The 112206-nt window shown below is 55.1% G+C and carries 92 protein-coding genes, 2 tRNA genes and 1 other RNA gene (1 of these 95 cut by a window edge); 32 read left to right on the forward strand and 63 right to left on the reverse strand.

Features of this window, described 5'->3' with window-relative positions; translation table 11 throughout:
• The 4 genes in view from WD071_RS01835 to cysG are tightly spaced (at most 54 nt apart) and all read left to right on the forward strand, a layout consistent with a single transcriptional unit that may run on beyond the window.
• On the forward strand, positions 1-478 hold the end of the coding sequence (locus WD071_RS01835; protein WP_368046585.1) for a replication-associated recombination protein A. It extends 884 nt beyond the left edge of the window; the window shows 478 of its 1362 coding nt (coding positions 885-1362); its start codon lies beyond the left edge, outside the window; the stop codon is at positions 476-478.
• Positions 475-852, forward strand: coding sequence for a fluoride efflux transporter CrcB (gene crcB, locus WD071_RS01840; protein ID WP_368046586.1), 378 nt, complete (start codon positions 475-477; stop codon positions 850-852). The genes WD071_RS01835 and crcB overlap by 4 nt, the downstream gene beginning before the upstream one ends.
• A gap of 54 nt (positions 853-906) precedes the next feature.
• Complete coding sequence (gene serS, locus WD071_RS01845) at positions 907-2190, forward strand: serine--tRNA ligase (protein ID WP_368046587.1); 1284 nt, start codon at positions 907-909, stop codon at positions 2188-2190.
• Between the two features lie 50 nt (positions 2191-2240).
• Complete coding sequence (cysG, locus tag WD071_RS01850) at positions 2241-3623, forward strand: siroheme synthase CysG (RefSeq protein WP_368046588.1); 1383 nt, start codon at positions 2241-2243, stop codon at positions 3621-3623.
• On the opposite strand, the gene WD071_RS01855 is transcribed toward cysG, so the two are convergent.
• From WD071_RS01855 to WD071_RS01895, 9 genes are all read right to left on the reverse strand, one after another.
• Positions 3586-4959, reverse strand: coding sequence for an MATE family efflux transporter (locus WD071_RS01855; protein WP_368046589.1), 1374 nt, complete (start codon positions 4957-4959; stop codon positions 3586-3588). The genes cysG and WD071_RS01855 overlap by 38 nt on opposite strands.
• Complete coding sequence (locus WD071_RS01860; protein ID WP_368046590.1) at positions 4952-5812, reverse strand: PA4780 family RIO1-like protein kinase; 861 nt, start codon at positions 5810-5812, stop codon at positions 4952-4954. The genes WD071_RS01855 and WD071_RS01860 overlap by 8 nt, the downstream gene beginning before the upstream one ends.
• An 18-nt stretch (positions 5813-5830) precedes the next feature.
• Positions 5831-6337, reverse strand: coding sequence for a putative 4-hydroxy-4-methyl-2-oxoglutarate aldolase (locus WD071_RS01865; protein ID WP_368046591.1), 507 nt, complete (start codon positions 6335-6337; stop codon positions 5831-5833).
• A gap of 35 nt (positions 6338-6372) precedes the next feature.
• On the reverse strand, positions 6373-7476 hold the full coding sequence (locus WD071_RS01870; protein ID WP_368046592.1) for a phosphoribosylaminoimidazolesuccinocarboxamide synthase: 1104 nt from the start codon (positions 7474-7476) through the stop codon (positions 6373-6375).
• 112 nt (positions 7477-7588) lie between these two features.
• A complete protein-coding gene (locus WD071_RS01875) occupies positions 7589-7933 on the reverse strand; it encodes a TusE/DsrC/DsvC family sulfur relay protein (RefSeq protein ID WP_368046593.1) in 345 nt (114 codons plus the stop codon).
• On the reverse strand, positions 7926-8219 hold the full coding sequence (tusB, locus tag WD071_RS01880; protein ID WP_368046594.1) for a sulfurtransferase complex subunit TusB: 294 nt from the start codon (positions 8217-8219) through the stop codon (positions 7926-7928). Before tusB ends, WD071_RS01875 begins: the two co-directional genes overlap by 8 nt.
• Positions 8216-8572 (reverse strand): sulfurtransferase complex subunit TusC, encoded by a 357-nt coding sequence (gene tusC / locus WD071_RS01885; protein WP_368046595.1) that lies wholly within the window; start codon positions 8570-8572, stop codon positions 8216-8218. The genes tusB and tusC overlap by 4 nt, the downstream gene beginning before the upstream one ends.
• A 3-nt stretch (positions 8573-8575) precedes the next feature.
• Positions 8576-8965 (reverse strand): sulfurtransferase complex subunit TusD, encoded by a 390-nt coding sequence (tusD, locus tag WD071_RS01890; protein WP_368046691.1) that lies wholly within the window; start codon positions 8963-8965, stop codon positions 8576-8578.
• A gap of 144 nt (positions 8966-9109) precedes the next feature.
• Positions 9110-9778, reverse strand: coding sequence for a Bax inhibitor-1/YccA family protein (locus tag WD071_RS01895; protein ID WP_368046596.1), 669 nt, complete (start codon positions 9776-9778; stop codon positions 9110-9112).
• Between the two features lie 292 nt (positions 9779-10070).
• On the opposite strand from WD071_RS01895, the gene WD071_RS01900 reads away from it, so the two are divergent.
• The 6 genes from WD071_RS01900 (at position 10071) to WD071_RS01925 (ending at position 16860) form a co-directional block, all read left to right on the forward strand.
• Positions 10071-10160 (forward strand) — tRNA-Ser (locus WD071_RS01900).
• Between the two features lie 412 nt (positions 10161-10572).
• Positions 10573-12012 carry a dynamin family protein gene (locus WD071_RS01905; protein ID WP_368046597.1) on the forward strand — a complete coding sequence of 480 codons (1440 nt, stop codon included), beginning with the start codon at positions 10573-10575 and terminating at the stop codon, positions 12010-12012.
• A gap of 17 nt (positions 12013-12029) precedes the next feature.
• Positions 12030-13463, forward strand: a complete 1434-nt coding sequence (locus WD071_RS01910; protein WP_368046598.1) for an L-serine ammonia-lyase — start codon at positions 12030-12032, stop codon at positions 13461-13463.
• A gap of 84 nt (positions 13464-13547) precedes the next feature.
• The gene (locus WD071_RS01915; RefSeq protein WP_368046599.1) at positions 13548-14927 is read left to right on the forward strand and encodes a M20/M25/M40 family metallo-hydrolase; all 1380 of its coding nucleotides are present in this window, start codon (positions 13548-13550) and stop codon (positions 14925-14927) included.
• A 142-nt stretch (positions 14928-15069) separates the two neighbouring features.
• Positions 15070-15462: a BlaI/MecI/CopY family transcriptional regulator gene (locus tag WD071_RS01920; RefSeq protein WP_368046601.1), complete on the forward strand. Its 393-nt coding sequence runs from the start codon at positions 15070-15072 to the stop codon at positions 15460-15462.
• 12 nt (positions 15463-15474) lie between these two features.
• Positions 15475-16860 carry a TonB family protein gene (locus WD071_RS01925; RefSeq protein ID WP_368046602.1) on the forward strand — a complete coding sequence of 462 codons (1386 nt, stop codon included), beginning with the start codon at positions 15475-15477 and terminating at the stop codon, positions 16858-16860.
• A gap of 44 nt (positions 16861-16904) precedes the next feature.
• Here the strand turns inward: WD071_RS01925 and WD071_RS01930 are convergent, their stop codons facing one another.
• Positions 16905-17720, reverse strand: coding sequence for a penicillin-binding transpeptidase domain-containing protein (locus WD071_RS01930; protein WP_368046603.1), 816 nt, complete (start codon positions 17718-17720; stop codon positions 16905-16907).
• 192 nt (positions 17721-17912) lie between these two features.
• Between WD071_RS01930 and WD071_RS01935 the strand changes: the two genes are divergently transcribed.
• The 6 genes from WD071_RS01935 to eda all read left to right on the forward strand — a co-directional run bounded on the left by WD071_RS01935 (position 17913) and on the right by eda (position 25758).
• Positions 17913-18458, forward strand: coding sequence for a DUF2058 domain-containing protein (locus WD071_RS01935; RefSeq protein WP_368046604.1), 546 nt, complete (start codon positions 17913-17915; stop codon positions 18456-18458).
• A 127-nt stretch (positions 18459-18585) separates the two neighbouring features.
• The gene (locus WD071_RS01940; RefSeq protein ID WP_368046605.1) at positions 18586-20910 is read left to right on the forward strand and encodes a TonB-dependent receptor; all 2325 of its coding nucleotides are present in this window, start codon (positions 18586-18588) and stop codon (positions 20908-20910) included.
• A 135-nt stretch (positions 20911-21045) separates the two neighbouring features.
• Positions 21046-22500 (forward strand): glucose-6-phosphate dehydrogenase, encoded by a 1455-nt coding sequence (zwf, locus tag WD071_RS01945; RefSeq protein ID WP_368046606.1) that lies wholly within the window; start codon positions 21046-21048, stop codon positions 22498-22500.
• Positions 22501-22531: 31 nt separating this feature from the next.
• The gene (gene pgl / locus WD071_RS01950; protein WP_368046692.1) at positions 22532-23260 is read left to right on the forward strand and encodes a 6-phosphogluconolactonase; all 729 of its coding nucleotides are present in this window, start codon (positions 22532-22534) and stop codon (positions 23258-23260) included.
• Positions 23244-25073: a phosphogluconate dehydratase gene (edd, locus tag WD071_RS01955; protein WP_368046607.1), complete on the forward strand. Its 1830-nt coding sequence runs from the start codon at positions 23244-23246 to the stop codon at positions 25071-25073. The genes pgl and edd overlap by 17 nt, the downstream gene beginning before the upstream one ends.
• Positions 25074-25128: 55 nt before the next feature.
• On the forward strand, positions 25129-25758 hold the full coding sequence (eda, locus tag WD071_RS01960) for a bifunctional 4-hydroxy-2-oxoglutarate aldolase/2-dehydro-3-deoxy-phosphogluconate aldolase (RefSeq protein WP_368046608.1): 630 nt from the start codon (positions 25129-25131) through the stop codon (positions 25756-25758).
• Between the two features lie 8 nt (positions 25759-25766).
• Here eda and WD071_RS01965 read toward each other — a convergent pair whose 3' ends face one another.
• Together WD071_RS01965 and nhaC are read right to left on the reverse strand one after the other, a co-directional pair.
• A complete protein-coding gene (locus tag WD071_RS01965; protein ID WP_368046609.1) occupies positions 25767-26891 on the reverse strand; it encodes a phosphatidylinositol-specific phospholipase C1-like protein in 1125 nt (374 codons plus the stop codon).
• 42 nt (positions 26892-26933) lie between these two features.
• Positions 26934-28400, reverse strand: a complete 1467-nt coding sequence (nhaC, locus tag WD071_RS01970) for a Na+/H+ antiporter NhaC (protein WP_368046610.1) — start codon at positions 28398-28400, stop codon at positions 26934-26936.
• 224 nt (positions 28401-28624) lie between these two features.
• On the opposite strand from nhaC, the gene WD071_RS01975 reads away from it, so the two are divergent.
• The gene (locus WD071_RS01975) at positions 28625-29806 is read left to right on the forward strand and encodes a DUF3089 domain-containing protein (RefSeq protein WP_368046611.1); all 1182 of its coding nucleotides are present in this window, start codon (positions 28625-28627) and stop codon (positions 29804-29806) included.
• 71 nt (positions 29807-29877) lie between these two features.
• Here WD071_RS01975 and WD071_RS01980 read toward each other — a convergent pair whose 3' ends face one another.
• Complete coding sequence (locus WD071_RS01980; protein ID WP_368046612.1) at positions 29878-32229, reverse strand: carboxy terminal-processing peptidase; 2352 nt, start codon at positions 32227-32229, stop codon at positions 29878-29880.
• A 112-nt stretch (positions 32230-32341) separates the two neighbouring features.
• Entirely contained in the window at positions 32342-33553 is a 1212-nt protein-coding gene (locus WD071_RS01985) for a tyrosine-type recombinase/integrase (protein ID WP_368046613.1), read from the reverse strand.
• 88 nt (positions 33554-33641) lie between these two features.
• Between WD071_RS01985 and WD071_RS01990 the strand changes: the two genes are divergently transcribed.
• From WD071_RS01990 to WD071_RS02010, 5 genes are all read left to right on the forward strand, one after another.
• Positions 33642-34991, forward strand: a complete 1350-nt coding sequence (locus WD071_RS01990) for a mechanosensitive ion channel family protein (RefSeq protein WP_368046614.1) — start codon at positions 33642-33644, stop codon at positions 34989-34991.
• 68 nt (positions 34992-35059) lie between these two features.
• On the forward strand, positions 35060-35608 hold the full coding sequence (locus WD071_RS01995) for a TetR/AcrR family transcriptional regulator (RefSeq protein WP_368046615.1): 549 nt from the start codon (positions 35060-35062) through the stop codon (positions 35606-35608).
• The gene (locus WD071_RS02000; protein WP_368046617.1) at positions 35605-36684 is read left to right on the forward strand and encodes an efflux RND transporter periplasmic adaptor subunit; all 1080 of its coding nucleotides are present in this window, start codon (positions 35605-35607) and stop codon (positions 36682-36684) included. Before WD071_RS01995 ends, WD071_RS02000 begins: the two co-directional genes overlap by 4 nt.
• Before the next feature lie 12 nt (positions 36685-36696).
• The gene (locus WD071_RS02005) at positions 36697-39777 is read left to right on the forward strand and encodes an efflux RND transporter permease subunit (RefSeq protein WP_368046618.1); all 3081 of its coding nucleotides are present in this window, start codon (positions 36697-36699) and stop codon (positions 39775-39777) included.
• Between the two features lie 33 nt (positions 39778-39810).
• On the forward strand, positions 39811-40392 hold the full coding sequence (locus WD071_RS02010) for a protein tyrosine phosphatase family protein (RefSeq protein WP_368046619.1): 582 nt from the start codon (positions 39811-39813) through the stop codon (positions 40390-40392).
• A 65-nt stretch (positions 40393-40457) separates the two neighbouring features.
• Here WD071_RS02010 and WD071_RS02015 read toward each other — a convergent pair whose 3' ends face one another.
• Positions 40458-41510 carry an AraC family transcriptional regulator gene (locus tag WD071_RS02015; RefSeq protein WP_368046620.1) on the reverse strand — a complete coding sequence of 351 codons (1053 nt, stop codon included), beginning with the start codon at positions 41508-41510 and terminating at the stop codon, positions 40458-40460.
• Between the two features lie 150 nt (positions 41511-41660).
• On the opposite strand from WD071_RS02015, the gene WD071_RS02020 reads away from it, so the two are divergent.
• The 4 genes from WD071_RS02020 to WD071_RS02035 all read left to right on the forward strand — a co-directional run bounded on the left by WD071_RS02020 (position 41661) and on the right by WD071_RS02035 (position 50906).
• Complete coding sequence (locus tag WD071_RS02020; RefSeq protein WP_368046621.1) at positions 41661-47516, forward strand: hypothetical protein; 5856 nt, start codon at positions 41661-41663, stop codon at positions 47514-47516.
• 181 nt (positions 47517-47697) lie between these two features.
• Complete coding sequence (locus tag WD071_RS02025) at positions 47698-48117, forward strand: hypothetical protein (RefSeq protein WP_368046622.1); 420 nt, start codon at positions 47698-47700, stop codon at positions 48115-48117.
• Positions 48118-48178: 61 nt separating this feature from the next.
• Positions 48179-49603 (forward strand): TolC family protein, encoded by a 1425-nt coding sequence (locus WD071_RS02030; RefSeq protein ID WP_368046623.1) that lies wholly within the window; start codon positions 48179-48181, stop codon positions 49601-49603.
• Positions 49596-50906, forward strand: a complete 1311-nt coding sequence (locus WD071_RS02035; protein WP_368046624.1) for a multicopper oxidase family protein — start codon at positions 49596-49598, stop codon at positions 50904-50906. Before WD071_RS02030 ends, WD071_RS02035 begins: the two co-directional genes overlap by 8 nt.
• 50 nt (positions 50907-50956) lie before the next feature.
• On the opposite strand, the gene WD071_RS02040 is transcribed toward WD071_RS02035, so the two are convergent.
• On the reverse strand, positions 50957-52057 hold the full coding sequence (locus WD071_RS02040; protein ID WP_368046625.1) for a GGDEF domain-containing protein: 1101 nt from the start codon (positions 52055-52057) through the stop codon (positions 50957-50959).
• Between the two features lie 65 nt (positions 52058-52122).
• Positions 52123-53478, reverse strand: a complete 1356-nt coding sequence (gene gorA / locus WD071_RS02045; RefSeq protein WP_368046626.1) for a glutathione-disulfide reductase — start codon at positions 53476-53478, stop codon at positions 52123-52125.
• Between the two features lie 142 nt (positions 53479-53620).
• On the opposite strand from gorA, the gene ggt reads away from it, so the two are divergent.
• Positions 53621-55321, forward strand: a complete 1701-nt coding sequence (ggt, locus tag WD071_RS02050) for a gamma-glutamyltransferase (RefSeq protein WP_368046627.1) — start codon at positions 53621-53623, stop codon at positions 55319-55321.
• A complete protein-coding gene (locus tag WD071_RS02055; protein ID WP_368046628.1) occupies positions 55296-56474 on the forward strand; it encodes an NAD(P)/FAD-dependent oxidoreductase in 1179 nt (392 codons plus the stop codon). Before ggt ends, WD071_RS02055 begins: the two co-directional genes overlap by 26 nt.
• 46 nt (positions 56475-56520) lie before the next feature.
• Here WD071_RS02055 and WD071_RS02060 read toward each other — a convergent pair whose 3' ends face one another.
• The 14 genes from WD071_RS02060 to WD071_RS02125 form a co-directional block, all read right to left on the reverse strand.
• Entirely contained in the window at positions 56521-57099 is a 579-nt protein-coding gene (locus WD071_RS02060) for a DUF411 domain-containing protein (RefSeq protein WP_368046629.1), read from the reverse strand.
• A 29-nt stretch (positions 57100-57128) separates the two neighbouring features.
• Entirely contained in the window at positions 57129-57512 is a 384-nt protein-coding gene (locus WD071_RS02065; RefSeq protein ID WP_368046630.1) for a hypothetical protein, read from the reverse strand.
• Positions 57469-58473: a DNA polymerase III subunit delta' gene (gene holB, locus WD071_RS02070; RefSeq protein WP_368046631.1), complete on the reverse strand. Its 1005-nt coding sequence runs from the start codon at positions 58471-58473 to the stop codon at positions 57469-57471. Before holB ends, WD071_RS02065 begins: the two co-directional genes overlap by 44 nt.
• Complete coding sequence (gene tmk, locus WD071_RS02075) at positions 58463-59143, reverse strand: dTMP kinase (RefSeq protein ID WP_368046632.1); 681 nt, start codon at positions 59141-59143, stop codon at positions 58463-58465. Before tmk ends, holB begins: the two co-directional genes overlap by 11 nt.
• Before the next feature lie 35 nt (positions 59144-59178).
• On the reverse strand, positions 59179-60216 hold the full coding sequence (gene mltG / locus WD071_RS02080) for an endolytic transglycosylase MltG (RefSeq protein ID WP_368046633.1): 1038 nt from the start codon (positions 60214-60216) through the stop codon (positions 59179-59181).
• Positions 60217-60257: 41 nt separating this feature from the next.
• Positions 60258-61163: an aminodeoxychorismate lyase gene (pabC, locus tag WD071_RS02085; RefSeq protein ID WP_368046634.1), complete on the reverse strand. Its 906-nt coding sequence runs from the start codon at positions 61161-61163 to the stop codon at positions 60258-60260.
• The gene (gene fabF / locus WD071_RS02090; RefSeq protein ID WP_368046635.1) at positions 61163-62407 is read right to left on the reverse strand and encodes a beta-ketoacyl-ACP synthase II; all 1245 of its coding nucleotides are present in this window, start codon (positions 62405-62407) and stop codon (positions 61163-61165) included. Before fabF ends, pabC begins: the two co-directional genes overlap by 1 nt.
• 151 nt (positions 62408-62558) lie before the next feature.
• Positions 62559-62792, reverse strand: a complete 234-nt coding sequence (gene acpP / locus WD071_RS02095) for an acyl carrier protein (protein WP_058021632.1) — start codon at positions 62790-62792, stop codon at positions 62559-62561.
• Between the two features lie 253 nt (positions 62793-63045).
• On the reverse strand, positions 63046-63792 hold the full coding sequence (fabG, locus tag WD071_RS02100) for a 3-oxoacyl-ACP reductase FabG (RefSeq protein WP_368046636.1): 747 nt from the start codon (positions 63790-63792) through the stop codon (positions 63046-63048).
• 35 nt (positions 63793-63827) lie between these two features.
• A complete protein-coding gene (gene fabD / locus WD071_RS02105; protein WP_368046637.1) occupies positions 63828-64766 on the reverse strand; it encodes an ACP S-malonyltransferase in 939 nt (312 codons plus the stop codon).
• A 29-nt stretch (positions 64767-64795) separates the two neighbouring features.
• Positions 64796-65836 carry a phosphate acyltransferase PlsX gene (gene plsX / locus WD071_RS02110; RefSeq protein WP_368046638.1) on the reverse strand — a complete coding sequence of 347 codons (1041 nt, stop codon included), beginning with the start codon at positions 65834-65836 and terminating at the stop codon, positions 64796-64798.
• Between the two features lie 2 nt (positions 65837-65838).
• Positions 65839-66018, reverse strand: a complete 180-nt coding sequence (gene rpmF / locus WD071_RS02115; RefSeq protein ID WP_368046639.1) for a 50S ribosomal protein L32 — start codon at positions 66016-66018, stop codon at positions 65839-65841.
• A 64-nt stretch (positions 66019-66082) separates the two neighbouring features.
• Complete coding sequence (locus WD071_RS02120) at positions 66083-66646, reverse strand: DUF177 domain-containing protein (protein ID WP_368046640.1); 564 nt, start codon at positions 66644-66646, stop codon at positions 66083-66085.
• Between the two features lie 73 nt (positions 66647-66719).
• Complete coding sequence (locus tag WD071_RS02125) at positions 66720-67682, reverse strand: RluA family pseudouridine synthase (RefSeq protein WP_368046641.1); 963 nt, start codon at positions 67680-67682, stop codon at positions 66720-66722.
• A gap of 208 nt (positions 67683-67890) precedes the next feature.
• Here WD071_RS02125 and argS point away from each other — a divergent pair, with 208 nt between their 5' ends.
• Positions 67891-69627: an arginine--tRNA ligase gene (argS, locus tag WD071_RS02130; protein WP_368046642.1), complete on the forward strand. Its 1737-nt coding sequence runs from the start codon at positions 67891-67893 to the stop codon at positions 69625-69627.
• Between the two features lie 309 nt (positions 69628-69936).
• On the opposite strand, the gene htpG is transcribed toward argS, so the two are convergent.
• The 16 genes from htpG to sdhC form a co-directional block, all read right to left on the reverse strand.
• A complete protein-coding gene (htpG, locus tag WD071_RS02135; RefSeq protein WP_368046643.1) occupies positions 69937-71850 on the reverse strand; it encodes a molecular chaperone HtpG in 1914 nt (637 codons plus the stop codon).
• Positions 71851-71970: 120 nt separating this feature from the next.
• Positions 71971-73332: a tetratricopeptide repeat protein gene (locus WD071_RS02140; RefSeq protein ID WP_368046644.1), complete on the reverse strand. Its 1362-nt coding sequence runs from the start codon at positions 73330-73332 to the stop codon at positions 71971-71973.
• Positions 73333-73335: 3 nt separating this feature from the next.
• Complete coding sequence (locus WD071_RS02145) at positions 73336-73944, reverse strand: energy transducer TonB (protein ID WP_368046645.1); 609 nt, start codon at positions 73942-73944, stop codon at positions 73336-73338.
• Between the two features lie 3 nt (positions 73945-73947).
• Positions 73948-74358, reverse strand: coding sequence for an ExbD/TolR family protein (locus tag WD071_RS02150; protein ID WP_368046646.1), 411 nt, complete (start codon positions 74356-74358; stop codon positions 73948-73950).
• Between the two features lie 31 nt (positions 74359-74389).
• The gene (locus WD071_RS02155) at positions 74390-74911 is read right to left on the reverse strand and encodes a MotA/TolQ/ExbB proton channel family protein (protein WP_368046647.1); all 522 of its coding nucleotides are present in this window, start codon (positions 74909-74911) and stop codon (positions 74390-74392) included.
• A 9-nt stretch (positions 74912-74920) separates the two neighbouring features.
• A complete protein-coding gene (locus WD071_RS02160; RefSeq protein WP_368046648.1) occupies positions 74921-76321 on the reverse strand; it encodes a MotA/TolQ/ExbB proton channel family protein in 1401 nt (466 codons plus the stop codon).
• Complete coding sequence (locus WD071_RS02165) at positions 76318-77109, reverse strand: DUF3450 domain-containing protein (protein WP_368046649.1); 792 nt, start codon at positions 77107-77109, stop codon at positions 76318-76320. The genes WD071_RS02160 and WD071_RS02165 overlap by 4 nt, the downstream gene beginning before the upstream one ends.
• Positions 77110-77599: 490 nt before the next feature.
• Positions 77600-78472: a succinate--CoA ligase subunit alpha gene (gene sucD / locus WD071_RS02170; RefSeq protein ID WP_368046650.1), complete on the reverse strand. Its 873-nt coding sequence runs from the start codon at positions 78470-78472 to the stop codon at positions 77600-77602.
• Positions 78472-79638, reverse strand: coding sequence for an ADP-forming succinate--CoA ligase subunit beta (sucC, locus tag WD071_RS02175; RefSeq protein ID WP_368046651.1), 1167 nt, complete (start codon positions 79636-79638; stop codon positions 78472-78474). The genes sucD and sucC overlap by 1 nt, the downstream gene beginning before the upstream one ends.
• Positions 79639-79670: 32 nt before the next feature.
• Positions 79671-81122: a dihydrolipoyl dehydrogenase gene (gene lpdA / locus WD071_RS02180; RefSeq protein WP_368046652.1), complete on the reverse strand. Its 1452-nt coding sequence runs from the start codon at positions 81120-81122 to the stop codon at positions 79671-79673.
• A gap of 129 nt (positions 81123-81251) precedes the next feature.
• Positions 81252-82508: a 2-oxoglutarate dehydrogenase complex dihydrolipoyllysine-residue succinyltransferase gene (gene odhB / locus WD071_RS02185; protein ID WP_368046653.1), complete on the reverse strand. Its 1257-nt coding sequence runs from the start codon at positions 82506-82508 to the stop codon at positions 81252-81254.
• An 87-nt stretch (positions 82509-82595) separates the two neighbouring features.
• Positions 82596-85439, reverse strand: coding sequence for a 2-oxoglutarate dehydrogenase E1 component (locus WD071_RS02190; protein WP_368046654.1), 2844 nt, complete (start codon positions 85437-85439; stop codon positions 82596-82598).
• An 88-nt stretch (positions 85440-85527) separates the two neighbouring features.
• Positions 85528-86235, reverse strand: coding sequence for a succinate dehydrogenase iron-sulfur subunit (locus tag WD071_RS02195; protein ID WP_368046655.1), 708 nt, complete (start codon positions 86233-86235; stop codon positions 85528-85530).
• A gap of 19 nt (positions 86236-86254) precedes the next feature.
• Complete coding sequence (sdhA, locus tag WD071_RS02200) at positions 86255-88027, reverse strand: succinate dehydrogenase flavoprotein subunit (protein WP_368046656.1); 1773 nt, start codon at positions 88025-88027, stop codon at positions 86255-86257.
• The gene (gene sdhD / locus WD071_RS02205; RefSeq protein ID WP_368046657.1) at positions 88028-88396 is read right to left on the reverse strand and encodes a succinate dehydrogenase, hydrophobic membrane anchor protein; all 369 of its coding nucleotides are present in this window, start codon (positions 88394-88396) and stop codon (positions 88028-88030) included. It abuts the gene before it with no gap.
• Positions 88390-88764 carry a succinate dehydrogenase, cytochrome b556 subunit gene (sdhC, locus tag WD071_RS02210; protein WP_368046658.1) on the reverse strand — a complete coding sequence of 125 codons (375 nt, stop codon included), beginning with the start codon at positions 88762-88764 and terminating at the stop codon, positions 88390-88392. Before sdhC ends, sdhD begins: the two co-directional genes overlap by 7 nt.
• 471 nt (positions 88765-89235) lie before the next feature.
• Between sdhC and WD071_RS02215 the strand changes: the two genes are divergently transcribed.
• Positions 89236-90516: a citrate synthase gene (locus tag WD071_RS02215; RefSeq protein WP_368046659.1), complete on the forward strand. Its 1281-nt coding sequence runs from the start codon at positions 89236-89238 to the stop codon at positions 90514-90516.
• Between the two features lie 131 nt (positions 90517-90647).
• Here WD071_RS02215 and WD071_RS02220 read toward each other — a convergent pair.
• Together WD071_RS02220 and gltX are read right to left on the reverse strand one after the other, a co-directional pair.
• Positions 90648-90723: transfer RNA gene (locus WD071_RS02220), tRNA-Ala, on the reverse strand.
• A gap of 160 nt (positions 90724-90883) precedes the next feature.
• The gene (gltX, locus tag WD071_RS02225; protein ID WP_368046693.1) at positions 90884-92386 is read right to left on the reverse strand and encodes a glutamate--tRNA ligase; all 1503 of its coding nucleotides are present in this window, start codon (positions 92384-92386) and stop codon (positions 90884-90886) included.
• Positions 92387-92643: 257 nt separating this feature from the next.
• Between gltX and dusA the strand changes: the two genes are divergently transcribed.
• Both dusA and WD071_RS02235 read left to right on the forward strand, forming a co-directional pair.
• Positions 92644-93747 (forward strand): tRNA dihydrouridine(20/20a) synthase DusA, encoded by a 1104-nt coding sequence (gene dusA / locus WD071_RS02230; RefSeq protein WP_368046660.1) that lies wholly within the window; start codon positions 92644-92646, stop codon positions 93745-93747.
• Positions 93744-94202 carry a TerB family tellurite resistance protein gene (locus WD071_RS02235; RefSeq protein WP_368046661.1) on the forward strand — a complete coding sequence of 153 codons (459 nt, stop codon included), beginning with the start codon at positions 93744-93746 and terminating at the stop codon, positions 94200-94202. The genes dusA and WD071_RS02235 overlap by 4 nt, the downstream gene beginning before the upstream one ends.
• A 34-nt stretch (positions 94203-94236) precedes the next feature.
• On the opposite strand, the gene WD071_RS02240 is transcribed toward WD071_RS02235, so the two are convergent.
• The 14 genes from WD071_RS02240 to WD071_RS02305 form a co-directional block, all read right to left on the reverse strand.
• Positions 94237-94962, reverse strand: a complete 726-nt coding sequence (locus tag WD071_RS02240) for a VacJ family lipoprotein (RefSeq protein ID WP_368046662.1) — start codon at positions 94960-94962, stop codon at positions 94237-94239.
• A gap of 92 nt (positions 94963-95054) precedes the next feature.
• The gene (hrpA, locus tag WD071_RS02245; RefSeq protein ID WP_368046663.1) at positions 95055-99017 is read right to left on the reverse strand and encodes an ATP-dependent RNA helicase HrpA; all 3963 of its coding nucleotides are present in this window, start codon (positions 99015-99017) and stop codon (positions 95055-95057) included.
• An 8-nt stretch (positions 99018-99025) separates the two neighbouring features.
• Entirely contained in the window at positions 99026-100687 is a 1662-nt protein-coding gene (locus WD071_RS02250) for an AMP-binding protein (protein WP_368046664.1), read from the reverse strand.
• A gap of 93 nt (positions 100688-100780) precedes the next feature.
• Complete coding sequence (locus WD071_RS02255) at positions 100781-101959, reverse strand: VWA domain-containing protein (RefSeq protein ID WP_368046665.1); 1179 nt, start codon at positions 101957-101959, stop codon at positions 100781-100783.
• Positions 101960-101970: 11 nt separating this feature from the next.
• Positions 101971-102813 (reverse strand): AAA family ATPase, encoded by an 843-nt coding sequence (locus tag WD071_RS02260; protein WP_368046666.1) that lies wholly within the window; start codon positions 102811-102813, stop codon positions 101971-101973.
• Between the two features lie 54 nt (positions 102814-102867).
• Entirely contained in the window at positions 102868-103215 is a 348-nt protein-coding gene (locus tag WD071_RS02265) for a hypothetical protein (RefSeq protein WP_368046667.1), read from the reverse strand.
• 43 nt (positions 103216-103258) lie between these two features.
• Positions 103259-103729 carry a YcgN family cysteine cluster protein gene (locus WD071_RS02270; protein WP_368046668.1) on the reverse strand — a complete coding sequence of 157 codons (471 nt, stop codon included), beginning with the start codon at positions 103727-103729 and terminating at the stop codon, positions 103259-103261.
• Positions 103726-104904 (reverse strand): ribonuclease D, encoded by a 1179-nt coding sequence (gene rnd, locus WD071_RS02275; protein ID WP_368046669.1) that lies wholly within the window; start codon positions 104902-104904, stop codon positions 103726-103728. Before rnd ends, WD071_RS02270 begins: the two co-directional genes overlap by 4 nt.
• Before the next feature lie 70 nt (positions 104905-104974).
• Positions 104975-105574 (reverse strand): recombination mediator RecR, encoded by a 600-nt coding sequence (gene recR, locus WD071_RS02280; protein ID WP_368046694.1) that lies wholly within the window; start codon positions 105572-105574, stop codon positions 104975-104977.
• Between the two features lie 27 nt (positions 105575-105601).
• Positions 105602-105922 carry a YbaB/EbfC family nucleoid-associated protein gene (locus tag WD071_RS02285; protein ID WP_368046670.1) on the reverse strand — a complete coding sequence of 107 codons (321 nt, stop codon included), beginning with the start codon at positions 105920-105922 and terminating at the stop codon, positions 105602-105604.
• 48 nt (positions 105923-105970) lie between these two features.
• Complete coding sequence (dnaX, locus tag WD071_RS02290) at positions 105971-107824, reverse strand: DNA polymerase III subunit gamma/tau (RefSeq protein WP_368046671.1); 1854 nt, start codon at positions 107822-107824, stop codon at positions 105971-105973.
• A gap of 119 nt (positions 107825-107943) precedes the next feature.
• Positions 107944-108040, reverse strand: an RNA gene (gene ffs, locus WD071_RS02295) — signal recognition particle sRNA small type.
• Positions 108041-108175: 135 nt separating this feature from the next.
• Positions 108176-110086 carry a pyrroloquinoline quinone-dependent dehydrogenase gene (locus WD071_RS02300; RefSeq protein WP_368046672.1) on the reverse strand — a complete coding sequence of 637 codons (1911 nt, stop codon included), beginning with the start codon at positions 110084-110086 and terminating at the stop codon, positions 108176-108178.
• Entirely contained in the window at positions 110073-111968 is a 1896-nt protein-coding gene (locus WD071_RS02305) for a pyrroloquinoline quinone-dependent dehydrogenase (protein WP_368046673.1), read from the reverse strand. Before WD071_RS02305 ends, WD071_RS02300 begins: the two co-directional genes overlap by 14 nt.
• Positions 111969-112206 lie beyond the last annotated feature (238 nt).

The raw sequence follows: 112206 nt of genomic DNA on the forward strand, positions 1-112206 counted from the left end.
ACGCCGGGTGGTGCGGATGGCCAGTGAAGACGTCGGCAATGCCGACCCGCGCTGCCTGCAGATGGCACTGTCGGCCTGGGATGCATTGACCCGTCTGGGCAGCCCGGAGGGAGAACTGGTGCTGGCGCATGCGGTCATATACATGGCGTGTGCCCCCAAAAGCAACGCCGTTTATGCCGCGTTTAATGCCGCCAAAGCTGATGTCGCCAGTCAACCTTCTCATGACGTACCGCCGCATTTGCGCAATGCGCCAACGACATTGATGAAAAACCTGAACCACGGCGCCGGCTATCGATATGCCCATGACGAGGAGGGTGCCTACGCTGCCGGCGAAAACTATTTTCCCGCCGCGATAAAAGACACGCGGTATTACTATCCGGGCGATAACGGCCTGGAACAAAAAATCAATGAAAAACTGAACTGGCTGCGTCAGCGGGATGCGGCCAGTCCAATCAAACGCTATCCGGATGAATCATGATGACCTATCTTGCCATCGCACTGGGCGGCGGTGTCGGCGCCCTGGCCCGTTACGGGCTGATGACATGGGTATCGACCCAGACAGACAGTCGCTTGCCCTGGGGCACGCTGCTGGTTAACGTCAGCGGTGCCTTGTTGATTGGCGTACTGTATGTGCTTGTCAGCGAAAAAATGCTGCTCTCCAATGAGGCCAGGGCACTGCTTGTTGTCGGGTTTCTGGGCGCCTTCACCACATTCTCAACGTTTTCGCTCGACACCATGCTGCTTATTCAACAGGGCTGGCTGATCCAGGCCGTGGGTTACATGCTGGCCAGCGTGATGATTTGTGTACTGGCCACGTGGCTCGGCATGGCACTTGCGCGCGTGCTGGCGTAAAATTGTCGTGTTATCAACTTCCTCAACCTTTAACCGAATAAGGACATCGACCCCATGTTAGATCCACGTCTGTTGAAAACTGATCCTGATCACCTGCTCGCCGCACTGGCCAAACGCGGTTTGTCGGTAGATCTGAGTCAGTTTTTGGCGTTGGACGAACAGCGTAAAAGCCTGCAACAGGAAACCGAAAAACTGCAGAATGAGCGCAACATCCGAGCCAAAACCATTGGTAAAGCCAAGGCGGCCGGCGAAGATGTCGCGCCGCTGCTGGCGGAAGTCAGCGGTCTGGGCGACAGACTGGATGCTGCAAAAGCAGCGCTGGCTGATGTGCAACAGGCTTTCAATGATGCCTGGATCCAGTTGCCCAATCTGCCGCAGGACTGTGTGCCGGCAGGCAAGAACGAAGCTGACAACGTGGAATTACATCGTTGGGGCACACCTGCAACCTATGCCTTCAAACCTCAAGACCATGTGGCATTGGGTGAGCATGATGCGGCCACAGGCCTGGCCATGGATTTCGCTGCCGCCACCAAGCTGACGGGCAGCCGTTTTGTTGTGTTACGTGGCAGCATGGCCCGTCTGCATCGCGCCCTGATTCAATTCATGCTGGATCAGCATACGCAGCAGCACGGCTACGAAGAAGTGTACGTACCGTATATCGTCAATCGCGACTCCCTTATGGGCACCGGTCAATTGCCTAAATTTGCCGAAGATCTGTTTCATCTTGAAGGGGAGCAGGATTATTACCTGATTCCTACTGCAGAAGTGCCCGTGACCAATCTGGTTCGTGACGAAATTGTCCCGGCAGAAAAAATGCCACTTAAATTTGTCTGCCACACACCCTGTTTCCGCAGTGAAGCCGGTAGCTATGGCCGGGACACCCGCGGCATGATTCGTCAGCACCAGTTCGAGAAAGTGGAGCTGGTGCAAATGGTACGCCCGCAGGATTCCAATGACGCACTGGAAGCCCTCAGTGGACATGCTGAACGCATTCTGCAATTGCTGGAATTGCCATATCGTGCCATGCAACTGTGCGGCGGCGACATGGGGGCCAGTGCTGCACGCACCATTGACCTGGAAGTATGGCTGCCATCGCAGGACTGCTATCGCGAAATTTCATCCTGCAGTAATTTTGAGGATTACCAGGCTCGCCGTATGCAGGCGCGCTGGCGCAACCCGGAAACCGGCAAGCCGGAACTGCTGCACACGCTGAACGGTTCGGGACTGGCCATCGGCCGTACCCTGGTGGCCATTCTGGAGAACTTCCAGCAGGAAGACGGATCAGTCCGTCTTCCGTCAGTGCTGGTGCCCTATATGGGCGGTGTCACTCACCTGTAAGTCGTTTGCCGTCAGAACATTGCGGACGTCAACACAAGGTAAAAAACACAATGGATTACCTACCGGTTTTTATGGATGTGCGAAACCAGCGCTGTCTGCTTGTCGGTGCTGGCGAGGTTGCCAGTCGCAAGGCGGCGCTGCTTGCGCGTACCGGCGCCCGTCTTATTGTTGTCGCGCCATTGATACGTGACGAAGTGCGCGAACTGGTGGCGCAACATCAGGGTGAAATTCATCAGCGGCCATTCCGGGATACTGATCTTGATGAGGTCAACCTGGTGGTTGCAGCGACTGACAATGACGTGGTCAATCGACATGTCTCCGAGCTGGCACGTGCGCGCAGGCTGCCGGTGAATGTGGTGGATCAGACTGATCTGTGCAGTTTTATTGTCCCCGCCATCGTTGATCGTTCCCCGGTTGTGATTGCCATTTCCACCGGTGGCAGTTCCCCGGTGCTGACACGCCAGATCAAGGAAAACATCGAAATCATGCTGCCGGCTGCCTATGGCCGTCTGGCATCGTTGCTTGGCAGCCTGCGTGATCGTGTCAAGGCAGGGGTCACTGATTTCAGCAAACGCACGCGGTTCTGGGAAAAACTTCTGTCTGGCCCGATGCCGCAACTGGTGCTGTCCGGACGCGATGACGAAGCGATGACGCTGTTTGAACAAAGCCTGGCTGATGCCGACCAGGACAGCCTGCAGGGTGAAGTTTATCTGGTTGGCGCCGGTCCAGGAGATCCCGACCTCCTGACCCTGAAAGCGCTGCGCCTGATGTACGCAGCTGATGTCGTGTTATATGATCGCCTGGTATCTCCGGAGATCATGAAACGAGTGCGACCTGACGCTGATCGCATCTTTGTGGGCAAGGAAGCCAAGCATCATCCGGTGCCGCAGGAGGAGATCAATGACCTGCTGGTGCGACTGGCACGCGAGGGCAAAAAAGTGCTGCGCCTGAAAGGAGGTGACCCCTTTATTTTTGGTCGCGGCGGTGAGGAGATAGACCGGCTTGCTGCTGCAGGTCTGCCGTTCCAGGTGGTGCCCGGTATTACGGCTGCATCAGGCTGCGCGGCATATGCCGGTATCCCGCTGACCCATCGTGATTATTCTCAGTCAGTACGGTTTGTCACCGGGCACATGAAAAATGATCTGCCCGATCTGGACTGGCCGGTACTGGCCAAAGAGGAGCAAACCCTGGTTATCTACATGGGGCTGATCACATTGGCTGTGATCTGTGAACAACTACAGGCGTATGGCATGGACGCAGCCATGCCGGTCGGCATCGTGGAGCAGGGCACCATGCCGCAACAGCGTGTGGTGACAGGTACTTTGCAGGATATTGCAGGCAAGGCTGAAGCCGCCAGCATCAAGGCACCCGCCATCATCATTATTGGCCAGGTGGTTAAACTGCACCGTGAACTGGCGTGGTTTGGTCAATGATGCTGCGCCGCAGTGCGGGCAGATAGTACCCGAGACATATCGCGCGCAGACAAACGTAAACAACAAAAGACAACCACAGACCGTGATTGTCCATCGCCCTGACCAGCAACACACTCAGCGGCAAAAATATCACTGTGGCGAGCAACGACGCGTTGCGCATTTCGCGGGTGCGGGTAGTACCGATAAATACCCCGTCCAGCTGAAACGCGACCACAGCCAGCAGAACATACAGCGCTGCCCAGGGGACGGCCAGCGTTACCTGCTGCCAGACCGCCTCGTGACTGCTGAGCAACTGCGCCACCGCGTCACCGCCCAACAAAATGCCGCCCGCCAGGACCACCGCCGTCGCCATGGCCAGTTCAGAACTCTTTCGCAGTGCCGCGTCAAAGGCGGGCAGGTTGTTGCCACCGGCGGCTTCGCCAACCAGTGCCTCGGTAACGTAGGCATACGCATCAAGAAAAAACGCAGAAAATGAAATCAGCTGCAACAGAATGTGGTTGGCTGCCAGGACATCATCACCAAACTGCGCACTGTAACGGACAAACCAGGCGAAGCTGAAAACCAGCAACAAGGTACGAATCATGATATGACTGTTGACGCTCAAGGTGTGCCGCATACGCGCCAGGTCACGAAGACGGCTGAGCGGCACAAAGGCTTCCTGATCACGCCCCTGACGGGCACGCAGTATGCGCAGAACCAGGAACAGGGCCAGGCCGACACTGCACCATTCGGCAATGGCGGTACCCAGTGCGATACCTGCCGCGCCCATGCCAAGGACGCCGGCAAACCAGATATCAAGTACAATGTTCAGACTGTTGAGTACCACCTGAACCAACAGCAGCGTTTTACTGTGACCCAGACCTATCAGACAGCCCATCAGCGCGAACAGAGCCAACGCTGCCGGCGCCCCCCATATCCGCATGGCAATATAGTCGCGGGTCAGGCTTTCGACACCGGCGCTGCCATTCATCAGACTCAGGGATAGCTCGGCTATGGGCCATTGCAGCACAATCAGCGTTGTGCCAAGGCCCACAGCCAGCAGCAATGCCCGCCACAAGATCACACGCACTTCGGCCTCATCGGCAGCGCCGACAGCCTGCGCCGTGAAGCCGGTGGTGCCCATGCGCAGAAAACCGAAACCCCAGTACACAAAGCTGAAAATGATAGCGCCAAAGGCGATAGCGCCCAGCGCTTCCAGCGACCCGGTGTTGCCAATGACAGCAGTGTCGGACAAACCCAGCAAGGGAACGGAGGCGTTGGCCAGCATGACCGGCCAGGCACGTTGCAAAATGCTGCGTCGGTCTACTGACACCGGTTTGATATCGCCGTTACTCATCGCCCGAGTCGGCGGCCAGACGTCGTTCTTCCGCTTCCTGCGCCTCGGCACGGGCGTGTTCGATGACCAGCAGGATTTCATCAATGTTGGCGTTTTCGGCACGGCGCTCAAACTGACCGGTCAGCGCAACACCGGGCCGCAGTCGTCCGCGCTCGTACAGGTCCCAGATTTCAGGCCCGTAGTAGGTATTAAGCAGTTCGGGGGCAAAGCGACCAAAATATCGCGTCATGTTTTCCACATCGCGGATCAGCATGCTCGCCGCATTGTTATTGCCGGATGCGTTGACGGCCTGCGGCAAATCTATAATCACCGGTCCGTCATCAGCCAGCAGTACATTGAACTCGGACAGGTCACCATGAATAAGACCGACGCTGAGCATTTTGACCACATCATCCATGATACGCGCATGGTAAAGCAGGGCCTCTTCGTGCGTCAGTTCAACGTCATTGAGTCGGGGGGCGACATCGCCAGCGCCGTCAACAATCATGTCCATCAGCAGCACGCCGTCAACAAACCCGTGGGTTTTGGGCACACGGACATCAGCCAGATGCAATCGGCGAAGCGCGTCCACTTCGGCGTTCAGCCAGGCTTCTTCATGGCCCCGTTGACCATATTTGCTGCGACGCCCCATGGCCCGTGCATCACGACTGTTGCGGACTTTACGTCCTTCCTGGTAGGTGGCTGCCTGCTTGAAGCTGCGATTGCTGGCTTCCTTGTAGATTTTCGCGCAGCGCAGTTTGGTGCCACAACGCACAACATAAACCTGTGCTTCCTTGCCACTCATCAACTGGCTGACCACCTCGTCAATCAGGCCGTCGTCCATCAGGGGTTGTAATCGCGCTGGTGTTTTCATAACGTAATTTGGTTCACTCTAGTGTAATCCGGGCAGAACAAGTTGTTGCGCGCACACCAGCAGACCATTGTTGTCACCATAAACAAATTGTCCTGGCACGAAAGTGACACCGGCAAAACTGACGTCGACATTCAGTTCGCCCACTCCTTTGCGCACAGTTTTAAGTGGATGGGCACCGAGAGCCTGTACCCCCAGGTCCAGCTGTGAGATTGCATTGACGTCACGAATACAACCGTAAACAATGACGCCTTCCCAGCCGTTGTCCACCGCTGACTCGGCGATCATGTCGCCCAGCATGGCGCGACGCATGGAACCGGCGCCGTCCACCACCAATACCTTGCCCACGCCCGGTTTGCCGAGTTGCTCTTTAACCAGGGAGTTGTCCTCACAGGCTTTCACCGTGACAATTTCGCCACCAAATGCTTCGCGCCCGCCAAAATTGATAAACATGGCTTCAGCAACCCTGACCTGGTCAGGAAAATGATCACAGAGTTCCGGCAGCAAATCGTGTATTGAATCCTTCATTGATAACTCCTGTTAACTGGCAACTTGACAGTCTGTTACGCAACAAGCCCATACCTGCTGCTCAGCACGTCGATAATCTCGGCCCTGGGGTTGTCGGGCAAGCGGATGTTGCCACCGGTAATCTTTTCTGCCATACCCACATAGGTGTCGGACACCTGCATCATGGCGTCCAGGGGCAGGGCGTTGTCGCGGGCCAGGGCAATACGTTCCGGCATGCGCGTCTTGTTCAGCAGGATATCCGGATCCGGAAAATGCTGTAGCAGAAACTGACGGAACGCTTCCTTGGACTGCTCGACTATTCTGCCTTCTCGGTAGGCAGGGCCGTCCCAGATGCGCGACGAGTCAGGCGTACCTACCTCATCCATGTAAATCAGCTTTTCAGCCCCGTTCTGGTCAGTGACATAACCAAATTCGAATTTGGTATCGACAAAAATCTGATCCAGGCTTGCCAGTGCGTTGCTGATGACATCGAAGCCTTCGCGCAACAGTTTTTCATAATGGCTAACATCGTCTGTCGACCGGAAATTGAATGCAGCATAATTATTTACAATATCCTGGCGACTGATATTGACGTCGTCGGCTTCCGGTACGCCCGCAATGCCTGTCAGAATGCCTTTGGTGGAGGGCGTCATCAGCAATTCGGGCAGACGCTGATCCTTGCGCAAACCATCGGGCAGGGTGATGCCACAGAACTCACGCTCTCCGGCGCTGTATGCGCGCCACATGGAACCGGTGATGTACTGACGACAAATGGCTTCTATCATCACCGGCCGTGCTTTTTGCACGATCCATACAAACGGGTGCGGTATATCCAGAATGTGGCTGTCGGCCAGGCCTTGCTCACGAAACAGGTTGAACCAGTGGCTGGCAATGGCGTTGAGCGCCGCACCTTTGCCCGGCACACCCGCCATACCCCCTTCAGCATGCCAGACACAATCAAATGCCGACAAACGATCACTGATGACCATGATGGCCAGAGGGGCGTCCGGCAGTACCGGGTAATTGTGTTCCTGAATCAGGCGTGCGCTGTCCTCATCTGTCAGCCAGTAGACTGAGCGTACTTTGCCGCTATGAACCGCTTGCCGGGTCCGGATGGGGAGGTCATTGTTGACCGCTAAAACGGTGTCGGCAGCACGCATACAAGAGAAGACCATATTGATAATTGACGTTGAGGCTTGAGAACAAATGTTAAGCCTGTTAATCGCAAATCATAACAGATTCGGCGACACTAAACATAAACCCGGCCGTGATTCAGAAGCAATTCGCGGGCCGGGGCAGGCCAGCCAGGCGACTGATGGTCAGCGCTGGTTTGCCACCAAACAGCTTCATCAGGTACATGCTTTTGCCCTTGTCTGCACCCAGGTGCAGAGACGTATATTTGACCAGGGGCCGGGTTGCGGGGGAAAGGCCAAATTCGAGGTAGAATTGTCGCACCAGATCGATGACCTCCCAATGCGCCGGGGTCAGTGTGATGTCTTCCCGGCCAGCCAGCGCGTCGGCAACATCAGCGTCCCAGTCGTTCATATTGCGCAGATAACCGTCCTTGTCCAGCGCCACGCATCGATTGTCCGGCAACACTAGTGCAGACTTATCCATGACTAAGGCTGTTCCTGTGCTCACATACCAGGACCACGAAACCGGCATAATCCGTGGGCCGAATGCCTGCGGCCGCCACGCTCAGGCCGCGCGCAGCCAGGTCTTCGGACAGGGCGTAGCAGCGGATACCTTCCTCCAGGGCTTTCAGGTCCGGGGTCAGCAAATTGACACCGAACACACCGTCCTCGATCAGGATGATGCTGTCTCCCGGCGCTACCAGGGCCAGACAACGCTGCAAGGCATCGGTCCGATAAGGACTTTTGCTGACGATATGCAAGGTGCTCACAGGCCGAACACCATGTCAGCATCAGCTAACAGGGACCTGACCTCATCGGCGTTACAGGCCTTTGCCGAGATCAAAAGCGGGCGACCAGACAGGCCGCGTTTTTGCAAAGACTCAGTGTCGACATAGACTTTGTCGACGCCATAGAGTTCAAGTGCGGGCAGGGCAGAGCTGACGTTTTTTGCCGCCAGGCGGGCGGGGTCCTGATCCGGTAGCAACTGATACACGCCGTCATCCAGGAAAATGAAGTTGATCTTTTGCTCAAAAACCGCCGCGGACAACACCATGTCCAGCAAGGCTTTTGGTCTGCTGCTGCCAACAGGGCCACTGCGTGCCAGAAACGTCAGGGTTTTCATACACTAAACTCCAAAGCTGACAACACGATCCGAGTGCAGGCAGGCATCAACCCACTGTCCCAGGCCGGAAATATCAAACCCTGCATCAAGGCTGGCTGCCGGTTTTTCGTAGCGACTGGCCTCTTCGTCATTCAGCACACCGCGCTTGAGCGCTGATGCGACACACACCACCGCGTCAAGCTTGTTGGCCCGGATCAGGGCCGCCCAGTCGGCGTGCAAGTCACGTTCATCCTGCGGCCACACTGCCAGCGCATGGGCGTTGTGCACGCCATCTTCGTAAAAGAAGAGTCGATAAATCTGATGCCCGGCCGCAAGCGCGGCCTGACAGAAGGACAGGGCTGTTTGCGCACCCTGAGTCGTGCCGGGAGCGCCATGAATCACGAGACTGATAATCACTTGTGCCTGCCTCCGGGTAGGTCTGCTGTGTCTTGCCGGGTTTGCGGCGCAACAGCGCCATTATGCCGCAAATTACCCTTCAGAAACAAAAAAGCCCCGGACAGTGCCGGGGCTTTGGATGAGCGGACTGTGCTATCAGGCTTATTCTTCGCCGCCAAACGCCGTCAGCAGATGCAGCAGGCTGATGAAGATGTTGTACAAAGACACATACAGCGTCACCGTGGCCAGGATGTAGTTACGCTCGCCACCATTGATGATCGCACCGGTCTGCATCAGGATTGCAGCACTGGAGAACAGCATGAAGGCAGCTGACAATGCCAGTTGCAGGGCAGGAATCTGCAGGAACAGGTTAGCGATAAACGCTGCCACAATGACCAGAAAACCCGCCATCATGAAGCCGCTGAGGAAGGAAAAGTCCTTGCGCGACACCAGCGCGTAGCCCGACAGGCCAAAGAAGATGAACGCAGTACCGCCCAGGGCCGTCATCACCAGCTGGCTGCCGTTGGACGAAGCCATGTAGTAACCCAGCACGGGTCCGAGGGTATACCCCATAAAACCGGTCAGGGCAAAAACAGCTGCCAGGCCCCAGGCACTGTTGGACAGTTTGTGGGTGACGAACAACAGACCATAAAAACCTATCAGCATCACAAATATATTAACGGGTGCTGCATTGGAAGCCATGGCAAAGCTTGCAGTCAAGGCGCTGAATGCCAGCGTTAATGCCAGTAACAGATACGTGTTCTTGAGAACCTTGTTAACAACTACCGCAGACTCGCGCGTCTGCGTGGCATTGACTTGATACTGACTCATACAGGTAAACCTCCGGCTAAACATCCAGTAGCACCCGGACGGGGGCTACATTAATCCCTTACAGGGACTCTTTATAACTTATAACTTATAGCAACTCTTTACAGAATCCATGTATACGCTTTATAAGATCGGCGTATCCACTTTTCTCTTTCATGTTTCCTACAACCCACAATGATACCGGTCAGCCCGGCGAAATCAATCAATATCGGTGTAGCACACATCGGTTTCCCCCAAGCGGCCAAACAACAGTTGACTGATCACAAAATTATAGTAACATGCCGCTTCGCGCTGCGGAGGGGTGGCAGAGCGGTTGAATGCACCGGTCTTGAAAACCGGCGTAGGTGAGAGCCTACCCAGGGTTCGAATCCCTGCCCCTCCGCCACTTATCGAAGTCTCCGGCAGTCATGCCATCCCCAAATCCAGTCGAATCCCCAGCCGTCCAAGGCGGGCAGGGATGAGAACCCGATACAGGGTTCGACAACTTGCGCAGCAAGTTGAGACGAGCGCGTCAGCGCGAAGCCCGCAGGGGCAAACAGCCCCAAAGGCTGTTTGATCAATCCTGCCCCTCCGCCACTTATCGAAGTCTCCGGCAGTCATGCCATCCCCTAATCCAGTAGAATCCCCAACCGTCCAAGGCGGGCAGGGATGAGAACCCGATACAGGGTTCGATATCTATAATCATCCCGTTACACGATGCCCAGCCAAGTACTGATGAAGATGTGCGCCATATATGTGATACTCGTTGTCTGGTAAACCGCAAACTTAGCAGGCTCAACCTGTCATGAGGAAGTAACGTGGCCAAGACAGCAACAGAGGAACGCATCAAACGTCTCAAGTCCCATCTTGAGCAGGAGAACCCGTCACTGGCCGAGGTGGTGGAGCACTTCCAGGAGCTTGACAAGGTCGCTCGCAAGCTCGGCTTCATGAGTGCGGATGATTCATACGCAACACAGATTTCATGGTGGCCGGTGGTGGCAGTGCTGGGAACATTTTCTGCCGGCAAGTCCACCTTCCTGAACGAGTATCTCGGACAGACACTGCAACGGACCGGCAATCAGGCAGTCGATGACAAATTTACCGTCATAAGCTACGGCGCTGATGATGAGCCCAAGCAACTGCCCGGACTGGCTCTGGACAGCGACCCGCGCTTTCCGTTTTACCGGATCAGCCAGGCAATCGACCTGGATAGCGAAGGCGAGGGCAAGCGGATTGATTCCTACCTGCAGCTCAAAACCTGTAATGCCGATGTGCTGCGCGGGAGAATCCTGATCGACTCACCGGGCTTTGATGCTGACAGGCAGCGCAATGCAACACTGCTGATTACCGATCACATCATTGATTTGTCAGATCTGGTGCTGGTGTTCTTTGATGCCCGGCATCCCGAGCCCGGGGCCATGACTGATACATTGAAACACCTGGTGGCCAATACCATCAATCGTCAGGATTCTGACAAGTTTCTGTATATCCTGAATCAGATCGACAATACCGTGCGCGAGGATAACCCGGAAGAAGTTGTGGCTGCATGGCAACGGGCCATGGCCCAGTCCGGTCTGACCGCCGGACGCTTTTTCCGCATTTACTCAGAGCAGGCCGCGGCGCCAATCGCCGATCAACAGATACAGGAGCGAATGAGGGCAAAGCGTGACGAAGACCTGGGTGACATCAAGGGCAGGATCAAGCAATTGGACGTCGACCGGGCCTATCGCATCACCGGCATGCTGGAACAAAGCGGCAAACACCTGCGTGACGTGCTGTTACCGCAATTGATAGAAGCACGACATCTGTGGTTCAAGCGGTCACGCTGGCTCAATGGTAGCGTGTTCGGTGTCACCCTTATTGCCTTTGCCTACTGGAGCCTGACTGCAGGTGCCTGGGACGGATACATGTTCCGGCCGTTGACGCCTTTGTCACCGACCCTGCAGCTGCTTGTTGGCGGGGCCCTGATTGTTTTACTGGGCATCATGTATATTCGTCTGCGCCTGATGGCAGGGCGGTCGGTGCTACGGAAACTGCAGCGTGATACCCAGGCGGGCGTCGATGGTAAACGCCTGGCCATGGCTTTCGAGAAAAATCTTGGGGTCTGGTCGCAGTTTATGGCGGCAGGTCATCCACAAGGCTGGTCCGGTCGCACACAGCGCAAGCTCGACAATTTGATTGCCAGCGCGGACATCCTGGTGCAGAAGCTCAATGACCGGTTTACCCGCCCGTCCGGTGACAGCGAAAAAGAATCCTGACAAAGGCAGAGCGCGATATGGAATCCCTGTCCGTTCTCGACATCTTCAAAATTGGCGTTGGCCCCAGCAGTTCGCATACGCTGGGGCCCTGGCATGCCGCAGCGCGCTTTATCGCGAACGTTGCCGATAATCTGCCCCGAATCAGATCCCTGCAAGTCAGACTCTACGGCTCGCTTGCCAAGACCGGCAAAGGTCATGGCACTGATATCGCGCTGATGATGGGGCTCTCTGGTGAAGACCCCGTCACCTGTGACATCGAACAAATCGGACCCACCATCAGATGTATCCGCCAACAAAAAATCCTGTGCGTGAACGCTCAACACAAGCTGCCGTTTAACCCTGAGCAGGACATTATTTTTCTGAAGGAGGAAATGTTGCCGTTTCACCCGAATGGCATAGAGTTCTGTGCATCATTCGATGACGGCAGCAATCTCAGCGAAACCTGGTTTTCGGTTGGCGGCGGTTTTGTTGTGCAGGAGAACGAAAACAGCAAAGGCATTGGCGCCCGGGAACCGCTGCCGTACCCCATCGAGTCTGCTACCGAACTGTCCCGTTGGTGCCGCGAAACCGGATTGCCAATTTCCGGCGTGGTCGCCGAAAACGAAAGAGCCTGGCGCAGTGATACCGAGACCAGAGACGCTGTCATGAAAATCTGGCAGGTCATGAGTGAATGCATGTTCAAAGGCTGTCACACCGATGGCATATTGCCGGGCGGCCTGCAGGTCATGAGGCGTGCGTCCCTGTTCAATCAACGCTTGCTGAAAGCGGCTGATTACAATGACTACGAAGGCTGGCGCCAGGCGATTCGTGACAATGGTGACGGTTTTGCCTATACGCTGGACTGGGTCAGTTGTTTTGCCCTGGCAGTCAATGAACAGAACGCCGCCTTCGCTCGTGTCGTCACTGCGCCCACCAATGGCGCTGCCGGTGTGATCCCAGCCGTTTTGCAATACCTGATCACTTTCAACAAACAATTCAATAATACCGCCCCGGACAGTGAATTGATCACCCGTTTCCTGTTCACAGCATCGGAGGTGGGCTGCATTTTCAAAAAACGTGCGACAATTTCAGCGGCCATGGGCGGTTGCCAGGCCGAGATAGGCGTCTCTTCAGCCATGGCCGCAGCCGGGTTGACCGAATGTCTGGGCGGTAATCCTGAACAGTGTCTGATGGCAGCGGAAATCGCCATGGAACATCACCTGGGTATGACCTGTGACCCCATCGGTGGCCTGGTTCAGGTACCGTGTATCGAACGCAATACCATGGGCGCCATCAAAGCCATTACAGCGTCCCAACTCGCGCTGCACAGCGATCCGTCGCACGCCAAAGTGTCACTGGATGTGGTGGTTAAAACCATGTGGGAAACCGCGCAGGATATGAGCAGTCGTTACAAGGAAACGTCAGACGGCGGCCTGGCCGTCAATATTCCGATCAGCCTCAGTGAATGCTAGAGCATCAGGTTATCGACAATCTGAGCACCAATTGCTCTATACTCAGGCTCAATAAGGCATACAACCGTCAACCAGGAGCTCAACGTGATTTTCAGAAAATGCTTACTCGCTGCTGCATTACTAACGTCGGCCGCCTCTGCCAGCGCCCAGACTGTCCCCGATCTGGGTGACCAGGCCGTCGAGTGGCTACAGGAATTCGTGCAAATCGACACCATCAATCCGCCCGGTAATGAATACCGCGCTGTTGAGTTCTACGCACGTATATTCGAGGCAGCGGGTATCGAATATGAAACCGCCGAAAGTGCGCCGGGGCGCGGCAATATCTGGGCCCGTCTGCCGGGTGGCAATGAGCCGGGGCTGATTCTGTTACAGCACACAGATGTGGTGCCGGCAGATCGCGAATACTGGTCGTTTGATCCGCTGTCCGGCAATCTCAGTGACGGCTATATCTATGGACGCGGCACCCGGGACATGAAAGGGTTGGGCATCGCGCAACTGGTTGCTTTCCTCAATCTGCATGCCTCCGGTGAACCATTGAACCGTGACGTCATCTTTCTCGCCACCGCTGATGAAGAGGCAGGCGGTGCCTTTGGTGTCGGCTGGCTGATTGACAACCATCCGGACATTTTTGACGGTGCCGGTATTCTGCTTAACGAAGGTGGTGGTGGCAGCCGCAGTGACGGCGAAATTGTTTTTGGCGTTGAGGTGACACAAAAAGTACCCGTCTGGCTGCGACTGACCGCCATAGACGAACCCGGGCACGGCTCGTCACCACGGACAACCAGTTCAATGACACGTATAGTCCGGGCGTTACACACGCTGATCGAGAATCCCTTCCCGCCGCGTATCATTCCGCCGGTCGAAGAATACTTTGCAGGCATGTCGCTGGCTCAGGGCCCGGACTGGGCCGAGGACTATGCCGATATTCGTCGGGCCGTTGAGAACCCCGAATTCATGCAACGACTGCATGAACGCCGCCCCGGCCATCATTCGCTGACCCGCGATACCTGCTCGATGACGCGCATGGAGAGCTCCAACAAGATTAACGTGGTAGCACCTGAAGCCTGGGCGGAACTCGACTGCAGAATTCTGCCGGACAAACCTGCAGAGCAGTTCGTTGAAGAACTGACGGCGCTGGTGGAGCATACCGGAGTGACTGTTGATGTGATCATGGCATTTACACCGGCTATCTCCAGCACCAACTCCCGATTGTATGAGGCAATCCAGAACGTGACCGGCGAGCTACACCCCGGATCGCGTGTGTTGCCCTCAGTCAGCACCGGTTTTACCGACAGCCATTTTACCCGTGACCTGGGTATTATCAGTTACGGTTTCAACCCGTTGATTACCGATGACGGCGAGCACACAGGGGTACACGGTAATGATGAGCGCGTGCCCGAAGCAGCGTTCCGCCGGGGTGTCAATGACTATGACGCGGTTATCCGCAATGTGGTTTACGACTGATGGCCTGAATATGTTGCCCTGGCAGCTGTTAAAATATTAGCACAAAGTGCTTGACCTTTAGTGTTCGTATGTTATTTTAATCGCATAGTGTTATATTTTTAACACAGTGCAATAATTAACATACGAACCTGAAGGTGCCCCAATGACCCGCCCAGACCAGCTCAGCCGACGCGAACGCCAGATAATGGATATCCTTTATCGACTCGGCAACGCCAGCGCAAAAGATGTCATGGACAACATGGAGGATGCACCCAGCTATTCTTCCGTACGCACACTGTTAGGCAAGCTGGTGGAAAAAGGTCACGCCGATCACCGTGAAAGCGGACTCAAGTATGTGTACTTCCCACTGGTGGCACGCGCCAAGGCATCCCGGTCCGCGCTGGGTAACGTTGTCAAAACTTTTTTTGAAGACTCCCCTTATCTGGCCGTGAACTCATTATTGGACATGTCCATTGATGACCTGACAGACACAGAGCTGGATCAGCTCAAGACCATGATTCAAACGCGTAAAAATCAAAAAAAACAGAACCAATAACAGGTGCGCCCCATGAACAGTCTGAGCTGGATGACAGATACAGTTCAATTGCTGGCAACAGCGCTGTATCAGTTTCCCTTGTTGCAATTAGCCATCGACCTGGCACTGAAATCAGTCGTCGTGCTGCTGGCATTTTTACTGCTTGACCTTGCTCTGGGCCGAAAACTGAGCAGCAGCAGTCGTCACCTGCTGTGGTTGAGCAGTCTTTTTTGTCTGGCAATTCTGCCGTGGTTACCGGCGCTGATTTCGCTGTTACCTGAAATCGCTGCGCGCGGGCAGGGGGGCGCAAACACCCTGATAGAGCTGACCGTGGTTAACCGGGCGCCGGAACCGACTACGGGGGTCAGTGCGGGCGCTTTGCTGCTCATGCTTTACCTGCTGCCTGCTGCGCTGATGCTGACCCGGCTGATTTACGCACTGATCGGTTCACAACGCATTTTCAAGCACGCCCGACCGGTCGATGAAGCGTCGACAATGATGTTGCTCGGCACTCTGAAACAAACCCTGTCAATATCACGAGATGTGAAATTGCGCCTGAGCAACGTGATTGAGTCACCGGTGTCATTCGGACTGATCAGGCCAACGATCCTCCTGCCGACACAGTCTGCTGACTGGAATACCTCCATCATGACCGATGTGCTGTTGCACGAACTTGGTCATATCAAACGGCTGGATTGGCTGACAACATTGTTTGCCTACGGGCTGGCCTGCCTATACTGGATGAACCCCCTGGTATGGCGTGCGGTACGACATTTACGTGAAGAATCCGAAAACAGTTGTGACGCTGCCGTGTTGAATGCCGGGCGCAGCGACACCGACTATGCCGAAAGTCTGCTGGGCGTGGCGACTCATTGTCTCCATGCCCGGCGTACCCAGCGCAGCAGCTATCCGCTGATGCAAACCATGCTCGATCAAAACACGTTAACAAACAGAATAAGCCGTGTGCTTGAGGAGAACAAAATGCAAGCGTCAGACGTCAAAAAGGAAATCAGAAAAACCGCCGTGCTGTTAACCCTGGTGTCGGCAGGCATGCTCAGTGTGCTGGGTGCAACTCAGGTGTTATCGGCCCAGGAACAACGACCGGCGCCGGCAACCAGAGCCGTCAACGAAGAAATGTTGCCACTGCATAACGAGCAGCCGGTTTACCCGAGAGTGGCGGCCGAGGGAGGCGTTGAAGGCTGGGTACATGTCAGGTTTACCGTCAATGCGGCTGGCACAATTGACGAGGACTCCATCGCCGTGGTGGATGCCGAACCGGCCGACATATTTAATAACAGCGCCATGGCAGCCACCCGGAAATTCAGGTTCAGCCCACGAATGAGAGATGGCGAGCCAGTAGCCGTACCCAATGTTCAGTACGTTTTCCGCTACAAGCTGGCATGGGATCCGGAAAACTAACGTGTCCGGCAGGGTTCTACTAAAACATTAAGTTACTTTCTGGCTCAAGGCAGTGCCCCCAGTTCGCGCAACACATCCCTGGTTACTGATAACCGCGCCGGAATAAAACCTGAATCCGGTGCGGTTGCAGTCAACACGGTAGCGAAGAAGGTCACATTATCACCATGCTCTACCCAGCCCACCCACCAGCCGGTGTATTCCTCTTCGTCACCAACGGCCAGACCGGTTTTCGCCCGCAACACATAGTCAGGGGTGTTTTCCACCACCATGATATCCCGCACTGTTTGCATTGTCTGAGTGGAGAAGGGCAGTTCATCCTGGTACAGCCGCTGCAGTAAATTAATCTGTTGTGCCGGCGAAATACGCAGATCCCCGGTCAACCAGAATTGGTCAATGCCGCCCCCGATATCTTCATTGCCGTAACCAACACCTGAAATAGCCGCCTGCATGGCCTGCTCACCAACCTGGCGCACCATTGCCTGGTAGTGCGGTACCGACGACAACCGAAATGCCGAGCGCAGGCTCATATCGGCATTGGTTTCCGCACGTGACCGGGTCACACCGTCCCATGCCAATACCGTATCCGCATCCGCAACAGCGCCTGCCTCCAGCACAACCAGTGAACTCATGATCTTGAAGGTGGAGGCGGGGATATGCTGTTGCTCGACATCGTCAGTAAAAGCCGCAAAATAACGACCTTCGTTCATATCGTAAACAAGCAGATTACCCTGGTAGCCCGTGGTTTCGATAACGCTGCGGGCATAAGGCAAGCCGACAATCTCAGTCTCGGCGCAAGCAAGCGACGTTTGCAACAAACCGACGGAGAACAGACCAACAGCAACCCAATTTCGCCAAATCATATTGATTTCCTGAAAGCATATTGTCAGCGCAATATACTCACAATCCGCCCGTATTGAAATGCCCGGCAGCAGGCGTCGTTGTCTATTGCTGACGGTTTGAGGTAGTCTAGAGGCGGTCAAGAGGCGGTCAGGAACTGCATGCTTTCTCCGTCCTGACCCGACACAGACCACGTTTTTAGCCTGGACACGAAGATGACAAAATCACTGGCAGAACAGTTGCTGGGCGCAGGCCTGGTAGATCAGAAAAAAGCAAAGCAGGCGCAACAGGAAAAGCGCAAGCAGACCCGCGCCCAGCAGAAACTCAAGCAACCCCCGGTGGATGAGACTCAGGCACGGCTGGCGAAAGAGCGAGCAGAAAAAGCGGAGCGTGACCGGATTCTCAATCAGCAGCGCCTGGCTACCGAGAACACAAAAGCCATGCGTGCGCAGGTTCGGCAAATGCTCGAGCACAGCGGCATCAAAGCTGACGGGGAAATACGCTTTAATTTTAATGATCCCCGCAGCAACAAGATCAAGTCGCTGCATGTCAGTGCCAGGCAACAGAATCAGCTTGCTCAAGGTCAGTTGGCGGTTTGCTCGGATAACGACAAATACGTTCTGGTGCCCAGAAACATCGCCGATAAAATTGGCCAGCGTTTCCAGGAAGCAGTTATTTTTATTGCCGACTATAAACAGAATGCGCTATCAGACGATGATCCATACAAGGACTATCCGGTACCTGACGATTTGATGTGGTAAGCCCTTATCTGACGTCTTTGGGCTGCGTTATTTACCCCAGTTCCTGAAAATCTTCCCCATAGAGACTTGCCCATCCATCCGAATATGATATGCTATATCATATTAGCTAATCTATGGAGCCGTAACAATGATCGTCAGCCGTAAACAATTATCCATCATCATTCCCGCGTTGATGAGTTCAGCTCTGCTGACACTCGCCGCAGGCGGCGCCAGCGCCCAGACAGAACAGAATAACGATAGTGGCTCTTTGCATTACTCCGATGTTGAAGAAATTGTTGTGCGCGCTCTGCCTTTGGGCAGAACCCGGCTGCAATCAGCCCAGCCCGTTGACGTAATGACAGGCGAAAACCTGGCCGATCGTCGCGGCATGACACTGGGCGAAACCCTGCAACAGCAACCGGGTGTACAGTCCAGCTTTTATGGTGCCGGCTCTGGCCGTCCCATCATTCGTGGCCTGGGTGGCCCCCGCGTTCGCATTCTCGAAGACGGTCTGGCGACAGCCGACACTTCAACGCAAAGTGATGATCACGCCGTCACGGTGGATCCCATGCTCATTGACCAGATTGAAATTTTGCGCGGGCCGGCGACCTTGCTGTACGGCTCATCGGCCTCGGCCGGCGTCGTCAACATCATCGATGGTCGCATCCCGGAGGAGCGCGCCGAAGAACCTCTGAGCGGGCGTTTTGAGGTCAGGGGGGATAATGTCGCCGATGAGCGCAGCGGTGTGCTGCGGCTTGATGGTGGCGCCGGCAATATTGCGTGGCATCTGGATGGCTCCTGGCGGGAAGCCGATGACTATCGCATTCCCGGTGAAGCACGTTTTGACGACGGCCACGATGATCATGCTCATGAGGACGAAGACCACGATGAAGCGGGTCATGAAGAGGGCCATGACGACGAACACAGCGACAGCAACCGGCTGTTCAACAGCTTTGTTGAATCGCAATCCGGCACCGCAGGTCTGAGCTGGATTGGTGACCGCGGTTTCATCGGCGGGTCGTTCCGCGCTTACAACTCCGAGTATGGGATACCCGCGCCGCATTTCCACGCAGAAGAAGAGCATGGCCACGAAGAGGAAGAGCACGCTGACGAAGAACATGGCGAGGAGGAGCACGGCGAGGAAGAAGAGTTCGCCTATATCGACATGGAGCAACGCAGCTGGGATATAAAAGGCGGGTTGATGTCTCCCATGCGTGGCATTAACAAAGCCACGATTCGAGTCGGTTATAACGATTACACACACAGCGAAATCGAGCTCGAAGGTCTGCATGGCGACGAGGGCCACGAAGACGAGGGTCACGAAGACGAGCACGATGAACATGGACATGGCGAAGGCACGGTATTTGATGTGCAGACCCTGCAAAGCCGACTGTCTTTTGAAACCGCACCGGCCTGGGGCTGGGAGGGCGCGTTCGGCCTGCAACTTGAACGGGAAGACTTTGAAGCAGAAGGTGCCGAAGCTTTCGTGCCAGACAATACCACCCGATCTGTCGGCGTATTTGTGCTTCAGGAACGTCAATTCGACGCCTTTACGCTCAGTCTTGGTGCACGTTTTGAAAACACCCGGATGAAAAAAACGGCCCATGACGACCATGAAGATGAGCATGGGCATGAAGAAGAGCACGAAGATGAACATCATGACGATCATGATGATGACCACGGCGCTTTCGCTGACGGAGACAGCCGCACCTTCCGCAATGTGTCCGGCAGTATCGGCGGCATCTACGAATTCAACGACACCTGGCAGGCATCCGTTAACTTTTCCCGGGTACAACGCGCACCATCACAAACCGAACTGTTTGCCGACGGCCCGCACCTGGCCACCTTTACTTATGAAGAGGGCAATGCCGGTCTGCGCACAGAAACCGCCAAGGCATGGGATCTGACATTACATCGTCATTCGGATTTCTTTGATTTTGAAGTCAGCGTGTTCCGCAAGGATGTCGCCGATTTTATCTATCTGGCGACCACAGACGAAGAAGCGCTTGGTTTCCCGGTGCGTGAAACGGAGCAACAGGACGCCGAGTTCACCGGTATGGAAGTGCAGGGCGTGTGGCAACTGTTCACCAGCGACTGGGGCCATTTTGATCTGCATGCCGGCTACGACCGGGTCAACGCAAAACTGGCCGACAACAGTTACCTGCCGCGCATATCACCGGAACGTGTGAGCACCGGTGTGGACTGGCATCTGGGCGGCTGGCGTGGCGGTCTGGATGTTAATCGCATGATGGAACAGGACAAAGTGCCCGCACTGGAGACAGCAACGCCCGGCTACACCATGGTCAATCTCCGCGTTGCCTATGAGTTCGATGTCGGCAGCAGCACGATGGAAGCCTTTGTCCAGGGCCGTAACCTGGGCAATGAAGACGCCCGCGTGGCAACATCCTATCTGCGTGACTACGCGCCGTTGCCCGGCCGCAACGTCATCGTGGGTATTCGCGGCCGGTTCTGATTGCGGCCGACTCAGATTAGCAGGCGCGATGTCTGTTAACGCCTGATCAGTGCCGTCAGTCCACTATGTGGCAAGAAGCTTGCTTGTTCCAGAGAAAAGCAGGACGATTGTACAAGTGGACTGACGGAGCTGTGAATGATTTGTGATTTTCTGATAATCGGCGGCGATGGAGATCTCGCGTTCCGCAAACTGTATCCGGCACTTTACCATCTGGATCTGGACCAATGCCTGCCTGACTGCCTGCGCATCGTCAGCGTGTCCCGCACCAGACACACAGCAAAGATATTCACCCAGAAAACCCGGCAGATGCTGATTGAGCAACTGGGTGGCAAAAAGCTCGATGCTGCAACCTGGGCGCGCTTTAACAAACGACTCTCACACCACACCCTGGATGCCAGTAACGAAGCAGAACTGGCAGCACTGGCACGGACTGCATTTGCAGATCCCGGCCGGGACCTGGTGACCTATCTGGCCACACCCCCCGGTATTTTTGCGCCCATATGCCAGTCGCTGTGGGCCGTCGGCCTGGTGCGGGACAATATGCGCCTGGTCATAGAAAAACCCCTGGGCAGCAGCCGCGAAACCTTCCTCGACATCAACAACAGTCTGACCGATATTTTTGATGAGCATCAAATCTATCGGATTGATCACTATCTGGGCAAGGAAACAGTGCAGAATCTGCTGACATTGCGCTTTGCCAATTCGCTGTTCGAACCGCTGTGGAGTAACAACTACATTGATCATGTACAAATCACGGCCGCGGAAACCATAGGCACCGGTGGCCGCTGGCCGTTTTATGACGAGGCCGGTGCATTACGCGACATGGTGCAGAATCACCTGATGCAGCTGTTATGTCTGTTGGCGATGGAACCACCGGCTTCACTGGATGCCCGCGCGGTGCACGACGAAAAGCTCAAGGTATTGCGCAGTCTGGCGCCATTGACCGGCAGGGATGTCACTGATCATACTGTGCGCGGACAGTATTCAGCAGGCACGGTTGACAATCGTTCGGTACCGTCATACCAGAAGGAAGCTGACGCCACCGGTGCATCAGATACCGAAACGTTTGTCGCCATCAAAGCCTCCATTAACAATTGGCGCTGGGCTGGCGTACCTTTTTACCTGCGCACGGGCAAGCGCATGCAGCGCCGCTTCTGCGAAATCGTGGTGCAGTTCAAGAAATTGCCACATGCCATTTTCCCGGATCAGGCACATCAGAACAGCGCCAATCGCCTGGTCATTCAGCTACAGCCGGAAGAGGGAATCCGCCTGTATCTGCTGAACAAGGTGCCCGGGCTCGACGAAAGCTTCCCGATGGAAAATGTCTCTCTGGATCTGTCCTTGTCCGAAGCATTTACCGAACGCAGGGTACCCGAAGCCTATGAGCGGTTACTGTTTGATGTCATGCGCTCGAATTCCACTTTATTCATGCGTGCTGATCAGGTCGAGGCCGCATGGCAATGGGTTGATGACATCGCCGACGGCTGGAAACAGCATAAACAAAAATCACTGCCCTACGTGGCCGGGTCCAACGGTCCCGCCGACAGCATAGCGCTGATTGCACGAGATGGCAGACGCTGGCAGGATTGATCTGCAGCCAAGGAGTTACGACGTGTGGGAAATGCACGAATACGATGACCAGGACGCTCTGGTACATGATCTGACGTCACGACTGAGCCTGTCCTTGAATCGACTGATTGCGGAGCGCGGCAAGGCCTCCGTCGCACTGTCAGGCGGCAGCACACCACAGTCCTTGTATGAGGCGCTGTCACGACAGGTGCTACCCTGGCAATCGGTCAACATCAGCCTTGTTGATGAGCGCTGGGTCGACGAGATGCACCCTGAGTCAAATGCCAGGTTTATCAAGAACACCCTGATTCAGAACCACGCCAGCGGGGCGAATTTTATCGGTATGAAAACGTCGAACACAGATGCTTTTGCAGCAGAACAAAACCTTGGCAGTATCCTCGCGCGACATATTCTGCCGCTTGACCTGGTCCTGTTGGGTATGGGGCTTGATGGTCATACCGCATCCCTGTTTCCCGGCGCAGCGGGGCTGGATCGCGCACTTTCGGCTGATTGCCGGAATGTTTGTTGTGCCATTCAACCGCAGACCGGAGATACATCACCCATGCCGCAGGCGGGTGACGCCAAACTCTGTGCTCGTATGACATTGAGCCTGAATACACTACTGTCCGCGCAGCAGCGCATTCTCTATATCACCGGAGAGGCAAAACGACACGTTCTGGAAAATGCGTTCACGCCGGGCCCGGTCGAAGATATGCCGGTGAGGGCAGTGCTGCACGACAGTCAAACGTTAACCGAGATCTATTATGCCCCAGACTCTTAATACAACCGTAGAACAGGTCACCGAACGAATCAGAACGCGAAGTCATCAATTGCGTCAGACCTACCTGCAGAACGCGCAACGGACCATGGAAATGTTCCCGCCGCGCAAGACCTTGTCGTGTGGCAATATCGCCCACGCATTCGCTGCCTGTCAGCCCGCCGACAAAACCACTATCGCGGGCATGAAAACATCAAACCTGGGCATCGTCACTGCGTACAACGACATGCTGTCGGCGCATCAGCCTCTGCAATCCTATCCGGATATTATCAAAGCTGCCGCGCGCGGACTTAACTGCACCGCCCAGGTGGCAGGTGGTGTGCCGGCGATGTGTGATGGTGTTACGCAGGGGCAGCCGGGCATGGAGCTCAGCCTGTTCAGTCGTGAAGTGATTGCGATGGCAACGGCTGTCAGCCTGAGCCACAATGTTTTTGACGGCATTTTATGCCTGGGTGTCTGCGACAAGATTGTGCCGGGACTGTTGATCGGTGCTTTGCAGTTTGGCCATTTGCCAGCTGGTTTCATTCCTGCCGGCCCTATGGGACCGGGTGTCCCTAATAAAACCAAAGCCGAAGTCCGTCAGCGCTATGCCCAGGGCAATGCAGATCGCGATGAGCTGCTGGCGGTAGAGTCTGCTTCTTACCACAGCCCTGGTACCTGTAACTTTTATGGCACGGCAAACAGCAATCAGGTGATGGTCGAGATGCTGGGCGTGCAGTTACCCGGCGCGTCCTTCGTCAACCCGGATGACCCGCTGCGTGAGGCACTGACCCGGGAAACAGTGTATCGGGTACTGGCGGCAACCGTGCAAGGCCAGAAGCCGCGCCCGTTAACCGAACTGATATGCGAGGGTTCTCTGGTCAATGCCGCGGTTGGCCTGCTCGCCAGTGGCGGGTCAACGAACCATACCCTGCATCTGGTGGCCATCGCACGTGCCGCAGGTATTATTTTGACCTGGCAGGACCTTGATGAGCTGTCACATGTAACGCCACTGCTGGCCCGTGTGTACCCGAACGGCGAAGCGGATGTCAACGCCTTTCAGGAAGCCGGGGGCATGGCTTATCTGGTCAGGGAACTGCGCTCAGCCGGGCTGCTAAACGAGCAGGTAAGCAGTCTGATGGGCGAGGGCATGGCGATGTATGCAAAAAAACCCATTCTGACCGCCAGTGGCACAGTGCAGTGGGTCGAGCACAACAAGCCATCACATCTGCCCGACGTACTGCGACCAGCTGACAAACCGTTTTCAGCACAGGGTGGACTTAAACTGATTCATGGAAATCTTGGCGAGGGGGTGGTAAAAACCTCGGCGGTTAAAGCGGCACACCAGCACATCAAGGCACCATGCCGGGTGTTCAACAGTCAGGATGACATGGTGGCAGCGTTCAAGGCCGGTGAGTTACAACAGGATGTTATCGCTGTAGTGCGTTTCCAGGGCCCCAAAGCGAATGGCATGCCGGAACTGCACCAGCTTACGCCCTGCCTGGGCGCGCTGCAGGATCAGGGCTTTCAGGTCGCGCTGGTCACCGATGGACGCATGTCCGGAGCCTCTGGCAAGGTCGCTGCGGCTATCCACATGAGTCCGGAAGCGCTTGATGGTGGCCCATTGTCCAGGCTGCGTGACGGCGACCCCCTGTTGCTGAACGCCGGCACGGGCCAGCTTGATGTGTTGCTGGATGACGATGTCCTGAATGCCCGCGAAAATGCGATATTTGCCCCCGCGGAAGCGATGCTCCCCAACAGTCTTGGTCGCGGTCTTTTCGAAACCTTTCGGCAGGCAGCCAGTGTTGCGCACGATGGCGCATCGGTTTTCAAATAGTGGGCAAATGCCAGGCAAATAGCAGGCAAAAACACAGTCCAGGAGTCATTTACAGATGTGGCAAATGCGCGAACAACTCAGTCAGTTAACCATTTTGCCCGTGCTGGTGGTGAACTCGGAAGAAGAGGCCGTGGGTATAAGCCAGGCTCTGTTTGATGCCGGCATTACTGCCGTCGAAATAACCCTGCGCACGTCAGCCGCGCTTGCATCCATAGCGGCAGTGAAAAAAGCACTGCCAGGGCTCAGCGTTGCCGCCGGTACTGTCAATACAGTGTCGGACATGGAGGCAGTTGCCGATGCTGAAGTTGATTTCGCTGTGAGCCCGGGCCTGACTCGCGCCCTGGCTGAATGCGCACGTTCTCTGGATATTCCTTTTTTACCCGGCGTAAGCACCGCCTCCGAGGTGCTCGGCGGTATGGAACTGGGCTTTGACTGCTTCAAGTTGTTCCCGGCGTCGGCCTGCGGTGGTCCGGCACTGCTTAAAGCCTTATCCGGACCGATGGCGGAAATCCGTTTTTGCCCCACCGGCGGCATCAATGCAGGTAATGCCAGTGAGTACCTGGCCTTGCCCAATGTTCTGTGTGTCGGTGGGTCCTGGATGCTGCAGCCTGACAGCATCGCGGCAGGCGACTGGGTATCCATTCGAAACAGCGCCCGGGATAGTCTGAAGCACCTGGTTCGCTAGCTTTTCAATTATTCCGACAGATAGGCATTGCGACAGGCCGGTGGCGCACTAACCGGATTACAACGCGCAACGCCATCGGTGTCGGGCAGCACCACCTGATACCCGGAACCAAACGGGGAGGGTTCTGCGTAGTCTGTGCTGACGTATTGTGCGCCACTGTCCAGCGCCAGGTCACGCCGGGTGGTGTCGCCGGTACGCGCTTCCTGAGTAGGCACATCAGAGCGGGTACGGATCAGATAACCTTGCGCAGCGTACTCCTTGATAGCTTCACCGTCGGCAATCACATTGTTCATTTTAAGAAAGGCAGAAGCCGGATGGCCGGGTTCAGCGCTGACAAACAGGGCGCGCTCAGCCAGTATTTCCGAGCGTGACAGGTAATGCCCAAGGTGTCGGCCGGTATTGTCCAGGGCAAAAAGTATTTTGCCACGGCTGTCAGCCAGAGTTGGCCAACCGTCCGTCATGATCGCCTGGTTCAATGTTGCATGACTACCTCGAACGTCGTCCGGGGTGATGACATGATCGCGCGCAAACACCTGCCAGATCTCATCATCGACGGTAAAGATATTGCTGGCATCGAATACCTGTGGGGTTGTGTAGTTCAACGGCCCCCAGTCCTGCCGGGGCGCGTCTTTCAGCTCCAGCATGACCATGATCGGCAGATGTCTCGGATGTTGCACAGACCAGTCGCGTATTGCCGTCAGGCATGCCGCCAGAGTCAGACAGGTGGTACGGTAATCGACGTCCTGGGAATGCAGTACTTTCAGACCAGGCATCTGCAGCACTGTGCGATTTGTGACCAGTTCGGGATCATCTATCAGCATGCCGCCAGCCGGTTCTGCAAACAAACCGCCTTCAGGGTCGGCAAACACATCGAGCTCAAACTGCCGGATACCAAGCAGTTGCAGTTGTTCCTGTAGCGGTCGATGCTCATAATGGATGCTGTCGGCCCAGCCCTCGCGATACGAATCGAGCAGACTCACAAGTCTGTCGGCAGGTAGGCGTTTATAGCTGTTGTGACTGCCAAGTACCTGAACATGATTCAGGCGCAGATCAGGTTCGGCGGCGGAACTGACGGCAGGTGTCAGCGGTAACATCAGCACGCCGACAAGCAGGGCAGGCATAACAGGTTTCATACAACGTCCTCGATCAGGTGTTTGACTGTCGAGTCTGCGACGTCAAGACGACACTTTCATGACAGCATCTGAATCCAGGTCTTCATCCACGCGCGCAATCCGGATTTGCGCCCAGGCAAAGAACAGAGTCATGGCCGGGCTGAGCAGGCAGAAAAATGCCCACGGCGCGTAAGCCAGTGTCGCCACGCCCAGCACACTGGCGTGATAGGCACCACAGGTATTCCAGGGCACCAGTACCGATGTTACCGTGCCGGTATCTTCCAGCGTCCGGCTCAGGTTCTGGGGTGCCAGGCCCCGTTTGCGATAAGCCTCAGTAAACATTCGACCCGGCACCACAATGGAAAGATATTGATCTGAGGCCGACACATTGGTCACTGCGCAGGTCGCGCCTGTGGCTGTCACCAGTCCGGCATCCGAACGTACACGGCTGATCAGGGCACTGGTGATCCTGGCCAGAAATCCCCCAGCTTCCATGGTTCCGCCGAACACCATCGCCGACAGAATGAGCCAGATCGTGTTCAGCATACCAGCCATACCCCCGGTGCTGAGCAAATCATCCAGCACGGCGTCACCCGATACGATCGCGGTACTGCCATAGAGTGCCTGCATGACACTTTGATACAGACCACCGGTAGATTCCGCCAGCTCAGCCAGTACCGGCTGTTGAAACAACACGGCGCATATCACCCCGGCCAGCGCCCCCATGAACAGGGCCGGCAGCGCCGCAACTTTTTTCACAATCAGAAAGATGACGCCCACCGGCACCAGTAACAGCAATGGGGACACCCAGAACCTGTCGTCAATCAGGATGCGATACTGCTCAGTGTTGTTAACATCAGCAACGTCGCTGCCCATGAATAACCCAAGAATGAAATAGACCAGCAGGGTAAGAATGATGGAGGGCAAGGCCGTCAGACTGAGATAACGGATATGCGTGAACAGATCAACACCACTGACACCCGACGCCAGGTTGGTGGTATCCGACAGGGGTGACATTTTGTCGCCAAAATAAGCACCTGATACAATCGCGCCCGCCACCAGCCCGGGGTTGAGCCCCATGGCGTAGCCGATGCTCATCAGGGCAACCCCCAGCGTAGCCGAGGTCGACCAGGAACTGCCGATAACCACCGCGGCAATTGCCGTAATCAAACACGCACTGGCAACAAAAAACGTTGGACTGAAAACCTGCAGACCGTAGTAAATCATCGCTGGCACGATACCACTGATCAGCCAGCTACCGGTTAACGCGCCGACCATCAGCAGAATCAGAACCGCCGGGGTTGCGGCCTTGATGTTGTCGATGATCTTGTCCTGAATATCTGACCAGGCCTCGCCCCGATACAGCCCCAGTGCCGCCGCCAGGGCGGCCGCGATGATCAGGGCACTCTGGTTGGCGCCGCTCAGTGAGTCATCGCCATAGACAGCGACGTTGTATCCCAGCAGGGCAAACAATACCAGCAGGGGTACGATGGAGAGGAGCAAAGAGGGGCTTGGGCGAGACGCTGTCATCTGTCGGGCTATCCTGTAGGGAAGTTGTCATTGCTCATCTGAGTGCTCGACCAACTTTAACCGCTTATGCAACAAAATCCCAGTCATGACAGGCGCTTGAGCTTAAAAAATCAGGCGCTGACCGAAAACCGGGCACTCGCTTGTTGCCATAACTTGTTTGCGCTCAAGCACTGACTTATGCTGGACAGGTGGAATTCTTATACATCAAGGGGGATGAAATTCAAATGACAAATCAAAAACGCGTGTGGCAGGGTACAAGCCTGGGTGCTCTGGTGCTCGGCCTGGGCAGCATCATGATGCCGGCTCAGTCTGTGCATGCGGCCGACGCCGTCGACTACTCCGACACCAGCAACTGGCTGTGTATTCCTGGCAATTCACGTGCCTGTGAAGTCGACATGAGTACAACGATCGTCAATGCGGACGGTAGCGTCCGGCTGGAGCCCTGGTCTGACAATCCGTTTGCCCCGATCGACTGCTTTTATGTTTACCCCACAGTTTCGCAGGATACAAGCGCCAACAGTGACATGATTGCTGGCCCGGAAGAATACAATGTTGTGCGCAGTCAGTTTGCCCGTATGGGCTCACAGTGCAAAACCTTCGCGCCGTTGTACCGGCAGGTGACGCTGACCGCTCTGCGCGCAAACATGACCGGGAACTCAGACCTGACGCCCGATCGTGAACTGGGTTATCAGGACGTCGTGGATGCCTGGAACTATTATCTTGAAAATCACAACGAAGGCCGGGGTGTTGTACTGGTAGGGCACTCACAAGGCGCGGGCGTCCTGACCCGACTGATCGTGAATGAAATCGAAGGCAAAGACGTACAGGACAAGATCGTTTCAGCCATGTTGCTGGGCACCACCATTCAGGTCCCTGAAGGTGAGGTCGTTGGCGGCACTTTCCAGCACATGCCGTTATGTGAAAATGGAGATCAGACCGGCTGTATCGTCACTTATGCCTCCTACCGCGACACCAATCCGCCGCCTGCCACCGCCCTGTTCGGACGCAACGGCAACGGCACGGTCAGCGCGTGTACCAATCCGGCGCAGCTGGCCAAAGGCAGCAATGAACTGGACGCCTATCTCAGCAATGTGTCACCGGAAGGGTTTTCGTCTTCAGATGTCTCTCCCTGGACAACTGTAGGCGCAAATATCACCACACCCTTTGTCAGTGTGCCCGGACTACTCAGCGCCGAATGTGTGAGCAATGAGGCATTTTCATATCTGCAGATCACGGTTAATGCGGACCCGGATGATGGGCGTACAGACACTGTCAGCGGTGATGTAATGAATCCGGATGGCAGCATCAATGAAGGCTGGGGCTTGCATTTGATTGATGCCAATGCGGCCATGGGCGATCTGGTTGAGCTGGTATCCAGTCAGGCACAGGCTTATCAGTGGCGTTAAGCGCCATTCGCTGAGGTAAAAAAAAACGGGAGCCAGAGCTCCCGTTTTTTTTGCGCTTGTGTTCCCACGAATTACTGTTCAGACAGCTCCAGCGTATTCAACGCTGCGCGCACACTTGTCGCGTCATGGGCGGCCGTCATGGGGTTACCCAGCAGCTCTGCCATATCGACCAGGATGCGACCGCTTTCCAACAGCAGGGGATCGTCTTCTTCTTTCTCCTCATCGGCGTCCGATTCCTCATCCAGGGCAGCCAATTCTTCGTTCTCGCTGTCGTCACCGGACTCTTCATCGCCAGACTCTTCTTCACGCCAGATTTCCAGGGGCAAGCCCTTGGCCTGCAATCGAGCATTGTTGGCATCAAATGCTTCGCGCCGGTCAGCATCACGCTGCGCCTTCAGCACCTCTCTGTTCAGCGGAATGGTTTTACGCTCACGCGCTTCGATCATGCGTTCAACGGTACCTTTCAGATAGATGAAGTCCGGATTTGTCTCCGCCCGCAGTTCGTGCCGGGCCTGCAGTTCGGGAATGACCTGACGCAGGGGATGGTAGGACTTGTACTCAACAGGACGGACGGTATCCCAGGGCAGGGCGCCATCAAGATTGCTTTCGCCCATGCTTTCGATGGCCTGGTAGCGGTCCGGGAACTCGATGTCCGGCAACACACCACGATGCTGGGTGCTGGCACCGGAGATGCGATAAAACTTGGAACGGGTCAGCTTCACCTGCCCATAGTCCATCGGAATGATTTCCTGCACCGTGCCTTTACCAAAGGTCTGGCCACCGAGCACAACACCACGCTGGTAATCCTGGATGGCACCGGCAAAAATTTCCGAGGCCGATGCACTGGCGCGATTGACCAGCACCGCAAGAGGGCCATCATAAACAACGTCAGGGTCGGCATCGCCATAAGAGCGCACGAAACCATTGCGTTGTCCTGAGTAGCGAATCTGCACGGTCGGACCCGATTCAATAAACAAACCGACCAGTTCGTTGGCTTCGTTCAACGAACCACCGCCGTTGTAACGCAGGTCCACAACAACTGCTTCAACGTCATCCTGCTTGAGCTCCTCCAGCAGCGCGCGTACATCCCGAGCGGAGCTTCTGTAGTCAGTCAGGCCCGCTGAAGCGGCTTCAAAATCGAAATAGAATGAGGGCAGGGTGATCACACCGATACGGTAGAGATCATCATCAATATCAACTTCCAGCACCTCACTGCGGGCAAACTGCTCAGACAGTTCTACTGTATCGCGGGTAATGACAATCTCACGCGCACCTATTTCGCTGGTGGCTTCAGCAGGCAACACGTTAAGGCGCACGATTGTGCCTTTCTCGCCACGGATCTGGTCAACAACATCATCCAGGCGCAGACCGATCACATCCTGCATTTCACCGTCGTCGCCCTGGGCAATGCCGATAATGCGATCACCGGCCTTGAGTTCCCCGGCTTGCTCCGCCGGTCCGCCTTTGATCAATTCAGCAACCTTGGTGTACTCGTCTTCAGAGGTCAGCTGCGCGCCAATACCCTGCAATGATCCGCGCAGACCCATGTTGAAATTTTCCGAATCGCGGGGCGAGAAATAACTGGTATGCGGATCTACGGTACGGGCAACAGTCGCCATGTACGCCTGATAGACGTCACGTTCATTGGTCTTGGCGACCTGAGTCAGCTGATTACGGTAACGCTTGCTTAACCGCTCTTCGACCTTCTCCATGTCCATGCCAGTCAATGACAGGCTCAGGGTGCTGTTCTTGATGCGCCGTCGCCACAATTCATCCAGTTCCTCAACAGACGTGGCCCAGGGCGCGTCCTCGCGATCAATGATCAGCTCTTCGTCTACTGTAAAGTCAAACGAATCAAGCTCGTTTTCAACAAATTCAACAGTCCACACCAGACGCTCGAGAACGCGCCGGTGGTAAAGATTGTAGATTTCATAGGCAGGCTGGAGGTCACCATTTTTCAGGCTGTCATCCATCGACTGCCGCATGTCGTTGATTTCATCGACGTCGGACTGGGTCAGGTAAAGGCGCGAACCATCAAGCACATCTATATAGTTATCAAATACCTCTGTGGAAAAGTTATTGTCAAAGACGACAGGCGAATAATGTTTGGTTTCCAATTCCCGGAGCAGCTCTATCGCCGTTCGCCCGTAAATGGGTTCCGGCGCCATTGCCCTGTACAGGCTGTCAACATCAAGGGACTCGCGCAATTCTTCCTCAGCGGCCACAGAATCGGCAGCTTCCTGCTCGACAGCGCTGAGCTGCGCCCCGGCATCTTCCTGTGCGGACAACGGGCTGCTCATCATCCATGCCAACAGCAGGGACAGACCAAAGGCTGCTAGCAGCCTGAGCTGAACCCCGGGCAAAACTTTCGCCGACAATTGATGGCCAGTCGCCGGTTTGAACTCATGAGTCGCAGTATTCAACGTCATACCTCGCACGATTTAATGCCTGAATTTCAGAACCTTGATATTACGGTTTAGCGTATCAAGTCAAGGTCACTATCGAATTTATCAGTTAAATGCATGTGTAATTGTGTTATTTAGTGACAGGCTTGTTGCGGGCGCTGGCATGCCGTTCTGCGCGCTCCACATCAATGTAGCGATCAGTGATGGCACTGGATCCGTGACCGGCGTCATCACGCACATGCTCTCGCGGCCGGTGCTTCACATCTTCGGAAATCCCTGTGTGCCGCAACCAATGCACGGTGGCCGTTGCCAGCCGATCAGCCTCCTCAACAGACCCCTCAGAGCGCAGCTTTAATTCAGCCTGGTTAAAACATTTCTGTACAATGCTGCGAATCTGCCGGGTGCTGGTGATACCACCTTTGCCGCGTGTCTTGTGCACAAGCGGTGTGGCCTCCCCGGGTGACGGCATGGCGGATAGCCCACGTGATTCGCGATAACGGCGCAAGGCCTGCAGCATGGCGTCGCTGACCGACACTTCGCGCTCCTTGTTGCCTTTGCCGACGGTCAGAAACCACCAATTGCCTTCCAGGTCGCGCTGAAAGTGACCCATCTGGGGGATCCAGCGCTCAGTCTCCACCAGTTCAGATATCCGCAGGTACATGGCAAACAGGGCCGTCATGATAAACAGCGTGCGTTCATGCGTATCGGGATCCCTGTCGGCCATTTCCTGCGCTGTTTCTATCACCACATCCCACTGGATCTGAGACAGGCGACGAATCTTGTCCTGCCCTTGTCGCTTACGCAGGAATTTGCCTTTCTGCCGGATACGCGCCACCGGATTGGCAGGCAACTGATTCTCCTGAACCAGGTAGTTAAAGAAGCTGCTCATTACCGCAAACATGGCCTGCAGCGCCGACTGGGACAGCGAATAGGGTTGCCCTGCGGACACCTGATAAGGTCGCCAGTCGGGATTGGCGACACGATCACCCTGACGCTCGATGAAGCGCGGCGCCTGACTCTGTCCGATCCAGGTGTCCGGAGGCTGGCGGGAGAATTCCACGTAGGACTCCAGGTGTTCACGCTGAATTTCATGCAATGACAACCCGGCAATCAGCCAGGCCCATTGCAGAAAGTGCTCCAGCTCACGGCGGTAGGCGCTGAAGGTGTCCGGGCTGCCGCGGTAACTGTAAAGAAATTCACAGGCGTGGCGATAATCCTCGACGGCGCTGTCCGGCAACGGCTTTTTGCAACTTGCCAACAGGGCGGGGTTGATAACCGGCGGCTCACGCCAGGGATTGGGCATGTTGTCCAGTGTATCAAATAAAGGATGCGGTGCTTTCATGACCCGGTATTTTCGCTGTTATTGGACAACGATGATAGTTATGCTTGCGTCTCAGGCAAACTAATTTGCGCTTATCAAGAAACCGACTATGCAAGAGATGCTGCGGGAAAGATTTCAGCAATTATTGACAACCCTGCAAAACCCGGATTACTGGTGGCAGTGCCTGGTGCTGGCATCAGCGCTCGCCCTGGCAGCGTTGATCAATGCCCGCTTGCAGGCAGTACTGGAACAGAACGACACGCAGAGCAGCGGCTTCAGGCACATGGCCGTGCGCGGAGCACAACGGATCATCTGGCCGTTGACTGCGCTTGTGTTTATCTTGCTGGCCACCGGTATTCTCAGAAATTATGCCATCCCGACTGCCATCCTTGAGCTTGTTGCGCCAATCCTGGCGGCGCTGGCATTGATCCGCCTGTGTGTTTATATCCTGCGTAAATCTTTTACTCTGAACCCCGTTTTGCGCTCATCAGAAAACCTGTTGGTGCTGCTGGTCTGGTCCGTCGTCATCATGCATCTGCTTGGCTGGCTGCCGGGCGTGCTGGTCTTGCTCGACAATATGGCGCTGACCATAGGGGAGACCCGCGTTACGGTATTGTCGACATTCCAGCTCCTGTTCATTGTTGTGTTCGCGTTTATTCTGGCGGTGTGGATTGCCGACCTCATCAATCGACAGGTCGCGCGCGTACCGGGAATTTCCCCCAGCATGCAGGTCGGTGTCAGCAAACTAAGTCGCTTCCTGCTGCTAACGCTGGCGTTCCTGCTGGCCCTGAACGCCGTTGGTATCAATCTGAGTTCGCTTGCTATTTTTGGTGGTGCACTGGGTGTGGGGCTCGGTTTCGGCCTGCAAAGTATCGCATCCAACTTCATCAGTGGCTTCATCCTGGTGCTCGATCGTTCCATCAAGCCCGGCGACATTATTACCATCGGTACCAAATTCGGCTGGGTACAGGAATTGAATGCCCGTTATATCGTGGTTCGTAACAGGGAAGGTGTAGACACCCTGATACCCAACGAGAACCTGATCACATCGGAAGTGATCAATTGGAGTTATGCTGATCCCAATGTGCGGGTCACCGTGCCAGTGCAGATCAGCTACGACAACGACCCGGAAGAGGCCATGCAATTGATGATGGACTGCGCATTCGCATCTCCCAGGGTGCTCAAGGATCCGCCGCCGTCGGTACGCCTGACCGAGTTTGCTGATAGTGGCATTGCCCTGGAGGTCAGAGTCTGGATCGCTGACCCGGCCAATGGTTTCATGCCGGTGCGCTCGGATATCAATGTCGCGATCTGGCGTGCCTTCAAGAAAGCCGGTATTACCATTCCCTATCCGCAGCAGGATGTGTATATCAAGTCCATGCCAGAGCGCACGGTCTCTCCGGTCTCAACACCGGACAATGAGGAAACCGGAGAGACGCCTCCTGTCGAAAACCCCTAAATGTTGCATTAGGTAACACTTATTTGCTACACTGGCGCCATTAACTATACCATCCAGACGGTAAAGCCATGGCACAACTCAAATCCAACTCGCGTGACAATATTCTCGATGCTGCGCAGCGCGTAGCTGAACGCGAGGGCGCAGGCAACCTGACGCTCGACAAGGTTGCCTGTGAATGCGGCCTCAGCAAAGGCGGCCTGCTCTACAACTATCCCAACAAAGAGTCCTTGCTTAAAGGCATGATCGATCGACTGATCGATCAGCATAAACGCATTGCCGATACTGAAGAAAAGGCGATGGCAGGCGAACCAAATGCCAATCTGCGCGCGACATTGCGGGCAGTGGCGGGACACCAGATGGTGGATCCGGGTATTTACATGTGTATTTTGACAGCGTCGGCGCAAAACCCTGAACTGCTGGAACCCATACGCGAGGCCTTCCGCGATAGTTATGAACGTATCACCGCAGAATGCACGGACCCTGACATGGGCCTGCTTTTGTGGGCGGCTGCCGACGGCATCCTGTTCCATCACATACTGGGCATCGCACCGTATCCGAAAACCGAAAAAATCAAGCTTTTTCAAAAACTTCTCCAATTATCCGAGGAATTGACATGAACCGCTCCCTACGGTCGCCGTGGTATCGCGTCACGTTGCTGTTGAGTCTGTTTTTTATCCTGAATGCCTGCCAGCAAAGCACTGCCGAGCAGGACAACGGACAGGAATTGCGTACGGTGCGACTGGAAACCGTTACCCAGGACAGGGCAGAGGGCGTGCGCCGCTTTGTCGGTATTGTTGACGCCTTGAGTACCGTCGATCTGGCATTCCAGGTAGGTGGCCGAATAACACGCATGCCGGTGCAACAGGGGACAATTGTGCCGCGCGGCGGATTGATCGCAGAGCTTGACGACGCTGACTATGCTCTCGCCGTCAGTGAAGCCAGGGTCGCCCTGGACCTGAGCAGGCTGGACTATGAGCGTAACCGTAAAATGCTGGACAGCGGTGCGATCCCGCGCGCGACCTACGATCGGGCGGCAGCAGATCTGGAAATGCGTGAACTCGCACTCAGTGTGACCCAGCGAAACCTTGCCTACACCAGTATCGAAGCACCCTTTGATGCGCTGGTAACGCGCCGTATCGTTGACTCCTTCACACAGGTACAGGCAGGCACTGCGGTGGTCAGGGTGCAGGACGTCACTGAGTTGCGCGTCCACATTTCAGTGCCTGAAAGTCTGATGGCGATGCTGGAGACACCCGAACGTTTCACCGTCACGGCAGAGCTTTCGGCCTATCCCGGACGCCAGTTCGAACTGGGCTATCGTGAACATAGTACTGAAGCCGATCCCGTCACCCAGACCTATCAGGTCAGTTTCGGGCTGGCGCGTCAGCCCGGCATCAATATATTGCCGGGCATGACGGCAACTGTGTCTGTGCAATCCGGAGACAACTTTCTGCCACCGCGCATCGATATTCCAGCTAGCGCACTGGATACGGCCGACGATGGCAGTTTCCGGGTCTGGGTATTCAATGCGGATGCGGGGACGGTCAGCCCGCGCGCAGTCGGCGTGGGCGCACTGGGTACGAGCCGGGTTGTCATCAATGAGGGCCTGCAGTCCGGTGAACAGGTCGTCACCGCGGGCGCTCACATGCTGCATGACGGCATGGCAGTAACACCGTTCAGAAACGCTCGCTGAGGACTCAACAAGATGGATTTTGCGCGCTATGCCATTGATCGCCCGGTCAACACCTGGCTGTTTGTTCTTATTCTGTTACTCGGTGGCATCTGGGGCATTCTGACCCTGGGACGTCTTGAGGATCCGGCCTTCACACTCAAACAAGCCGTGGTGGTGACACCCTATCCGGGCGCCACGGCGCAGGAAGTGGAACTGGAGGTCACCGAGCATCTGGAATCGGCCATCCAGCAACTGCCCCAGCTCAAGCGCATTACATCAAAGTCGGTACCCGGGCGCTCGGAAATTACCGTTGAAATTCAGGACACCTACAATGGCGACGAGATCCCTCAGGTTTGGGACGAACTGCGCCGCAAGGTAGGTGACTTCCAGCGTAACCTGCCCGACGGGGCCGGACCGTCGACAGTGAATGACGATTTTGCCGACGTGTTTGGCATCTTTTACGCCGTCACCGCCGAGGCGTTTGATGACAGTGAAATCCGAGACATTGCTTCGTTTCTCAGGCGGGAACTGCTGACCGTCGAGGGTGTCGCCAAAGTAGAAACACGCGGGCTGCCGGAGGAGACGATATACGTTGAACTGCCCAACGACAGGCTGATCGCCACCGGCCTGCCGCTGTCGCAAATAATCAACAGTATTCAGGCGGAGAACACAGTGCAAAGCGCGGGTGCAGCGCGCGTGGCTGACCTGAGTGTGCGCATCAGTTCCCAGCCCGGGCTGGACAGTGTCAGTAACATTGAATCGCTTCGCATAGGCAGGCCGGGCAGCACCGATCAGATTGCCCTGATTGACGTGGCCACGGTGTCACGGCAAAGCCAGGAAATCCCCGATCACCTGATCCGTCACAATGGCCAACGTGCCTTTACGCTGGCCATTGCCGGTGTCGCCACGGAAAATATTGTCGAGGTCGGGCAGGGGGTTGATGCCGCGCTGGAGGCATTGTCTGCGCGCATCCCGCTGGGTGTTGAACTCGAACCTATTTATGCGCAACACGTGGTTGTCGACGAGGCCATCGGCGACTTTATTGTCAATCTGATGATGTCCGTTGCAATTGTTGTGGGCGTATTGTGCATTTTCATGGGTTGGCGTGTGGGTCTGGTCGTGGGTTTAACCCTGCTGCTGACCGTCATGGGCACGGTGTTCATGATGCGCGTGTTTACCATTGAAATGGAGCGCATCTCGCTGGGCGCACTCATCATTGCCATGGGCATGCTGGTCGACAATGCCATTGTCATTGCCGAGGGCATGCTGATCAATATGCAGCGGGGCATGCAGGCGCACAAGGCCGCCAGTGAGGCCGCTGGCAGAACCCAGTGGCCTCTGCTGGGCGCTACGCTGATCGGTATCATGGCGTTCTCCGGCATCGGACTGTCCCCCGACACCTCGGGTGAGTTCCTGTTCTCCCTGTTTGCCGTTATCGGTATATCGCTGTTGCTCAGCTGGATACTGGCAATCACGGTGACACCGCTGTTCGGTGAATATCTGTTAAAAGTGAAACAGGCTTCCGCCAACAACGACCCTTACCGTGGCATGTTCTACGTACTTTATCGCAAGGCACTGCAGGCCAGTCTAGCCTGGCGGCGGCTGACCATCGCGCTATTGATTCTGATAACAGCCAGCAGTTTCTGGGCGTTTGGTTTTGTCAAACAGGCGTTTTTCCCGGACTCCAACACGCCCATCTTTTTTGTTGACTATCGTTTGCCTCAGGGCAGCGATATCCGCGCCACCGCCCGCGATCTTGCCGAAATCGATGAACTGGTCTTGAGCAAACCGGGTGTCGAAGCGGTCTCCACCTTCATAGGGCAGGGGGCAAGCCGCTTTATGCTCACCTATGAGCCGCAGCAACCCAATCCGGCCTATGGTCAGCTGATCATTCGCACCACGGATCGTTTCCTGATCGATGAGCTGGCAGATGAGTTGCGGGAAGATCTCGGCGCGGCGTATCCAGCCGCAGAGATTCAGACCCGGCGACTGGTGTTCGGCCCCGGTGCCGGCGCCAAGATAGAAGCCCGTTTCAGTGGCGCGGACCCGGAAGTACTGCGTGCGCTGGCCAGCGAAGCCATGGTTATCTTCAACGCTGAGTCCGGGTTGCAGGATATCCGTCAAAACTGGCGACAGCGGGAACTGGTCATTGCGCCACAGTTTAACGAGGAACGCGCCCGTGTCGCCGGTATCGGTCGTTCGGATCTGGCACAAACACTGGAGTTTGCCACCACCGGCGTGCGCGCCGGTACCTACCGCGAAGCTGACGAGCGCATTCCAATCATTATCCGTCCACCGGCGGCCGAACGTCTTCATGTGGAGCGTTTCCAGGAGCGACTGGTCTGGAGCGCCGGCGAACAGCGCTATGTGCCCATCACCCAGGTCATTGACGGTTTTGACACACGCGCCGAAGAAACCCTGATCATGCGCCGTGACCGCACGCGCACCCTGTCTGTGCAGGCCGAACCGGCTACCGGACTGACGGCAGACGAAGCCTTGCGCAGAGTTCGTGCTGACATTGAAAGCATGGACTTGCCGCCCGGCTACAACCTGGAATGGGGAGGGGAGCTGGAGGCCTCAGGCGAAGCACAGGCGTCACTGGGCGCACAATTACCGCTGAGTTTTATGGTCATGCTGGTGATATCTGTGCTGATCTTCGGCAAGGTACGACAGCCGCTGATCATCTGGCTGGTCGTGCCGATGTCCCTGTGCGGGGTGGTTATCGGACTGCTGGGCAGTGGTTTGCCCTTCAGTTTCACGGCCTTGCTCGGTTTCCTCAGCCTATCCGGCATGTTGATGAAAAATGCCATCGTGCTGGTAGACGAGATTGACCTGCAGATAGATGAAGGCAACCCACCGTACACGGCTATTCTGGATGCCAGTGTCAGTCGTTTGCGACCGGTATTCCTGGCAGCTGCCACCACCATTCTCGGCATGATTCCTTTGCTGGCAGACGCGTTCTTTGCCAGCATGTCTGTCACCATCATGGCTGGCCTTGCGTTTGCGTCGGTATTGACGCTGATTGCGGTACCCGTGCTTTATGCGGTATTTTTCAGCATCCAGAGTGAGACCTCAGACGTACATCAAACTACGGTTAGTGCTCACTCACCATGACAATAATATACTTTAACAAGAGGTCTCATTAACATGATTAAAAAAGGATTTATACTTCTAATTAGTTTGTTTTTCAGTGCCTCGCTGCTGGCTGCTGAAACCTTGTCAGACAACACAACGCTGGCCGATGTGTTTAATTTCCGCCAGTACAGTGACACCTTTGCCAGCGCCGGACAGCCCACCGCAGAGCAGTTTTCAAAAATACGGGACGCAGGTTATGAGCGCGTCGTTTATATCGCGTTCACCAATAATCAGAACGCACTGGCCAACGCTGACCAGATCGTCAAAGGCCTGGGCATGGACTATATCCATATACCGGTGGACTGGAACAACCCGACCAAACGCGACTTTTACGCATTTGCCGACACCATGCAGCGCGAACCCGACATGAAAACCCTGTTGCATTGCCAGGTCAACGCCCGTGCCACGGCGTTCAGCTTTTTATATCGCGTGATCTATGAAGATGTACCCGTTGCCCAGGCCAAGGCTGACATGAACACGGTCTGGCAACCCAACGAAACCTGGCGCGATTTGATTTTTGCGGTGCTGGCAGAGAACAACATCTCTCCCGAATGTGAGGGTTGTGACTGGACGCCATCGACTGCCGACGATTAAACCGATAATCTGGCGTTGTTAACAACAGGTTCAGGGGCGGTATTGACGCCCCTGCCTGCGTCTCTTCAGGTCAGACTTTCCATCACCCAGCGCTCATATTCGCGCGGCTCGCTCGTTGTCCCTTGGCCAAACCCCGGGCGTTTGGTTGGCGGCACTGCGCCGAGGTTGCGAGCATCGGAAGGGGACAGTCCAAAGCGCTGGCGAAAGGCGCGACTGAAATGAGCGTCACTGCTGAAGCCACACTCGCAGGCAATGTCGGATATCCTCAGGTGTGCGTCACGCTGGCTGACCAGTCGGCGTGCCGCCATGCGCAGGCGTTGCTCCTGGATGTAGGCGCGCACGCCATTGTGGCGCTTGAATACCCGGGACAGTGTCGCTGGCGAGCAATTCAGGTGACCGCATAACTTGTCAACACTGATCGATTCATGAAGCCGGCTGGTGATATACAGACGCGCCTGCAGCAACAGGCTGCCATAGACCGCCCGGTCTCCCGCCGGGACGCTGTCAGGAGAGCCATTCAGGGAACCAGCCATCAGCTGCAACGTGGGTAACACCAACGTCTGCGCGTCTGCCTCGTCAAGGGCGTCGGCCACGCGGACCAGAGTCGTGAGATGATTGACCGCCAGCGCAACCAGCGGGTTGTCAGCCGGCAACACGCGCCCCTGTTGACCGTCTGGCTGATCCAGCAGTGGTGCCAGCAATGGCCGCGGAATGATCAGGCTGATGTTGTTAAAGTCTGTGCTCAATGCCTCGTGTTTTTCAGCCAGATCGATGACCAGCAGCCCGCCCGGTTTAATCGTGGCGTGTTGTTTGCCACGTTTTACCTGTTGTTCACCGCTGATATGAATTTGCAACAGGTAGTGATCAAGACCATCGGCGGCCGCGCGAAAGGCAGAGCGTGTGAAACGTTGCGCCCGCGTGGTGCAATGCGTGAGCATCAACTGGCCATTGATCAACAGATTATCCAGGGTGGCTTCGAATGCGCTGCTGGACTGGCCGGCGTGAGGTTGCACATCGTACAACGTGCCAATGGTGTCGCGCCACGCGGAAAACCGCTGCTCGGGTGGAAGATCTGCGGTGCTGAATTGTGATCGACGAATACTATCTATACTGCTCATGGCATCAGTTTGCCGCCATTGAGGTGCACAGTCAATTTCCCTGCGGTGTAGGGTCAAATCCGCTCGGTAGAATCCCTGTATAGTCGCCTCCGGATCAAGTATTTCGCTGCTGCGCCAGCGAATGCTTCGCGAATTACCGGAGGGATTTTTGTGTTGTCTGTTTTTAGTTGTATGTCTTGTTACCCGACTTTCCTGAGCCGATTTACCGGTGTGCTGCTGTGTTTGCTGCTCACAACACCTGCCGCACTGGCCAACGGTTTTGCCGGTGGTGCCGGGACAGAGGCCGATCCGTATCAGGTAGCGACTGCGCAGCAACTGGATGATATTCGCAATGAGCTGGATGCTCACTATGTGCTGACGAGTGATATTGATCTTGGTGACCTTGGCAGCGGCGAAGATTGGGTACCGATTGGCAATGGCAATCCTGGCGACGAATTTTCCGGCGTGCTTGACGGCAATGGCCATGAAATAACGGGGCTATACCTGGACAACTTTCTAATTAATTTTGCCGGTTTGTTCGGATCAATTTATGGCGGCAGCGTTTACCGTCTTTTCCTGAAGGATGTCGACCTGAGCGCTGGTGGCGCTGTAGGAGCCCTGAGCGGCGAAATGAGGAACGGTGTGGTCCAGGATGTTGGGGCGGCGGGCCTGGTCGAAGGACGTTACGATAACGTCGGAGGCTTGATCGGTGTCAGCACCGAAGGCAGCACAATCGAGCGCGCCGCCACAGATGTATATGTCACATCAGCCGTGGGCCAGCGGGCCGGCGGCCTGGTAGGACTGAACCATGGCCCGGGCACAGTGATTCGGCAGAGTTTTGCAGTGGGCGACGTCCGGGGTTATGAAACCGTGGGCGGCCTGGCCGGTGAAAACAGTAACGGCGCGGTTATTCTGGATTCGTTTGCTCGTGGAATGGTTAATGCCACGGATACAGACGGCATGTTTGGGGCAGGTGGCCTGCTAGGGCAGCACCTGGGCAGCAATGATGAAACCTCAGTGCTAAGAAGGAGTTACGCCAGCGGTTTCGCAGGAAGTTTTGTCGCGCCTGGGGGGTTGATAGCCACTCTCCGCACCATGGCTGACGTTCACGACAGTTACTGGAACTCTAGCGTGAATTCAACAAGCGACGCCGGAACAGGTCTCACCACTGCAGAGATGAAGGATACCAGTCATTACGATGTGAGCTGGGATTTCAACACGGTTTGGGCGCTCAGCGATGGCATCAATGAAGGTTACCCCTATCTGCGCGGTGTGGGCCAGCAGTTGATGTTCGACTTTGATGGCAACCTGGTCGTGGCAGGCGATATTCAATCGCCAATCAGCCTGGATACGAGCGACAGCAGCGCAGCGCAGCCAACCGATGTATTTGATTTTACGCTGTCCGACAATGGCGGTGGCGACGCTCTACCGCTGGGAGTACAGCAGATCTCTGCACAAATTTCAGGCTCATCCACGGATACCGAACGCAATCAGGTGATCTGGCGCCTTAATGGACCGGATGCGGAGAATGTTGAGGCCAGCTACGATGCAGACGCTCAAACCATCACCTTCAGTGACCTGAACATTTCCATCGCTGACGGCGCATCGGAAACCTATACCATCAATGCCTACTTCTCAGATACCAACGGTGTGTCAGACGGCAATACATTCGTCGTTAGCATTGATGCTGGCGCCGATTTGCTGTTCACGGACACCGGCACACAAATGCGGTCGAACGTTGAGCAAATCACCTCTGAAGATATCCGTATTTCGCACAGTGGATCGGGTACAGAGAATGATCCGTACCATGTAGGCACTGCTCAGCAACTGGATGATATTCGCAATGATCTGGATGCTCACTATGTGCTCATGAACGACATTGATCTTGGTGAAGATTATGGTGACGGGGAGGGCTGGGAACCTATTGGCAGTGTCGCGCCGTTTACCGGCGTGCTGGACGGTGATGGCCATGAAATCAGCGGACTTTATATCGATCGCCCCACGGAGTCGGTCGGGCTATTTGGTTCGGCGGAGTCTGCGCAGATGCACAATCTGTTCCTGCGTGACGTCGACATCTCGGGACAAAACCGGGTGGGCGCGCTTGCCGCTCACTGGCAAGGTGGCAGCATTTCTCGGGTCGCGGCCACCGGACGCGTGAGCGGCGAGCTGTTTGTCGGGGGGCTGGTAGGGCTGCTCGATGAAGGCGGCAGTCTGGAAGACAGTGCGGCCGACGTTGTCATTGATGACGATGGACTCTGGTTCGGTGGCGGATTGGTGGGCGGCGCTAACGATGATGAGACGGCCATACGTCGCAGCTTTGCCTTGGGCAACGTGTCCGGAGAGGCGTACATCGGTGGTTTGGTTGGTCATATTCAGTCCGGAGATGTGCAGATTGCAGAGAGCTTTGCGCGGGGAAAATCGTTTGCGTCTGACTTTCGCGTGGGTGGCATGATCGGACAACTCGAAGACGGACTGATCGAGAGAAGCTATGCCACCGGCCTGGCTGAAACACCTTCCGATGACTACGCACTGGTGGGGTGTTGCAGCGTGTACGATAGCGAAGTCGCATTGAGTTACTGGGACATTAACAGCAGCAGAGTGGAAAACAGTTTCGCTGGCATCGGCCTTAGCACCCGGCAGATGCAGGACACCAGCAGCTATGACCCGAGCTGGGATTTCGATGCGGCCTGGGCCCGCGATAACAAAATCAATGCCGGCTACCCCTACCTGCGTAGCGTTTTTGAGGATCTGCTGACTGAAGTCAGCCTGGACAGCAATGCTGAGTTAGCCACAACAGGTGGCAGTGCCGAACCACTCAACCTGAACACCACAACTGACAGCGCTGCATCCGCGATGGATGTATTCACCTTTTCCTTGTCCGATGCGGGGGGTGATGGGGTGTCGTTGCAAGTATGGGAAATCACGGTTGCTGTTGCAGGTACCGCCACCGATGCTGAACGGAACAAAGTGACCTGGCGTCTTGATGGGGCAGGGGTAAACAATGTTGCCGGGGAATACGATTCGGCCACGCAAACCATCACCTTTAAAGACCTGGTAGTTACTGTCGCCGACGGTGCTTCGGAAACTTATACTGTCAATGCCTATTTTTCCGATAACAGCGGATTGGCGGTGGGCCATACATTTGTTCTCAGTCTTGATGGCAATACGGGTCTGGTATCCGCCAGCGCTGGCACCCAAATAAATCCGAGCGTTGCTGAAATCAGCTCTGCACAGATCAACATTGCCGCCAATGGTTTTGCCGGCGGCCTGGGCACAGAAGCCGAGCCATATCTGGTGAGCACTGCAGATCAACTGAACACTATCAGAGACCACCTCGGGGCGCGCTTTGTGCTGACTGATGATATCGATCTTGGTGCCAGCTACGGTGACGGGGAGGGCTGGGAACCTGTGGGTACCGGGGCAGCTCCGTTCACCGGTGAGTTTGACGGTGATGAGCATACGATCACCGGACTCGTTATCGCGCGGTCCTCACAGACAAATGTCGGTTTGTTCGGATATATCCGTGGCGGCAGCGTTCGCCGGCTGTCTTTGACGGACGTCGACGTGACGGGCGATGAGCGCAGCGGGGCGCTGGCAGGGACGCTGGAGAATGGCCTGGTAGACCAGGTTCGTATAACCGGGCAAGTGACAGGTGGCGTTGTTCACGTCGGGGGACTGGTTAGTCATGCCTCGCAACAAAGCACGATTGAGCGAAGCGCCACGGATGTGCGGGTTAACGGCTCGGGCTCGCGGATAGGCGGCCTGGTTGGCTACATTTATGACGCCGGCACGGTCATCAGGAAAAGCTTTGCGTTGGGGGATGTGTCCGGTCGCCGTGACGTGGGCGGCCTGGTTGGCGAGAACTACAACGCCGCCCTGATTGAGGATTCTTTCGCGCGGGGAGCAGTCGAGGCAACAATTTCCAACGGTGGTGGCCTGGTGGGACTGCAGTACAGCAATGGAGCATCGGTCGAAAGAAGCTTTGCTTCCGGTCGAGTGAACAACGATGGTGACAGCGATGGTGGCTTGTTTGGTAGCCTTTATTCGAGCGGGACGGTTGTTCATGCTTACTGGGACATGGACAGCAGCGAGAATGCGACCAGTGGCCGTGGCACGGGCTTCACGACCGAGCAGATGAAGGATACCAGCAATTACGATTCGAGCTGGAACTTTGCGTCTGTCTGGGCTCGCGATGATCTGATCAACGATGGCTATCCTTATATTCAGGATGTGTTTGAGGCGATGTTGAGCGTCACGGTACCCGATACCGATGGCGATCTGACCGCCGCCGGAAGCACGAGCGCCCCGGTTACGCTGAGCATAAACAGTGATACCCCGGCGTCTGCGGTTGATGTGTTCGACTTCATATTATCCGATGGCGGCAGTGATGATGACCTGGCACTGAAAGTATCGCAGATCACGGTGCATGTCGCCGGCACCTCATCCGATGCGGAGCGAGGGCAGGTGACCTGGCGCCTGGCTGGCCAGAACGTGGACAACGTCGTCGGCAGCTACGATGCAGGTGCACAAACCATCAGCTTCACAAACCTGGAGATCTCCATTGCAGACGGTGCATCGGAAACCTACACCATCAATGCGTATTTTTCCGACACCGATGCGGTGACGAACGGCAGCAGCTTCCTGCTCAGTGTCAACGGCGAGAATGATCTGACACTCGTCGACGGTAGCAGCCAGATGGGAACAACCACAGCCGTTGACAGCGCACAGATTGTCATCTCGATTCCGGCGCCGCCAGCCTCACCGGACAATGTTAATGTGATTTCCGGTGAGATATTGAATGGCACACTTTCTGGCAATGCCACCATCACGGAAAATGGCATCTTTAATGGCGGGACCATTACCGGCGCCGTCGACAATCGTGGCGAGATCAGCGGCGAGGTAGTCCTGGGCAGCAATGCCTCGATCACCGGTGGCACGATATCCGCGCAACTGATCGGCGACCCGGATTCTCCCGCCCGTGTTGATGATGCTGTTATTGTCAGCGGCGCGCGCCTGGAGAATGTTGTTATCGGCCCGGGCACCACGCTGGGGCCGGACGTTGTCCTGGGCCCCAACGTCACTTTTGAATCTGACGGCTCCATTCACCCCGGTCTGGATCTTACCCAGGCCCTGAATAGTGTCGTCTGGCAGTCCGGTGATGCGCGTTCGGTCCCCATGCTCTCTGACCGTGTGATAGCAGGGCAGAGCGAGACCATCCTGGACGCGATCGGGGAGCTGGAATATTTTCAGAACGCAGGCTCAGCTCTGGTGCAGGATGAAACCAGCGGGGAGCTGCGCTTAAAAGACGAGGATTATTCCGTTGCAGTACTGCCTTTGTCAGTGAGCAAGGCTTCTCCCGACGATGAGCCGGGGGCCTACGTCGATGCCAACGGCAATGTACGCATTGTGACAGATACCGGGCGGGTCATACTCGCCGCGCCGGTGCTCGAAGACGGGGAAGGGTTTGCCGGTTTCCTGGATCGGGCCGGCCTGGCGCTGAGTGCATTTGATGAGCGTGGCAACATGGTGATTGAGGAAGAAATGCAGGTCAGTGTTTCGAGAAGCAGCGGGCAGATGGCTATGCAATCCCAGCATCGCGGCTTCAATATCGGACGCCCGGATTTATTGTCTGTTCCGGCGAGCCGAGGCGATGCACCCGGTGTTGTCGAATTCAAGGTGCCCGGTATGGGGGATCTGATTGCGTATTCCGTCCTGTTTGAAAATGCTGATGGCCAATTGATGCAACAGGATATCGTGCCTGTGCCGGCCGACTGGCCGGCATTGCGGCAACTACTCAGCGAGCTGCCGGATGTCAGTCAGGTAAATATCAACGAGCGTGGCGTTGTGTCGGTGGCAATCGGCGAAATCAGCATTACCGGGCGCATGGACTATTTTGTTGGAACCGGTTCCGCCGAGCCCGGCGAAACCAGGCTAATTGAAGCCGGTGACCTGACTGGTAATGGCGTCATGGACTTTGTGGTTGAATATCCCGATGGACGCCGCCAACGCCTTTACGTTTATCCGTGAGGGGCTTAATGGGGACGGAGGGAATACTTTTGAGGGAGTAAAAAGTATTTCCTCCGTCCCATTAACAAGCACATACACTAATTCCGGTAATCTTTATTACCGGAAATAGTGTAATATCCCATTTCTATTGATCGAAACCAACTTTACCCGCTATCGGCTTTCATGTGACAATCGCGCCATCATGCATAAACGACAAATTGGCAAAACGTATTTCCTGACAGCTTTGCTGCTGGCACTGTGGCTACCATCACAGGCCCTGGCGACAGCGCTTTTGCATTGTGTCACGACAGATCCTGTTGTCTCTGAACAGATATCCACACCGGCCGTACATGACAGCACCGAAGACTGTCACGGACAAGCGCCAACCCGGCAGATGGCACACTCAGACCCTGCAACCAGCAGCCCTGAGCATCAGGCGCCCGCAGAAGATTGTTATCACTGCACCGGCGGCTGCCACAAACTCCAGCACATGCTCGCGCTGAACGGCGAACCTCTGAGTTACCTGATCAAAGCCGACACGGCTGCCGCTCGACCCGATGAACTGGCCGCCGGTTTCCCCGATTTCCCTGTCCGCCCCCCTAAACGCATCCTTTCTGTTTAATAAAAACCACGAAACAGCCCTTTGTGCGGGCTGGTGATTTTATTGATGAAAGGAAGATCGTATGCCAAACCACACGTTAGCTGTGTCATTTCTGCTGCCAGTGCTTGTCGCCTGCAGCGCCACATCGCATGACCCGCATAACGAACAAAACCATGAACAGGTCTTGTTCAGTGCGCTATACAGCTGGTCACCGGCTCTGCAAGAGACGCATGCACAAACTGTAGACACACAAAGCACCAGCGACCACAGCATGGGCCCGTCGTCAGCAGACATTACCTCGTCTGTTCTGAGCCCGACACAGGCGCAATCACTGGCCCTGCAGCAAAGTCCCGCCATACGCGCAATGCTGGCATCACAAGGCATTGCCGACGCCGCGTACCGACAGGCCACACTGATCAATAACCCTGGTTTATCGGCTTCCGCGCTGCGACCCGAAGACGGTGGTCGCTGGCAAACCGAATTTGCCATTAATCTCGGTGTTCTGGACTGGCTCACTCAAGGCCTGCGTAAACAACAGGCCAGTGCTGAATTCAGAGCGGCACAATCGCGCGTGCTGGATGCGCTAAGCGCTGAATTGAGCAGTGTCAGCAGCACGTATTTCGCTGCGGTTGCTGCCAGGCAATTGGACACTCAATACCAACAGGCTGCTGAAACCGCTCGCCTGAATGCGGAATTGGCTCGTCAACTCAACGAAGCCGGCAACCTGAGCGAGCTGGACTGGTTACGTTACGACAGTGAATTCGCACGGCGGCAACAGGCTGCCCAACAATCCCGGTTTCACGCTGATGAGGCCTTGGCTGCGCTGAAACTCAAACTGGGCATGGGCTTTAACAGCGAACTTGTGATCCCTCAAGTATTGCCTGACACAGAAAACGAAATGTTAGATATCAATAGATTAAAAACGTTATCGCAGAATGAGGATGAATTCAGGCAGCTGCTGGCGAGTGCCTGGGAGAAGCGGCCAGATGCCAGGTTGCTGCGTGACTCGGCCACGATGCTGCAGAAAAGGCTGGGACTGCAGGCACAACGCTTTGGCATGACAGAAGCCGGAGTCGGGCTTGTCACCGAGCGCGACTCGGACGGGAGCAATGCCAGCGGCTTCGAGTTCGACCTCAGCATACCTGTGTTTGATCAGGGGCAAACGACAGATGCCTACGTGCAGGCACAGCTGGAGCAGCTGGCCGCAGACAAACAAACACTTGAACTTGTCATTGAAAACCAGCTTGGCACCAGCATCACCAGGCTGCTCAGCCTGACCAGTCAGATTATGCAACTGCGTGACGAAGACATCCCCCGGCATCAACAAATGCTTGATCTGGCCCTGCAGGAGTACAACTTCATGTTGACCGGAGCATTCGATCTGCTCAGCGTGAAACAAGACCAAAATGAAAACATGATTCGTTATATAGGCCTGCTGCAGCAGTATTGGGTTGAATACGCCAGGCTGATGCAATTTTCCGCAAACCAGGAGCACCATCATGATTAATCGTCGACAATTATTGCTGGGCAGCGCCGCCGGGCTTGTCAGTGCCGGTCTGAGTAATCGCACGGTCTATGCAAAGACAAACCAAGCGGCAACCAGCGATCCTGACAACACGCCTCAAAACCAGCTTGCCAGTGATAGCAATCTGCCTTATACACCCGTGGTGACGCCCAATGGCCGCACCCTGCCCTACAAAATGCGCGACGGAGTAAAGGAATTCCATTTAATCGCCGAGGAAGTGGACCATGAATTCGCCGAAGGCACGCGCATCAAGGCCTGGGGCTACAATGGCAGCACACCGGGACCCACCATTGAAGCCGTTGAAGGCGATCAGGTCAGAATATATGTGACCAATCGTTTAAAAGAACCGACGACCGTGCACTGGCACGGCTTGCTGCTGCCATTTGGCATGGACGGCGTCGCCGGCCTCACACAACGGGCAATCCCGCCAGGCGAGTCATGGGCTTATGAATTTACCCTGAAGCAACACGGTACACATATGTACCACCCTCATTCCGACGAAATGCTGCAAATGGCCATGGGCATGATGGGCATGTTCATCATTCATCCAAAACAACAGGATCCGGGTACCCAAGTCGACCGCGATTTTGCCTTATTGCTGCATAACTGGGCCATCCATCCGGCCACCTACCGGCCGGACCCCAGCATCATGACAGACTTTGACCTGTGGACAATTAACAGCAAGGTGTTTCCGCATATTGCGCCGCTGCTGGCTGAAACCGGGGACAGGGTGCGCGTCAGAATCGGCAATCTGTCGATGTACAATCATCCCATGCACATGCACGGTGTACAGTTTGACGTGACCGGTTCGGACGGTGGCCGCTGGCCGCAAAATCAATGGCGCAAAGAGGTAACCGAGATCGTCGGTGTTGGCCAGACCCGGGATCTGGAATTTACTGCCGTTGCCGGCGACTGGCCCCTGCACTGCCATATGTCACATCACACGATGAATGCCATGGGGCATGAACTGCCGGTGACCACCGGTGTTGATCAGTCAGAACTGGCACGACAGATCCGGCAGCAGATTCCGGGATACATGGCCATGGGCGAACACGGCATGTCGGCACACCAGCAACATATTGATGCCGGGCATATGCGTGGCCCGGAAAACACCTTACCCATGATGGGCGGGCGCGGCGCATTCGGTCCGATGGAAATGGGGGGCATGTTTACACTGATAAAGGTTCGAGATGAGCTTGATCACAGTGATCCGGGCTGGTTTGAGCCACCTGAGGGAACGCAGGCGTATCGCGTGGACGCGGTACCCGACGACTTACCGGTTTGAGAATGTCGCCAGTGGCGGTGGATCGCGCGGATATCAGCTTACCCCTGCTTTCAGCCCGCCGCCTGGCTCATCTCTGCACCGGAGCGAGAGCTGTTCGGCGGGGTCTCTTGCTCGCCATCGAAACAGACCCAGTTGCGACCCATGGATTTGGCCTTGTACAAAGCCTTGTCAGCACGGTCAACCATGCTATTCGTACCCTCGTCTTTACGCAGCTGCGCCACGCCAATTGATACGGTCAGCTTGCTCTCGGTTTCGACATGAGTACCGCGATGGTCGGCTATCAGCTGGCGTATACTTTCAGCCAGAAATGATGCCTGACTCAACGACGTATTTTCTGCCACGACGATGAACTCCTCGCCGCCATAACGATACAGGGAATCGGTGGGCCTGAGCCTGCCCTGCACCAGATCAGCCACACGACACAGGACCTTATCGCCTTCGGAATGCCCCAGCGTGTCATTAATCACCTTAAAATTATCCAGGTCGATCATGAGAACAGTGGCGGGTGTGTTATACCGATCGAACAGATTTTTTATCCGCGACAGCGTTTCGTCCATGGCGGTCCGGTTGCCAACCCGCGTCAACGGATCGATGGTGAGCATCCTGTCCAGCTCATCATTTTTCTTTTCCAGCTGCACGGCAAACGCAAACAGAAATATATTGATCATGGCAAACGCTGCGCAATAGCGAACCACATAGCTGGGCTCATCAAATGCCACAGTGACCGCCAGCAGGCAGGCAACCACGTTGATCAGCAACGCCGGGCGCCGGTCAAGAATGTAATAGTTGGCAACGCCGCTGGCATATAACCAGTAACTGGCCATCATGCCTACTTCAATGACAAAAAAGATGTTGGCGCCGGTTTGCACAGTAGCAATGGTCCAGGCCGCAAAGGCGTTAAAACCACGCCTGATCAGTGATATCAAAGCAACAAGCTGCAGGACAACAACCGGCAGCAATATGGCCGTTACCACAACACTGCCCCAGAACAGATGGTATAAAGCGAATGGCAAGCCAAAGCTGATACCGCACAGGGAAACTGCAATCATGACCCGGGTATAGAATTGCAGATCCCGTGCCTGGGAATTAAACAGATTTGTGTTACTGCCTGGTGTATTGGCGGGTTCGTTAGCTGTTGTATTTGTTGGCATAGACCTTCGACTTTAATTTAATTATTGGTTTGTAAAATCTTTGCTGGTAAACCGGTACCGACAGGTCAGTCACTCACCGGGGTGCGCATGGTGACGAACTCTTCTGCTGCCGTCGGGTGTATCCCGATAGTCAAATCAAATTGCGCCTTGGTTGCGCCGGCCTGCAATGCAACGGCCATACCCTGCATGATTTCGGCCGCATCGTCACCCGCCATATGTATACCTACTACACGATCACTTGCCCTGTCTACCAGCATTTTCATCAAACTGTATGACTCCCGGCCCGTCATTGTGTGTTTCAACGGGCGGAACCGACTACGGTAAACATCGATCTGCTTATGGCAGCTTCTGGCTTCATCCTCCGTCATACCGACGGTCGCAATCTGCGGGTCGCTGAATACGGCAGCCGGAATCAGATCATAAGAAACCACTTGCTTTGGGCCGCCGAACAAACGACGGGCCAAGGCCTGACCCTCCGCCAGTGCAACCGGTGTCAGTGTCACCCGGTCGATCACATCGCCCACTGCATACACCCCCGGCGTTGATGTTTCGAAATCCTTGTCAACGATGATGGCACCCACATCGGACAATTCCACGCCATTGTCTGCCAGTCCCAGATTTGCTGTCGCCGGCACACGGCCCGTTGCGTATAGCACCGCATCAAAGGTTTGTCGGGTGCCATCACTGAACAGCACCTGCTTTTTTTGTTTCGATTCAGTTATACGTTCTATATCCGAATTCAGTTTAAGGTTGGTGTAGGACTTTATGGCATCAGTAAAAAACGAACGAATATCCTGATCAAACCCATTCAGCAGCAAGTCTCCGCGGTAGGCCAGCGTCACCTGCGTACCCAGGCCAGCAAACACACCGGCCAGTTCGGTTGCAATGTAGCCGCCACCCACGATCAGCACCGTTTCCGGTTGCTCCGACAGTTCAAAGAAATCATCTGAATCCAGGGCATGCTCTATACCAGGCACCGGTGGCATAAAAGACTGACCACCGACAGCAACAAGAATATGCCGGGCGGATATCTCCCTGTCGCCAATGGCGACCCGGTTGGGACCGGCCAGGCGGGCATGTCCCTCGAAGATATCCACGGCAGCATTGCTCAGCAGATTCTTATAAATTCCGTTCAAACGACTGATTTCCCTGTCTTTGTTCTCCTTCAGCAACGACCAGTTGAACTCGGGTCGGCTGGCAGCATGCCAGCCATAGGCGGCACTGTCAGCGAAATCGTGGCTGGCGTGTGCGGCATAGGTGTACAGTTTCTTGGGAATACAGCCCACATTCACGCAGGTACCGCCAAAGAACCGGGCTTCAGCGATGCCGGTTCGGGCCCCCAGTGCCGCCGCCGTGCGGGCCGCCCGTACACCGCCGGAGCCGGCACCGATAACAAAAAAATCATACTCATAAGTCGACATAAGCTACTTTTAAACCCTGCTTGTTTTACTGTAAAAATTGTCATCGATCATATAGTTGGCAATGACCGCTGACAAACACTTTATGGTAGGATACCCAGTGAAACCATAGACAATCTGAAACCTGATCCCAGAGGCATCACACATGCTGAGTCGTACCTGTTTAACCTGCTTGCTCGTCATCACCTTTGTTTTTTCACCGCTGAGCTATTCCCCGCTCGCATCTGCCAATACTGTGACCGGCACCAATGGCGTGGTGACTTCGCGCTCCCAGATTGCCTCCGATGTTGGCGTGGAAATTTTGCAGCAAGGCGGTAACGCCATTGATGCCGCTGTCGCCGTCGGCTTTGCTCTGGCCGTCACTCACCCGTCTGCAGGCAATATCGGTGGTGGTGGCTTCATGGTCATCAAACTGGACGATGGCACGGTGGTAACGCAGGATCACCGTGAAAAAGCCCCCGGCAGCGCATTTCCTGACATGTTTCTGGATGAGGCGGGTAATGTTGATCGCCGCAGGTCGCTGTACAGCGCCCAGGCATCAGGCGTACCCGGCAGTGTTGCCGGCATGCTGGATGCACTGGAACGTTATGGTTCCATGAGTCGGGAAGCGGTCATGGCGCCAGCCATTGCACTTGCGGAAGAGGGTTTTGCGCTGACCCAGGATATGGCGGACAGTTTTGCCCGCGTCTCCGACAGCATGAGCGACTACCCTGCTTCAACGGCCATCTTCACCAACAATGGTCAGCCCTGGCAGGCCGGTGATATCTGGATCCAGTCCGATCTGGCAGCGTCACTGAAGAGGATTTCCGAACAGGGTCGGGACGGTTTTTACAAGGGCGAAACGGCCGATTTGCTGATTGCTGAAATGCAACGCATCGGCGGCCTGATTTCTCATGAGGACCTGGCGGCGTACAACGTTCAATGGCGCGAGCCGATCAGCGGCAGTTATCGTGGTTACGACATCTGGTCCATGCCCCCACCCTCCTCCGGCGGTGCTTTGATCGTGCAAATGCTCAATATGCTGGAGCCTTATGATTTGGGCAGCCTGGGCTGGGGCACTGCAGAAACCATTCACCTGATGGTGGAAGCACAGCGCCGTGCCTATGCTGATCGCGCCGAACACATGGGTGACCCTGATTTTTACCCGGTGCCTCTGGACATGCTCACAGACAAGGCATACGCCCGTGAGCGCTTCAGCGACTTTGATCCGGAGCAGGCCTCGCGCAGCGAAGACATCGGTGCGGGTACCTGGCCGAATGAAAGCACTGAAACCACGCATTATTCAGTCATGGACAAAGACGGCGTCGCCGTCTCGGTGACAACAACGCTGAATCTGGGCTACGGCAACCGCATCGTGGTGCCCGGCGCAGGCTTTCTGCTGAACAACGAAATGGATGACTTTTCCGCCAAGCCGGGCACGCCCAATGCCTATGGCTTGCTGGGTGACGAAGCCAACAAGATCGAACCGGGCAAACGCATGCTTAGCTCCATGACCCCGACTATTGTCACCCGGGACGGCGAAACCGTGCTGGTTACAGGTTCTCCCGGTGGTTCAACCATCATCAATACCGTATTTCAGGTCATTCTGAACACACTTGATCATGACATGAGTATCGAAGATGCCGTCGCCAGTCCGCGTATTCACCACCAATGGCAGCCCGATATTGTGCGTTATGAGCCCGATGCGTTTGTTGATGGCGCGCTGGAAGAACTGGAAAGCATGGGGCACACAGAGATGCGCCCGGGTGGCTACGGCATCGGGGATGCCAACTCCATCCTGCTAAAGGATGGTGTCATGCACGGCTCTTCCGACCCCCGTAATGACGGAGGCGCAAGCGCCTATTAACGCCCCGGCCAGACATACGTTTGATATCAGTATTGTCGGCGCCGGCATCATTGGCCTGGCGCTGGCGCGCGAGTTATCCGCGCGCTGGCCCAAAGCCAGCATTCTGTTGCTTGAGCAGAACGACGGTGTCGGCCAGGAAACCAGCAGTCGCAATAGCGAAGTCATTCACGCCGGGCTGTATTACCCGCCCGGCAGCCTGAAGGCGAGGCTTTGTGTGCGCGGCAACGCCTTGCTTTACAGCTACTGTGCCCGGCACGACATACCCCACCGGCGCATCGGCAAACTGATTGTCGCTCAGCAGGGCGAAGAGCTCTCCCTGGACCAACTGCAGGCATCAGCGCTGGCATGTGGAGTCGACTCCCTCACCCGCCTCTCGGCGCAGGATCTGACGCGACTGGAACCGCAGGTGCGGGCAAGCGCAGCGTTGTGGTCACCTGACACCGGCATCGTTGACAGTCATGCCCTGATGCAAAATCTGCAGTATGAGGCGGAGAAAAATGGAGTGCTGTGTGCAACACGCAGCCGTTTCATGCGAGCTGAATGCCGGGGCCCGGGTATCTTTGATATCGACATAGACGCAGACAGCGATCACAACAACGATGTTAAAGACATCTTTTGCATCCGCAGCCGCATGCTGATCAATTGTGCCGGTCTGTCCGCCGGACGGGTCGCAGCATCGATATCCGGTATCGATCAACAATTGATTCCCGAGATGCATCTGGTCAAAGGAAATTACTTTAGCCTGTCAGGTCGCTCACCCTTCCGGCATCTGATTTATCCGGTACCTGATGCCCGTCAGCGTGGCCTGGGCATCCACACAACGCTGGATTTGGCTGGTCAGTGCCGCTTCGGACCCGATATCGAACCCGTCAGTAGCATCAGCTACCGCGTGCACGAGACCCGCCGAAGCGCCTTTGCCGACGCCATCAAGACATACTATCCTGCGCTGGACGAGACGCGCCTGCAGCCGGCCTACGCCGGAATCAGACCAAGGCTGAGCCCCGCGTTTGCGGATTTCATGATCCAGGATGAATATGTGCACGGCTGCCCGGGTCTGATTCAACTGTTCGGGATCGAATCACCCGGTCTGACTGCCAGCCTGGCATTGGCCGAACTGGTCACCCTCAAGTTGCAGGATCAGGCGCCGCTGTAGCCGCCACGGCATACCGGACGCTGTTGTCCTCCTGCGTCATGAACCATTACTGATACTGTGACTGCTGATCGCTGATATGTGCGTAAACGTCGGCGCTACCATCGGTTTTGAGCAGATAAACATCGTAAGGGTCCAGCCGGTCTCCGACTTCCATGCCCGGGCTGCCAATAGGCATACCGGGCACAGCCAGACCAAGGCTGTCCGCCGGCTTGTCAGCCAGATACTGATGAATCAGATAAGCCGGTATATGGCCCTCAAAAACACTGCCATCCGCAGCCACTGCCGTGTGGCAGGACTGATATCGCAGTGTGATACCCCGACCCAGTTTTTCCCGGGTCAACGCATCGTTGTCAAGATCGTGAACGACGGCCTCAAACCCGCGCTCTTCCGCGTGCTCTATCCACGCGCCACAGCATCCGCAGGTCGGGCTTTTGTAAACATCCAGCACCGTAACGCCGGGCGCGGCATCGGCGGATGCTGACTGGTTGGATTGGGGACCGCAGGCCGCCAGGGACAGGCAGAGAACCATCAGTGCCGATAGCCGCCACAGGAAGGTGCGGGCAATATGGCGCTTGCCGTCAGACCTGCTGCCAGAAAAACGATATGAGGTGTAAATACGCTGCATGAGCTGTCTCCGAATGTGTCTGCGACAGATCATAACAGAGCATTCAGCAACGATTCTATAGAGTGCTTCAGATCCGCCTCCCCTGCATCAAAATGCACACCAATGCCCATACGCTTGTTTCCCTGAGCCTGCGCGGGTGTCAGCCAGGCCACTGTCACACTGCCACCATGGGTGGTCACGGTGTCAGGTGCGTCGGGCAATGCGGGTAGTTTGACTATCAGAAACAAACGTTGCTGCAAGCGGTAAGGCCTGTCGCAGGGTATGAACAACCCGCCACGCAGAAAAAAAGGCAGGTAGCAGCGCTGTAAAACCAGTGGGTCTCTTATACTGATCGATACCAGCGACGGCGTGAATGCCGTGCTGTCATGGTCAGTGACTGCTTGTGTGTTGTCCCGCTCGTGTGCCAGCGACATCCGTGTCTCCAGTGGCGTTTTTCCAGGCGCTGAAGATATGTTCCAGCGCCATCAATGGATTCGGGTTGGCACCGCTTTCCAGTTGTCTGTTTATCTGCACGAGTTCACGCCCGAATCGCAATACCGCTTTTGCGTCTTCTGTATTCTGCGCAGCCAATGCATCACGTGCTTTTTGCAATGACAACGCCTGCATCAGTTGTATAGCATAATTCAGCGGCTGGGCATTGCAGTATTTGGCTAATTCTGTCGGCAGCAAGCGACCGGCAGCCATCTCCGCAAGCTGTTCAAGCACAATGCTTCGCCACGCTGGCACCCCTGCTTCCAGCAGAGCCAGCGCAGACAGGGGCGCACCCGGTGCCAGCGCAAGTGCCGAAGCCAGCTCTTCAGTGGCCGCTGATGAATGCTCCGCCAGCCAGGCCATACCCTGTTCCTCAGTGGCCGGTGCCAACGGCAGGGGCTGGCAGCGACTGCGGATGGTTGGCAACATTTGTGCGCCAGGTCCGCTGAGCAACAGAAACAGGGTCCTGCCCGGCGGTTCCTCCAGATTTTTCAACAGCGAGTTCGCCGCCGCCGTGCCCAGCGCTTCTGCCGGCTGAATGATAATGACTTTGATGGCGCCGGTTTGATTGCTGGTCTGATTGACCAGGCGTGAAATCGTGCGTATTTGATCAATTTTGATGCTGCTGCGGCCTTCCTCGGGCGAAATATCAAGCACGTCAGGATGATTGCCCCCCGCGAACAAACGACACTGTCGACAGGCTCCGCAGGCTGTCACTTCCGGATCACCGGATGCCGGATTTTCGCATAACAATTTCGCTGCCAGGGCACGGGCGAATTGATAGCGACCACTGCCCTGCGGGCCACTGACCAGGTAAGCATGTGCCAGGCGTGCATGGCGCTGCTGCGAAATCACTTGTGACCAGGCGTCAACGTGCCAGGGCAAGAGCAGGTCAAGTGCCATGATGGGCGTCACTCGTGGTTTGCTGAGCGTTTGCCATACGCTGACAGAAATACACCAGGCCCTGCTTGATCTGGGCCTGGACATCGTGCAGCGGTTTGCCCGCATCAACGATCAGATAGCGTTCAGGTGCTGCCCGGGCGCGCTCCAGGTAGGTGTTCCGGACCCGGGTAAAAAAACTGATGGCTTCCTGCTCAAAGCGGTCTGGCGCGCCACGCTGATGGGCCCGCGCGAGGCCCTGCGCTGGATCTATATCCAGAATGAGCGTCAGATCCGGCCGCAGGTCTTTTTGCACCAACGTTTCCAGCGCCGCAATCCGGGATACATCGAGACCCCGTCCGCCCCCCTGGTAAGCATAGGTGGCATCGGTAAAGCGGTCACAGACTACCCACTCGCCACGCGTCAGTGCCGGTTGTATCAACCCGTGCAGATGCTGCGCCCGCGCCGCAAAAACCAGCAACAATTCAGTCAGATCGGCCATGTCCTCTTCCCGGGGCATCAACAGCAATTCCCGGATTTCTTCAGCAAGCGCGGTGCCGCCAGGCTCCCGACTCTGAATATAGGGAATACCCAGTTCGGCAAGACATTCACATATCCAGTTGATATTGGTGGTTTTACCCACGCCTTCAATCCCTTCAACCGTTATCAGGCAAGCTGGCACGTTAGTCCTCATTGATCGATGTCCGGTCTGGCACCCGGGGGCCAGCCTCAATTGTTGTCATTGTCAGACCCGCCACGTAAATACTGTTGCACCGCCGCGTTATGTTCTTCCAGTGTGTCGGAAAATTGATGACTGCCATCGCCACGAGAGACAAAATACAGGGCAGTGCCGGCACCGGGCTGCAGGCTGGCATGAATGGAATCACGTCCGGCAAGCGCTATTGGCGTCGGTGGCAATCCGTTGATCCGATAGGTATTGTACGCGGTGGTGGTATCGAGATCACTACGGTAGATCGTTCCATCGTAACGGCTTCCCATACCGTATATCACCGTCGGATCCGACTGCAGGCGCATGCCGGTCTGCAGACGCCTGACAAATACCCCTGCGATGTCCTGTTTTTCGGCCTGATAGCCGGATTCGCGCTCAATGATTGAAGCCATTATCAGTGCCTGCCAGGGTGATTCGTACGGCAAGCCTACCGCACGCCGTTGCCATTCTTCATCCAGGACTTGGTGCAAACGGGCGTTGGCACGCTGCAGTATCTCAAGATCCGTGGTGTCTCTGATATAAAAATAGGTATCCGGGAACAGGCTGCCCTCCAGTGCCGGGAACGAGGTTTCCAGTGCGGCATGGATGTCCTCATCACTCAGATCGCGCAGTACTGCATTGATGCTGTCTCGTTGCCAGAGATTGTCGAGTACCTGACGCACTGTCCAGCCCTCGACCAGGGTCACCGGATACTGCACAACGCGTCCGGACATCAGCAGGTCCATTAACGCTCTCGGTGTTGTGTCAGCCCTCAGAGCATACTCGCCACTGCGAATACGACGATCAAATCCGTGCCAGCGCGCCCATAAAACCAGAGCCCGGGGCCACGCAAGATAACCCTGTGCAGACAAACGATTGGCGATCTGCTGCAATGAGCGACCCGGTTCAATGGTTACCACAACCGCTTCATCCGGCAGCGCCAGCGGCGAATCCAGGTACTGCCGCACTGTCAACAACGACACCGCGATCAGCAGAATGCTGACAACAGACAGGACACAAACAATAATCAGCAGTCTGCGAACAGATATCAAAGCCATGTCGACACGTGGGAGCTGTGCTCTATCAAAAAGTGAATCAGTTACTGACCGGCCAGCCAGTCCTGGGCGCGTCGGGCCATGGCCTGCTCCGGCAGGTTCAGGACACTATCGTGGGCAAAATCATAAACGCGATTGACCGGCCAGACGCCCAGCACACTGTTGCAAATAAACAGTTCACTGGCAAGGCTCAGTTCATCCGAAGAAATTTGCCTGACGGCGACATCAATCCCCTGCTCCCGGTACCAGGCAAGCAGCGCGCTGCGCATGATGCCACACACGCCAGCGTCAGTTAAATCAGGTGTGCACAGTTGTCCATGCAGAACAACAAAAACATTACTCCGGGTGCCTTCTACCAGATTGCCCATGCAGTCAAGCATAAGTCCTTCCTGCAGCATCGGGTCGGCTTTGCCGGCACCGCCCTGCGCTGCAAGCAGCTCCCGGCTGGCCATGACCTGATCAAGACGGTTGAGATGTTTTAAGCCGGCGAGTGCTGGATTACCGGACACCGGGTGGCTGCATATCATGCCGGAAATACCGCTGCGGTAATATTGTTCATAGTGCGGGGGCAGTGGATGAAACTGAACCAGGGTACGCGGAACCATTGATGCCGGAGGGGTGTAACCCCGGCCACCATCGCCGCGGGTGACGATGATCTTGACGATTCCATCAGCCCCATCAGCCCCATTTGAGCCAGCAGACCCGGCCCCGGATCTTGATGCCTGGTATTCAAGCAGCTTGCTGATGTGCCGTTCAATGTCGGGCATTAGCACCGGAATACCCAGTCGCTCACAACTCTGGCGCAGACGCGCCAGGTGAGCAGGCAGCAGATCAAGTTGATGACAGCGATAACGAATGGTTTCAAACACGCCGTCGCCGTAAAGCAGACCACGGTCGCTGACCGGCAAGGTATCGGCCAGCACACCATCTACCAGCGTCAACCCGGCCATCAGGGCAATCGCGCGAAGATCAGCGAACCATTGGTACCGCCAAACCCAAAGGAGTTATTCAAGACGGCATTCAATTTTGCATCCCGGCTACTACCAGGTACGTAGTCCAGGTCACAGGCGGGGTCAGCGTCATGCAGATTGATGGTGGGCGTTATGACCTGATCATGCAATGACAGGACACAGATTATCGCCTCTACAGCACCAGCCGCGCCAAGCAAATGGCCCAGCATGGATTTACTGGAGCTGACCGGCAACTTCAATGCGTAGTCTCCGAATACGGTCTTCACCGCCTGGGTTTCGGCAATATCGCCGGCAACCGTTGAGGTGCCATGTGCATTGATATAATCGATATCACTCGAATTCAGCCCGGCACTGTTCAAGGCATTCTGCATGCAGGTCGCAGCGCCCCGGCCATTTTCCGATGGCGATGTCATGTGGAAAGCATCAGCACTCATGCCAAAGCCGGAGAGCTCCGCATAAATCTTTGCGCCACGCTTGCGGGCATGTTCATATTCTTCCAGGATCATGATGCCGGCGCCATCGCTCAATACAAAACCGTCCCGGTCTTTGTCCCAGGGGCGACTGGCAGACTGGGGGTCATCGTTGCGGGTAGACAGCGCACGAGCGGCGCAGAAGCCTCCCAGACCGACCGGCGACGTTGCCATTTCAGCACCGCCGGCAATCATCAGATCGGCCTGCCCGGAGGCAATCATCTGTGCCGCCAGCCCGATGTTGTGAGTGCCTGTGGTACACGCGGTGGTAACGGCTATATTGGGGCCCTGCAGGTTATAACGAATAGAAAGTGTGCCGCCCAGCATATTGATGATGGAACCGGGCACAAAAAACGGAGACACTTTGCGTGGCCCGGCGTTTCTGATCAGCTCAGCATTGTTCTCAATCGCGGTGATGCCGCCAATGCCGGAGCCGATCGCAGCACCAAACCGGGCCGGATCAAAACCGCCCTCTTCCAGCCCGGCACTGCGCATGGCCTGAACGCCGGCTGCTACCCCGTAAAGGATAAATACATCCATGCGTTTGGCGTCTTTCGCCGACATGTAGGGATCACTGTCAAAGTTTTTGATGGAGCCGCCAAAACGGGTGCTGAATGCTGATGTATCAAAGTGCTCAATTGCATTGATACCGCTCTTTCCGTCTTTAAGCGCTTGCCAGCTTGAGGCAACATCATTACCCAAGGGGGTGACCATGCCCAAGCCAGTCACGACTACTCGTCTGCCATTAAACACGCTTTTCTCCACGTATCTGACCGTATCTACTGCCCGGTCGCAGATATTTATACGGCATTCGCCAGGATCAGCCACTCAGATAAACAAAAGCTACTCTAAGTCGCAACCCAGAGTAGCTTTTGTTTGTATCTATCCGATAGGCGGAATGCTGTTACAGGTGCTGATTGATATAATCAATTGCCAGCTGAACAGTGGTGATCTTTTCGGCTTCTTCGTCCGGAATCTCAGTTTCAAACTCTTCTTCGAGAGCCATTACCAATTCCACGGTATCCAAAGAATCAGCGCCGAGATCTTCTACGAATGAAGAGGAAGCTTTTACGTCTTCTTCCTTAACGCCAAGCTGCTCGCAGACAATTTTTTTCACGCGTTCTTCAATGCTGCTCATAACTCTTATTAGCTCCTAGTACCAGGGTTTGTCATGCATTCCGATTAAATTGGTTAAAAATTGACCAACTGAAATAATCTAAAACGCAAGTTTACATGTATTTTATAGTGCTTGTAATCTTAAACTGGAAAATAATTCACTTGACCAGATTAATTTAATTGTTTATCAAAAGCTTATTCTTATAAATTAAACTATCTCTTAATCAATAACCATGCCCCCTTGGTGTCATTTGGGGCATGTACCAGGCCCTGAACTAGGCCATGTACATGCCGCCATTCACCTGAATGGTTTCGCCTGTAATATAGGCACCCGCATCCGAGGCCAGAAACCCGGCAACCGACGCTATTTCTTCGGGTTTACCAAAGCGCGCCAACGGTATCTGTACCAGCAGCGATTCGATCTGCTTTTCCGTCAAGGCACGTGTCATGTCCGTATCGATAAAACCCGGTGCAATTGAGTTCACCGTAATACCACGGGAGCCGATCTCGCGGGCCAGCGAGCGCGAGAACCCTTCCACGGCCGCTTTTGACGCCGCGTAATTGGTTTGTCCCGGATTACCGCTGGAAGCAACCACCGAGCTGATATTGATGATGCGTCCCCAGCGTGCCTTGGTCATGGCCTTCAAGGCGACACGACATACCCTGTACAACGAATTGAGGTTGGTGTTTATCACACTGTCCCACTCATCTTCTTTCATACGCATAAGAAGGTTGTCACGTGTGATGCCGGCATTGTTGACCAGTATCAGTGGTGCACTTCCGAGATCTCCGGCAATCTTTGCCAACACAGCTTCAACCGCTGTGGTAGACGACACATCCAGGCAAAACCCTGCGCCTTTGACACCCTGGCTGGCAAAAAATTCCGTAATGGCCTGGGCGCCGTCCTCAGTAGTTGCGGTACCCGCTACGATGGCGCCCTGACTTCCCAATTCTGCCGCTATGGCTCGTCCGATTCCCCGGCTGGCGCCGGTTACCAGCGCTACTTTTCCTGACATGCTCATGTAATGCGTCACTCCGTTGTGTAAGACAATCTGGCTCAGTGCGCAAGGCCCTCTGCGGCCTCGCCCAGAGCGTCGGGCGTTTCAGTGCTGTAACAGCTGATTTCCGGTTGAATGCGTTTAATCAGGCCGCCGAGCACCTTCCCGGGACCGCATTCTACTACTTTGCCGACGCCGAAGTCGCGCATGCAATAAATCGTATCAACCCACTGCACCGGCATGTACAACTGTTTAAGCAGATTGTCACGTATTTCACCAGGCTCTTTGCTTGCCCGGCCATTGATATTCTGCACGACCGGCAATTCCGGTTTTTTGAACACGATCCCGGCCAGGTCGTCGGCCAGCTGATCCGCAGCCGGTTTCATCAATGCGCTATGCGATGGCACGCTGACGTTCAATGGCAGCGCACGCTTTGCGCCTGCGTCCTTACAGGCGACCATGGCACGCTCAACCGCGGCCTTGTCACCCGCAATGACTGTCTGCCCCGGCGAGTTGAAATTGGCTGCCACGACCACACCCTCGCCTGCCACGCTGCGACAGATCTCATCTATTCGACTGTCATCCATGCCAATAATGGCTGCCATGCCTCCGGTGCCTGCGGGTACCGCTGTTTGCATGTATTGCCCGCGCTTGTGTACCAGCGCAATGGCATCATCAAACCCCAGTACGCCAGCGCACACCAGCGCGGAATATTCGCCCAGGCTGTGACCAGCCAGCATCGCCGGTAGTGGCGCCTTTTTGTCCATCCAGATTCGCCAGATAGCGACAGATGCCGCGAGCAGAGCGGGTTGCGTAAAATGGGTCTGATCCAGCAGGCCGTCGGGGTTTTCCTGCGTTATTTGCCACAAATCAGTGCCCAGTACGTCGGAGGCCTGAGCAAATGTTTCAGGGACGGAGGGGTATACGGCTGCCAGTTCACTCAGCATGCCTGCTTTCTGTGAACCCTGGCCAGGAAAAACAAAGCCAAATTTCTGCATATTCTGCACTCGCTGTCTGTGACGTGATTCTAATCTGTCATGTGCTGTATTTTACCCGCTATCAGGGTCGGCACATCATCTTCTATCTGTTTAACGGCGTGGTTTATCGCACGCTCAAAGCCATCCCGCGAAGCATTGCCGTGGCTTTTCACAATGATACCGCGCAGGCCCACCAGCGTGGCGCCATTGTAACGCGAAGGGTTCAGTTCGTTGCCGATATGCTGCAGCAACGGCCTGGCCAGCAGACCCAACAGCCGGTTATACCAACGGGCCTTCATGCTGCCTGCAAGCAGACGCTGCATCACCTTCACGGCACCAGCACTGGTCTTGATGGTAATGTTGCCGGTAAAACCGTCGCAGACAATGACATCGGCAACACCGTCGAACAACTGATTGCCCTCGATGAAACCAACATAGTTGACGTCCGGATTGTCAGCCAGCATCACCGCTGCCTCACGAATTTCAGGTGTGCCTTTGTGCGCCTCCTCACCAATGTTCAGCAACGCCACCCGCGCCCGTGGCCGGTCTGACAGGCTGGATGCCAGCACAGCGCCCATCAGGGCAAACTGGTACAACTCTGCCGCATTGTTGCTGACGTTGGCGCCGACATCCAGCAGATAGCTGTAGCCGCCGGAGCGGGTTGCAGGCAATGTAGCCATAATGGCAGGTTTGTCGATACCGGGAATGGCCTCAAGCAGATGTCGGCCAGCCATCAACAGTGCGCCCGTATTTCCCGCACTGACGCATGCATCGGCGAGACCCTGACGGACCCGGTCAACGGCAATAAACATGGAAGAATCACGATTACCGCGCAAAATACTGTCCGGGCGGGCCTGCGCACTGACCGCAACATCGGTATGAATAATTTCCACGCGCCCAGCAGTGTCTACGCGCTCAGCAGTGCTTGCGGTGATCGGGGATATCAGGGATTTAATCTGGGGTTCATCACCGATCAATGTCAGATGCAGTGAAGGGTGTTTTGCCAATGCAGCAAACGCAGCCGGTACGGTCACCGGGGGGCCAAAATCGCCCCCCATGACATCAATCGCGATACGTCTGACTTCAGTCAAACTTATTCGTCACCGAGGTTCAGTACTTTCTTGCCTTTGTAAAAACCATCGGCTGTCATGTGGTGACGACGATGCACCTCACCCGTGGTTTGATCCACAGACAGTGTCGGTCCTGTCAATGCATCGTGACTGCGACGCTGATCGCGACGAGCGCGGGATTTCTTGTTTTGCTGAACGGCCATGCTGATTGCTCCTGATTACTTAAACTGTCTACTAAACCAACTAAATAACTAAAAACCCGATACCCTAGTGGATATCAGGCTTGTTCTTTAACGCCGCCAGAACCGAGAACGGGCTGCTCGCCTGCTTCTCTTCGATCTGGTCGCTGTGTTCTATACCAATGCCCTTGTCCAGCACATCCTGAACAATTGCAGCGTTGCATTGTTCATGTGTGCTGACGATAGGCATGCACAGAATCAACTGTTCTTCTACAATAGCCGCCGGGTTCAGTGTCTCTTCGTCACTCAACCACGGGTCCAGTGAGGCTGGCAAGTCTCTGGCCATCGCCTCCGTGCTGACCACTGCCAGCTCAAAGTGCTCGCTTAGCCGGATCTGCACCGGCTCCAGACAACGCTGGCACTGCACATTGACGGTCGCCTGTAACTGCCCGTCTACACGACGGCGCCTGTCTTCATCAAACCTGAACGTCAAGGCTGCGTGCACCAGTCCATCGGTATCCGTGAGCATCGCCGACATGTTCTTCAGCGACCCCAGAGGCAAATAACCTTCTACCTTCTGCTCGTGCCGGAACGCCTTTCGGGCGTCTACAAACGACAGCAGCGGGGATGCAAATTCAAGGGTCTCAGCCATAGGCGCGCAATGATAGGGCCACAAAAGGTTTCTGTCAAAAAATTCTGCTCATTTTCGCATATTTTACCGCCTGTTACCGGCGGTTTACCTCAATCAGGCCATCGATCAGCGAATTCATCTCGTCACGTAAAGGCGCCTCCACCCGCATTTCCTGTTCCGAAACCGGATGGCGAAAGCTGAGCGCGGCCGCGTGCAGGTTGAGATGCCTGACCGATGTAAAGCTGTGCCGATGGTCATAGGTATACTTGCTGTCCCCTATGATAGGGTGCCCCGCGTACTGACAGTGCACCCGAATCTGGTGCGTTCTGCCGGTGACCGGCATGGCTTCGATCAGACTGGCCTCGGCAAATGTCCGCAACACCCGGAAGCGGGTCAACGCCGATTTGCCGTCCGTCTGCACGGTGACAATTCGCTCACCGGCATGAGGCTGGTTTTTCTGCAGCGATACCTTAATCTCAATCAGATCATGCGGCCAGTTGCCGTGCACCAGCGCCTGATAGGTTTTCTCCATGGCTTTGTGTTTCAGGTCTGCCTGCAGCACCTTCAGGGCTTTACCACTTTTGGCAACCAGAATGCAGCCCGATGTGTCTTTATCCAGTCGATGCACCAGTTCACGGAAATCACCTTCCCCTGCCATGGCCCTGAGCGCCTCTATCAATCCGATACGCAGCCCCGAACCTGCGTGAACGGCGAGTCCTGCCGGCTTATTGACTGCCATCAGATGCTCGTCTTCATACAACACGCTGTGCTCAAGCAAATTGACCAGACTGGCACCGGGGGTGGCTGCAGGCGCCTGCTCACTCAGGCGCAAAGGCGCGACCCTGACCACATCACCGGTTTCCAGTCGGGAGTCCGGTTTGCAGCGTTTTTTGTTGACGCGAACTTCACCTTTGCGAATCAACCGGTACAGATGGGATTTGGGCAGGCCCTTGAGCCGCGCAAGCAGAAAATTGTCCAGCCGCTGCCCGTCCGAGTGCACTGACACATCAATCAGTTGCACTCCGGTCCTGACCCCCTCGGGCTGAGCATTGATCATAGCGGCGCCTCAACAACGACCCAGACAGGCATCGATTCACGCAAAGTCGGCGATTATAACACCAGGCACACCGCTTTACCCGACACGGTAGCGGCGAATGGTGTAAAATCGCGCCTGTTTTTCACTGATCCGCCTGCATTCAGCCTAATGCTGCCTGCAAGCGGTTCGGACCATCAAGCCCAGGGCACGAAAGAGAACAGGAAGAGTCATGCTTACCATCAGAGAATCACTGGAAGCCGGTATCACCGAAGCGTTAGTCAGGGTAACCGGCCAAAGCGACGCCAAGGCACAGGTTATTTACGCAACAAGAGCCGAATTTGGCGACTACCAGGCCAACGGTGTCATGTCAGTGGCACGGCAGTTACGCACCAATCCGCGTGAACTGGCTCTCAAGGTCGTGGCTGAAATTGACTGTGGCGACCTGCTCGCCAAGGCGGAAGTTGCCGGGCCCGGGTTCATCAATCTGTTTCTCGACACTGAAGCGCTGGCCCGCCGTGCCGGTGACTGCCTGCATGACAGTGCCAACCTTATTCTCCCGGTCAGCAAGGCACAGACCATTGTTGTCGACTACTCCAGTCCCAATCTGGCCAAGGAAATGCACGTTGGTCACCTGCGCGGCACCATCATCGGCGATGCCATTGTGCGTATTCTGGAAGCACTGGGACATTGCGTGATCCGTCAGAACCACGTTGGCGACTGGGGCACACAGTTCGGCATGCTGATCGCGCACCTGACCACCCTGAGCGATGATGACAAGGCCCTGGCGAAAAATCTTTCCGATCTGGAAGTGTTTTATCGTGAGGCCAAGCAACGCTTTGATGCGGACCCGGCATTTGCTGAACTGGCACGCAGTTATGTTGTGCGCCTGCAACGGGGAGACCCGGAATGTCTTGATGCCTGGCAGCGCTTCATTGATGAGTCCCTGCGCCATTGTGAAGAGGTATACGAATTACTCGGGGTGAGCCTGAAACGTAGTGACTTGTGTGCAGAAAGCTTTTATAACAATGAGTTATCCACAATAATTAAAGAGCTGGACAATAAAAATTTACTGACCCGGTCCGAAGGTGCAAACTGCGTTTTTCTGGAAGATTTTACCGGTAAAGATGGCAAACCATTGCCCGTCATTGTGCAGAAAAGTGATGGCGGTTACCTGTACGCCACCACTGACCTGGCTGCCGTCAGATACCGATGCCACACCCTGGGCGCCGATCGCGTGCTTTACGTTGTGGATGCGCGTCAGAGCCTGCATTTTCAACAGGTATTCGCGGTTGCTCAACTTGCCGGTTTTGCCCGCAGTGACAGCCATCTTGAGCATATCGCCTACGGCACGATGATGGGCGAAGATGGTAAACCTTTCAAGACGCGCAGCGGCGACACAGTCAAACTGAGGGACTTGCTCGACGAGTCCGTTCGCCGCGCATTTACTCTGGTCAGCGAAAAGAACCCGGATCTGCCTGAAGCTGATCGCCAGCAAATCGCCGATACCGTGGGCATTGCTGCGGTCAAGTATTCCGATCTGTCCAAGAATCGCACCAGTGACTATGTTTTCGACTGGTCGAGCATGCTGTCTTTCGAGGGCAATACGGCGCCCTACCTGCTTTATGCCTATGCCCGTATTCAGAGTGTGTTGCGTCGTCTCGAGGAAGAAGGCGTCGCGCCGGGCCAGCAGATTGTGTTGGATGCAGCTGAGGAGCGCGCGCTGGCGATGAAGGTTCTGCAGCTTTCAGAGATCGTTCGACAAGTGGGGGCCGATGGTTACCCTAATCAGCTTTGCCTGTATCTATACGAGCTCTCAGGCACTTTCATGAAGTTCTATGAGTGCTGCCCCATCCTTAAGGCAGACGATGCGCTGAGAAAATCGCGGCTGGCATTGGCAGCGCTGACTGCTCAGACCCTGAAGCGCGGCCTGAACCTGCTGGGCATAGAACCCTTAAATCGAATGTGACCGCCAAGGCCGACAATTGCTCCTGCATTATCGGCATTTCCGTCATCCCTGGCGGTCAGATGGCGGAAATGCCGTTTTTGCAGGAGCAAAAAACGGCGGACCGCTTTATCCGACTATCAGACGGTTTGGATCGAAGCCTTTGATAATTGACTACGTTTAGAGACCGCTTGCCGTGACTGGGTGTCACCTTCAGGGGACGCCGTGGATCCGTCCGTGGAGGCTCTTATGCGGCGTCCCTGCCGCATAAGCCCCTTCAGTTGCCACCCAGCCCCGGCAAGCTTGTGCATACGTCAGCGGCGCCGAATTGAATCAGTCGCAAAGTTCCAGCAGCAGCTTGTTCAGCTGGCGGCTGAACCGTGCCGGGTCCTCAAGCTCATTGCCATCGGCCAGGCTCGCCTGATCAAACAGCAAGGAGATGAGATCACCAAAGCGTTCCTCATCCTGCTCCTGCTCCAGCTTATTGATCAGGGGATGGTCCGGATTCAATTCAAAGATTGGTTTTGTTTCCGGCACCGGCTGACCTGACGCCTCCATGATACGGCGCATCTGCGCCCCCATGTCATCATCATCAAGCGCCAGACAGGCTGGCGAATCGGTCAGGCGATGACTCACCCGTGACTCCTTGATGCGATCACCGAGCGCAGTCTTGACACGCTCCAGCAAAGGCTTGAAGGTTTCCTCGCGCTTTTCCTGTTCGGCTTTTTCGGTCTCATCATCCAGTTTGCCCAGATCCAGTTCGCCGCGGGTAACATCCTGCAGGGATTTGCCATCAAATTCATTCAGATGACTCATCAGCCATTCATCGATGCGATCCGTCAACAACAGAACCTCGATACCTTTCTTGCGGAATATTTCCAGGTGCGGGCTGTTCTTTGCCGCTTTTTCTGAATCAGCGATCAGGTAGTAGATCTTTTCCTGATCCGGCTTCATGCGCGCCACATAATCTTCCAGCCCCTGATCCTGGCCCTTGGCTTCGGCGTGGGTGCTGTTGAACATCAACAACCTGGAAATGTTTTCGCGGTTCGAGAAATCCTCACCCGGCCCTTCTTTCAGGACCTGGCCGAATTCACGCCAGAATGTGGCGTATTTTTCCTTGTCATCTTTTTTCAGCTTGCTCAGCATGTCCAGGGCACGCTTGGTCAGTGCGCTGCGCATTGAGTCCACCGCCGGATCTTTCTGCAAAATTTCGCGCGACACGTTCAGTGAGATGTCATTGGAGTCGACCACGCCCTTGATAAAGCGCAGATACAAAGGCAGGAACTGTTCCGCCTGATCCATGATAAAAACACGTTGCACGTAGAGTTTCAGGCCACGCACACCATCACGGTTCCACAGGTCAAAGGGCGCCCGCGTCGGCACATACAGCAAACTGGTGTACTCCAGCTTGCCTTCTACCTTATTGTGGCTCCAGCCGAGCGGCTTTTCATAATCATGCGAGATATGCTTGTAGAATTCTTCATATTCTTCCGCCTTGACCTCGGTACGAGGCCGTGTCCACAACGCCTTGGCATCGTTCACTGCCTCAAATTCAGGCTGTTTGTCGCCCGCCTCGGCATCTTCTTCATCCGGGGCACTTTGTTTGGGCATCAATACCGGAATAGCGATGTGGTCGGCGTATTTTTTTACAATCTGCTTCAAACGGTAGCTGTCGGCAAACTCCTTGGCGTCGTCGCGCAGGTGGAGGATAACCGTCGTGCCTCGCGTCGCTTTTTCTGTGACCTCGATTGTGTAATCTGATTCGCCTGCCGACGTCCAGTGCACCCCGTCGGCTGTTGACGCGCCGGCTTTTCGTGTCAGAACCTCAACCTGATCGGCAACAATAAAGGCGGAATAAAAACCGACACCAAACTGACCGATAAGCTGCGAGTCCTTCTTCTGATCACCGCTCAGCGATTCCAGAAACTGGGCCGTGCCCGAACGCGCGATGGTACCCAGATTGCTGATAACATCTTCGCGCGACATGCCAATGCCGTTGTCCGAGATACTGACCGTGCCAGCATCCTGATCAAAATCGATGACGACCTTGAGCTCGGTATCATCTTCGTATATATCAGGCCTGGACAACGCTTCAAAACGCAGCTTGTCGGCAGCGTCAGATGCATTCGAAATCAGTTCTCGCAGAAATACCTCTTTGTTGCTGTAGAGGGAATGAATCATGAGTTTCAGAAGCTGTTTCGCTTCGGTCTCAAATCCGCGCGTTTCCTTTTTTGTTTCCGTAGCCATGTATACCCCTGCTGGATCAAAGCCGTATAAATAAAAAAACCCGGCAGTCTTTTCGACTACCGGGTTGTTTTATTGGGTCGTTAACCCGCTATTTCAAGTCTGCTTTTTGCAGCCAGTGGATCAAGCTTCTCGATAATACTCGATGGACTCTTCCTTACGCTGCTGCAATGTTTCAAACCGGTTCTTTGAGCTTTCAATGTAGGTCAGAAACTGCTGAGCGTTATCCTCACCCAGATTCTGGGCGGCGCGGGCAGCCGCTTCTGCTTCGTCAAATCGATCCAGCTCAACCAGAGCACGGGCCAGAGCCAGCTGCACTTCGCCCTGATTTTCCAGACCGCCCCGCTGCAATGCCGTCTGCATGGCCTCAACAGCGCTGGCGTAGTCACGGTTCATCAGGTGGATATAACCCAGGTAGTCCCAGGATTCACCATCATTGGCCAGCTCGGTCAGTCTCTCCGCAGGCTCTACCGCCCCTTCAAACTCGGATGCCATGATGTACATCTGGGTCAGACGGCGTAGATTGGCCTCGTTCTCTTCCACGATGCCCTTCGCGATACCGTCTTCCAGGATTTTGATGCCACGGTAAGGCGCATCTATACCGGCCAGGGACTGTGCCAGGTTCAGGAACTGCGCTTCGCTGTCCATATAACCCTTAACGTAGGTCAGCTCCAGCGTCTGCAGACGCTTGTCATCGTCTTCCAGGTAGCCATAAATGGCTGCCAGGTTTCGATATTCGGGCGCCTCGTCAAACAGAGCGATCATGGTACGCGTTACATCCAGTGCGCTGCGGTAGTCTTCCAGCTCGATATACATCAAATTGAGCAGACCATAGATGTTCTTGCGCAGTTCACCGCCCTCGGCAATGACCATATCCATATGATCAATCAGCAAGGGTATTGCCGCCTGGTAGTTCTCCAGGTAGTAGTGGGATTGCGCCAGAATCAGGTAGATATTGGCGTCTTCCTCAACTGACAGCTCACGCCAGGTATTAAGCGTGTCAATAGCTTCCTGGAAACGCTCTTCACTGGCATACAACTGGCCCAGTGCACGCAAGGCTCGCAATCGCGCTTCTTCACGCAGCTCTTCGATGGTAAGAATACGCTCGAAGGTCAGCAGCGCATTTTCGATATCATCCGTGGCCAGGTAGTAGTTGGTGTAAAAATTGAGCATTGTCGACTTCTCAAAGTTATTGAGCGAGTCATACCTCTCATTCAATTCGTCCAGCTCACGCTTGGCTCGTTCGAGATCGGGTTGAACACCCTCTTCCGGCGGATTCATCAGTTCATTGACTTCAGAAATCACCCGGAATACACGGTCGCTCAACACTTCTGAAGAACGTGTGGGTGGTGGCTGACGAGGACCGTCATCCTCGTCTTCCTGCGCTGAGGCTGTCGTCATAAACGCAGCCTGTCCTACCAGGGTAGAGGCAGCAAAGGTCATCGCCAGCAGAAGCGATTTATATTTGAACTTCGTTTTCAACATAAATTACTCCTCCAGCTGATAGCGGAACACATACTGAACGTTGGGCACAGGAACTGCCTCACCATTCACCACGCGCGGCTGAAAGCGGAATCGCTCCGCAGCACGGATCGACGCGGAGTCAAACATGCCACGTGGTTCTGCATCAATAACAACAACGTCCTGGACACCACCAGCGGCTGTCACCGTAAACGACACCTGACACCAGCCTTCGATACCGCGCTGAGCAGCACGTGTCGGATAGGTTGGTTGTATGTTTACCAGCGGCAGCATTTCACCATCGGATACACCCAGGCCGGCGTTGCCAATATCCAGACCTATGTCGATATCACCGGCGCCGCGATCAATATTCAGGCCAGCCATATTATCCATATCGACGTTACGGTTTTCCGGCGGAGGTGGCGTTTCTTCCGGTTGCTGAATTTCTTCGGGGCGTTCCACCTCACGTATCACTTCCATTTCGATTTCCGGCATGGTCGCGTCAACAATTCGCACAACATTAGCGCGCTCTTCCAGTTGACTGCCGGTTGCGATCAGCGCCTGCATAAAGTAAAACAGGGCCAGCGTAATGCCTGCCGCCAGTATCAGAGAAATCAACCATCGAATTGCAATCATTGTTTAATTCTCCGTTGAAATGGACACAGATGCGATATTTGCATCGCGGGCCGCTTCCAGGATTCTGAGGACATGCTGATTTTCAGCCGCCTGATCACCCTGAATAACCACAGAAGCATTGGGTGTTTCTGCCAATCGGCGCTCGAATCTGCTTCTGATAAACCGAGCGTCAATCTGCTCACCGTCGATCCAGATCTGACCATCACCGCTGACCGCGATCAGGATCAGATCCTGAGAGCGGGGCTGAGCGGTAGATGCATCCGGTTTGTTGACATCTATACCGGCCTCGGTGACAAACACCGAGGTCACGATAAAGAAGATCAGCAGGATGAAAACGACATCAAGCATCGGGGTAAGATCAATCTCCCCGGTGTTTTCGTCATCATCGCGTTTCTTCATTAAACCTGATTTCATTATTATGCCTTTATCGAGTCTTTATAAATTATTAGGACATATGATCTTCAAGAAGTTCCAGGTCACGATCAACTCGGTGCTTTAACCAGTTGGTAGCAAAAATACCGGAAAGTGCGCCTACCATGCCCGCCATTGTCGGTATTGTGGCTTTGGAAACACCACCTGCCATGGACTGGGCATCACCACCGCCGGTAAATGCCATAACGTAGAAGACTTCAATCATGCCTGTCACCGTACCCATCAAGCCCAGCAGCGGACAAACCACCACCAGTGACTCGATCATGGGCAATGTAGACTTCAGGTCCAGCGAAACTTCAGAGATCATCAGGGTACGGATCTGCTGAGCGCGCCAGGAACGGGTGTCGCTGCGACCGGCCCACACCGCGAGGGTCTGTTTGACCCTCTTGGCATGAGTGGAGTGCAGATACCATACCCGCTCGAATATCAGCGACCACTTCACCAGCAACAGGCCACCGATAATCCACAACACCGGTCCACCCTTGTTCATGAAATCCATGATCGCATCAGAAAAATCGAGCAGCGCGAAATACATGGTGCCCCCTTAAGCCTGAGCCTTGTTACCGGCGGCTTCAGCTTTCCGGGCGATAAGACCTGTGGCCTGCTCTTCCAGAATATGGATGATGCGGTCACTCTTGCTCTTAACCCAGGTGTGCATAAGGATACACGGAATCGCAGCAACGATACCCAGTACGGTCGTCATCAGGGCCATGGAAATACCACCAGCCATAATGGTCGGATCACCGGCACCGTAAACCGTAATCTGCTGGAACACCTGAATCATACCGGTCACCGTACCCAACAGACCCATCAGCGGAGCAATGGTTGCGATGATCTTGATCAGGGTCAGGAAGCGCTCCAGTGCAGGTGTTTCCTGCAGGATGGCTTCACCCAGCTTCAGTTCGAGTGTTTCTGTGTCCACATTCGGGTTGGACTCGGCGACCAGCAATACACGACCCAGCGGGTTGTTGCTGTTAGCTTTGTCTGACTTGACCTGAGCGTTAACCTTGGCAGCAACCAGGGTCAGCATGAAGGAGCGGACAATACCGACCAGCACACCAATGATACCCAGACCAATGATCATGAAACCAATCTCGCCCGAGTTCTGCTCGACCTGCTCAAGCGGCGTCGGGAAGTTGATCAGGTTGGCCATCAGGCTGCCACCCACGGCGCCGGTCGGATCGATACCGACTCTGGTGAAGCCGCTTTCGGCGGACTCGAGCTGGGCAGCTCGGCCAAGGATATCGCCGTTAGGCTGGCGTGGCAGAACCTGCAGGTGACCTACATCACCCGTGTAAGACAGGTATTCACCGTCGCCAATGGCGTTAAAGGAACCGATACGCGTGATCATGCGCTCTTCCTGCTCGCCTGATGCCAGGCCAACAGTATCCTGGTATTGAACAACACGACCGGATTCGGTCATTTCCTGTTGCATGTAGAACCAGAAGCGCTCAATTTCATCAACACGCACCTGTTCAGTGTCAGACGCTACGCGTTCGATGAAAGAATCCAGAAACTCGTTACGGCCCGGATACTGTGCGCTGATCAGCGAGTCATCAAAAATGCTCTGGAAGTCGCCGGCAACACCCTGGATGGTACCCAGCAGTTCGTTCAGGTTGGCCCGGACATCACGCAATTGAGCGCGGGCGTCTATCAGCAATTGACGGTTTTCATCAAAAATGCCTTCAAGGCGCGCGTTTTCGGTTTCTTCTTCAGTGATGCGCTGACGTGTCTGCTGCAGGATCTGCTCCTGCTGATCCACGTTCTGCTGGAAACGCTGTTCACGCTCCCGCGCTTCGGCGGACTCGGCGACGCTGTTTTCTTCAACGCTACGCAGAAGTTGTTCCAGGCTGGCTGCCGGCTGTTGCGCAAACACCTGAGTGGATACGGCGAGCATAAGCCCCGTGACGGTAATACCTGCTAATTTGATTATATTATTCTTCACTGTGCTAACTCCGGCGCAACGATTGGTACGTTAATGATTTCTGGTGCAATGGTACCAGTGGCAACGCTGATACCCGTGCGAATGGCATCTCTGTATTCGCCAGCGTCAAGGGTGACCCATTGACGCGCTTCTGGATCCCAGGCGCCCGTCATCGAGCGATCTTTAGTCTGGAATGTCAGTGCGATACGACCCACACGCAACATGTCAACATCCCGCTCAACGCCATCAAGCGTCAGGGTTGTCGGATAGGTTTCGCGTGTTCGACCATAAGCGTTCTCAGTCTGGTAAAGCACCAGGATCTGACGGAAGCGTTCTGCGGTAGAAACATTGGGATTATCGATTGCGGCTTTGGCAAACTCGATGCGGGCCCGACGTGCATCCAGATGGAAAGGCATGTCCAGCTCAACAAACTGCTCCATACTGGAGATCATTTTGTTCATCAGCAGCGGCAGTTCCTGGGTTACGTTCCGAACTTCCGCAATGGACTCAGCGATTGTTTCCAGATCCTGTTCCTGGATTGCGATCTGTCGACGCCAGTTGGCGTTCAACACCATCAAGGCTTCCAGGTTATCGCTTTCCAGTTTGAAGTCTTCGAACAGTGCGCTTGAGGAGTTGGAGAGACGGTTGATGGTCTCCTGAGACCGGGCAGCTGCCGCGTTAGTCTCGTCTACAACATTCAAGGCTCTGTCAATCGTGCTTGTATCTACGTCTTGCGCCTTGGCTGTTCCGATCACTAGCAGGGATGCGAGTGGTACCAGAACCTTGGAATATAATCGACGGTTATTCATGTGCCATCCTGTTATTGTATTAAACACTCTGATGCGAACATCAGACGTGACATCTTTTCTTCATTACCGGCGTGAAGCGGTTAAACCCCACACTGGCAAATTTACCCCCGGAAACGATACCGGGCTGCAAATACCAGACTACTACGATCCTTCAGTCTGCAATCTTTCCTGCAATCTTTCTGCAGTTTACACATGAAGATCCATGCATAAACGTTTTTGCAATCTGTGCATAAATCAGGCCATCTGGTTACCTTTCTACACGAACAAAAAAATCATGAGAGAATTAGTAACAATTATCGCCAACATCATGCAATTTGGCGTAAATTCAGTGCTCCCTGCCGAATTATGTAGTCAAGACTAACACAACCCGTTTGTTTTTTTGAACCTCCGAACACAGAAATTTTTGCCCTTGCCAGCAAACCTGGCAAAAGATGCACCGCGCCGGTTCATGGGCTCTCCCCATGCCCTGCGCAGGTGCACCAGATCACTGTCACCAACCAGTAACCTCTTTCAGAGCATCACCGATATCTGCCAGACTGCGGACGGTTTTCACGCCCGCGTCCTGCAAGGCCGCAAATTTCTCATCGGCAGTACCCTTGCCACCAGAGATGATCGCGCCGGCATGACCCATACGCTTGCCTGCCGGTGCCGTGACGCCTGCAATGTAGGATACCACGGGCTTTGTGACATTCGCTTTAATGTAGGCCGCCGCTTCTTCCTCGGCACTGCCGCCAATCTCGCCAATCATGACGATTGCTTCTGTCGCCGGATCTTTTTCGAACATGGCCAGGATGTCGATGAAGTTGGACCCGGGGATTGGGTCTCCGCCTATGCCCACACACGATGACTGACCAAAGCCATGGTCGGTCGTCTGTTTGACCGCTTCGTAAGTCAGTGTGCCGGAGCGCGAGACAATACCCACTTTGCCCGGTTTGTGGATGTGACCGGGCATGATGCCGATTTTGCATTCACCCGGCGTGATCACGCCAGGACAGTTCGGCCCGATCAGACGCACGCCCAGTTCGTCGCACTTGACCTTGGCTTCCAGCATATCCAGTGTAGCGATGCCTTCCGTGATACAGACAATCAGCTTGATACCGCTGTTGGCTGCTTCCAGGATGGAGTCTTTGCAGAACGGCGCCGGTACGTAAATGACACTGGCGTCAGCGCCCGTTGCATCCACGGCTTCACGCACGGTATTAAAAACCGGCAGGCCCAGATGCGTGGTGCCACCCTTGCCGGGTGTTACACCGCCAACCATCTTGGTGCCGTAGGCAATGGCCTGCTCAGAGTGGAAGGTACCTTGTGATCCGGTAAAACCCTGACAGATTACTTTGGTGTCTTTATTGATCAGAATACTCATTATTTACCCTCCGCGGCCTTGACGACTTGCTGGGCAGCGTCGGTCAGACTGGTTGCTGCGATGATGTTGAGCCCGCTGTCGGCCAGCGCCTTGGCGCCCAGGTCAGCATTGTTGCCTTCCAGACGAACCACAACCGGCACTTTGACACCGACCTCTTTTACGGCGCCGATAATCCCTTCAGCAATCATGTCGCAACGGACTATGCCCCCGAAGATGTTGACCAGAACCGCTTTAACGTTGTCGTCAGACAGAATAATCTTGAACGCCTCGGTCACACGCTCTTTGGTTGCACCGCCCCCAACATCCAGGAAGTTGGCCGGTTGACCGCCGTGCAGGTTAACGATATCCATGGTGCCCATGGCCAGGCCGGCACCATTGACCATGCAGCCGATGTTGCCATCAAGCGCTACGTAATTAAGTTCAAAGCTGGCAGCGTGCGCTTCGCGCGGATCGTCCTGCGACGGATCGTGCATCTCACGCAGTTTGGGCTGACGATAAAGCGCATTGCCATCAATACCCAGTTTTGCATCCAGACAATGCAGATTGCCGTCTTCCTTGATAACCAGGGGGTTGATTTCCAACAGCGCCAGGTCATAGTCGACGAACAATTTGGCCAGACCCATAAATATATTGGTGAACTGTTTTATCTGATCACCCTTTAAGCCCAGCTGAAATGCCAGGTCGCGGCCTTGGTAAGGTTGTGCACCTACCAACGGATCAACGATCGCCTTGAGAATTTTCTCGGGCGTATCATGAGCCACTTTTTCAATCTCTACACCGCCCTCAGTCGAGGCCATGAACACAACCCGGCGAGAGGAACGATCCACGACCGCACCCAGATACAATTCCTGTGCGATGTCCGTGCAGGATTCAACCAGAATTTTGCTCACTGGCTGGCCATTGGCATCCGTCTGGTATGTAACCAGACGTTTGCCCAGCCACTGTGCGGCAAATGCCTTGGCATCGTCACGGCTCTTGATGAGTTTTACCCCACCCGCCTTACCGCGCCCGCCTGCGTGAACCTGGGCCTTGACCACCCACATGTCACCACCGATCTTGTCACAGGCTTCTGCTGCGGCCTCAGGCGTATCAACAGCAAAACCTTTGGAAACGGGCAATCCGTACTCAGCGAACAGCTGCTTGCCCTGGTATTCGTGTAGATTCATTCTGTAATTCCTCTGTTATAGAAGCGCATGAATCAATTGCGCTTACGTTTGTTGGCAGCATGGATGGCGTGACCGCCAACAGCCAATGCTGCTTCGTGCACCGCTTCCGACAGAGTCGGGTGTGAGAACATGGTCAGGCCCAGATCTTCTGCACTGGCACTGAACTCCATGGCGATCGCCACCTGCTGCACAAGATCAGCAGCGCTAGGGCCAATGATGTGGGCGCCCAGGACGCGATCGGTTTTGGCATGAGCAATCAATTTGACCAGACCGGCGGTATCATTTGCCGCCATGGCACGACCATTGATGCTGAACGGGAAAGTACCGACGCTGTATTCAACGCCCTCTTCCTTAAGTTGCTGCTCGGTCTTGCCCACCCAGGCAATCTCCGGATGGGTATAAATGACAAATGGCACCAGATCGTAGTTGACCTGGGTTTTCTTGCCGGCGATACGTTCGGCAATCATCACGCCCTCTTCCATGCCCTTGTGAGCCAGCATGGGGCCGCGAACCAGGTCACCTGCCGCATAAACACCCGGCACTTTGGTGGCACACTGGTCATCAACGACAACAAATCCACGCTTGTCCACTTCAACACCGCAGTCATCTGACAACAGACCCTTGGAGACGGGACGACGACCGACAGCAACGATGAGCTTGTCGAATACTATTTCCTGATCACCATCCTTGTCGGTGTAGCTGACAGTGACAGTCTTGTTCTTGCCTTTGCCGCCGAGCTTGCTGCCGGAAACCTTGCTGCCGAGCTTGATATTCAGCCCCTGCTTTTCCAGCACCTTTTTGGCTTCTTTGGCGACCTGCTGATCAACAGCAGGCAGGAACTCATCCATGGCTTCAAGGACAGTCACTTCGGCGCCCAGACGCGACCACACACTGCCCAGTTCCAAACCAATGACACCGGCGCCGATAACGCCGAGTCGCTTGGGCACTGAACTGAACTCAAGCGCACCCGTTGAGTTGACAATTGTTTCCTGGTCTACCGGGGTCGGGGGAATATCGATCGGCTCCGAGCCGGCTGCCAGAATAATGTGCTCGCCTTCAATGGTCTGTGTTTTGCCATCGGCGTCAGTCACTTCCACTTTTTTGTCTTTCAGCAACTTGCCGGCGCCCTGAATGCTTTCTACCTTGTTATGGGTAAACAGGCCTTTCACGCCCTGGGTCAGCTGCTTGACGATTTTTGCTTTGCGGTCAATCATCGCCGGTACGTCAATGGCCAGTTTTTCCAGTGATATACCGTGAATTTCGAAACCCTTTTGAGCTTCGGCGTATTTGTGCGACGAGTCCAGCAGGGCTTTGGACGGTATGCAGCCTACGTTCAGGCACGTGCCACCAAAAACCGCCTCTTTTTTCTCGTCATGCCATTTTTCGACACAAATGGTTTTCAGACCCAACTGCGCACAGCGAATCGCTGCGACATACCCTGCCGGGCCGGCACCAACAACAACCACATCGTATTTTTTAGTCATAATTATTTCCTGTCCGTTTGTCTTTCAGTTACTGACCCGTGAAACACATGAGCCACAGCACTGATCTGGCCGTGGCTCATGCAAAACGAGAAGAATGCACGATCCATCCCGTTGCCGTGGCAACGAAGATCAGATTTCCAGCAGAATTCTCGCGGGATCTTCCAACAGATCTTTGATTGTAACCAGGAACTGCACGGCCTCTTTACCGTCGATCATGCGATGATCGTATGACAGTGCGAGATACATCATCGGCAATATTTCTACCTTGCCGTTCACGGCCATGGGGCGCTCCTGAATCTTGTGCATACCCAGGATCGCGGTTTGTGGCGGATTCAGAATGGGTGTCGATAACAATGAACCGAACACACCGCCATTGGAAATGGTGAACGTACCGCCGGTCATTTCATCCATGGACAGCTTGCCGTCCTGTGCCTTGAGGCCGTATTCACGGATCTTGCCTTCAACCTGCGCCAGACTCATGTGATCGGCATTGCGCAGCACCGGTACGACCAGGCCACGCGGTGACGATACCGCCACGCCGATGTCCTGGTAACCGTGATAAACAATGTCGCTGCCATCAATGGATGCATTCACCGCCGGGAAACGCTTCAGGGCTTCAACACAGGCACGGACAAAGAAGGACATGAAACCCAGGCGGACCCCATCATGTGTTTTCTCGAACTGGTCCTTGTAACGCGCCCGCAGCGACATCACAGGTTCCATGTTGACTTCATTAAACGTGGTCAGCATCGCAGTGGTCTGCGACGCCTGCAACAGCCGCTCGGCCACTTTGGCACGCAGACGGCTCATGGGTACGCGTTCCTCTACGCGACCGGATGACATATCAGCCACCGGGTGCTCGCGGGATACCGGTGCAGCGCTGCCGGATCCGGCTTTGGAGCCGCTTTCAATGGCATTCATCACATCTTCTTTGGTAACACGGCCATCTTTGCCGGTCCCAGTGATCTGCTCTGCCTTGAGACCATGCTCTTCTGCCAGTTTCTTGGCCGCAGGGCTCAGTGGCGCAGCATCTGCCGAGCCGGACTCGGATTTGCTGTCGCTGGATGCGGCTGTCTTGTTGTCAGCCTTGCTTTCAGCTTTTTTGTCATCATCCGCTGCAGCAGGCTTGGCGTCGCCCGAATCAGCAGCGCCTTCCTTGACCAGGGCGATAAGTTCATTGCTGACAATTGTGTCGCCAGAGTCTTTTACAATCTTCTCCAGCACACCGTCTGCAGGTGATACCACTTCAATGACAACCTTGTCGGTTTCGATATCAACAAGGAGTTCATCGCGCTTGACTGCATCGCCCGCTTTCTTGTGCCAGCTTGCGATTGTGCCATCTGGCACCGATTCCGGCAGTGTTGGTGCTTTGATCTCAATAGACATGTCTGTTCCTTACACTCATGTGTGTCTGATTTTTATTCATCAAACCTTAATTTTAAAATTCCAATCCCGTTTTTTACTGACTGACGGTCAATCTTTCGGCCCCAGCGCCTGTTCAAGAAACGCCTTCAACTGCTTCAGGTGAAGTGCCGGATAACCCGCCGCGGGCGATGCGGACGCTTCGCGGCCGGCATAACGCAGGTTGATCGTTAACCCGAGCTTTTCAATCACGTTACGCATGTGATGCTGACTCGAATACCACGCGCCCTGGTTCATGGGCTCTTCCTGACACCAGACCACATCGGTGACGTTGGGATACTGCTTCATTGCCGCACGCAGATCCGCTTCCGGGAACGGGTACAGCTGTTCCAGCCGGACAATGGCAATATTATCGATATCACGGCTGCGACGCTCGGCACGCAAATCGTAATACACCTTGCCCGAACACAGGATGATGCGGTCAACCTTGTCCTTGACGATATTGTCATCGGTTTCGTCCAGTACTACCTGGAACGAGCCTTCCGCCAGCTCCTCCAGCGTCGCAGTCGTTTCCTTGTGACGCAAAAGGCTTTTGGGCGACATGACAATCAGCGGCTTTCGCAGTGGACACAGCACCTGCTTACGCAGCATGTGGAATACCTGGGCAGACGTTGTCGGCAGGCAAACCTGTATGTTGTGCTCAGCACACATTTGCAGGAAACGCTCAAGACGAGCCGAGGAATGTTCCGGCCCCTGCCCTTCGTAACCGTGCGGCAGCAACATGGTCAGGCCGCACAGACGCTGCCATTTGTGTTCACCGCTGGTGATGAACTGGTCAATAACGACCTGAGCCGAGTTGGCAAAATCACCGAACTGGGCTTCCCAGATCACCAGTGCATTGGGCGCCGTTGTGGCGTAACCGTATTCAAATGCCAGTACCGCTTCTTCCGACAGCAGCGAGTCATAGATGCAGAACATTGACTGATCAGCTACTAGACTGCGCAGAGGAATGTATTCCTCTTCGGACGCCTGGTCACGGAGCACGGCATGTCGATGCGAGAAAGTACCGCGTCCCACGTCCTGGCCGGTGATGCGGATTCGATTGCCACTGGTAAGCACGCTGGCATAGGCCAGTGTTTCGGCAAAGCCCCAATCGATCGGCAATTCGCCTTCAGCCATTTTCTGGCGGTCATCGGCAATCTTTTGCACCTGACGATGCAGGGTCAGATTCTTGGGCAGCGCAGTCACTTTTTTTGCCAGCGCCTGCAAGGTTTCCAGCTTGATGGAGGTGTTGTAGTGAGGACTCCAGGTGTGGCCCAGGTAGGGATTCCAGTCAACAAACATCTCGACGTTGGGTTCCTTTATCAGGCTCTTGACCACGTGAGATCCGGTATCCAGCGCACTGCGATAAGAGGAGTTCATTTCATCAACCTCCTCCTCGCTGACCACACCTTCCTTGATCATGCGCTCTGCATACAATGCACGCGTCGTCGGATGCTGACGGATTTTCTGATACATGGTCGGCTGTGTTGACGCAGGCTCATCGGTTTCGTTATGGCCGCGACGACGGTAACAAACCAGATCGATCACCACGTCTTTTTTGAATTCATACCTGAAATCAAGCGCAAGCTGGGTCACAAAAAGCACGGCTTCCGGATCATCGGCGTTAACATGAAAAATCGGCGCCTGCACCATTTTTGCCACATCAGTACAGTATTCCGTCGACCGGGCATCATCCTGGCGACTGGTGGTGAAACCAACCTGGTTATTGATGATGATGTGGACTGTGCCTCCGGTTGCATAGGCACGGGTCTTGGACATCTGGAATGTCTCCATGACCACGCCCTGCCCCGCAAATGCAGCATCGCCATGGATGCTGATCGGCACGACTGCATGTCCCAGATTGTCTTTACGACGATCCTGACGCGCACGCACAGAACCTTCGACCACCGGCGATACGATTTCCAGATGCGACGGATTGAATGCCATCGCCAGGTGCACTTCGCCGCCCGGTGTCATGATGTTGGAAGAAAAGCCCTGGTGATACTTCACATCGCCGGAACTTTTATACTCGGTACGGCCTTCAAATTCACTGAACAGGTCAGACGGATTTTTACCCAGGATATTGACCAGCATGTTCAGTCGACCGCGATGCGCCATGCCCATCACGATCTCTTTCACACCGTAACTGCCGGCCCGCTGAATCAGCTCATCCACCAGAGGAATCAGGCTTTCGCCGCCTTCTAGGCCGAAACGCTTGGTGCCCGGATACTTGGAGTCCAGGTGTTTTTCCAGACCTTCTGCGGCCGCCAGTCGTTCAAGCAGATGACGTTTTACTTCCGGCTCAAAGCCGGGATTGCCGTGCTTGGGTTCGATGCGTTTCTGAATCCACTGCTTCTCAGCCAGATCCACGATATGCATAAATTCATAACCGATCGATCCGCAATATATTTTCTCCAGAACTTCAACAAGTTCGCGCAGCGTTGCCGTATCGCGATTGATGTGCAGTGAGCCGGTCTGGAAAACCGTGGAATTGTCGACCGGAGAAAGATTATGAAAATCCAGCTCGAGATCCGGCACCCGCTCACGATGCATCAGGGACAATGGATCCAGCGTGGCTTTCTGGTGTCCGCGGACACGGTAAGAACTGATGAGGTGAAGAACCTGAACCTGTTTATTCTCATGTTCCGAGTTGACAACAACATCGTTGCTGAGCACAGGCATAAAACGACTGGTCTTGCCGATACGACGAAAATACTCCTGTATCTCCTTGTGAGAGACATCGCCTTGATTCTGATCGGCGATTTTAGGCAGTTCGTCGAAATAGCGACGCCACTCGTCAGGCACATTTTCGGGATCAGTCAGATACTGATCATACAACTGTTCAACGTACTCCGCGTTGCCACCGGACAAGTGCCCGGTGCTCCACATTAACTCCATGATGCTGTTATGCATTTTTATGATTCCCGGTCGTTAGAGCCGGATTCTCGAATGCAGCCTTGTGAGCGGCACCGGAAACGTCTCTACAAAAAATACTGATATCTCAAGCGCCGCGCTGCAACAGCATGTGGCGTATATGACCAATAGCCTTGGTCGGATTCAAACCTTTGGGACACACCGCGACACAATTCATGACGCCACGGCAGCGAAACACACTAAACGGGTCCTCAAGACCTTCCAGGCGCTCGTCTGTCGCCAGGTCCCGGCTGTCAGCCAGAAACCGATAGGCTTGCAACAGCCCGGCCGGACCGATGAACTTATCCGGATTCCACCAGAACGAAGGACAACTGGTACTGCAACACGCGCACAGTATGCACTCATACAGACCATCCAGTTTGGCCCGGTCTTCCGGCGACTGCAGGCGCTCGATAGCCGGCGCCGGCGTGTCGTTGAGCAGGAAAGGCTTAACTTTCTCAAACTGTTGGTAAAAAACACTCATATCCACAACCAGGTCGCGCACAACCGGCAGACCCGGCAGCGGACGCAACACCAGCTTGTTCCCGCCCTTGGTAGCAACAGATACCGGCGTGATACATGCCAGGCCATTGATGCCGTTCATATTCATGCCGTCTGAGCCACAAACACCTTCGCGACAGGAGCGACGGTAAGCAACAGTCTGGTCCTGCTTTTTGATCAGGTTCAGGACATCCAGCACCATCAGATCGCGGCCCTCAGGCAGCTCGATCTCATAGTTTTGCATGGACGGTTTGCTGTCTGTTTCCGGGTTGTAACGATAAACACTGACTAACACGTTAGTTCACCTTTGTTCATTAATAGGTACGAATCATGGGCTCGAATTTATCAACCGTTTTCGGAGCAAAATTCACCGCGCGCTTGGTCAGTTTGCGCTCGGTCGGGTGATACACCGAATGGCACAACCAGTTTTCATCATCACGCTCCTGAAAGTCTTCACGGGCATGCGCGCCGCGGCTCTCGGTGCGGCCTTCGGCGGACAGTGCGGTTGCTTCAGCAACCTCGAACAGATTCTCAAGTTCCAGCGCTTCGATGCGGGCCGTATTAAAGGCATTGCTCTTGTCACCCAGCTTTACGTTGGCAATACGGGGCCGCAGGGCCTCCAGCTTCTTGATGCCTTCACGCATAAAGTCACCGGTACGGAACACACCAAAGTGGTTTTGCATGATGCTCTGCAGTTCTTCGCGCAGGTCGGCGACATTCTCGCCCTCAGTCGAATTATTGAGACGATTCAGGCGTGCCATCGCTTTTTCTATGTCTGATTCTGACGCATCGCGGTACTCAATACCCTGCCCCAGCATGCTCTCGATATGCTTGCCGGCAGCACGGCCAAACACCACCAGATCCAGCAGTGAGTTGCCGCCCAATCGGTTGGCGCCGTGAACGGAAACACATGCCGCCTCACCGACTGCAAACAGGCCGTGAATTAATTCGTCTTCGCCGTCAGCGTTCTGTTTGATGGCCTGGCCATTCACATTGGTCGGAATGCCGCCCATCATATAATGACAGGTTGGAATAACGGGAATTGGTTCTTTGACCGGATCAACATGAGCGAAGGTGCGCGACAGCTCCAGAATGCCTGGCAATTTTTCGTTCAGCACTTTTTCGCCCAGGTGATCCAGCTTCAGCAACACATGGTCACCCTTGGGGCCACAACCCTTGCCAGCCAAAATTTCCTGCACCATTGAGCGGGCCACCACATCGCGGCCGGCCAGATCTTTGGCATTGGGCGCATAACGTTCCATGAAGCGTTCGCCGTCCTTGTTGATCAGGTAACCACCTTCGCCCCGACATCCTTCAGTGACCAGCGTGCCCGCACCGTGAATACCGGTCGGATGGAACTGCCACATTTCCATGTCCTGCATCGGATAACCGGCACGCAAGGCCATGCCGATGCCATCACCGGTATTAATCAGCGCATTGGTGGTCGAGGCGAAAATACGGCCGGCGCCGCCAGTGGCCATCACAGTGGCTTTGGATTGAACAAATACCGTTTCCCCGGTTTCGATGCAGATTGCGATCACACCCACAACCACGCCGTCCTGATTGCGCACCAGGTCAACGGCGTACCATTCATTGAAGAAAACCGTTTCATTTTTAACATTGCCCTGATACAGCGTATGCAGCAGAGCATGGCCGGTGCGGTCGGCAGCAGCACAGGTACGCGCGGCCTGACCACCTTTACCGAAATTCTTGGACTGACCACCGAACGGGCGCTGATAGATTCGTCCGTTCTCGGTCCGCGAAAATGGCAGGCCCATGTGCTCAAGCTCAAATACCGTCTGCGGCCCTTCACTGCACATGTATTCGATGGCGTCCTGATCACCGATATAGTCGGAACCCTTGACGGTGTCGTACATGTGCCAGCGCCAGTCATCATTCGGGTCATCGCTGGCGATGGCGCAGGTTATGCCGCCTTGTGCCGAGACCGTATGGGAGCGGGTTGGAAATACCTTGCTGATGACAGCTGTCTTGTAGCCCGACTGGGACAGTTGCAGCGACGCGCGCATACCGGCACCGCCACCACCCACAATGACTGCATCAAAAGAAATTGTACGAATACCGCTCATTTATAGTCCCCACAGAATCTGAACACCCCAGACGAGGTAGATGAATATCAACAACACACTGGCAGCCTGAAACAGAAATCGCAGAACGGTGCCTTTGGATCCGACCATGTAGTTGTTGAGGTAGTCGGTAGCGATGGTCCACATGCCGATCCAGGCGTGTGCACACAAGGCCAGCAATGCCGCCAGGCTGGCTATTCGCATCCAGGTGCTGCTGAACAGTGCCTGCCACTCGCTGTAACCCAGATCAGGCGTCAGCACAATGTAGCCGAGCAGACCCACAAAATAGATGCCCAGAATAACCGCGCTGACGCGCTGAATGACCCAGTCGGAAAGACCGCTGCGGCCAAAACTCATAACATTCTTCACCATATCCACACCCCCAGAGCAATGATTGCGATAGCCGACACGACAACAACCAGGCGGGCGCCATTGATGCCACCCTGCAGCGTTTCGCCCACGCCCATATCCATGATCAGGTGCTTGATACCGGCGATCAGGTGGTAGAGCAAACCTGCAACCACGGCCCACAGGACAAATTTGACCAGCGGCGCGGTCAGCCATTGTTGAACATTGCTGAAGCCCTGCTCTGAGCTCAGGGACTCGGCCAGCAGAAGTAACAGCACGGCGACGCCGACGAATATAATGACGCCGGATATTCGATGCAGGATCGATGTAATTGCCGGCAGCGGAAAATGAAGGGTCTGAAGTTCAAGATTCTTGGGTCTGTTGTCTTTCACTGGTAGCCACTTAGTGAAGCGTCGATAATGACGCGGTTAGCGATAAGACCAGCCACAACGCGCTGATCAACCTCCGGAGGGTCTGAACCGAACCAGTGCCCCGATCATCACAATCAGACGGGACAATTTCCTGAGTTCATTCAGGCGCTTCGTTAACATCACCGGCACTTGACGGGACCGGGACTTCGGCCGATGAGTATAGACTTATAGGGACTGGAATACAATAAAACACAAGCCAAAGCCGGGGACTTCCGGTAAATATTGACAACGTTCTGTCATCTGCAATAAATTATGTACATTCGGGGAGTGACCCGGCGCCGGTTTATGGTAAAGTAGCGGTTTTGCCGCTGGCCCTGCCTCCCCCCAGCACGATATATATTGCGGGATACTATACCGAGCGCAGACTGCTTGTCGTTTCCTTACGGGAGCACATTTGCTGGCAGCTGGAAGTTTATCAGTCAGGAGTACACTATGAGTGAACAAAAAAAAGCCCGCTTAAGCCTGGCCAACAGCCAGGAAGTGATTGAACTTCCGGTCCTGGAAGGCACCATGGGCCCCGATGTGATTGATGTGCGCAGCCTTGTATCCAAAGGGGTCTTCACGTACGACCCCGGATTCATGTCAACCGCCTCTACCGAATCCGCCATTACCTATATCGACGGCGACGCTGGCGTTCTGCTGCACCGCGGTTATCCGATCGACGAACTGGCAGAACATTCGGACTACCTGGAGACCTGTTACCTGCTGCTCAACGGCGAACTGCCCGATGCCAAAACCAAGGCTGCATTTGTCGAGGACGTCACTCGCCACACCATGGTTGATGCACAGATTGCCCAGTTGCTCAACGGCTTTCAGCGCAACTCGCACCCAATGGCTGTGTTGATTTCACTGACCGGGGCACTGGCCGCGCTGTATCACGACGATCTCGACATAGATGACGCGGAGCATCGCAAACTGGCCGCCATTCGCCTGATTGCGAAAATGCCCACCCTGGCTGCAATGGTCTATAAAAATTCAATCGGCCAGCCTGCAATGTCCCCGCTCAACACCCTCAGTTACTCAGAAAATTTCCTCCACATGATGTTCGGCGTACCGGCCGAAGCGCCCAACGTCAGCCCGGTGCTGACCAAAGCCATGGATGTCATCTTTCTGTTGCACGCTGACCACGAGCAGAATGCCTCGACCTCCACTGTGCGCCTGGCCGGTTCAACCGGGGCCAACCCTTACGCCTGCATCGCCTCCGGTATCGCAGCGCTGTGGGGTCCGGCTCACGGGGGCGCCAACGAGGCCGTGCTGAACATGCTGAATGAAATTGGTGACGAATCCCGAATCGAGGAATATATTGCCAAAGCCAAAGACAAGGACGACCCTTTCCGCCTGATGGGCTTCGGTCACCGTGTCTACAAAAACTTTGACCCCCGCTCCAAGGTCATGCGTAAAATCTGTGACGAAGTGCTGGCTGACCTTGGTGTCGAAAACGATCCATTGTTCAAGATTGCTCGCCGCCTGGAAAAAATCGCCCTGGAAGACGAATACTTCATTGAACGTAAACTGTACCCGAATGTCGATTTCTACTCTGGCATTATTCTGAAAGCCATTGGCATTCCTGCCAGCATGTTCACCGTGATATTTGCTCTGGGTCGTACTCCGGGCTGGATAGCCCACTGGAATGAGATGCTCAGCGCACCTTACAAAATTGGTCGCCCACGTCAGTTGTACAAGGGTGCAGCGAAGCGCGACTACCCAGCCTGATCGAAGCCGAGGGGACGGAGCCAGGTCTCCGTCCCCGGCCCTTCGCTCGACGGCAAACTTAGTCGGAACCAAACAAACGCACAAACAAAAAGGGGTCAAGCGAAAGCTTGACCCCTTTTTGTTTGTGCGTTTGGTGGAGCTAATCGGGATCGAACCGATGACCTCAACGCTGCCAGCGTTGCGCTCTCCCAGCTGAGCTATAGCCCCGTAACATGTCTGCTGGCTGAAACAGGTGGGACAATTTCAACCGTGCTTACTGCAGAGATCGCGCATTTTAGGCATCGACCTGCGTGCTGTCAATGCCTTAAATCGCTTTTTGACCAGATCAGGGACAGTTGCAACACAAGCCGCCCCAACATCCAACAGCTCACGACGCAGCAACACCCGACTGCAGGTCACGGAAAGTTTTTTCCAGCACTTTTGCTTCTTTTTTGGACACACCACCCAGCACATCAATCGCCTGCCGGATTCGTGCCCGGCTCACGTCCAGGCCCAGGATACAGATGGCATCAATAACAGAAACAGATACCGCTTTGCCGGTAATCGCCACAAACAGCGGGAACAGGGTCTCACGAATCTTTATCCCCAGGAAGGCTGCCAGTTGTTGAGCACTGTGCTCAACATCGTCTCGCGTCCAGTCACCCAATTGTTCCAGCTGCCACACAGTCAACTGCAGAATCTGTTTACTCTGCTCAGCGCTCAACTGCTTGTGCTCAAAGTCCTGCGCCTGCACAGGCAACAGTCCACTGAGAAAGAACCCGGCCAAAGGAATCACATCACTGAAACGCTCAACCCGGTCTTTTATCAGCGGGATTATTTTTGCCATCTTGCCATCAGCAAAGGCCCACTGGCTGTAAGCTTCTGCGAAAGCTTCGGTATCCAGATTCTCCCGAATATACTTGCCGTTCAGCCAATTGAGTTTTTCAACATCAAATACAGGGCCGCCCAGTGATACGCGATCAATATCAAATGCCGCTTCCATCTCTTTCAGGGCAAATTTCTCGCGACCATCAGGCATGGTCCAGCCCATCATGCCCAGGTAATTCACCATGGCTTCAGGCAGATAACCCATGTCCTGATAATAGGAAATACTGGTTGGGTTCTTGCGCTTGCTGAGCTTGCTTTTATCCGGGTTACGCAACAGGGGCATATGACAGAACTGCGGTTCCTGCCAGCCAAAATGCTGATACAGCAGAATGTGTTTGGGCGTGGAGTTAATCCACTCCTCGCCCCGGATTACATGCGTGATCTCCATCAAATGATCATCAACCACATTGGCAAAGTGATAGGTCGGCAGATGATCCGACTTCATCAATACCTGCATGTCAATCTGCTGCCAGCTGATGCGAATCTCACCACGCAGGCGGTCATGGAAAACACACTCGCCGTCCCGTGGAACTTTCATGCGGATCACATGCGTTTCTCTGGCAGCAAGCCTGGCCTCAATCTCGGACTCGCTCAGGCCGAGGCAATGGCCGTCGTAACCGGCTGTTTGTTTGTTGGCCATTTGCTCGGCACGCACAGCGTCCAGACGTTCGGCGGTACAAAAGCAGCGAAAGGCATGTCCTTTGTCCATCAGCAATTCAATGTGCTGCCGATAGATATCGCTGCGCTGACTCTGCCGATAGGGGCCATGCGGGCCGCCGTTATCGGGCCCTTCCGCCCAGTCCAGTCCCAGCCAGCGCAATGCCTGCAGGATATCCTGCTCTGACTGCGCGGTGCTGCGGGTCTGATCGGTGTCTTCAATACGGAGAATGAACTCACCGTTATGCTGGCGGGCAAAACAGCGATTAAACAGTGCAATGTAGGCTGTTCCTACATGCGGGTCACCCGTGGGTGAAGGTGCAATCCGGGTGCGCACCTTGGTCAGTGGCGTATTTGACATGAGACTCCTGCAGTACCTGCTTGAAATTGAGCTTGCCCGGACTTTGCACCGGGCAAGGCCCGATTATACGTGATGGCGCCCTGGTCCACCACGCATGCTGTCGTAACATAGTGAGATCATGAGACAAGACCCCTTAAAGCACGGTCTTTGTTATACTGGCCGCCCTGAAAACTCTGATAACTCTGATAACCCTGATAAACCTGATAACTCTGATACCCCTGATAACTACGCGAGCTATTGTTTTGAGCCACTTGCAAGCCCACGCACAATCCGCAACAAAGTCGGCCGTTCGCCCGGAACATGGTAACGATGTCAGCCCGCATCGTTTTTGCGTCGCGCCCATGCTGGACTGGACCGATCGACATGAGCGCTACTTTCTGCGCCTGCTCAGCCGACATGCGCGCCTGTACACTGAAATGGTGACCACAGGGGCATTGCTGCATGGCGACGTCAAACGGCATCTGCAATTCAATGCCGCTGAACATCCCGTGGCACTGCAGCTCGGTGGCAGCGAACCGGATGCTCTCGCACACTGCGCTGAGCTGGCGGAAAAATGGGGTTACGATGAAATCAATCTGAACGTAGGTTGCCCAAGTGACCGCGTGCAATCGGGTAAATTCGGTGCCTGCCTGATGGCCGAACCAGAGCTGGTGGCCGATTGCGTCAGGGCCATGCGAGCAGCCACTGCAGTGCCGGTGACCGTAAAATCACGCATTGGCATAGATGACAAGGATTCTGATGAGTTCCTGCAGCGCTTTGTTGCCGTGGTCGCCGACGCTGGCTGTCGCACGTTTATTGTTCACGCCCGTATCGCCGTTCTGCAGGGGCTCAGCCCAAAGCAGAACCGCGATATCCCGCCACTGAACTACCCGCGGGTACAACGCCTGAAGCAGCGTTTTCCGGAATTGCAGATCATCATTAACGGTGGCATCAACACGCTGGCTCAGGCACAGGCGCTGACAGATGGCTCCGACGGCATTGCACTGGACGGTGTCATGATGGGCCGCGAGGCTTACCATAACCCTTACACACTGGCGCACGCAGATCAGCAGCTGTTTGCAGAGGACAGCGCGGTCCCATCACGAGCAGATGTCATGGCGGCCTATCTGCCTTACGTCGAAGCACAACTGGCACAGGGCACACTGTTGCAGCACATGACACGACATATTCTGGGCCTGTACAAGGGACAGAACGGAGGCAGGCTGTTCCGGCGTCATCTCAGTGAAAATGCATTCCGGAAAAACGCCGGTATAAGCGTGCTCAAAGACGCCTGCGCGCTGGCAGATACACATGCCAGCCTGCCACCACATGAACAACCTGATGACAACTTGAGGAATCACGCATGATAGATGCCATCAAACGCTTTTTTGACAACTCACTCGCCGGCACCGAGCAGGAAACATCCGATCACAAGGCCGAGCGACTGCGGCTGGCCAGCGCCGCCCTGATGTTTGAACTGCTGAAGACTGACAGGCACATAGACAAGCGTGAAACCGACATGCTGCGCCAGGTACTCGAAACAACCTTTAACCTGGACCGACAGCAACTGGACGCCATCATCGAATTGGCCCAGCAAGAAGCGGAACAAGCCGTCTCACTGTACGAATTCACCAGTCTGGTCAATACCGAGTACAACTATGAAGATAAGGTATTGCTGGTGGAAAACCTGTGGCGGCTGGCACTGGCCGATGATCACCTGGACAAATATGAAGAACAGATGATACGCAAAACCGCAGATCTGCTTTACGTATCACACAGCGATTTTATCAAGAGCAAGCTGCGCGTTCGCGATGGCAACTGAGACCGGACAGCGATGTTTCAAAACAGCCTCTGTTTCAATCCCAGTCACCCCAATCGTCGGCTTGATCAGCCACTTCACCATCCTTTACCAGGTACTCACGCTGCTGAAGATAGGCTTCCCGGGTAAAAATATACGGATCACCTGACATCAGAGAATCCACCGACATGGCATCGACCCTGCGATCTACCTGCTGCAGAACGAACGCGGCATTACGCAGCATCACGTCCTCACGGTAGTTCAGCGGGTTGGTAAAGGTATCGGTAGCGAAACCGAAACCATCACGCACGGTGCTGGGCCCGAACAAAGGGAGCACGATATAGGGACCGGCAGGGACCCCCCAGTACCCAAGGGTCTGGCCAAAATCCTCGTCGTTCTTGGCGAACCCCACCCAGCTGGCCACATCAAACAGTCCGCCGATGCCCATTGAAGTGTTGAACATCAGACGCCCGGTATCATTGGCCGCATCTTCCAGCTTGAACTGCAAAAGATTATTGGCAAGAACAGATATATTATTGATATTACTAAAGAAATTACTTACGCCCTGGCGAGCAAAAAGTGGCACATAACGAATGTAACCATTGGCCACCGGGCGCAGCAATTTGCGATCAACATAATCATTGAACGCGTGTACCTTGACGTTGACCGGCTCAAACGGATCGTACTCCGGGGCCTGTTGCGCGGATACACTGCCGGGTGTCATGCTCAGGGAGAGGCCCCCGGCCAAAGCAAGAACCAAAAGACTGCTATTCGGATACTGCATGCGTTTTACCACTCCAGTGATGCGACCGATACAACTGCCACCTGCGAAAGGGGTGCATATTATCCCAGATAACCCGGGTGCTTGATATACCCCTAATGGGGCAGTTCCAGTTGCTTGCGCAACCGCTTGGCCGACACCGGCCCGCGCGTGCCCAGAGTCTGGGCGAACAGGGAAACCCGCAATTCCTGCAGCCACCAGGGGAACTCCGCCAGTTTGCGCTCCTGATCGGTTCGATCCTGCACGCCAGCCTGGCCATAGAGATCGCTCAGCTCTGTTATGACTGATTGCATGTCCTGGTCACGGGCCAACTGGGTCGGCAGCTTGTCCAGCCTCTGTTGCAGCGCTTTCATATACCTGGGGTATTCCCAGAGCCAGGCGTCAGGGACCGCAACCGGGAAATCGTCCGGGAATAAAAAGACCAGCTGCGATTCAATATCCGTCTTTGCAGCATCAAGTGTTGACGGTAATGAGGAAAGGCGTCGCCGTACATCAAACAACAGGTCGTAGGTCTCTTCCAGCAAACGGCACAAACGCCCCGCTTGCTCAATCAGGTCTGCCCTGCCCTGGCGAAGCAGGGTTTCAAATTCAGCGGGCTTGCGAACTTCCTGTTCGTTCAGGCGAAAACTCAAGCGGTAGGTCGCCGATACCGCGTTTTCCAGCCAATCTTTTTCCTGCGTGATCAGTTTAAGACCCAGCGACTTTTTTACGTGCCCCAACTGTTTAAGGATCATCGCCTTTTGCTGTGCTGTGCGCAGCATCAATAATCGCGCTACACCGCGCTGGGATATCCGTGCCGCCTTCTGCTGACCGTCACACAGAATGAGGGCGACGCTGCTGCCATCGTCCCGGAGTGCGGGATAACGTTGCAGACGAATGCCCTCGTTGATTTCAACGCTGGCTGGCAGATCACCAAAATCCCAGTCAGTGATACCTGCGCGCTCAAGCGCATGTGTCGGCGTTTTTCTGACAGTGGCGGGGCTGTTACTGAATTTCTGCTTCAGCTCAGCAAGATCGTGACCGATGGTCAGCACCCGGCCTTTCTCATCCAGCACGCGGATACGCGGCTGCAGATGCACAGGAATCGATCCCGGGTCCCAGTGCTCCGGTGTTATGCGAATTCGTTTCAAGGCCCAGGCCCGCTCGGTCAGCAGCTCTACCAGGCTCCGTGCCGGGTCGGCGGTATCGCCGGACCTGTCTGTGTTCAGGTGATTCACCAGTGCCTGCGCCACAAACGCCGGCACTGGGACAAACTGTTTGCGCAGCGCTTTGGGCAGGCTTTTCATCAGCGCAACCGCCCGCTCCTGTACCAGACCCGGCACGGCCCAATCCAGATCCTGCTGGGTCATATTGCCTAACAACAGTGCCGGTACGTCAATACTGATGCCATCATCATTGCTGCCCGGCTCAAATCGATAGTTGATCGACAACTCGTTGTGCTGCACTGCCGCACGGTCGGGAAAGGCATAATCACTGTTTTGATCAATGTCGCGTGCAATCACATCGCTGCGTTGCATACGCAGGGGGTCGGCACTCTGATTCAGGCTCGGTTTCTGGCTGTCGTACCAGTGCTCCAGCGCAGCCTGGGTGTTGACTGATGCTGGCAGGCGCTTGTCATAAAACGCAGCCAGTTGATCTTCACTGACCAGAATATCGGGGCGACGCTCCTTTTCTTCCTGTTTCCTGATCTCTGTCAGCAGCTCGGCATTGGCCTGATAAAACGGCAGCCGGGTTTCAAGCTGCTGACCCACCAACCCTTCGCGAATAAAAATATTTCTGCTCAGGGCCGGATCTATCGCACCGAAGGACACCGTGCGCTTCTCAATCAAGGTGAGACCAAACAGACTGATTTTTTCATAGGCAACAACTTCGCCGCGCTTTTTCTCCCAATGGGCTTCAAAATGCTCACGGCGCAAAAGATGCGGCGCTGCCTCCACTGCCCATTCCGGTTCGATACGTGCGGCCATGGTGGCAAACAGGCGACTGGTTTCTATCAGCTCGGCGCTGACAATCCAGCGTGGCAGTTTTTTGTAAAGTACTGAACTGGGAAACAGCGAAAATTTCCGGCCACGGCTGCCAAGATAAAAACCGTCCTGGGTTTTCTGCCCAAGCTGATTCAATGAACCGGGTAACATGGCGCGATGCACTGATTCGTAATCCGGCACCTGGTTTTCTGTTCGCACTGGCGCTTTAAAACCCAGCGACTGACATGAAAGGCTGAGTTGTCGATGGGTTTCACGCCATTCGCGCAAACGTAACCAGGACAGAAAATGCTCCTTGCAGTACTTGCGAAACTGACCTTGCGTCAATGCCTGACGCTGTCTCTCCACCTCGTCCCACAACACAATCCAGGACAGAAAATCTGACTCGGCATTGGCAAACTTTTTGTGCTGCTCCCGAGCCGCCTGCCGTTTGTCCGCCGGCGTTTCACGCGGATCCTGTACGCTCAGCGCGCTGACGACAATCAATAACTCGTAAAGTGAATGACGCCGCGCAGCTTCAATCAGCATGCGCCCCAGGCGCGGGTCTGCCGGCATGCGAGCCATCGCGCGACCGGTGTCCGTCAGCTTGCGTTGCGTATCGATAGCGCCCAATTCGTCCAGCAGCTTGAAACCATCGTTGATGGCACGTTTATCGGGGGCCTCGACAAACGGGAACTGACTGATATCACCAAGTTTGAGCAGCAACATCTGCAAAATCACCGCACTGAGATTGGTGCGCTGTATTTCGGGATCGGTATACAGTGGCCGCCCCAGGAAGTCGCCCTCACTGTAAAGGCGAATACAGATACCACTGGCAACCCGACCGCACCGCCCGGCACGCTGATTGGCACTGGCCTGTGATACCGGCTCTATGGGCAGGCGTTGCACCTTGCTTTGCACGCTGTAACGACTGATACGCACCAGACCGCTGTCAATAACATACCGGATACCCGGAACCGTCAATGAAGTCTCCGCCACATTCGTCGACAGGATAATGCGCCGCCCGGCATGTGGCGCGAATATGCGTTGCTGTTCATTCTGCGTCAGCCGCGCATACAAGGGCAGTATTTCTGTTTGTCTGAGTTCCTGTTTACGCAGCGCTCCAGCAAGGTCGCGGATTTCCCGCTCACCGCTAAGAAAAATCAGAATATCGCCGGGCGGCTGTCGCCTCTCCCGCTCCATACGCTCCAGAGTGCGCAGCGCCTGTAACACCCCGGCCAGTAGAATATCTTCTTCTTTATCTTCGCCATCCAGTTCGGCCGGATCTTGGTACAGAATTTCCACCGGGTAGGTGCGGCCAGATACGCTGATAATCGGCGCATCGGAAAAGTGGCGGGAGAACTTCTCTACGTCTATCGTTGCCGAGGTGATGATTATTTTCAGGTCGGGTCGCTGACGACTCAGGCGTTTGAGATATCCCAGCAGGAAATCGATATTCAGGCTGCGCTCGTGGGCTTCATCGATGATCAACACATCGTATTTGTTGAGATAACGATCCTGCTGAATTTCTGCCAGCAATATGCCGTCGGTCATCAGTTTGATAAAGGTATTGTCATTGGTATTGTCGCTGAAGCGGACCTGATAACCCACACCCTGTCCCAGCGTTTCACCCAGTTCATCAGCAATGCGAGAGGCCACTGCGCGTGCTGCCAATCGGCGCGGCTGTGTGTGGCCAATCAGACCTTGTACCCCGTAACCCAGCTCCAGACAGATCTTGGGTATCTGTGTGGTCTTACCGGAACCTGTCTCACCGGCCACCACGATGATCTGATGCTGCCTGAGGGCATCAGCAATGTCCTGACGCTTTTCCGATACCGGCAGTTCGGGCGGATATCGGACTACCGGTATTGCTGCCTTGCGCGCCTGCACCCGTGCAATCGATTTATCAATACGCGCCTGTAAGGCCGCTAACGCGTTTGCCGTTCCGGAATCAGCCGGCCTGGTTTTGGTTGCTCCGGACACAGGGCCTGACGTTGAATCTGATGCCCGGCGATTCAGGCGCGACAGCGCCTGCCGCAAGGCAAACTGATCCGCACTCAGGCACTGCTTGATCCGGTTGTGCAGTTCTTTACTCATGGTTGTGCTTATTGATGCTGCTTCAGCTCCTGCTCACGTATCTCACGGCGCAGTATTTTACCGACATTGGATTTGGGCAGATCATCCACAAAAACTATTTCTTTGGGGACCTTGTAAGCCGTCAGATTCTCCCGGCAATGCGCCGTCACATCTTCAACTGTCAGAACATTGTCGCGACGTACAACAAACAGCTTGATCGCCTCACCGCTTTTTTCACTGGGCACACCAATGGCGGCACTCTCGGCAACGCCGGGGTGCGAATTGATGACCTCTTCCACTTCACTGGGGTACACATTAAACCCGGATACAATAATCAGATCTTTCTTGCGGTCAACAATCTTGATAAAGCCGTCATCATCGATCATGGCGAAGTCGCCGGTTTTGAACCAGCCGTCCTTGGTAATCGATTCCTGACTGGCCGCCTCATTACGCCAATAACCTTTCATGACCTGCGGGCCGCGCACCCACAACTCGCCTTTTTCGTTCAATCCCAGATCGTTGCCATCTTCGTCCACAGTTTTGATCTCGGTGCCGGGTACGGGCGGCCCAACGGTACCAATCTTGACCTTGTGATGCGGATTGACGCTGACCACCGGAGAGCATTCGGTCAGACCATAACCTTCGTAAACCTGGCAACCGGTCACGCGTTGCCATTCCTCGGCAACGCTGATGGTCAACGCCATGCCGCCAGCACCGGTAAAACGCATCTTGCTGAAATCAACCTGGCCGATATCCGGGTGTCGGCTCATGGCCAGAAACAGCGTATTGATACCCACAAAGCCATTGATTTGCGGCAAGGACTTCAGGGTTTTGATCAGACCACCCAGATCTCGCGGGTTGGGTATCAACACACTCAGATTGCCAGCATAGACACCTGCCAGGCAATGGAACATGAAGGCGTAGGTATGGTACAGCGGCAGTGGTGCAACAATGACGTCCTGCCCATCGTTGATCAGCGGTTTGCTCACCTCACGCAACTGCATCATATTGTGTATCAGGTTACTGTGCGTCAGCATCGCACCTTTGGCCAGACCGGTGGTGCCTCCTGTGTACAGAACGATGGCAACATCGGTACCGCTGTCCAGTACGCTTTGTTTTGTTGCCGAACTGCTCAGGGCATCGGACCAACTCACAGCACCCGGTATGGACCACGATGGCACCATGCGTTTAAGGTATTTTACTGCCAGATTCATCAGCAGGCGTTTTGGCTGCGGCAACATATCAGCCAGTTGGGTTACCACAACACATTCGATGTCGGTATCTTTAATGATCGACTCTAGCTTGTCGCAAAAGTTCTCCAGGATGACAACGCCCTTGACACCAGAGTCACTGAATTGATGTTTCATTTCCCGCGCCGTATACAGCGGGTTGGTATTGACGATTACCAGACCCGCGCGCGCGGCTGCCACCACGGTGACCGGAAACTGAATAAGATTGGGCATTTGAATGGCAATGCGATCGCCCGGTTGCAGGCCACTTTTGTCACGCAGCCAGGTCGCAAACCGTGCACTGTACTCATCAAGCTCAGCATAACTGATGGTATGACCAAGACAAGTGAATGCGGGCTTGTCCGCGTAGTGCGTGAAAGCATACTCAAAAACATCCACAATCTGATTGAACTGACCCGGATCGAGATCGGGCTCAATAGACATCGGGGCTGCTGCGAACATAGTGCGGGTCTCCTGGGACACAGTCCTGGTTGGTTATTATTGGTTTGGCTCTTTGTGGCTTGGCTCTTTGTGGCTTGGCTCTTTGTGGCTTGCCTACTTGCTAAGCGAGGTCATGGCTTCTTCCAGGCCTTTCACTGACAACGGATACATTCTGTCTTCCAGCAACTGCCTCACCACTGCTATGGAGTAACCATGATCCCAGTGCTCTCTGGGAACGGGGTTTATCCAGGCAATATGAGCAAAGTTATCTGTCAGCCTTTGCATCCACACAGCGCCAGCCTCCTCATTATAGTGCTCAATACTGCCACCGACATGCGTGATTTCATACGGCGCCATGGTGGCATCACCGACAAAGATAACTTTATAGTCTTTGCCATACTTGTGCAGTATATCGAACAAAGGTGTGGTTTCCGCCTGACGACGGCGACTCTGTTTCCATACTGATTCATAAACAAAGTTGTGAAAATAGAAATACTCAAGATGCTTGAATTCAGTGCGCGCGGCTGAAAACAGTTCTTCGCACAGTTGCACGTAGGGATCCATCGACCCGCCGACATCAAAAAAGATCAGCACTTTGACCGCATTATGGCGCTCCGGCACCATCTTGATATCCAGCAACCCGCCCTTTCGTGCGGTTGAAGAGATGGTATCGTCAATGTCCAGCTCGTCCTGTGCACCTGCCCGGGCAAATTTGCGCAATCGGCGCAGGGCAAGTTTAATGTTGCGGGTACCAATTTCCAGCGTGTCATCCAGATCACGGTAATCCCGGCGATCCCAGACCTTGACGGCGCGACCTTCACGCCCTTCGTCCTGACCGATACGAATACCCTCGGGATTAAAACCGTAAGCCCCGTACGGCGACGTGCCACCGGTGCCGATCCATTTGTTGCCGCCTTCGTGCCGCTCCTTCTGCTCTTCAAGGCGTTTGCGGAACTCTTCCATGAGTTTGTCGAGCCCGCCCATGGACTCGATCATGGAGCGCTCTTCCTCACTGAGGCTGGCTTCAAACTGACGGCGTAACCATTCATCGGGAATGGCATCACGCAGCAGATCATCGAGCACTGAAAGCTCTTTGAAATAGCGTGAAAATGCCCGGTCAAAGCGATCGTAGTATTTTTCGTCCTTGACCATGCACAGACGCGCAAGCAGATAGAATTGTTCCATGTCGGCAAATGCAAAGTTCTGCTTCAGGCACTCGATCAGCGTAAACAGCTCATTCAGGCTGACCGGTATTTTCTCCCGGCGCAATGCATTAAAAAACCGAATTAACATAAGCTCCGCCGTTACCGTTTCGCCCGATGCATGAACGCTATCTTCTCCAGCAGGTGAACATCCTGCTCGTTTTTCAGAAGCGCGCCATACAGCGGCGGGATGGCACTTTTCATATCCGGATTTTTCAGGATTTCTTCGGGGATATCGTCTGCCAGCAGCAGCTTTAACCAGTCTATCAATTCTGATGTAGACGGTTTTTTCTTCAGGCCTGGCACTTTTCTGACGTCGAAGAAGATGTCCATGGCCTGCGCCAGCAGATCCTTTTTAATGGACGGATAGTGCACAGCAACGATTTTTTCCATGGTCACCGCATCGGGGAATTTAATGAAATGGAAAAAACACCGACGCAAAAATGCATCGGGCAGCTCCTTTTCATTATTACTGGTAATGATGACAATGGGGCGGTGACGTGCCTGAACGCGCTGCTGTGTTTCGTAGACATGAAACTCCATCTTGTCCAGCTCCAGCAGCAGGTCATTCGGAAACTCTATATCGGCCTTGTCAATCTCATCAATCAGCAGCACAACCTGCTTCTCTGAGTCAAAAGCCTGCCACAGTTTTCCTTTCACAATATAGTTGGCAATGTCATGAACTTTGGGATCTCCCAGCTGGGAGTCACGCAGACGCGATACCGCATCATATTCATACAGGCCCTGCTGGGCGCGCGTGGTCGATTTGATATGCCACTGTATCAGTTCCAGACCCAGAGATTCGGCAATCTGCTCTGCCAGCATGGTTTTCCCGGTGCCGGGTTCACCCTTGATCAATAGCGGTTTTTGCAGGCTGATCGCCGCATTGACGGCCATTTGCAACTCATCAGTGGCAACGTATTCTTTGGTTCCTGTAAATCGCATAGTATCCTCTAACGCAAATTCAAAATGGGGCAGCTTGTCGGTAACAAAACAGCTTCAGCGTTTGGCCGGGCGGGTGAAAAACGAACGCAGCAGTCCCGCCATCAGTGCAATCACAATGGCCGCAACAAGCGCCAGCGTCAGCGGCACCAGGCCCCTGATAAAGGCATCGCCGCCAATCGTAATCATATCCAGCAGAATAACGATGACAGCTGGCGCCATGAAATCTTCGTCGGCGGCCACATACCACGGGGTATAGATCAGCGCGATCATCACGCCACGCAGCACATTGGCCAGCGGCTTGAATCTGATAGCCCCGGTCGCCTTGTAAAACAGGACGTAACACAAAGTGCCCGCAATCAGATAAACCGCCCAGCTCGTGATATAACCATAGATATCCAGCATTCAATGTCCCGCCGTCAGTGTCAGCATCATAATAACAGCCCTGTCATGCACGAACCCAGCGGATAACATGTTCTTCCAGCCCGTCATCATGCACATACTCCTCGGAAATGACGCGCCCCGTGACGGCTATACCCTGCTCCAGCATTGCCTCACGGGAGCCGGTCAGCAACGGATGCCACGCCGGCAACGGTTTATGCTGATACCGGAGTTTATAGGCGCAGGTGTCCGGAATCCAGTCAACTGATTGCCGCAACACTGACATATCCAGTACCAGGCAGTCGGGCACCAGCACATTGCGCTGCCCGTAGGCCGTACAGGCGCATTTGCGCTGGTCCAGATAACGGCACACAACCCGTGTGTATACCAGATCACCGGTACCTTGCGCAGGTGCATCATCCTGCAGCTTTTTAAGACAGCAACGGGCGCAGCCATCACACAACAGCTCCCATTCACGATGATTCAAATCGCTCAGCGGGAGTTCCCAGAAATGCTCTCGAACAGCTGACGAATTCACGTCCCGGCCCCCTCAGACGTGCTGCCGGCGGCAATGATACCCGGCAATCGTGCCTCCAGCAGAGTCCGCTGCCAGCCAGTCAGATCGTCAGGCCATCGCAGATCCGACTGCTCACAACCGCCGCGCTGCCGGTTCATGTGCATCAGTGTAATCAGCTGCTTCTTGCGCGCCAGCAACTCTTCCGCAATGCCGGTTTCACTGGCGATCGTGCGCACCGCCTGCTGACAACGTTTCAACATCGCGCGCTGCGCCTGCGACATAGGCGCACCTTCCAGATTGTTTGCTATCTCGTCTGCTATCGGCCCGCTGTCCCGGATGATAGCCAGCAAGGCGTCAGCGTCCTGCTGATAAATATTGCGACTCATGTCCTGCAACTGCGTCAATGCATGCCGGTCCGCGGGCAGCTTTTCTGCCAGCATAATCAGATCAGCGTCACGGGCAATCCATGAGCGGGGTTTGTCCCGCGCACGTGACACCTGCTCGCGCCAGATGCACAGATCCTTGAGCACACCCAACTGCCTGGCATTCAACCGCCAGGCCGCACCCATAGACAAATACAGGTCAGGCCAGTTCGACGAATCTTCGGCGGCAAGCGAGATCTGTCGCATGCGCTCACACTCTTCCAGCAGGTAGTCCAGCTTTTGACTCCGCTCCAGTCCCGCGACCAGCTCCTGGTATAAGCGAGGCAGATAGGCAACGTCCAGCGCCGCATACTTGATCTGGTTTGCCGACAGAGGACGTTTTAACCAGTCCGACCGCGTTTCCCCCTTACTGAGCTCTACGCCGGCAATATGCCTGACCAGATTCAGATAGCTGATACTGTAACCGTGGCCGAGAAATGCGGCAGCTTTCTGCGTATCAAAAACAGGCCCTGGCATGCAGTCGTAAAAATAGTTGAACACAACCAGGTCTTCCGAGCAGGAATGCATGATCTTGACAACTGTCGGAGAGCTCAGGATTTCGATGAATGGCGCCCAGGCCTTTATGCTTAACGGATCCAACAGGTAGGTGCCCTGCCCGTCGCCGACCTGAATCAGACCCGCACGCGGATAGAATGTACTGACACGAATAAACTCCGTATCCAGGGCAATAGTCGGCAGGGTTCGCCAGCGTTGGCAAAGCTGTGCCAGGCGGACATCCTCAACCACCAGCTCCGGATCTGGAAAATCAGTCATAAACAACTCTCAGCATGGGCACATATTCCTTTTTTAAAATCAGCAAAGTAGATAGTTTTTCAATACCCTGCTAGCGTATTAATTGGCGACCATTAAAGGCATGACTCAAAGTGCCGCCATCAACATACTCAAGCTCACCACCCACCGGCACACCATGGGCAATACGGCTGATCACCAGCCCCTGCCCTTTCAACAGGCCAGCGATATAATAAGCCGTGGCATCGCCTTCAACCGTGGGGTTATTGGCAAGAATCAACTCCTCCACCGGCTTTTCCTGCAACAGGCTCATCAATTCGTTGATGCCTATTTCATCCGGCCCGATCCCGTCTATGGGCGACAGGTGTCCCGACAATACGAAATACAGGCCCTGGTAGCTGCCGGCCTGCTCGATTGCATAAAGATCGGCCGGCGAACCCACAACACACAGGATTGAACTGTTACGCCCCGGATTACTGCAGATGCGACAACGAACCTCTTCGGTCAGCGCCCGGCACTGTTCACAACGACCGATGTTGTCCAGCGCCATGGTCAGCGTTTCGCTCAACCTGGCGGCACCGGTACGATTGCGCTCCAGCAAATATATCGCCATGCGCTGCGCCGATTTGGGACCAACACCCGGCAGGCAGCGCAGCGACTGAATCAATTGTTCAAGTAAAGGGCTATGCATTATCGGAACACACCTGTTCGGTTACATCGATTAAAACGGGAACTTGAAACCGTCAGGCAGTTTTAATCCGGACGTCATGGCGCCCATGGCATCGCGATTGCCTTCCTCAAGCTTCTTGACAGCATCGTTGATTGCAGCAGCGATCAGGTCTTCGATAATCTCCTTATCCTCCTGCATCAATTCGGCACTCAGCTCTACCTTGCGTGCATCGTAGCGGCCACCTAGCTGGATCCTGACCAGACCGGCACCCGATTCCCCAATCACCGTTTTCTTGGCAGCCTCTTCCTGGGCCTTCTGCATTTGTTCCTGCATTTTTTTTGCTTGCTGCAGCAACGCATTCATATCAGTCATACAATATCCTCATTTATCTGAGTACTCATTTATGGAACCCTGATGCTGTCAGGCTGTTCTGGTTAGAATCTGCAAGGAATTCTGGTCAACTCTGGCATCGAACTCCTCTATCAAAGCCAGCACCCCCGGATCGGTGTTGAAGCGATGGTGAAGCTCATCAATGGCCTGTTGTTTCTCCCGGCGCCGACGCTGCGCGGGCGACTCGCAAGGCAATTCGCCCACCCGTATGACGATGGAAACCGGTCGCCGCAACGTTTCACTCAGGGCCTGGGCAATCTTGGGCTGCTGATCATCCGAATACAAGGCGCTTTGCTGCTGGTCCAGTATCAACGTGTAGCCATCGTCCGTGATGTTCTCAGGTACGCAATTGGCCAGAATATTGCCACTGATACCCGTCAACTGACACCGGACTACCAGCAAATACCAGTCTTCCTCACCGGTTGAGACTGTATTTTCATCCCGGCCTGCGCAGTCCGGATCACGCGAAGGCTCTGCGACATCAACTGGCGACGCGTGCTCAGCTCCTGCCGGTTCCGGTTCCGGTTCGAGCCGGGGCTCACCTTCAGGCTGGGACTTATGCTCAGCCTGGGACTTATGTTCAGCCTGGGACTCATGTTCAGCTCGCGGTTCAGGTTCAGGCTCGGGCCGGGACTGGGTTTGAGGCTGGGTTTGAGGCTGGGTTTGAGGCTGAGGTTCAGGCTGGAATACAGGTTCGGGCTCTGGTTTTGATGCAGAGGCAGTTGTCGGTTCAGGTGCGGTTATCGATTCAGGCTTTTTTTTTTCGCTGCCAGCGCCTGGCAGCACAGCGCCGGCAAACACATCCGGGCTGAATGCCAGCATGCGCAACAGCCCCATTTCAAAGCAGGCTCTTGCTTCCGGTGAATGGGGCATATCCTGCAGTGTCTGCACACAAATCTGATAATACAACTGCACGTCTTCAGCAGCAAAGGCACCCGCCAGCGCCTTGATTTGCTCCCTGTCGCCTTCGCTGTTATCGATTGCATCCGGCATCACCTGCGCCAACGCCAGACGATGACAGACACTGAGCATTTGTTCCAGCAAGCGACCGTAGTCCGGATTGTTCTCTGCGCACTGAGCCACTGCCGACATCAGGCCAGACCCGTCCCGATGCGCCAGCGCCTCCATAAAAGCAAACACGGCAGCATGATCCGGTGTGCCCAGCAAGGATGTCACCGAGGCCACCTGCACACTGCCACCACCAAAGGAAATGCTTTGGTCCAGCAGGGTCAGCGCATCGCGCATACTGCCTGCCGCTGCCCTTGCGAGCTGCCACAGTGCATCCTCCTCATGATCAATCTGTTCGGCTGCCAGCACCGACTGCAGATAGGTCACAATCTGCGCCGGCGCCAGATTCTTGAGGTGGAATTGCAAACAGCGAGACAACACCGTTACCGGCAATTTCTGCGGATCAGTGGTGGCCAGCAGGAATTTCACGTGCGGCGGTGGCTCTTCCAGCGTTTTCAACAATGCGTTAAAGCTGTGACCGGACAACATGTGCACCTCGTCGATCAGGTACACCTTGAAGCGACCACGCGCCGGCGCATACTGCACGTTGTCCAGCAGATCACGGGTGTCTTCCACTTTGGTACGCGATGCAGCATCCACTTCAATCAGATCGATAAAACGCCCTTCGCTGATTTCGCGGCAGGCATTGCATTGCCCGCACGGTGTCGCTGTGATGCCCTGCTCACAATTAAGGCAACGCGCCAGGATACGTGCGACCGTGGTCTTACCGACACCCCGGGTGCCGGTAAACAGATAGGCATGATGCAGGCGCTGTTGCTCAAGGGCGTGGGTCAACGTTTGCAGGACATGTGCCTGTCCGGCCATTTCGCTGAAATTCTGGGGGCGCCATTTCCTGGCAAGTACCTGATAGCTCATGTGTCGCTGTCAATGTTCTGGTGACTGAAGGAGAACTATTGTATTGCAAACCGCGCGCGAGTGACAGGCGGCGCCGGGGTTTTGAAGGAAGGATTTGGGACCGTATCTAAGGTGGCATCTCCTGCCAGCCACACCACGGCACATGAGTCTGCTGCTACCGTTGCTCCCTTCCGGGCCTGGCGGGGTTTACAGCGTATCATTGCGCGGGGACCGACAAGAGATACCATAACACCTGACGCGATGATGAATCATCAAATCAGGGGCGGCATTATCAATAAATTACGCCGGTTAATCAAGTGCGCTGGCACCCTCAGCACCCGACAATGACGCCTGGCCCGCTTTTTTCAGCGCTCAGGGCAGGCTTACTGCCATCAGTCGCGTCACTGGACCTGCACCGACCGCCATGACAATATATTGTTTGCCATCAATCATGTAGCTCATTGGCGTACCCATCGGCGGCAAGGGTAAATCCAGCTCGCTGAGAACCTCACCGGTCGCTTTGTCATAACTGCGCAATACCGGGCGGCTGCCGTCCAGTTGCGCAACGAACAACAGTGAGCGGGTCAGCAAGGGGCCATTACGACCAAAACTCCCTACCGGGCCCGGGTCATCGATACCCAGTTCCATTATGCGCTCGCGTATACCTTCACCGTGCGGCACCATCCAGCGGTGCTCACCGGTGTTCAGGTCAATGGCCGTGATGCGTGCATATGGCGGCTTGATCAGCGGCAGGCCCTGCGGGCCGTCGATACTGAAGTTACGGTCACGAATATAACCAAAATCCGATTCACCGGGCTCCGGTTGACGAAGCCTGACAAATCGCGGCACGGAGAACGACGGGATATACATCATCCCGGTCTCGGGGTCGGTTGCGGCGCCAGTCCACGTGGCGCCGCCACTGTATCCCGGGAAAACAATCACACCTCGCTCGCTGGGCGGTGTATACAGGGGGCCGTAGTCAACACCGGCGATCAGGTCCACCGCCTGCGATCGCAGCGCCGGGGTGAAGTCAATCAATGTTGCGTCCGATATACCCTGAGGTTCAAACGGGGCCGGTCTGGTCGGAAACGGCTGTGTCGGCGAGGTACGTTCACCCGGCACCCGGGTTTGCGGTACCGGCCGCTCTTCAACAGGCCATACCGGTTCGCCGGTCAGGCGGTCGAGTACAAACACAAAACCCTGCTTGGTCACCTGCGCCACGGCTTTTATGTCGCGACCATCAACCGTGATATCAATCAGGTTGGGGGCGGCAGGCAAATCGTAGTCCCACAGACCATGCCTGACTACCTGAAAATGCCAGACTACCTCACCGGTCGCCGAGTCCAGTGCCACCAGACTTTCCGCATACAGGTTGTCGCCCAGGCGGTGACCGCCAAACCAGTCATTGTTCGGTGTGCTGACAGGCAGGTAAACATAACCGGTGTCCGGATCAGCACTCATGGTTGTCCACACATTGGTGGCACCGGCCGTGCGCCAGGCTTCGTTTTCCCAGGTCTCGGCGCCGGCTTCTCCGGCCTGCGGAATGGTGTGGAATATCCAGCGTTGTTCGCCCGTACGCGCATCAAATCCGCGCACATGGCCGGGCGGCAGCTGATCCTGAAACAAAGGCCCGTCGCTGATGGATGAACCTACCACAACAGTGTCATTGATGATTATCGGCGGTGAAATCGAGCCGTACAGGCCAATGCGCGTCTCACGCCCAAGACCCTGTTTCAAATCGATGACGCCTGCATCTCCGAATGACGCATCCGGCTGCCCTGTGCGGGCATCAAGCGACCATAACAGACCATCATTGGCCGCCATGAAGATGCGGCCGTCACCGCCATCATCCCACCAGGAGACACCGCGATGATTATTGTTGAAATTGGGATGCCGGCCACGCGTCCAGGAACCGGTATCAAACACCCAGCGTTGTTCGCCACTGGCCGCCTCTATGGCAGCCACCTGCCCCAGCGAGGTACTGACATAGAGCACGCCGTCAACCATGATCGGCGTGGACTTGTACTCACCGGCACTGGCGCGGTCATCCTGTCGGAAGATGGCGTTATCAGGGGTATCCCAGACCCAGGCGACTTCCAGTTCAGCCACATTACCGGCATTGATCTGAGACAAGGGTACATACTTGCTTGATGCTGCGTCACTGCCGTAAAAGCGCCAATCCTGCTGGCGCTCAGATACATCCTGAGCACAGGCGCCCGCACTGAGCATGACGCTCAGCACGGCACCACAAAGGAGCGCTCCCGAAGACCTACGGGATGGCATAAGCCACCACCGACGCCTCAGTACCACCGCCCAGCGCGATCGCAATGTACTGTCGGCCATCAACCATGTAGGTCATGGGTGTTGCACTGGGTACGGAAGGCAGGTCAATTTCATGCACTACCTCTCCCGTGGTTTTATCAAAGGCGCGCATCACCGAGCGGGCGCCGTCCTGTTGCGCGATGAACAGCAGGGTGCTGGTCAGCACCGGACCGGTGCGTGAGGTTGATCCGACCGGACCCGGATCCACAATGCCCAGATCAATGATGCGCTGACGCGGCCCCTCACCATGGGGCACCATCCACACATGATCACCGGTATTCAGGTCGATCGCGGTAATACGGCCGTAAGGCGGTTTGGTCAGTGGCAGGCCCTGTGGACCATTGACCGAGGTGACGCCACCGCGGACAAAATCGAAGTCGGACTGCCCGGCTTCGGGCTCAACCAGCTGCACCACAATGGGCGCGGTTGCTGAGGGGATATAGAGCATGCCGGTTTCCGGATCCACCGCTGAACCCTGCCAGCCACCACCACCGGACCAGCCGGGCAGATTGATGGTGCCACGCTGCGACGGCGGGGTGAACAAGGGGCCGTAGTCAAAACTTTCTATATTGGCCAGTGCTTCGGCTCGCAGTTCCGGCGTAAAGTCGATCAGCGTCGCGTCGGAAATACCCTGCAGATCAAACGGTGCCGGACGTGTCGGGTGTGGCTGGGTGGGCGCTGCACGCTCACCGGGCACGGTTGAGGCAGGCACCGGCCGCTGCTCTATCGGCCATACCGGCTCTCCGGTTTCGCGATCCAGCACATAGACAAATCCCTGCTTGGAGATTTGTGCCAGTGCCTTGATATCACGACCATCGACAGTGATATCGACCAGGGTTGGTGCCGCCGGCAGATCATAGTCCCACAAGCCATGCTCGACCGCCTGGAAATGCCACACACGCTCACCGCTATGACCGTTCACGGCTACCAGAGATTCAGAGAACAGGTTGTCGCCCAGTCGGTGTCCGCCGTACCAATCGTTGGTGGGTGTGCCCACCGGCAGATAGACCAGGCCCAACTCCATATCGGCGCTCATCTGCGTCCACACATTGGTATTGCCCACGATTTCCCAGGACTGATTCTCCCAAGTATCGTTACCAAACTCGCCGGCCTGGGGGATGGTATGGAAAATCCATTCCTGCTCACCGGTTTTGATGTTGTAGGCACGCACATGTCCGGGAGGAGCTGATTGAAACGCCGGGCCGTCATGTATCGAAGAGCCCACAACGACCAGGTCGTGGAATATCAGGGGCACACCCATCATGGTGTAGGCCTGCCGGTCGATCTCCCGGCCCAGCCCCAGGGCCAGGTCCACTTTGCCCTGTTCTCCGAATTCCAGGTCCAGTTCGCCGGTTCTGGCATCCAGCGACCACATGTACGCATCATTGGAATACACCAGAATACGTTCTTCATCGCCTTCGCGCCAGTAACCCACACCCCGGCTGTTGTAACCCAGATTGGCCGGGCGCCCTGCTTCCCAGCCTCTGGTATCGAACATCCACAATTCTTCACCGTTCACGCCGTCTATGGCAGATACGCGCCCGAACGATGAGTTTATGTAAAGCACGCCGTCTACCGCTATTGGCGTGGCTTTGAAAGCCGACGGGGTGGCGCGGTAGTTCTCTGCAGCGTGATTGGCAGCCACGGTGGCATTGTCAGGTGACTGCCACTGCCAGACCTGCTCAAGATCGGCAACATTGTCATGGTTGATCTGATCAAACGCAGCGTATTTGGTGGAGGATAGGTCTGAACCATAGTGGGTCCAGTCATCAGCGCTGCCGAATACGCTGAAGCCGAGGGCCGCTGCGGACACCGCTGCAACCAGGGTCTTGGGTAGATACATGGTCTGTTCTCTTCTAGTTATAATTAGACTGACCGCTCGATACTACAACAAGATCAATAACCTCTAAAGGGGACGGGGGGATTATTTTAAATATGGCGGTGAGGGAGGGATTACTCAAACAGCCTGCCGGCTGTTTGACCCTGCGGGCTTCGCGCTGGCGCGCTCGTTTTAAGTTGCTGCGCAACTTTTCGACCCTCTATCGGGTTCGCCTCCCTCCCGGGCTGGCTTCAGCTTTTTT

This window comes from Pseudohongiella sp. (assembly GCF_040877505.1).
In the GTDB taxonomy this organism is placed as follows: Bacteria; Pseudomonadota; Gammaproteobacteria; order Pseudomonadales; family Pseudohongiellaceae; genus Pseudohongiella.

What these genes read in the sequence shown, in the direction of transcription:
- crcB (WP_368046586.1), top strand. Translation starts at nt 475, where the DNA reads ATGATGACCTATCTTGCCATCGCACTGGGCGGCGGTGTCGGCGCCCTG.
- serS (WP_368046587.1), top strand. Translation starts at nt 907, where the DNA reads ATGTTAGATCCACGTCTGTTGAAAACTGATCCTGATCACCTGCTCGCC.
- cysG (WP_368046588.1), top strand. Translation starts at nt 2,241, where the DNA reads ATGGATTACCTACCGGTTTTTATGGATGTGCGAAACCAGCGCTGTCTG.
- WD071_RS01855 (WP_368046589.1), bottom strand. Translation starts at nt 4,959, where the DNA reads ATGAGTAACGGCGATATCAAACCGGTGTCAGTAGACCGACGCAGCATT.
- WD071_RS01860 (WP_368046590.1), bottom strand. Translation starts at nt 5,812, where the DNA reads ATGAAAACACCAGCGCGATTACAACCCCTGATGGACGACGGCCTGATT.
- WD071_RS01865 (WP_368046591.1), bottom strand. Translation starts at nt 6,337, where the DNA reads ATGAAGGATTCAATACACGATTTGCTGCCGGAACTCTGTGATCATTTT.
- WD071_RS01870 (WP_368046592.1), bottom strand. Translation starts at nt 7,476, where the DNA reads ATGCGTGCTGCCGACACCGTTTTAGCGGTCAACAATGACCTCCCCATC.
- WD071_RS01875 (WP_368046593.1), bottom strand. Translation starts at nt 7,933, where the DNA reads ATGGATAAGTCTGCACTAGTGTTGCCGGACAATCGATGCGTGGCGCTG.
- tusC (WP_368046595.1), bottom strand. Translation starts at nt 8,572, where the DNA reads ATGAAAACCCTGACGTTTCTGGCACGCAGTGGCCCTGTTGGCAGCAGC.
- WD071_RS01895 (WP_368046596.1), bottom strand. Translation starts at nt 9,778, where the DNA reads ATGAGTCAGTATCAAGTCAATGCCACGCAGACGCGCGAGTCTGCGGTA.
- WD071_RS01910 (WP_368046598.1), top strand. Translation starts at nt 12,030, where the DNA reads ATGGAATCCCTGTCCGTTCTCGACATCTTCAAAATTGGCGTTGGCCCC.
- WD071_RS01920 (WP_368046601.1), top strand. Translation starts at nt 15,070, where the DNA reads ATGACCCGCCCAGACCAGCTCAGCCGACGCGAACGCCAGATAATGGAT.
- WD071_RS01925 (WP_368046602.1), top strand. Translation starts at nt 15,475, where the DNA reads ATGAACAGTCTGAGCTGGATGACAGATACAGTTCAATTGCTGGCAACA.
- WD071_RS01930 (WP_368046603.1), bottom strand. Translation starts at nt 17,720, where the DNA reads ATGATTTGGCGAAATTGGGTTGCTGTTGGTCTGTTCTCCGTCGGTTTG.
- WD071_RS01935 (WP_368046604.1), top strand. Translation starts at nt 17,913, where the DNA reads ATGACAAAATCACTGGCAGAACAGTTGCTGGGCGCAGGCCTGGTAGAT.
- WD071_RS01940 (WP_368046605.1), top strand. Translation starts at nt 18,586, where the DNA reads ATGATCGTCAGCCGTAAACAATTATCCATCATCATTCCCGCGTTGATG.
- zwf (WP_368046606.1), top strand. Translation starts at nt 21,046, where the DNA reads ATGATTTGTGATTTTCTGATAATCGGCGGCGATGGAGATCTCGCGTTC.
- pgl (WP_368046692.1), top strand. Translation starts at nt 22,532, where the DNA reads ATGCACGAATACGATGACCAGGACGCTCTGGTACATGATCTGACGTCA.
- edd (WP_368046607.1), top strand. Translation starts at nt 23,244, where the DNA reads ATGCCCCAGACTCTTAATACAACCGTAGAACAGGTCACCGAACGAATC.
- eda (WP_368046608.1), top strand. Translation starts at nt 25,129, where the DNA reads ATGTGGCAAATGCGCGAACAACTCAGTCAGTTAACCATTTTGCCCGTG.
- WD071_RS01965 (WP_368046609.1), bottom strand. Translation starts at nt 26,891, where the DNA reads ATGAAACCTGTTATGCCTGCCCTGCTTGTCGGCGTGCTGATGTTACCG.
- nhaC (WP_368046610.1), bottom strand. Translation starts at nt 28,400, where the DNA reads ATGACAGCGTCTCGCCCAAGCCCCTCTTTGCTCCTCTCCATCGTACCC.
- WD071_RS01975 (WP_368046611.1), top strand. Translation starts at nt 28,625, where the DNA reads ATGACAAATCAAAAACGCGTGTGGCAGGGTACAAGCCTGGGTGCTCTG.
- WD071_RS01985 (WP_368046613.1), bottom strand. Translation starts at nt 33,553, where the DNA reads ATGAAAGCACCGCATCCTTTATTTGATACACTGGACAACATGCCCAAT.
- WD071_RS01990 (WP_368046614.1), top strand. Translation starts at nt 33,642, where the DNA reads ATGCAAGAGATGCTGCGGGAAAGATTTCAGCAATTATTGACAACCCTG.
- WD071_RS01995 (WP_368046615.1), top strand. Translation starts at nt 35,060, where the DNA reads ATGGCACAACTCAAATCCAACTCGCGTGACAATATTCTCGATGCTGCG.
- WD071_RS02000 (WP_368046617.1), top strand. Translation starts at nt 35,605, where the DNA reads ATGAACCGCTCCCTACGGTCGCCGTGGTATCGCGTCACGTTGCTGTTG.
- WD071_RS02005 (WP_368046618.1), top strand. Translation starts at nt 36,697, where the DNA reads ATGGATTTTGCGCGCTATGCCATTGATCGCCCGGTCAACACCTGGCTG.
- WD071_RS02010 (WP_368046619.1), top strand. Translation starts at nt 39,811, where the DNA reads ATGATTAAAAAAGGATTTATACTTCTAATTAGTTTGTTTTTCAGTGCC.
- WD071_RS02015 (WP_368046620.1), bottom strand. Translation starts at nt 41,510, where the DNA reads ATGAGCAGTATAGATAGTATTCGTCGATCACAATTCAGCACCGCAGAT.
- WD071_RS02025 (WP_368046622.1), top strand. Translation starts at nt 47,698, where the DNA reads ATGCATAAACGACAAATTGGCAAAACGTATTTCCTGACAGCTTTGCTG.
- WD071_RS02030 (WP_368046623.1), top strand. Translation starts at nt 48,179, where the DNA reads ATGCCAAACCACACGTTAGCTGTGTCATTTCTGCTGCCAGTGCTTGTC.
- WD071_RS02035 (WP_368046624.1), top strand. Translation starts at nt 49,596, where the DNA reads ATGATTAATCGTCGACAATTATTGCTGGGCAGCGCCGCCGGGCTTGTC.
- WD071_RS02040 (WP_368046625.1), bottom strand. Translation starts at nt 52,057, where the DNA reads ATGCCAACAAATACAACAGCTAACGAACCCGCCAATACACCAGGCAGT.
- gorA (WP_368046626.1), bottom strand. Translation starts at nt 53,478, where the DNA reads ATGTCGACTTATGAGTATGATTTTTTTGTTATCGGTGCCGGCTCCGGC.
- ggt (WP_368046627.1), top strand. Translation starts at nt 53,621, where the DNA reads ATGCTGAGTCGTACCTGTTTAACCTGCTTGCTCGTCATCACCTTTGTT.
- WD071_RS02055 (WP_368046628.1), top strand. Translation starts at nt 55,296, where the DNA reads ATGACGGAGGCGCAAGCGCCTATTAACGCCCCGGCCAGACATACGTTT.
- WD071_RS02060 (WP_368046629.1), bottom strand. Translation starts at nt 57,099, where the DNA reads ATGCAGCGTATTTACACCTCATATCGTTTTTCTGGCAGCAGGTCTGAC.
- WD071_RS02065 (WP_368046630.1), bottom strand. Translation starts at nt 57,512, where the DNA reads ATGTCGCTGGCACACGAGCGGGACAACACACAAGCAGTCACTGACCAT.
- holB (WP_368046631.1), bottom strand. Translation starts at nt 58,473, where the DNA reads ATGGCACTTGACCTGCTCTTGCCCTGGCACGTTGACGCCTGGTCACAA.
- tmk (WP_368046632.1), bottom strand. Translation starts at nt 59,143, where the DNA reads ATGAGGACTAACGTGCCAGCTTGCCTGATAACGGTTGAAGGGATTGAA.
- mltG (WP_368046633.1), bottom strand. Translation starts at nt 60,216, where the DNA reads ATGGCTTTGATATCTGTTCGCAGACTGCTGATTATTGTTTGTGTCCTG.
- pabC (WP_368046634.1), bottom strand. Translation starts at nt 61,163, where the DNA reads ATGGCCGGGTTGACGCTGGTAGATGGTGTGCTGGCCGATACCTTGCCG.
- acpP (WP_058021632.1), bottom strand. Translation starts at nt 62,792, where the DNA reads ATGAGCAGCATTGAAGAACGCGTGAAAAAAATTGTCTGCGAGCAGCTT.
- fabG (WP_368046636.1), bottom strand. Translation starts at nt 63,792, where the DNA reads ATGAGCATGTCAGGAAAAGTAGCGCTGGTAACCGGCGCCAGCCGGGGA.
- fabD (WP_368046637.1), bottom strand. Translation starts at nt 64,766, where the DNA reads ATGCAGAAATTTGGCTTTGTTTTTCCTGGCCAGGGTTCACAGAAAGCA.
- rpmF (WP_368046639.1), bottom strand. Translation starts at nt 66,018, where the DNA reads ATGGCCGTTCAGCAAAACAAGAAATCCCGCGCTCGTCGCGATCAGCGT.
- WD071_RS02120 (WP_368046640.1), bottom strand. Translation starts at nt 66,646, where the DNA reads ATGGCTGAGACCCTTGAATTTGCATCCCCGCTGCTGTCGTTTGTAGAC.
- WD071_RS02125 (WP_368046641.1), bottom strand. Translation starts at nt 67,682, where the DNA reads ATGATCAATGCTCAGCCCGAGGGGGTCAGGACCGGAGTGCAACTGATT.
- argS (WP_368046642.1), top strand. Translation starts at nt 67,891, where the DNA reads ATGCTTACCATCAGAGAATCACTGGAAGCCGGTATCACCGAAGCGTTA.
- htpG (WP_368046643.1), bottom strand. Translation starts at nt 71,850, where the DNA reads ATGGCTACGGAAACAAAAAAGGAAACGCGCGGATTTGAGACCGAAGCG.
- WD071_RS02140 (WP_368046644.1), bottom strand. Translation starts at nt 73,332, where the DNA reads ATGTTGAAAACGAAGTTCAAATATAAATCGCTTCTGCTGGCGATGACC.
- WD071_RS02145 (WP_368046645.1), bottom strand. Translation starts at nt 73,944, where the DNA reads ATGATTGCAATTCGATGGTTGATTTCTCTGATACTGGCGGCAGGCATT.
- WD071_RS02150 (WP_368046646.1), bottom strand. Translation starts at nt 74,358, where the DNA reads ATGAAATCAGGTTTAATGAAGAAACGCGATGATGACGAAAACACCGGG.
- WD071_RS02155 (WP_368046647.1), bottom strand. Translation starts at nt 74,911, where the DNA reads ATGTATTTCGCGCTGCTCGATTTTTCTGATGCGATCATGGATTTCATG.
- WD071_RS02165 (WP_368046649.1), bottom strand. Translation starts at nt 77,109, where the DNA reads ATGAATAACCGTCGATTATATTCCAAGGTTCTGGTACCACTCGCATCC.
- sucD (WP_368046650.1), bottom strand. Translation starts at nt 78,472, where the DNA reads ATGAGTATTCTGATCAATAAAGACACCAAAGTAATCTGTCAGGGTTTT.
- sucC (WP_368046651.1), bottom strand. Translation starts at nt 79,638, where the DNA reads ATGAATCTACACGAATACCAGGGCAAGCAGCTGTTCGCTGAGTACGGA.
- lpdA (WP_368046652.1), bottom strand. Translation starts at nt 81,122, where the DNA reads ATGACTAAAAAATACGATGTGGTTGTTGTTGGTGCCGGCCCGGCAGGG.
- odhB (WP_368046653.1), bottom strand. Translation starts at nt 82,508, where the DNA reads ATGTCTATTGAGATCAAAGCACCAACACTGCCGGAATCGGTGCCAGAT.
- WD071_RS02190 (WP_368046654.1), bottom strand. Translation starts at nt 85,439, where the DNA reads ATGCATAACAGCATCATGGAGTTAATGTGGAGCACCGGGCACTTGTCC.
- sdhA (WP_368046656.1), bottom strand. Translation starts at nt 88,027, where the DNA reads ATGAGCGGTATTCGTACAATTTCTTTTGATGCAGTCATTGTGGGTGGT.
- sdhD (WP_368046657.1), bottom strand. Translation starts at nt 88,396, where the DNA reads ATGGTGAAGAATGTTATGAGTTTTGGCCGCAGCGGTCTTTCCGACTGG.
- WD071_RS02215 (WP_368046659.1), top strand. Translation starts at nt 89,236, where the DNA reads ATGAGTGAACAAAAAAAAGCCCGCTTAAGCCTGGCCAACAGCCAGGAA.
- WD071_RS02235 (WP_368046661.1), top strand. Translation starts at nt 93,744, where the DNA reads ATGATAGATGCCATCAAACGCTTTTTTGACAACTCACTCGCCGGCACC.
- WD071_RS02240 (WP_368046662.1), bottom strand. Translation starts at nt 94,962, where the DNA reads ATGCAGTATCCGAATAGCAGTCTTTTGGTTCTTGCTTTGGCCGGGGGC.
- hrpA (WP_368046663.1), bottom strand. Translation starts at nt 99,017, where the DNA reads ATGAGTAAAGAACTGCACAACCGGATCAAGCAGTGCCTGAGTGCGGAT.
- WD071_RS02250 (WP_368046664.1), bottom strand. Translation starts at nt 100,687, where the DNA reads ATGTTCGCAGCAGCCCCGATGTCTATTGAGCCCGATCTCGATCCGGGT.
- WD071_RS02255 (WP_368046665.1), bottom strand. Translation starts at nt 101,959, where the DNA reads ATGTTAATTCGGTTTTTTAATGCATTGCGCCGGGAGAAAATACCGGTC.
- WD071_RS02260 (WP_368046666.1), bottom strand. Translation starts at nt 102,813, where the DNA reads ATGCGATTTACAGGAACCAAAGAATACGTTGCCACTGATGAGTTGCAA.
- WD071_RS02265 (WP_368046667.1), bottom strand. Translation starts at nt 103,215, where the DNA reads ATGCTGGATATCTATGGTTATATCACGAGCTGGGCGGTTTATCTGATT.
- rnd (WP_368046669.1), bottom strand. Translation starts at nt 104,904, where the DNA reads ATGACTGATTTTCCAGATCCGGAGCTGGTGGTTGAGGATGTCCGCCTG.
- WD071_RS02285 (WP_368046670.1), bottom strand. Translation starts at nt 105,922, where the DNA reads ATGACTGATATGAATGCGTTGCTGCAGCAAGCAAAAAAAATGCAGGAA.
- dnaX (WP_368046671.1), bottom strand. Translation starts at nt 107,824, where the DNA reads ATGAGCTATCAGGTACTTGCCAGGAAATGGCGCCCCCAGAATTTCAGC.
- WD071_RS02300 (WP_368046672.1), bottom strand. Translation starts at nt 110,086, where the DNA reads ATGCCATCCCGTAGGTCTTCGGGAGCGCTCCTTTGTGGTGCCGTGCTG.
- WD071_RS02305 (WP_368046673.1), bottom strand. Translation starts at nt 111,968, where the DNA reads ATGTATCTACCCAAGACCCTGGTTGCAGCGGTGTCCGCAGCGGCCCTC.